Below are 115343 nucleotides of genomic sequence, written 5' to 3' on the forward strand. Positions count from 1 at the left end.
TAGCTGCCAGGCGATGGCGATCCAGGTACTGCCCCAGATAAGGACGGTGGCAAGATAGAGCATCAGGTTCATGGGGTATCCGGTGAGATGAGTACGACATGGGATCAGCATGCAGCGGGCGGTGGCGGCGGGCTTACACCATCTTGCGGTTTTTTACGGGCAGCCGCAGCCTTTGCCGCCGCGCCGCGTTAAGATGACGCACAGGGGCCATCAGGCAAGCAACAAGAGGAACAGAGCGGGTGCTGCAGACTAAGCCGGCGGGAGTATTCGATGCACTGGTCAGCACGGGCGCGCGACTGGAGAACGCCTGCTGGCTGGAACCTGGCCTTGGCGTCGCCAGCTGGCGCAACTGTTACGATCAGACCCGCTATCACAAGCCGGGCCACCATACCCTGAGCGTCTACCTGCAGGGGGGCGAGCAGACCGAGCGGCTGGACGGCCCGGGTGGCCACGGCGGCACCGGCAAGGTGTGCATCATGCCGGATCACCACAGGTCCGAGTGGCTGGTGCGCGAGGAGTTTCGCTTCTTCCACCTCTACTTCACCCCGGCCCACCTGACCCGCATCGCCGAAGAGGTGTGCGACAAGGAGGGGCGCCACCTGCTGCTGGAGGACAAGACCTTTATCGACGATCCGCTGGCCGCCAGCCTGGTGCAGGGCCAGCTGATGCAGCTGGACTGGCAGCACCAGGTGGACAGGATGGCGCTCTCTCACGGCGCCTGGATGCTGATGCTGCACGCCTATCGCCACCACACCCGGGAGGCGCCGCCGCTGCCCGAGGTGCGCGGCGGGCTGGCACCGGCGGTGATCCGGCGGATGCAGGAGTACCTGCTGGCCCATCTGGCGGAGCCTGTCACCCTGGCCGAGTTGGCACAGGAGGCGGGCCTGAGCGAATACCACTTTGCCCGCATGTTCGGCCAGAGCCTGGGCTGTCCGCCCCACCGTTACCTGCTGGGGCTGCGGCTCAAGCGGGCAAAGCAGCTGCTGGCCGGTGCCGACTCCCTAGCCAGCATCGCCGTCCAGTGCGGTTTCTCGTCCCAGGCCCACCTTGGCAACCGCTTTCGTGAAGCGTTTGGTCTGACCCCAGGTCAGTGGCGCAGCCAGCTGTCATCCTCCTGTCACAGATAAGCGGCAGATTGGTTGGCAACGAGGGGGAGCCTCGTTCCTTCAACCCGCACAGGAGATGCCCTTGAATCATCGCAAACGTCAGACTCGCACCCGCCACCTCTGGTTCAGCCACTGGAACGCCCCCCAGGGCCGACTTGCCGGCGCCCCCGTCCCCGAACCGCTCGTTCCTCACAGTTCCCGCTGAAAATCGCCACGACCCGATAGGATTTTCCCGACAACTTTGCCACTATTGCGCCATCAGGATGGACTGGATATGGCCGCATGTTTCTGGAACGCATTGAAGTCAAAGGTTTTCGCGGAATAAATCGCCTCTCGCTCGGGCTGGACCACACCACAGTGCTCATCGGCGAGAACGCCTGGGGCAAGTCCAGCCTGTTGCGCGCCCTCTGGTGTCTGCTGGGCCAGGATGCCGAGCCTTACCAGTTCAGCAGCGATGACTTCCATCAGCCTGAAGATCCCGAGCTCGAGCCGGCCCGCCACCTGCAACTGGTGCTCACCTTCAGCGAGCACAGGCCCCAAATGTGCCTGCATTCCCAGCGACTGGCCCGTCTCGGCGCCGCCTGGATCAAGCACAAGGACAAGTTTCACCGCATTCACTACCGCGCGAGCGCCGAGCTGCAGAGCGACGGCTCCGTCACCACCACCCACGACTTTCTCGATGGCATCGGCAAGAGCCTGGCCATCGACAATGCCCACGAGCTGGTCTGCCTGCTCATCACCATGAACCCGGTGTTCCGGCTGCGGGATGCCCGTACCGCCCGCAACGGAGTGGAGACCCTGCAGTGGGGGGATCTCTCCGAGCTGCGGCTGAGCGAGCTGGCCGACAAGCTGATCGACGAGCCCCAGCGCATCGGCGAGCCCGAGCTCAAGGAGGCGCTGCAGGCGGTACGCCAGCTGATGGATCACTACTTCAACGCGCTGGCCCCCATCAAGAACAAGCCGCGCAGCCAGCGGGAGATCGTCAACCGCCCCATGACCCTGCGCAACCCCGGCAATCTGCAGGCGCTGCTGCGCAATGCCGACAACCGGGCGCTGCAACTGGCGATGGCGGGCATGGCGGCCACCCTGCTGCAGGCGCGGGGCAACCGGGAGCTGGAGCAGGGGGCGCGCCCCATCATGATCCTGGAAGATCCGGAGAGCCGCCTGCACCCCACCATGCTGGCGCTGGCCTGGGGCCTGCTGGAACAGCTGCCTGGGCAGAAGCTGCTCACCACCAATTCGGGAGATCTGCTCTCCTCGCTGCCCCTTAACCAGATCCGCCGGCTGGTGCGCCGCCAGCAGGACATTCTCTGTCATCAATTGGGGGGCGAGCGCTACAGCAGCGACGATCTGCGCAAGATTGCCTTCCACGTGCGCATCAACCGCCCCATGTCGATGTTTGCCCGCTGCTGGCTGCTGGTGGAGGGGGAGACCGAGATCTGGCTGCTCTCCGAGCTCGCCCAGATCTGCGGCTACAGCCTGCGAGCGGAGGGGGTACGGATCATCGAGTTCGCCCAGTGTGGTCAGTCACCCCTTATCAAGGTGGCGCGCGACTTTGGCATCGAGTGGCATCTGCTCACCGACGGCGACGAGGCGGGGGTCAAATACGCCACCTCGGCGCGCTCCCTGCTCAAGGGGGAGCGGGAGCGGGACAGGCTGACCCAGTTGCCGGCGGCGGACATAGAGCACTACCTCTACCACAACGGCTTCGAGGCGGTGTTCCGGCGTGAAGCTGGCGTCGGGGGGCGCTCGACCCTCAACGCCGGGCGCATCATCAACAAGGCGATTCACCATCGCAGCAAGCCGGGCATGGCGCTGGCGGTGGTGGAGGAGGCGGAGCGGCTCGGCGGCGAGCACATCCCGCCGGTGCTGCGCCAGATGTTCGCCCGGGTGGTGGCGCTGGCCCGTGGCCAGAGCTGAGCCCTTCGTCGCAGGCTGATGCGCGGCAGGGATTGGGGATGGCGGCGGCTTTGGGTATACTCGGCCCCTTCATCCGGCGCCATCGGCGCGTTCTGAATTCTTGCTGCTGGAGGCGTCATGTTCGTCCAACTCCCTTTTTGGCTCTTTCCCCTGACCGGCCTGATGGCGCTGGGGGCCCTCATCGCCCTGGGCCTGGTGCTCTGGCGCGGTGATCTCTGCCCGGGCCAGCGCTCGCGGATCACCACCCAGCTCTTCTCGGTCTGGGTGATCACCGGCCTCTCCCTGATGCTGGCGGTGGAGGCCAAGGCGGCCGACTGGCTGATCTGGAGTGGCGGCGCCGCCCTGATCCTGGGAGTGGTGTTGTCACTGGCTCAATCCCGGCTCGAGGGCAAGCGCGCCATCCCGGCCACCCTGTTCTGGCTGCCGGCGGTGCCGCTGCTGGTCTATGGCATCGGCTTGCTGCAGATCCAGGGCTGGCTTGGCGGCCTGCTGCAGATGGTGCTGCTGGGGGCGGCCTTCGCCCATCTGATGCTGCTGCGGGCCCGTCACCGTCTGCAGGCATTCAACACCCTGTTGCCGCTGGCCGGGCTGGTGGCCGCCATCCTGAGCCTGCTCTGGCTGGCGGTGCTGGTGGGCTGGCAGGGGAGCGGCGCCGGCCTCGACGCCCTGATCCCCGGCGTACTGACCCAGGCGGCCCTGCTGATCGCCGCCCTGCTGCTCTGGTTCAGCCCGCTCTATCGCCAGCAGGAGACGGCGCCGGTGGTGGTCTCCACCGCCCTGTGCGGCCTCATCATCGCCCAGATCGCGGCGACCAGCGTGCTGCACCAGCTGGCCTGACCGACCGGCATCATGAAAAAGCCCACCCCGGGTAACCGGGGTGGGCTTTTTGCTGGCTGTTTGCGGCCCTGGTGTGCGGCCTCTAGTAGAAGTCGTCGGCGCCGCAGATGAAGAGGCAGCTGCTGCGCGGCTGGGCCAGATACTCCCGGGTCAACCCTTCGAGCGGCATGCCGAAGGTGCTGATGTCCTCGGGCGAGGGCAGGGCGGTATCCAGGATCCGGCGCCAGTAGCCACCGACCCCCTTGGGGGGGCTTGGCAGGTTGAAAGTGAGCGGCTCCCAGTAGGCGTTGAACAGCACGTAGAGGGCCAGCCGGGTTTCGCTCGACAGGGCCGACATGGCGATGGCGTGGGAGTGGGGGCCGAAGTCCGGCTGGGCGGCGTTGACCCCGTGCCAGCAGATCTCGCTGTGGCGCAGGATCTCGGTCAGCGACAGCGGCATGCTCTCCTGCTCCGGGCGCTGGAACAGGTGCTTGCGATACTGGATCAGCTCCTTCATGAAGCGGAACATCTCTTGCCCCCTGGCATCGGGCTGCCAGTGCATCCAGCAGGTGGCGTTGTCCTGGCAGTAGCCGTTGTTGTTGCCGTGCTGGGTGCGCAGCACCTCGTCCCCCATCAGCAGCATGGGGGATCCCACCGAGAGCAGGGTGGCCACCATCATGTTCTTGGCCTGACGAGTGCGCAGGGCGTTGATCTGGGGATCCTCGCTCGGCCCCTCCTGGCCGTGGTTCCAGCTAAAGTTGTGATCGCAGCCATCCCGGTTCTGCTCGCCATTGGCCTCGTTGTGCTTGCCGTTGTAGCTGGTCCAGTCCCACAGGGTGAAGCCGTCGTGGCAGGTGACGAAGTTGATGCTCTTCTCCGGATCGGCGTGGTGGTAGTGGTAGATGTCCGGGCTGCCGCACAGCCTCTCCACGAACGCCATCACGGCGTTGTCATCCCCGCGCAGGAAGCGGCGCACGTCGTCCCTGAACTGGCCGTTCCACTCGCGCCAGCGGGCGCCGGCCAGGCTGCCCACCTGATAAAGGCCCCCCGCATCCCAGGCCTCGGCGATGAGCTTGATGTCGGCGATGCGGGGATCGGTGTCGATGGTGCGCAGGGTCGGTGCATTGGCCTGGGGCTGGCCCGATTCGTCCCGCGACAGGATGGCCGCCAGGTCGAAACGAAAGCCGTCCACGTGCATCTCCTGTCGCCAGAAGTGGAGGCTGTCCATGATCATGCGCAGCACCACGGGGTGGGCGCCGTTGAAGGTGTTGCCGCAGCCCGAGTAGTTGGTGTCCTTCTGATTGGCATCGAGGATGTAGTAGGCCTCGTTGTCGATGCCGCGAAAGGAGAAGGTGGGGCCATCATCGCCCCCCTCGGCGGTGTGGTTGTAGACCACGTCCAGGATCACTTCTATGTTGGCGCGGTGCAGCGCCTTGACCATGTCGCGAAACTCGGTGAGGGGATCATCGCCGCTGGCGTACTGGGCGTGGGGGGCGAAGAACGACATGGGACTGTAGCCCCAGTAGTTGGAGAGCCCCCTGGGGGCATCCTGGGGATCGAACTGGAACACCGGCAGCAGCTCGACCGCGGTGACGCCGAGGGATTGCAGGTAGGGGATCTTCTCGATAAGGCCGAGGTAGGTGCCACGCAGGGCGGGGTCGACCCCCGAGTCCGGCGACTTGGTAAAGCCCCCCAGGTGCAGCTCGTAGATCACCGAGCGGGAGAGGGAGTGGGCAGGCAGCTTGTCCCCCTCCCAGTCGTAGTTTCGGGTATCCACCACCCGGTTCTTGGCGCAGCAGGCCAGGTTGCTGCCGGGGCGGGCCGCCGCCCAGCGATCGTAGTTGGCGCCCAGCTCGATGCTGCGGCCATAAGGGTCCAGCAGCACCTTGTCGGCATCGAAGCGGGTGCCGTAGTAGGGGCGCCAGGGGCCCTGGATGCGATAGGCGTAGCGCTGCCCCAGCCCGATCCCCTCTATATGGATGTGCCAGTAGTAGGCGGTGCGGTTGAGGCGGGGAGAGAGGGGGATCACTTCCGGCGTGGCATCGTTGGCGCTGGCAAACAGCAGCAGTTCGACTCGACTGGCAAGACGGGCCCAGATGGCGAAGTTGACGCCGTCGTGCTCGGGTGTGGCCCCCAATTGACGGCAATGACCGGCGGAGATGCGCATGATAAACCTACCCAAAACGAGGAGTTACAAACCATCTGAGTGTAGTGCGCCAGCTTGGCCCACAAGCTGCGTGCCTGAAAAAACCGCGCTCTGTTGCAAATTCCTGCGATTTATGCCGGTTTAATCTACGAATGAAGTTTTTTTAGGATATTTACTTGCAATCTGAGCGCCGGCGCCTATTATTGGCGACCTCAGACGCGGGGTGGAGCAGCCCGGTAGCTCGTCGGGCTCATAACCCGAAGGTCGTCAGTTCAAATCTGGCCCCCGCAACCATCTGAGTTCTTGCATCAGCCTTGTTTCACAATGTGCTGATAAACAAGAGAATTCGAACAGGCAACTGCTCAGCCTGAACGAAAAAATACGGACGCGGGGTGGAGCAGCTCGGTAGCTCGTCGGGCTCATAACCCGAAGGTCGTCGGTTCAAATCCGGCCCCCGCAACCAACTAATTTGTGTTCATGGCAAGGCAATGCCGCGCGGTGGAGACGAAGACAGCAAGGGGCAACTGCTCTGTCTCTTGTGGTGGCAGTACAATTCGGACGCGGGGTGGAGCAGCTCGGTAGCTCGTCGGGCTCATAACCCGAAGGTCGTCGGTTCAAATCCGGCCCCCGCAACCAACTATTTGTGTCCATGGCAAGGCAGCGCCCTGCGGTGGAGACGAAGACAACAAGGGGCAACTGCTCTGCCTCTTGTGGTGGCAATACAATTCGGACGCGGGGTGGAGCAGCTCGGTAGCTCGTCGGGCTCATAACCCGAAGGTCGTCGGTTCAAATCCGGCCCCCGCAACCAACTTTCCTTCTTTATTACCTTGATCCTCTAGCTTGTCATCCAGCCGCCTTCGCGGTCTTTCTGTTTTGTGCACTTTTCGCGCTTGATATTGATTTTCAAGTGCAATCTGGCTGTGACCCCGCTTTGTTGGGTATCATCTCTGATATCTCTTCATGGACGAGGGCCTTGCCCGATGATGCAACCATTTACCTATCTGCCGCCGCAGATCGACATTCACGACGCCAGCCTTGCTGCCGTCCTCTCCAATGGCCTGGCCGCCAACCTGCTGATCTGCGCCGAAGAGCGGCGCGAGAGCCTGCTGGCCCTGCCCGAGCTTGCCGCCGTCAGCGCCCAGATCGCACTGGGGCAGAAAGCCCCCTACAGCCTGGTGCTGCACAATACCCTGCAACTGCTGGTCTTCCTGCCGGCCCGTCCCTCTCGCGATCATGCCCTCTACAAGCAGGTGCGCAGCTGGGTTGCGCCGCTGGCCGGGCTCAAGATTGAGCGACTGGGGCTGCATCTGGAGGGGTTTGACGAGGCCGATACCACTCTCCTGGCCGAACTGGCGCTGGCCACCCTGCTGGCGGCCAACGTGCCGCTGCCAAGCCACAAGCATCGCAGCGAAGATCCCTGGCGCTATCAGCAGATTGCGGTCTCTCCCAATTGCGTGCTGGATCTGGCGCGGATCTATGCCGAGGCCGAGGGCAACGGCATCGCCCGCCATCTGGCGGTGTCGCCCGCTTCCGATCTGACCGCCCGCAGCTACCGCGAATGGGTACGCCAGCTGGCCCAGAGCGAGGGGTGGCAGTGGCATGAGTACGATCAGGCCCAGCTGGCCGAGCAGGGGGCCGGTGCCTTCATCGCGGTGGCGCGCGGCTCGGAAGACAACCAGGCCGCCATGGTCAAGCTGAGCTATTGCCCACCCAATGCGGTGCGGCGAGTGGCCCTGGTGGGCAAGGGGATCTGTCACGACTCGGGCGGCTACAACCTCAAGGTTTCCGGCAGCATGTACGGCATGCATCTGGACATGGGGGGCAGCGCGGTGGCGCTGGGCACGCTTCACGCCATCAGCCGGGCCAGGCTGCCCTACGAGGTGCACTGCTGGCTCGCCATTGCCGAGAACCACATAGGCCCGCTCGCCTATCGGCCGGGGGAGGTGGTGACCGCCCTCAATGGCACCACCATCGAGGTGGTGGATACCGATGCCGAGGGACGCATGGTGCTGGCTGACACCCTCAGCATGGCGGTGCAGGACAACCCGGATCTGCTGATCGACTACGCCACCCTGACCGGGGCCTGCAAGCGGGCGCTCGGCAGCCGCTACAGTGGCGCTTTTACCAACCGGCCCCAGTGGCTGAGCGAGCTGATCAGCCTGGGTCAGCGCAGCGGTGAGCGAGTCTGGCCCTTCCCGCTGGATGAGGATTACGACGACAACCTCGATAGCGAGTGGGCCGATCTGTTACAGTGTGCGCCCGGCGCCTCGCCGGATCACATTGATGCGGCCCGCTTCCTCAGCCGCTTCGTGCCTGCCCAGACCCCCTGGCTGCACCTCGACTTGAGTGGTTTTCGCAACAAGGGCGGCAATGGCGTAGTCAGCAGCGAGGTGACTGGTTTCGGGGTCAGATTGACGCTGGAACTGCTGGCCGGCCCGCTGGGGCGGCGCAATGAACTTGATCAACCAGAACAGTAAGGGATCCCGTGAAAGAACCAAGTTATGACTGGGTGTTGTTCGATCTGGATGAAACCCTGGTCGATTTCCCGGTCGCTCAGGCGCTGGAGCAGACACTGCACATTTACGGCGTGACGCCGACCCCGCCCAAGATGGCTGAGTACCACGCCCTCAATCACCGGCTCTGGCAGCAGTACAACTCCGGCGAGATCGATGCCGTCCACCTGCAGCAGACCCGTTTCTCCCTCTTTGCCGAGCAGGTGGACGTGGCGCCGATGGCGATGAATGACACCTTCCTGCAGCAGATCATCGCCTTGAGCGTGCCGCTGGAGGGGGTGGAGGAGACTCTGCAGGCGCTGAAGAGCAAGGTGAAAATGGGGATCATCACCAACGGTTTCAGCCTGCCCCAGCGCGGGCGCCTCGACAAGCTGGGCTGGCAGGCCTGGTTCGAGCCGCTGGTGATCTCGGATGAGGTGCAGGTGACCAAGCCGGCGCCGGCCATCTTCCAGCACGCGCTGGCACTGATGGGACAGCCGAGTCCGGCGCGGGTGCTGATGGTGGGGGACAACCCCAAGACCGATATTGCCGGCGCCGCGGCCCAGGGGCTGGCGACCTGCTGGTACAACCCGGCCCGTCAGGATGGGCCGAGCGAGGCGACCCACGAGATCCACCACTTCGCCCACCTCTCGGCCATCGTGCTGGGCGAATAGGAACTTCTGCTGCGTAGGGGAAGTGAAAAAAACAAGGCAGCCCACGGGCTGCCTTGTTTGTATCCGGCTCTTGCTAGCGGGCGAGGCGGGCCAGCAACCAGGACTCCAGCAGTGCCACGCCGGGGGCCAGCACAGCTTCGTCGAAGTCGAACTCCGGGTGATGATGGGGCGCCGCCAGATTGGCCCCCAGGATCAGGTAGGCCGCTTGGCCACCGTTACGTTGCACCCGCTCGATAAGAAAGCCCGCATCCTCGCTGGCACCGAAGCGACGGGTGTGGATGGTCTCCAGCTTGAGCGCCTGGGCGAGCGGGATGATCTCCTCGAGCAGGGTCGGGCTGTTGTCGATGCCGATGGCCTCGCCCTGTTTGCGAATGAGGTAGGTGGCGCCCTGCATCATGGCCGCCCCTTCCACCATCTGTTGCACCTGGCTGAACATATAGTCGTTGAGGGCCGGTGTGGCGCCCCGGGTCTCTCCCTGCAGCAGGGCATGGCCCGGGATCACGTTGCGGCCACTGCCCGCATGGAGCTGGCCCACGTTGATGCGGGTCATGCCGTCGCGGTGGCGGGCGATGCCGAGCATGGCGGTAGTGGCCATGCAGGCCGCCGCCAGCGCATTGCTGCCGGCGTTGGGCTCGAGCCCCGCGTGGGCGGCGCGCCCCATGAACTCCACGTCGAACTTGGTGGAGCAGAGAAACTCGGTGGGATTGACCACCAGCTCGCCGCTGTTGGCATGAATGCCGATGTGCAGCGCCAGCAGGGCATCCACGTCATCGAGCTGGCCACCGGCGGCCAGCGCCTTGCCGCCGCGACACCCCTCTTCGGCGGGCTGGAAGAACAGTTTGATACGGCCGTTCAGTCGATCGGCGAGGGCGGCGATCCGCTCGGCCAGCACCAGCCCGATGGCGGTATGGCCGTCATGGGCGCAGGCGTGCATCCAGCCGGGGTTGCGCGAGTGCCACCCCTCCTGGCTGGGGGGATGCAGTTCATCCTGGCTCTCCTCGACCTCCACCGCATCGATGTCGAAGCGAAAGGCCAGGGTCGGGCCCGGTCGGCCGCTGTCCCACAGTCCCATCACCCCCGTTATCTCTTCGATCCGGCCCAGCCAGTCTGGATGGGCGCCCTGGCGCAGGGCTCGCTCCTTCTGGGCCTGCACGTCTATGTTGCGTCCCATGATGAGATTGCTGGCCAGCAGCTTGTCACCCAGCATGATGGAGAAACCGAGTTCATTGAGGTGGTGAGCGATGAGGGAGCTGGTACGAAATTCACACCAGGCCGCTTCGGGCAGACGATGAAGATCACGACGCCAATGGCTTAGCGCATCCTGTGTCATGGTAATTCCTGCATGGCGAATCCAGCGGATATTGTGACGGGCAGGGGGGCAAGAGTAAATCCCGCAGACACAAATGCAACAGGGGGAGCCACTGGCTCCCCCTGTTTACGCTGCCTTGGCACGACAGCTCTGTTTATATACACCGACTGGTGCTAACCACCTTGTCTGCACTCATTTTCGATGAAACGACCAAAAATGACTGAATGCGGTGAATTAACCAGCACGCTGGTGCCTGTCGTTGCCCATGCGGATCACGAAGTGGGCAACCAACCGGCTCAAAGCTGTGACAGCGACGGCAGAGAGACGGCAACCAGAGTGAAAAACACGGTGAAAACGGCAGTAACCACAAACTCTTTCATATTATTGTCTCCCTTGGCTGACTGATGATGGAACCAAGATACCACAATTGCGCAGTAAAACAATAGTAAAGTGTATTTATGTGGCCATAGTTGTCGCGTAGCGCTCGAAAGCGTCATTTTCATAAATCTAAGGCTGTTTTATCAGCTTCAAGATGGGTGTTGGGCATCCACCAGGATTTAATGATGTTTTTATTCAATAAAATCAATATGATGAATCCGTTCTTGTTGTGTTTTTTGATGGGTCTTATATGAGGCTTTTTTTTGGTTTTTTAAAATTTTGTCTGCAAAAGCAGACAGTTTTGCTGGCGATGGAGTGAGTTTGGCATGGTTTGGACTGCTGTCAGCCCCATTTTCCCTACCCCCAGCATTTCTTGTCGTGCTCCGGGAATTTTTCCCTGTAGTGACGCCACCTTCTGGCGGCGGCACGCTCGCAAATTTGCAGAAATCCTGCGGTTGATGACAGTCGCGCAACCATTGCGCCGACCCTGTTCGACTCTTTTCACGGCATGTTGGCGGCTCGATGGGGGCTGCTGATGGCAGGTACATGACCACTTGATGACAAGGAGGGTGAGCTGACTGCACAGCGCGATAGCCCTGGTTTCGCTGTGAGTCAATGGCAGGTGGGGAGGTTTGCTGGCTGCATCGCCCTGACCGGGCTGCCCGAAGAGGCGAGGGGACGGCAGGGAGCCATGGGCGGGGATAACGGCAGACATGCCAGAGGGTGGAATGGGAGCGGGCGTGCCGGCAGGTGGCCCACGCCAATAAAAAACCCTCCAGCGGAGGGTTTTTACAACAACCTGAACAAGCGGGGCTTAGAACAGGGTGGTGGAGAGATCGTAGAGCTCCTGGTTGAACGGACGCTTCAGGTTCTCGATGCAGTCGATGATGTCGTGGTGCACCATCTCGTTGCCCTGAATACCGACGCAGCGGCCACCCTGACCGGCCAGCAGCTGTTCGACGGCGAAGGCGCCCATGCGGCTGGACATGATGCGATCGCGGGCGGTCGGGGAGCCACCGCGCTGGATGTGGCCCAGGATGGTGGCGCGGGTTTCGCGACCTGTCATGGCCTCGATGTCCTTGGCCAGGGCGTTCACGTCGGTGACATGCTCACAGATGGTGATGATGGCGTGGCGCTTGCCTTTGGCTTCCCCTTCCTTGATCTGTTGCAGCAGCTTCTCTTTGTCGAAGGCCACTTCCGGCACGATCACGTACTCGGCACCGCCGGCGACGGCGGCAGACATGGCCAGGTCGCCGCAGTGGCGGCCCATGATCTCGACCACGGAGATGCGGTGGTGGGAGCTGCAGGTGTCGCGCAGACGGTCGATGGCATCCACCACCACGTTGAGGGCGGTGTCAAAGCCGATGGTAAAGTCGGTACCGGCGATGTCGTTGTCGATGGTGCCCGGCAGGCCGATACAGGGGAAACCCTCTTCGGTCAGCTTCTTGGCACCCATGTAGGAGCCGTCACCGCCGATCACCACCAGGGCGTCGATGCCGTGCTTTTTCAGGTTCTCGATCGCTTCGGCGCGCACTTTCGGATCTTTGAAGGCCGGGAAACGGGCGGAGCCGAGGAAGGTACCGCCACGGTTGACCACGTCGGAGACACTGTGGCGCTCCAGCTTGACGATACGGTCCTGGTGCAGACCGAGGTAGCCATCATAGATGCCATAGACTTCCAGGCCATGATGCAGGCCGGCGCGCACCACGGCGCGAATGGCTGCGTTCATACCCGGTGCGTCGCCACCACTGGTCAAAACACCAATACGTTTGATTTGTTTGGTCATGAGTGCCTCTGGATCTGAGTTGTCGAATACGAAAGGGTTAAATGAGACAAGCCACTTTTACTATATCGGCTTTCATATGGGATGCGCTGGCTGCCATAGGAAAAGCGATACGCAGGAGGGGGCAAGCGCCCCCTCCATGGCAGCCGATTACTTGGCCGCGCCAGCGATGATCTGGGAGAAGTCGTCCACTTTCAGGGACGCACCGCCCACCAGGCCGCCGTCGATGTCCGGCTGACCGAACAGGTCGGCAGCGGTGGCACCGGTCACGGAGCCGCCGTACAGGATCTGTACCTTGGCAGCCACGGCTGCATCAAACCCGGCCAGGTACTGGCGGATGTGAGCGTGCACGGCCTGCGCGATTTCCGGGGTAGCGGTCTTGCCGGTGCCGATGGCCCATACCGGTTCGTAAGCCACGACGGCGTTCTCGAAGGAGGCGATACCGCAACGATCGATCACGGCTTTGAGCTGGGTTTCGACCACGGAGTTGGTGGTGCCGGCTTCGAACTGGGCCAGAGTCTCACCGATGCACAGCACGGGGATCAGGCCGCCTTTCTGGATGGCTTCGTACTTGGCAGCAACCACCTCGTCGGTCTCTGCGTGCAGGGTACGACGCTCGCTGTGGCCGACCAGGGAGTAGGTGCAACCGAAAGCTTTGAGCATGGACGGAGCGTTCTCGCCGGTGAAGGCGCCAAACTCATGAACGTCGGCGTTCTGGGCACCGTAGGCAATCTTGCTGCCGGCGGTCAGCTGCTCAACCAGACCCAAAAAGATAACCGGCGGGCAGACGGCGACTTGTACAGAAGGATGAGCGGCAGCCGCCGGGGTCAGTCCTTTGATCAGTGCTTCGACGGAAGCCTTGGTGCCGTTCAGTTTCCAGTTACCCATTACCAGGTGCTGTCTCATCTTCTATATCTCCTAGGCATTTGATTGCGCGACATTATATGAATTGAACCGAGCCCAAGATAGCTGACCCGGCGGCAAATGACGTAATTTTTTTTCGCTTTCCTGATCCAAATCAGGAATGAAAGGCTCGATCGCTCAATCGGTGACCTGACCCCGCAGACGGGCCCACCATACCCCAATCCATTCGTGAATGGCAGCCTCGGAATACATCAGATAGCGCCCCTTGGGCAGGTAGCTGTAGAGGGGTTGCACCACCTGGCTCTGCTTGGCGGTGTAGTCGGTGGGGGCCGGCACGGCATTGAGTCCCTGACCCTGATAGAGCGCCATGGCCCGCGGCAGGTGGGTGGCCGAGCTCACCAGCGCCACCCGCTTGCCCTGCAGGTGGCGGCTGATGCTGACCGCCTCATCGTGGGTGTCTTTGTTGTTTTCAAACAACGTCATCCGCGAGCGGGGGATGCCGAGGCTTGCCGCCATGCGGGCGTTGACCTCGGCGTTCGAGAGGGGATCCCCCGACACATAGCCCGAGAAGATGAGCTCCGCTTGTGGATAGGCCTGGGCCAGCCGTACCCCCTCCAGGGTGCGGGCCAGGGCGATGTTGTTCTGCCAGCTGCGCTCAGGGACGGCCGGGTCGCTCACATGGCCGTTGCCGAGCACGACGATGGCCTGGATGTCCGGATGCTGGCTTACCTCGAAGGGGGGGAAGGTCTGCTCCAGCGGGCGGGCCAGCTGGTAGCTCACCGGCCGCATCCCCATCAGGGCGACGATGAGCAGGGACAGGGTCGCCAGCAGCTTGCCGGTTTTCTGAAAACGGGTGAACCAGAGCAGCAGCAGTGCCAGCAACAGCAGGGTGACGGAGAAGGGGAGCGGCATCAGCAGCTGACCTAGCCACTTTTTAAGCACAAACACGGCAGAGAGTTCCTTGAGTTTTCAGCAAATTCGGGATGTGACAGAATACCTCTCTTTTTTGGGATGGCCACAACCCTGTGGCGCAAAAGTTGAGTTTCTCCTTGAAGCACGATCAGAGTTTCGACGGGCGGGCCGACAAGTTCGCCCGCAACATTTATGACTCCACCAAGGGGCGCATCCGCACCACAGTTGTGTGGAGCGACATCGAAGCCTGCCTGGCCCGCCTTGGCAACCGGCCCCTGCGCATCCTGGATGCCGGCGGCGGCTTTGGCTACTTTGCCCAGAAGCTGGCGGCCATGGGCCATCAGGTGGAGCTGTGCGATCTCTCCGCCGAGATGCTGGCACTGGCCCGCAGCCAGATCGCCGAGAAGGGGCTGGAAGACAGAATTCGTCTCATCCATTGTCCCATTCAGGATCTTAAAGCACACGTGACCGGCACCTTCGATCTGGTGCTCTGTCACGCTGTGCTGGAGTGGCTCGCCGAGCCGCGCCAGACCTTGCTCGGTCTGTTCCCTTTCGTCAATGCCGGGGGCATACTGTCGCTGCTTTTCTACAACCGCCACGGCCTGCTGTTCCAGAGCCTGGTGGTGGGCAATTTCGATTATGTGCGCCTGGGTCTTCGCAAGAAGCGGCAGACGGCGCTGACCCCCACCAATCCCCAACTGCCGGAGCAGGTGTATGACTGGATTGGCCGGGGCGGGCTCAAGATAATCGGCAAGACCGGGGTGCGGGTGATCCACGATTACATGCGCCACAAGCAGGATCAGCTGGAGAAGTTCGACGACCTGCTGGCCATGGAGCAGCAATATTGCCGGCAGGAGCCGTTTATCTCCCTGGGGCGCTATATCCACGTGATGGCGCAGAAACCCGCCGGCTGAGGCCCCTTTTTCGATGCTACCGGATGTAGCCGCGCGCAAGGCTTTGCGCCCAATACAACAACGAGATGACAACGTCATGATGAGTACATCCCGTACCCTGCCAGAGATGGTGGGATGGGTCAGGCAGGAGGGGCTGGCATTGAGCCTGCCCACCGACCGGCTGGCCTTTCTGATTGCAATCAAGACCCTGTCCGAAGATGAGTCGGACCTGTCGGAAGCGGCCCTGCACGATGCCTTCGGCTACGTCAGCAATGCCTTCGGCCAGATGGACGAGACCCTCACCGGTCGCGCCAACAACGCCATCAACGATCTCATTCGCCAGCAGCTGCTGTCGCGTTTCAACACCGACATGGTGGCGGGGGAGAGCCTCTATCGCCTGTCGCGTCTTGGCATGAGCATCGTCGACTTCTTCATGGATCAGCGCCAGGTGGACTCCATCAAGCTCTCCATCCTGCTCGAGCACCTGGCGGCCGAGCTCGACACCGCCCGCAAGGCGGCGCTCGAGACCAATACCCGCGAGCAGTGGGATGCCGAGGTGCTGCCGCGCCTCACCTTCTCCCTGGAAGAGACCCTGGGGCGCATCGATCTCACCCAACGCGCCATGGATGAGCAGCAGAATCAGGTCAAAAGCGAGATCGCGGCCCTGCTGACCCAGAACTGGGTCGATGCCATCCACAGCTGCGAGAAACTGCTGCACGAGACCGGCCAGACCTTGCGCGAGCTGCAGGATACCCTGGACGCCGCCGGCCACCGCCTGCAGGCGGGGCTGCTCAACATTCAGGAAGCGGCGCAGGGGCGCGAGGATCTGTTCCACGTCGAAGAGCTGACCCACGCCCTGCAGGGGCGCCTTGACGTCATCACCAGCTGGGGCCAGCAGTGTATCGAGCTGTGGGCCCGCTACGACAGGCACGTCCACAAGTTCATCCGCAACGCCATCGACATGGACAAGAACCGCGCCTTCAGCCAGCGGCTGCGCGAATCCATCCGCAACTTCGATCAGCACAACTGGCAACTGCGGGTGGCCGAAGAGCCGCGCCTGCTGGAGCTGCGCGACGAGACCATCGCCATCCACGACGAGGAGGTGACCGGCGAGGTGCCCCTCGAGATGGAGTACATGGAGATGGTGGACATCAACCAGGAGCTGGCCGAGCGCATCGAGCGCTACCTGGCCCGCTACCCCGAGCAGGGTCAGCAGCTGGATCTCGCCGACGTGCTGCGCGAATACCTGCTGGACTACCCGGCCCATGCCCACTTCGACGTGGCGCGTCTTCTGATCGACCAGGCCGTGCGCCTGGGCCATGCCAGCGGCGAGCACCAGCTGCATCGTCAGCCCGCATGGAAACCCATTAACCAAGCTGGATCCAAGGTTCAGGCCTATGTCATTGATCAATACTGAGTTTCCCTTGCCGCTGCGGCTCGCAGAGGCGATTGCCAACCCCTTGTTTCCGCGCATCGACACCGCCCTGCGCTCCGGTCGCCACATCAGTGCCGACGAGTTCGAGCAGCACTCGGCGCTGGTGGAGTATCACCAGGAGCTGGAGATCTTCTACGGCCGCTATCAGGTGGAACTCATCAAGGCGCCGGAAGGCTTCTTCTACCTGCGCCCGCGCCCGAGCGCCGACATCGGCACCACCGTCCTCTCCGAGCTCGACATGCTGGTGGGCAAGGTACTCTGCTACCTCTACCTGAGCCCGGATCGGCTCGCCTCGGAAGGGGTGTTCGCCATGGGCGAGCTGCAGGAAGAGGTGCTGAGCCTGGCCGACGAGAAGCAGCTGCTGAGGATGGTCAACAGCCGCTCCGGTGGCACCGATCTGGACAAGAAGAAACTGCTGGAGAAGATCCGTACCTCCATGCGCCGCCTGCGTCGCCTTGGCATGATCACCGCCCTTGGCAACAGCGACAAATTCCGGGTCAACGAGTCGGTGTTCCGCTTCGCCGCGGACGTGCGCTCCGATGAGGATCCGCGCGCCGTGCAGCTGCGGATGATCCAGGAGGGGGAGGCTATCTTCCACGACGACGAAATGCCGAGCAGCGACTCGCTGTTTGATGACATCGAGGCGGACCTCGATGAAGAACAACTGGATCTGGAGGTATAAAGGTGCGAGGCAAGTTCAAATCCCTGACCATGGTCAACTGGAACGGCTTCTTCGCCCGTACCTTCGATCTCGATCAGCTGGTCACCACCCTCTCCGGCGGCAACGGTGCGGGCAAGTCCACCACCATGGCGGCCTTTATCGCGGCCCTCATCCCCGACCAGTCCCTGCTCCACTTCCGCAACACCACGGAAGCAGGTTCCAGCAGCGCCTCCCGTGACAAGGGGCTCTACGGCAAGCTGCAGCGCGGCCACTGCTATTCGCTGCTGGAGGTGATGAACAGCCGTGAGCAGCGGATCTGGGTCGGCGTGCACCTGGAGCAGGTGGCCAACCGTGACAACAAGGTCAACATCACCCCGTTTGCCCTGGTGGATGTGCCGGACAATCTGGCGCCCACCGATCTGTTGCTGGAGAAGCTCGACGACGGCAAGGGCCGGGTACGTGCCTTCGCCGATCTGAAAGGGGCGGCGGCGGAGCTTGGCGCCATCAAGGTCGCCAAGTTCAATACGGTGACCGACTATCACAACTTCATGTTCGAGTTCGGCATCACCCCGAAGAAGCTGCGTGATCAAAAAGATCGCGGCAAGTTCTACCGTCTGATCGAGGCCTCCCTCTACGGTGGTATTTCGTCTTCCATCAGCCGCTCCTTGCGCGAATACCTGCTGCCGGAAAACTCCGGGGTGCGCAAGGCGTTCCAGGACATGGAGGCGGCCATCTATGAAAACCGCCGCACTCTGGAGGCGATCAAGGAGACCCAGGGTCAGCGGGATCTGTTCAAGAACCTCATTACCGAGACCACCCACTATGTGGCGGCGGATTATGTGCGCAACGCCGCCGAGAAGAACCGCCTCTCCGAGCTGGCCCTCAAGGCCCGTCAGGAGCTTGCCGGCAAGCGTCGCCTGCTGGCCGAAGAGAAGCAGCGTGCTATCTATCTGGCCGACGAGGTAGAACAGCTCACCAACCGCGAGAAGTTGCTGACCGACGAGCTGGAGTCCGCCGCCGAGCACCTGGCCAAGGTGCTGGCCGCCGTGGCGCTGCAAAAGAAGATCGAGATGTATCGCGCCGATCTGGCGGATCTCTCTGACAAACTCGAACAGCAACAGGCGGTGGTGGAAGAGATCCACGGCCAGTTGCTGGAGGTGGAAGAGCGCAAGGAGCTGGCCCAGGCAGAAGTAGACAGCCTCAAGACCCAGCTGGCCGACTACCAGCAGGCGCTGGATATCCAGCAGACTCGCGCCATCCAGTACCGTCAGGCGGTGCAGGCCCTGGAAAACGCCCGCGAGCAGTGCGAGCTGCCGGGGCTGACCGCCGAACAGGCGAGCGACACCCTGCACCAGTTCCGCACCGCCGAGCAGAGCCTCACCCGCCGGGTGCTGGGAGCCGAGCAACAGCTGGCGCTGGCCAAGGCGGCGGTGGCCGAGCACGAAGCGGCGCTGGCGCTGCTTTTGAACATTGCCCCCGAGACTGCGCGCGAGGCCGCCTGGCCTACCGCCCAGGCGCTGCTCAAGCGTCATATCGAAGACAAGGCCCGCATCGCCCAGGGGCAGGGGCTGCGCGCCGCGCTGGCTCGCCTCGAGAAAGAGAGCGAAAGCCAGCAGGCGCTGCTGCGCTTGCGTGACGAGCTGCAGCAGGCCTCCGGTCAGCTGATCGCCAGCCAAGACGAGCTGGAGTTGTTTCTTGAGGCCCAGCGTACCCGTCAGGAGGAGCTGGCCGAGCAGCAGGCCGAGGTCAATCAGCGCCGTGCCAGCCTCGAGCATCAGGGCGCCCAGCTTGGCCGCGATATCGCGGAGCTGACCAAGCTGGCCCCGCGCTGGCTGAAATCCTTCGAAAAGCTCGAGCAGCTGCGCGAGCAGAGTGGCTTAGCCTTGGCCACCGCCGAAGAACTTTCTTCCGGCATGCAGAGCGTGCTCGACAAGGAGCGCGAGTTCGAGCAGGAGAGCAACCGCATCGCGGCGCAGAAACAGGCGCTGGAGCTGCAAATTCGCAACCTGCAGCTGGGGGCTGGCGAGGCAGATCCGCGCCTTGCCCGCATTGCCGAGCAGGTGGGGGGCGTGCTGCTCTCCGATGTCTACGACGACATCTCCATCGACGATGCCCCTTACTACTCCGCACTCTATGGCCCGGCTCGCAGCGCTCTGGTGGTGCTCGATCTCGAAGGCGCCATCGAGCGGCTGAAAAAGCTGGAAGATTGCCCGGAAGATATCTATCTCATCCAGGGCAACCCCGACTCCTTTGACGAGGATCTGGTGGAGGCCGACGAGCTGGGTGACGCCGTGCTGGTGCGCACCAGCAAGCGTCAGGTGCGCTTCTCCCGCTACCCCGAGCTGCCGCTGTTTGGCCGCGCCGCCCGGGAAAAGCGGATCGAGCAGCTCGACCTTGAGCGCGAAGAGCTGATCGAGGGCTACGCCAAGGCCGCCTTCGAGCAGCAGAAGTACCACCGCCTCTACGGTCACTTCCGCGACTTTATCGGCCAGCATCTGGATATCGCCTTCCGCCCCGACCCGGAAGCGGAAGTGCAGGCCAAACAGGCCGAGCAGCGCAAGCTGCAAGAGACCATCGCCGAGTGCAACAAGCAGCTGACCGAGGCCAAAGCGGCCGCCGCCCAGCTGACCCGCCATATCCAGCTGGTGCAGGGGATGCTGCCCTTTGCCCACCTGTTTGCCGAGACAGAGCTGGCTGCCCGCCTCGAGGCGGCTCACGCCGATGTGGAAGCGTTGAAACAGGCCGAAGCCTTTATCGCCAAGCACGGCAAGTCGCTCGAGAAGCTGGAAACCATGGTGCAGGTGCTGCGTCAGGATCCGCAGGATCTCTCTGCCCTACAGGCGGCGTTTGACGAAGCCAACGAATTGCTGGCCGAGCAGAAGCGCCGTTGCTACGCCCTCGATCAGCTGGTGGCCCGCCTGCCGCACTTTGCCTATCAGGATGCGCAAGACCTGCTGGGCAAGGCCTCCGAGATGAGCGAGCGACTCAAAGAGAAGCTGAAAGCTGCCGAGCTTGCCGCCCGCACCGCCGGTGAGCAGCACAAGCAGATTGCCCAGCGCCATACCGAGGCGCTGCAGCTGCGTACAGCCCTCAACTCCAGTGTTGAGGCCAAGCGCCAGACCCTGACCGAGTTCGAGCAGGAGCTGGCGGCCATGGGCCTGACGCTCTCTGACGATATGGAAGAGAAGGCGCGCGCCCACAAGAAAGAGATTGAAGAGCTGCTGATCCGCACCCGTTCCCGTCGCACCAGCGCCGAGGCCCAGCTGCAGGTAACCAAGCGGGAGATCGAATCCTTGGGCGGTCGTCTCAAGCTGGAAGGCAAGGATTACTACAGCGCCCGTAAATCCCTGGTGGGTCACAAGGCGAGCTGGTCGCGGGTGGTGCGGTTGGCGCGGGAGACCGACGTCGAGAAGCGCCTCAACAAGCGTGAACTGGCGTACCTCGACAGCGACGAGCTGCGTTCCATGTCGGACAAGGCCCTTGGCGCCCTGAGGGTGGCGGTGGCCCACGACGAAGCTCTGCGCGATGCGCTGCGACTGTCGGAGGGCAACCGCAGCACCGAGCAGAAGGTGGCCTTCTACGTGCAGGTCTACCGTTACCTTAAAGATCGCATTCGCAACGACATCATCCGCTCCGATGACCCGGTCGAGGCGATCGAGGAGATGGAGATCGAGCTGGCGCGTCTCGCTGACGAGCTCAAGCAGCGGGAAACCCATCTGTCGCTCTCCTCCCACGAGGTGGCGGCCAAGATCACCAACATCATTCGCCGCGAGCAGAACCGCATCCGGGTGCTCAACCAGGGCTTGCAGAACATCGCCTTCGGTCTGGTGCGAGGGGTGCGCCTCAACGTCAATATCCGCGAGGCCCACACCCGTCTGCTGACGGCGTTGGCCGATCAGACCGCCCTGCACAACGATCTGTTCGCCGACAAGGAGCTCAGCTTCTCCGAGGCGATGGCCAAGCTGTTCCAGCGCCTCAACCCGCAAGTGGAGCAGGGGGATCGCAGCTATCAGGTGATGGGCGACGTGCTGCTCGACTATCGCAACTACCTGGAGTTGGAGATCGAGGTGCAGCGCGGTGCCGATGGCTGGCTGCGGGCCGAGAGCGGCGCGCTCTCCACCGGCGAGGCGATCGGGACCGGTCAGGCCATCCTCTTGATGGTGCTGATCAGCTGGGAGGAGGAGTCCCGCCGTCTGCGCGGCAAGGACATCGCCCCCTGCCGCCTGCTGTTCCTCGACGAAGCGGCGCGGCTTGATGGCAAATCCATCGCCACCCTGTTCGAGCTGTGCGAGCGGCAGGACATGCAGCTGCTTATCGCCGCGCCCGAGAACATCAGCCCGGAGAAGGGCACCACCTACAAGCTCATCCGCAAGGTGCAGGGCAAGCACGAACACGTGCATGTGGTGGGTCTGCGCGGCTTTGGCTTCGCCGATGACAAGCTCATCGCCTGACAGAGGCTGACGGACGAGGTATGAAAACGGGAGGCTTGGCCTCCCGTTTTGTTTGGAAACTATGGCAAAGTAGCGGCGCGGCCATGGCAGGCCGGCACCACGCCGGTTTGCTCACGCCCACTACCGCTTCATTGGCACGACAACCCCGCAGGGGAGCAAGGACAAGGCACATGGTTGAAAAGGGGCAATTTTTGCGAAAGGGGCTGCTGCTGTCGCTCACCGTGCTGCTGGCCGCCTGCAGCAGTCGCTATGACGAGAGCCACGGCGGTAGCTGGCGCGGCTATAGCGAGACGGGGCTTGCCTCCTACTACGCCGATCGCTACCACAACAAGCGCACCGCCAGCGGCGAGCCTTACCAGCGCCATGCCAACACCGCCGCTCACATGGAGTTGCCCTTCGGCGCCATGGTGCGGGTCACCAACCTCGCCAACGGCAAGAGCGTGGTGGTCAGGGTCAACGACAGGGGTAATTTCCCGCGCGGGCGCATCATCGACCTTTCCAAAGCGGCCTTCAGCGCCATCGGCAATCCCCGCGCCGGGCTTATCAAGGTCAGGGTCGAGGTAGTGAATTAGCCAGCGATCTGAAAAGGGGAGTGCCATAAATCCATATGGTACTGACTGCTCCATCAGGGACGGGTTTGATTAAGCCCGCCAGATGGCCGGCCTAATCTGCCCCCATCACTGTGACGGGAGGTTCTACAGCCCGCCAGCCCAGCTCACTCTCGTAATGCTTCAGCCATATCCCCTGTCCCTTTACATTCATTTCTCCTTATCTCAAGACTGTCTCACCCTAACCCTGCCTCGCATATTGTTCCGACAAACGATGACAACAATCTCAAAATATTGATATTTAATTCATTTTGCTGTTTTTTGTTGAATTTGCAAAAAAAGTTTAAAAAAAGGGAGGCCTGATGCTATCTTAGGCGCAGTAACATTTATGAGGGAGTGAGAGCGTCATGACCATTGAACGATATGCCACCGACAAGCCTTTTCCCTTTGCCGATGCAGTGAAGGCGAACGGTTTTGTCTTCCTCTCTGGCCAGGTTTCGATGACTGCCAGTGGTGAGCCGCTGTATGGTTCGGTTGCGGAGCAAACCCGGCGGATTATGCAGTCGATAGACGGGACGCTGACACGGGCGGGCGTGAGCCTAGATCAGGTCGTCAGGGTGCAAGTGTGGCTGAGTGACATGAAACACTTTGCCGAATTCAACGCTGAGTATCGCACTTGGTTTTCAAATGGCTTCCCGGCTCGCTCGGTGACTAGCAGCGCGCTGGCATTTGGGCTGGATGTGGAAGTTGAAGTCCAGGCGACCGCTTCATAGAGAGAGAATTCACATGGACATGAAACATGGCAGTCTGATCACTGCCTTGACGGCATCCCTTGACACCCTTAGAACCACTATTCCCGCCAATACCGAAGCGGTATTACATGATCTGACCAGACCCGAGGCGTCCATCATCGCCATCGTCAATGGGCATGTAAGTGGCCGCAAGAAAGGGGATGCGCTGTTATCCGGACCGGATGATGACATGGGCTTTTTGGGGCTGCTCGAGGCCTCATCCGATATCAGGCACCGCACATTCAGCGGTTATGTTTCCAAGACGGCTTCCGGGAAGCGCTTGAATAGCGCATCGACAATCTATTACGGCGAGGGTGGCACTCCATTGGTGGCATTTTGCATCAATGTCGACATGGAAACTGTCAATCAATTGAAGCGCGATCTGGATTATCTTTTCCTGCCAGCCGGCATGGAAGAAGGGCTGGGTGGCAGGACGAGCAATATATCCATCCAGACGTTGGATGATGTGTTGCAGAGATATCGGCAGACAGGCTCAGAGAACAAGATTGACTTCAGAAGGCGCGTCGTATCAGACATTCATGGCATGGGGTTTTTCAAGATAAAAGGTAGTGTCAACCATGTCGCCAGAATGTTGGGGGTGACGCGATACACGATTTACAACTACCTGGAGAAATGCGATGAAGAGTAGTAGCTCGATAAAGATCCCCTTCTATCAAGTGGATGCGTTTACCTCTCAGCCTTTTGGCGGTAATCCGGCCGGGGTATGTCCTCTTGAGACGTGGCTGGATGATGAAGTGCTCCAGGCAATCGCCATTGAAAACAATTTGTCCGAGACTGCTTTCTTTATCCCGGCAGAGGATGGTTATCACTTGCGCTGGTTTACACCGGGGGTCGAAGTCGATTTGTGTGGGCATGCGACTCTGGCCGCGGCCTGGGTGCTTTTTAACAAGCTGGACCATGCTGGTGAGCGCATTCATTTTCACACCCGCAGCGGACTTCTTACCGTGACCCGCTCAGGCCATGAATACTGCATGGACTTTCCTGCCAAGGCGGTGACTCAGATAACGCCTCCATCGGGATTGTTGGCTTCACTCGGTATAGAAGAAGGGATCGTTGGGGTATGGCAATCTGATGATCTGATCGTGCTGGTGGATGACAGGCAGATCATCGACAGACTGGCCCCGGATTTCAATACGCTGGTGCAGTTTGATACCCGCGGTGTCATTGTGACGGCGGCCGATGAACGCTTCGATTTTGTCTCTCGCTGGTTTGGCCCTCAGGTTGGCGTCAACGAAGATCCGGTGACCGGCTCTGCGCATACCTTCTTGGCGCCGTTCTGGGCAGCACGAACAGGAAAGAAAGAGCTAATTGCCCAGCAAGGGGGGGCGCGCAAGGGCACATTGCGTTGTCTGGTACGGGATGACGGTCGCGTGGAGTTGTATGGTGAGGCTCGCATGACGATCGAAGGCTTCTTCCTGCTGTAGTGGTTCCAAACGCCTTATTACCTTGCCCTATCGGAGGCGGATGACGAGCGCTATCTGCTGGCGCGGTGCAAGAGGGAGTGGGTCGACGAGATAGGCCAGATGATAGAGGGGCATCACGCTCTGCGTTCCCGGCAAGATTCCCCCTTTGCCCTTGTGGAGCTCTTTCTCCGGGCCCCGACATCGTCGACTTCTCTCTTGGCATGGTGTGCGAGACACTCCTTCAACACCCTGCTGATGTTTTGCCGCTAAGGAGCAGGCTATAAAGAGAGACGTCATTCACAGGGAGGATCAGAACATGACTGACAAGCGCGCCATTCAGGCAGCGGCCATCCCCGAGCACAAGGCAAAGTCCCTTTATCCGGAGCCCTTTGCCTCCCTGGTCAAGCACCGCACCCGGCGCAGGCTGGGGGATCATTTCGGCCTCGCCAATTTCGGGGTCAATCTGACGACCCTGGCACCGGGGGCCATCTCGGCGCTCAAGCACCATCACGGCCTGCAGGACGAGTTCGTCTATGTGCTCTCGGGCAATCCCACCCTGCGCCACGGGGAGGAGGAGTACCGGATGTCGCCGGGGGAGTGCATCGGCTTCAAGGGCGGCAGCGGCCTGGCCCACCAGTTGCTCAACCACGGTGAAGTGGACGCCGTCTATCTCGAGGTGGGGGACAGGCTGCCAGGGGACACAGTCGACTATCCCGATGACGATCTGGCCCTGGTACAGGGTGCCGATGGCGCTTGGTCAGCCAGACACAAGGATGGCCGCCCCTACTAGGGGCGCCTATTCGCGCAATGAGAGAGACTTCCATGGTGTTCAGCCCCTTTTCTGCTGTCAGGGCAGAGGATTTTCTGCCGCTGCTCAACGACGAGACGCTGCGAAAGCACCTGATCCCTCACCCGCTTTTCGATGTGGCCGGGGTGTGCGACTGGATGGCGTACAAGCTGGGAGTCGACGCCCGGCCAGGCTGCCGCGTGCGTGCCATCTTCCTCGACGGCACCCTGGTGGGGTGGTGCGGCATCCAGCCCGATGACGAGGGGGTGGAGCTTGCCATTGTGCTCGCCAGGGCCGGCTGGGGAAGCGGCGTGGCGATTTTCAACGAGATGATGGGGTGGGCGAGGGAGCTTGGCCATCGGACGATCCTCTTTCACCTGCTGGATACCCGCCCGCCTTACCGCTCCCTCGCCAGACGGGCCATCTGGGTGAGGAAAACACGCCAGGGCGAACACCCTTTCACCACCTATTGCCTTGATGTTGAATCCTGGTCTGCAGACCCTTAGCCCTTAGCCAGGGGGTTGCAAGCCGTGCCGCCTCCTGGCGGGTAACGTTGACACCCTTTGCGCAATGATCCCTCCCGCTCGTTTGTTCCTCTGTGCACGGCGTGGTGAACACAGTGTTCATTCTGCCCCCCTATATGGCCCCCACCGTCCTGCCTACACTGGGCAACTTCTGATGGGGGTGCATCCGGCACTATAAATAGCTGTCCAGGCTGCACTCTCTAGTGTGTTGACGATGTAAAACGGAGAAGGATGGATGAAAAAAGAGACAGACAAACTGGTGTCTATCGCCGTGCTGAAGGCTCGCACCGGCATGAGAGAGCAACTGCGCCGCGAGCTGCTCAAGCTCATTGCGCCGACGCGGCGCGAGCTGGGCAACCTGGATTACGTGTTGTTTGAATTGCAGGAGGAGCCGGGCACCTTCTATATGCGCGAAGCGTTCGTCGATCAGGCCGCGCTGGATAGTCACTGCCAGACGGACTATTTCTAGGCCTTTGCCGTCCAGGCCGAGGTTCTGCTGGCAGAGCCGCTGCGGCTGATTTTTATGGAGGAGGTGAGCCTCCCTTAAACCCATCGGGCCCAAGGTTGGCCCGATTTCTTCCCATGCCCGGTGCCGCACCGGACGCTATCCCCCGTCATCTTCCCCTTGATTTGTTTTCCTGCATCCTCCGACGAGGGACGTCTCATCACACTTATGCCACCTGTTTGTACCTGCAACCTTTTCATCTCCAGATTGTTTAGTAAGATACCCAAATGAAAATCAATATTGGGGCCAAACCCCGCAGCATCGTCACCATCGCGGGGGCTGTGATGGGGGCATTGGTCGTCATGGCGCCGAACAGATCAGAGGGATGAAATGGAGATAACACTGGCAGGGAGCCCGCCAAGTGAGTGTGAACAGCGCTTTGCGGCCGTCAAAGAGGGGATCTTTCCCTATGTCGAGGCTGTGTTTGGCTGGGATGACGAGATGCAGCGTGAGCGGTTGACCAGCGAATATGAGCCGCACTGGTTTTCGTGGATCCTGGTAGAGGGCGAGCGAGTCGGCCTGCTCTGCTGCAAGCCATACGAGGATGCGCTGCACGTCCATCTGCTGATCATCTTCCCTCGCCATCAGGGCCGGCAGCTTGGTTCTGCCGTCATGGCGCAGCTGCAACGGGAAGCGGCATGTGAGGGGAGACTCCGGGTGACCCTGTCGAGTTTTACCGCCAATCAGGGGGCGCTGCGGTTTTATCGGCGCCTCGGTTATCAGGTGGTGGCGGAGGAGCCGGCGTTCGTCTCCTTGTCCCGACCGGTGACGAGGGAAGAGTCATGGGGTGCCCATGGTTGAGGGAGCGTATTGATGGCAAGGCTGGATATTTTAACGGTTCCCGACCCCAGGTTGAGAGTCAAGGCCGAGCGGGTTGAGGATATTGCGGCCGTGCAAGGCCTGATCGATGACATGCTGGAGACCCTCTATGCCACCGACAATGGTATTGGTCTCGCCGCCACGCAAGTGGGGCGCAAGGAGGCCATCGTCATCATCGACCTGTCGGAAAAACGGGATCAGCCGCTGGTATTGATCAATCCGCAAGTGATAAGCGGCACTGACCCAGCGCTTGGGCAAGAGGGGTGTCTGTCCGTTCCCGATTATTACGCCGACGTCGAACGTTACAGCACAGTGGTGGTGTCGGCGCTGGATCGTCATGGTTCGCCTATCACCCTGAAGAGCAGCGATTTCCTGGCCATCGTGTTGCAGCATGAGATCGATCATCTGCAGGGAAATCTGTTTATCGATTATCTCTCGCCGCTCAAGCGCACTATGGCGTTGAAGAAGGTAAAAAAGCACCTCAAGGTGACATGACGCGATATTTCATGCGGCACGTTACATAACCATTTGATTATCTGCACAGGATGACGGGGTAACCATGTACAAGGTTGGTATTGTTTTATTTGATGATTTCACCGATGTGGATTTTTTCTTGATGTATGACCTGCTTGGGAGAAGCAAAGATAGCTGGTCGGTGAAGATACTGGGAACCAAACCGGAGCATGGCTCTGCACTGGGTATCAACGTAAAGACGGATGGAAATGTGACGGAAGCCCGTGATCAGGATGTGGTGCTGATCACCAGCGGGCAGCGTGGCATCCCTGCCGCGCTGCAGGACCATGAGTTCATGTCCGCGTTGCGACTGGAGCCGCAGCGGCAGCTGATTGGCTCAATATGCGCAGGTTCATTCATATTGCATGAACTGGGTTTGCTGAAGGGAAAGAAATTGACAACCAACCCTGCAGCCAAAGCCCGGTTGCTGGAGATGGGGGGAGATGTTCAAGACTCTCCCCTGGTAGTGCAAGGAAATATTGCAACGGCAGGCGGCTGCCTCTCCTTGGTTTATTTGATTGGCTGGGTGGCCGAACGGTGTTTTGGTCCGGAGAAGCGCAGGTTGATCCAGTCTCAACTTATTCCTGCCGGACAAATGGAAATCTTCGAAAAACTGATATCTTCCACCATCAGAGATGCTGAGAATGCATTTGACTGATGTCATCCAATGCTCCTGAGCTCGGTTCAGACCATGATAAGCAAGCGCTATGACAAGGATGGTGAATGAACCTCGCGTTCAACAGGGTCAATTTGGCCCGTGACTACGATTTTTGTGTGGCAGCGCGCCGGGACGCCTATGTGTGCAGCTTCCATCGCGACGACGGATTTGACGCGTTCCTGGCGGGCTATCGGGAACGGATGACGACGAGGCTGACCAGCCGGGAGTGGCATTATCTGCATGTATGGCGCGGTGGCGAAATAGTAGGGCAGCTGGAATTTCGTACCTCTTCATCCGAGCCGGATAGCGGCTACGTTCACCTGATCTATTTGACGCCGCAGGCGCGCGGACAGGGCCTGGCCGCATTGCTGCTCCAACACGTTGCCCACACAATGCAGCAGGCCGGTTGCCGGCGGGCAGTGCTGTCGGTCAGCCGCCTCAACCTGCGTGCGCTGCGTTTCTATCGACGCTGCGGGTGGCACTATCTTGGGCCAAACCCCAAGCATGCCGAGACAGATTTTTATGAATACCGGTTGCCGGACCCGGCTTGAAACTGGGCAAGCGATCTGAGCCGAAGACGGTGGGAGCACATCCGCGCCCTGAATGACGATATGAACAGGGCAGGCTGCAAGCCACTGAAGGAGATGAGATGAACAAGGTGCAGTGGGCTGTTGGTGGGAAAGGCAAAGCGCCGGGAAAGATGGCGCTTCGCTGGGGGAGTCTGGTGCTGGTGTCGCTGCTGGGCTGGCTGCTGGCTATGATGCCGGCCCACGCCGAGGAGCCGCTGCTCGGCGCCGAGTATCAGCCCTTGGTACAAAAGGTGATCGATGCCGCCAAGGTGCGTGATCAGCAGGCGCTGGCCCGCCAGATCAAGTATCCCTTCAAGCGGGAGTATCCCATCCCCGCCATCAAGAGCCCGGCCGAGATGCTGGCCCGTTTCGACGAGGTGTTTGATGAGGTCATTTTAAAGCGCATCGCCAGCTCCCGGGCCGGGCAGGATTGGCAGGCCATGGGCTGGCGCGGCATCATGCTTGGCAGTGGCGAGGTGTGGCTGGATTTCGATGGCAAGGTGATCGGCATCAATCATCAGACGGCGCAGGCAGCAAAACGCAAAGCTGAGCTTGTCGCCAAACAGAAAAGCGACCTTTATCCCGGCCTGCGGGAGTACAAACGCCCCGAGTTGATGTGGCAGACCGAGAAATTTACCATCCGCATCGACGAGCTGGGGGATGGCCGCTATCGCTACGCCTCCTGGGCCAAGGGCAAGGCACTCAGCGACAAGCCGGATCTGGTGCTGAAAAATGGGACCGTCAGGATGGAGGGCTCGGGAGGCAACCACACCTTTCAATTCACCAGCGGCCCTTACCGCTATGAGTGTGCCGTGACCGTTTTGGGTGAGCAGGGCATGCCGCCGGGTGAGCTGGTGGTCTATCAGAACGAGATCGCCATCATGCACCAGCCGGTGATCAAGGCGCTCTGAGATTCCGAGCGTTCAACGCGCAGCCCGGCCCTGTGCGGTGGTCATCTTCAATGGGCTGACGGTATTAGCCCTGCGGCATCCTGACCCCCTTGTCGAGGTAGAGGCTGCTGTAGTGGGCGCGATGGGTGACGAACATCACCTGATGGCGGCTGCCATCGGAGAGGATGATGAAATCACCGGCCTGGGCGGGGCTGTGCAGGCTGATCTCATGTTCGGGGGCTGTCAACTTGTCGACCTCCTCCTTGAAGGTGAGGGTGTAAGAATACATAGGGTGCTCCACTGCAGGACCTTATACAGACACGCCTCAAAGGTAGTTGCTGCCGCCCGGCTCTGCGGCGCCCAAGCGGCACCCGTGTACCATTTAATTTACCGGCCACGGCGGGCTCGCTATCTTATGGAAAGCGGCCTGCGGTATGTGCAAGCACAGTCGGCAGGCCAGGGTTATCAGCCATCGTCAGGAGCAAGTCATGACAGAGCCAGCAGCACAGTGGAAACCCGAGTTGGTGCGTATTGCCGCCTTCTCTTCTGGGGAGGCGGGAGGCAATCCGGCTGGGGTCTGGCTTGGTGCTCAGCTGCCCGCTGCCGAGGAGATGCAGCGCATCGCCGCCGAGGTGGGTTTTTCGGAGACGGCCTTTGCCGCGCCGCTCGCCATCGCCGATGGGCCGGCCAGGACGGCGGCGCCGCAGTGGCGAGTGCGTTACTTCTCTCCACTGGCCGAGGTGCCTTTTTGCGGCCATGCCACCATTGCCCTTGGGGTGGCGCTGGGCCGTCGGGTTGGCCCCGGTGAGTATGGGTTGCAGCTCAATCAGGCCACCATTTCGGTCTCGAGCTGGCTGGATGGGGAAGGGGAGTGGCAGGCGGCGCTGCAATCGCCCCCCACCAGCAGCAAGCCAGCCCCCGCCGCGCTGGTGAGCGCCGCGCTGGCGCTGTTTGGTTATACCCGGGCAGATCTGGATCCCCGCATTCCGCCGGCCCTTATCCATGGCGGCGCCGATCATCTGGTGCTGGCCCTCAACAGCCGCACGGCCCTGGCGGCCATGCACTACGAGATGGCCGCGGGGCGCACCCTGATGCAACAAGAGGGGCTGGTCACCATCTTGCTGGTTCACGCCGCCCGCGAGCAGCTGTTTCATACCCGCAACCCCTTTGCCTATGGTGGCGTCTATGAAGATCCCGCCACCGGCGCGGCCACCGCAGCCTTTGCCGGTTACCTGCGGGACCTGCACTGGCCCCACGGTGGCATCATCGATCTCTTGCAGGGGGAGGAGATGGGGATGGCATCGCACCTGCACGCCGAGATCCCCCCCGAGCCCGGCAGTTCAATCCGGGTATTTGGCCGGGCCCGTCTGATGTGACCGTCAGACAATGAAAAAAACCGCCAACTGGCGGTTTTCTTATTGTGCCGGCCCTTATTTCAGGGCTTTCTTCAGCTTCTTGATCTTGCTCTCGTGCTTGGCAATTTTCTCGAGGCGGGCGGCGATCTTCTTCTTGATCTCTTTCTTGCTGACTTTGGCCATCTGGCATGCTCCTTTTGCGGTAATGACACTCAAGGTGTCGGGGTTGGTCAGTCCATGAAACCCCAGAGTGCCACAGGGTAGCTGATGACACCAACCTTTCGCTCAAAATAACGGCAGACAGCATGCCGGCGTAGGGCCTTGTGCTGCGACGCTACGAAGCCTGAACAGGGGGGCAGGGCAATCGGCGGCCATAAAAAAAGCGCCCCGCGGGGCGCTCTTGTATCGGTGTATGAGGGCAATCAGGCCTTTTTCAGGTAGGCGGCGACCAGCACGATCTGCACGCCGTTGACCTTGCCTTCGATGTGCAGCGGGTTGTTGGTGAGGCGGATGCCCTTCACCAGGGTGCCGCGCTTGGCGGTGAAACCCGCCCCCTTGACGTCCAGATCCTTGATCAGGGTCACCGAGTCACCTTCGACCAGTACGGCGCCGTTGGAGTCGACGGTCGGTACGCTGTCGTCATCGTCGCTGGCCAGGCCGGCTTCGGCCCAGGCCTTGGTCTCGTCTTCCATGTACATCATGTCCAGCATGTCCTGGGCCCACACCTCGCCTTGGGCGGAGAGGTTTTTCAGCTGGCGCCACGCCATGACCTGTACCGCAGGGACCTGGCTCCACATGCTGTCACCCAGGCAACGCCAGTGGTTGACCACTGTGGTTTCTGGCTGCTCCAGCTGACCACGGCAGGTGTCGCACAGGGCAACGTTGTGATCATCATCGCTGGCCGGAGAGTGGGGGACCGCGAAGGCAGTCAGCGCCTGCTCGGCACCGCACAGTTCACACTTGGCGCCCGCGCGCGCTTGCAGGATGGCATTGATGGTCATGTTTTGGTTCCATTCACGTTGGTAAAATGGCCCGCGCTGGGCAGGCCAAGATAATGAAGGGGCGGAATATACCACAAAACCCCGCTCTTTGTCAGGCTAAGCCCCGCCGCAGGCCTATGGCGGACCGGAGGGATTAACCGAAGGGACTCTCTTTGCCCGTGCTGAAGCCCGGTGATGGTGGCACACCCATGCCGGCGCAGCATGGATGAGAGTGCTTTTTGGCGCGGGATCGCTAGAATGAGCCTCCATTTTGACGGCAGAACAGGGGTGCGCGTGCTGGCTCAACGTTTTCAACAACTGGATCGACTGCTGAGCGAAGCCCGGCACTGGTGGCAATATCAACCCTACCACCACCTGGACCTCGCCTTTGCCAAGACGGCGCCGGTGCTGGCCGAGCGGCTCAATGCCCTGTCGCTGGCCGAGATTGAGCGGCTCGATGGCGACATGCCCGCCCTGTGCGAGCTGCTGGCCCCCTGGATCCCGCAAGGCCCAGCGTTGCATGCCCTGAGCGCGTTGCCGACCCTGACGGGCGAGCCCATCCCGTGCGAGCGGACCATGGCGATGTATATGCCGGGGCGCAAGCAGGCCCAGATTGAAGCCTTCACTGCCTGCCTGCCCGCCCATCGCGGCCCCTATCTGGAGTGGTGTGCAGGCAAGGGCCACCTGGGGCGGTTGGTCTCCCTGCACCGTCAGGCCGAGGTGCTGAGCCTGGAGCTGCAGGCGCCCCTGTGCGAAGAGGGGCGCCTGCTGGCCGCCCGCGACGGTGCCCGGATGGCATTTGTCTGTGCAGATGCCTTCGCCGATGAGACCGCCCAGCTGATTGCACCGGCCCATCACGCCATGGCGCTGCACGCCTGCGGCGAGCTGCACACCCATCTGATTGAACAGGTGGCGGCGCGCGGTGCCGAGGGGGTGACCCTCTCCCCCTGCTGTTATCACCTGATCCGCACCAGCCACTACCGCCCGCTCTCCGGCCCGGCCAAGGCCAGTGCGCTGCAGCTTGCCAAGAGCGATCTGAAGCTGCCGCTGCAGGAGACGGTCACCGGCGGCGCCCGCATCGCTCGCCTGCGCGAGCAGGAGGTGGCCTGGCGGCTGGCCTTTGACTGCCTGCAGCGCCAGGTGCGCGGGGTAGATGAGTATCTGCCGGTGCCCAACATGCAAAAGAGCCTGCTGACCGGCACCTTCGAGGATTTCTGTGGCTGGGCGGCCGAGCGAAAGGGACTGTTGTTGCCGGCCGGCCTCGACTACGCCGGGTTTCTGGCAAAAGGGGAGGCGCGTTATGGCGATGTCGCCCGCATGGAGCTGGTGCGTCACCTGTTTCGCCGTCCGCTGGAGCTCTGGCTGGTGCTGGATCGCGCCCTCTTCCTGCAGGAGCAGGGCTACCGGGTGGAGGTGGGGGAGTTTTGCGACAAACCCATGACCCCCCGCAATATCCTGATCCGCGCGGTGCGCACGCTAGAAAGATAAGCGGCGGGCCCGTCGTTGTGGGGTCTGTTGCAGCGGCTTGCTGTTTACCCTTCGAGGTCGCCGATTGTGGCGTTTGTTTCGTTGAAAGAGCGGCTTTTTCGCTCTTTTTTCATTTTTCTTCGGTTTATTTTCATATATCCGGCCGCCGCGTCAAAACATCGGTTCACAATGCATCTTATGGCGGCCGACCGACAGAGTGAATTGGCTCACAGTTCCGACAACATTCTTAATTCTCATCGTGAATTTAGTGGCTGATAATATTACTCTCGAGGCGACTCTTATCCCGACGTTATTCTGACATAAGGACTGTCTGTTATGTTCAAGCCTACACATTGTGCCTGGCTGGTTGCGGCTGCCTGCGCATTGCCAAGTCATGCCATGAATATTCAACCCGATCCACAAAATGCCGGTGGATATGTGATTTCCGCGCCGGATCTGGCGGCGGTTGAAAAAGCCAAGACGGCCAATCCCATGTACGGGATCTGGGCAAAGGCGTTGGCGACACGTTCCAATACCATTGTCGATGCCATCAAACCGAGGGCAGCGAGCAATCCGGATAACGTCAAACGGGTCGAGCGGGTATTCACCGAATCGGATTGGGATTATTTAACCCAGATGGCGGCGCCAGAATATACCTACGAGCGTTTCTTGCGGGCGGTCGGTAAATTCCCGGCTTTTTGCGGCGAATATACCGATGGTCGCGATGCCGATGCCATCTGCAAAAAATCCATCATCACCGCCTTTGCCCATTTCGCTCAGGAGACCGGCGGCCACATTGCCAAGGAGAATATCTCCGACAACCCGCTGGCACTGGAGGAGTGGCAGCAGGCGCTGGTGCACGTGCGCGAGATGGGCTGGTCGGAGGGGCAGACCGGCTACACCACCGGCTGCGGCCAGAACGACTGGCAGAACAAGAAGTGGCCCTGCAGCACAGGGCAGGGTTATTTCGGTCGCGGCGCCAAGCAGCTCTCCTATCACTTCAACTACGGCGCCTTCTCCGAGGCGATGTTTGACGGCGATGCGTCCGTGCTGCTGAACAACCCAGGGCTGGTGGCGGACTCCTGGCTCAACCTCGCCTCCGCCATCTGGTTCTTCCTGACCCCGCAGGCGCCCAAGCCCGCCATGTTGCACGTGATTGACCGCACCTGGGTGCCCTCCCAGCGCGAGATCGCCGCCGGCATCGGCTACGGCTTTGGCACCACCATCAACGTCATCAACGGCGGCATCGAGTGCGGCGAGCAGAACAAGGACAAGGGTCAGCCGGTCAACCGCATCCGCTACTGGGAAGGGCTGGCCAAGCATTACGAGATCCCGCTCAAGGCCGACGAGAAGAACACCTGCTGGCAGCAGACTCCCTATGGCAGCCTCAACCTCAACGGCGCCACCGACGTGCTCTACACCAACTGGGACGGCAACTGGAAATACTACCCGGATCGGCCCGGTGGCTACTCGTTCGAGTGTGAGCTGGTGGGGTTCCAGACCGCCTACTCGGCGCTGGTGCCAGGAGATTACGAGAAGTGTGTGACCAACTTCTACGGTTCCCACGCCAACTGGCCCAAGGTGCGGGTGGTGGCCAAGCTGGATCCTGCGCCGGTTGACCCGACCGATCCCCCCGTGGGCGATGTACCTGCCTGGAGTGCCAGCAAGGTCTATACCGCGGGCAATCAGGTGAGCTACAAGGGGGCCATCTATCAGGCCAAGTGGTGGACCCAGGGCAATGAACCGGGCAAGGGGGATCCCTGGGTGTTGGTGCCGGCGAAATAAAGAAAAGCGGCCAGTATCAATTCGCGAGGCGATTGATACATCTTTTAGCCAATAGGGGGACAGATTGTCCCCCTTGTTTCATATTTGACATGGAAAAATTGAGCTTGCATTTAATTTGGCAAGAAAGGGCGATACTCCGGCCCTTATCACTTATATGAGGGCCCGATGAGGGGGATAATAACCGATAGTCACCTATGCTGATGCAGGAAGTCAGTCATCTATATCGGACTGACTCAGTTTTTTATCTTGGGGGGCCGTCAGCTGAACTTTATTCAGCTGGGCATTGATGATGTGTTGCCTTATTGAACTGGCCCTTGTTTTATCCATCAGGCATGCCTCACCCAGTCGATATTTTATCGGGCGAGGACATAAGAGTTAAAACCCCATGTTCAATATTGCCGTGCATGTTGAAATCCCGCTGACAGAGGTCGGGGAGAACATCAAGGCGGCCAAATTTCAGGACCCGGAAGGCAGCCGGATTGCATTGCAGGAGCGCAGGCCGCTGGCCTCGTGAGTCATCTCGCAGCCGGTTTTGTGATGGGGACGGTGGCTGACGAGGGCGCAACATGGTACTCATCTGATCCGGCAGTGGCCGCGATGGCGTGGTCAGGTCTGCGACGACAAGCGACAGCAAGGCGCAAGGAGGAGTGATGAAGGGACATTGTCTGTGTGGCGGGATTGAGGTCTTGGCCGGCGATCATCAGGAGGTGGGGTTGTGTCACTGCAGCACCTGTCGGCGCTGGTCGGGCGGCCCGCTGTTTGCGGTGCACTGCGGCAAGGAGGTGCACTTTAGCGGGCTCACCCCGGTGGCCTATCGCTCCTCGGAGTGGGCGGAGCGGGGCTTTTGTCCCACCTGCGGTACTCACCTTTTCTACCACCTGTTGCCGACGGATGAATACATAGTGCCGGCCGGTCTGTTTCAAAACGAATCTTTCCAGCTGGTGAGCCAGATCTTCATCGATGAAAAGCCCGATTTTTACGAGCTGAAAAACGAGACACCTACCCTGACCGGTCAGCAGGTGTTCGAGCAGTTTGCGCCCAAGCCGTGAGCGTGGGGCGAGGTAGCGTAAGCATCGGCCGCAATCAAAGGAACAGACCATGCAACTGGTAGTGATGCGCCACGGGCAAACCCCGGCCAATGCCGAGGAGCGCTATCAGGGGGCGCTGGATATCGGTCTGAGCGACACCGGCGTGGCCCAGATCAGCGCGCAGGCAAAGATGCTGGTCTTGGCTCAGGCCCCGTTTCAGCGGCTGCTGAGCTCCCCCTTGCTGCGGGCACGGCAGAGCGCGGCCCTGGTGGCGGACGAGCTGGCGCTGCCGGTGACGCTCGCCCCCGCGTTTCGCGAGCGCCATGTCGGGGTGTTCGAGGGGCTGACCCAGCAAGAGGCGAGGGAGCGTTACCCTGCGCTGTGGGCCCGCAACATCACCCGGCGCTGGGCCGAGGCGCCACCCGGCGGCGAATCGCTGGACGAAGTCATTGCCCGGGTCGGGCAGGGATTGGCGGAACTGGCGCAGAGTTGCCATCAGGAGCGGGTGTTACTGGTAGCGCACGGCGTGGTGGCCAAGGTGATCCGGGCGTTGACCGTGGCGGGATTTGACGACTTCTTCGAGTGGCAGCTGGCCAACGGGGCCGTGCTGGAGGTGTCGCTGGCATGTGACGACGCTGGCGGGCCGCTGCGTTTCTTTGCCCGGCCGGGCAGTGAACATGGTCTCGCTGCCTTGAATTGAGGAAGGCGCCAGGCCTGATGATTGTCTATCAGGCTTGGCGTCGCCTATCAGGGGGAATCTGGCAGCGCCTTCCTTGAGCAGTTGCGCCCCTGTTTCTTGGCCAGATAGAGGGCGGTATCGGCCCTGCGCACCATGCGCTCCACCGTATCCTGCGGGCCCAGACTGGCACTGATGCCGACGCTGATGGTGAGCGGCACCTCGGTGCCTGCGCCCAGCTGATGCAGCTGCGACTCGACGGCGAGGCGGATCCGCTCCGCACTGGCCCAGGCCAGCTCCAGCGAGGTTTCCGGCAGTAGCACGATGAACTCCTCGCCGCCCCAGCGGCCCAGCATGTCCACCTCCCGCAGCTGTTTGGCAACCCGCTTGACCAGGCTGAGGATGGCCTGATCGCCCTGTTGATGGCCATAGGTGTCGTTGATCTGCTTGAAGTGATCGATGTCGATCAGCAGCAGGCTCATGGTGTGACTGAAGCGCTGGCAGCGCTGCATCTCCAGCTTGACCAGTTCATCGAAGCGGCGCCGGTTGGCGATCCCGGTGAGGGGATCCGTGGTGGCCGCCACCTTGAGTTCCTCCACCAGCTTGGCCCGCTCCGAGATGTCCCGCAGGATGGCGGTCATCTCGGTGGTCTGGCCCAGGTTGATCTTGGCGATGGTCACTTCCAGCGGAAATTCGCTGCCGTCGCGGCGCAGCCCCATCACGGAGGCGCGGGCGTGCATGGGACGCGAGTTGATGGGGGAGTTGCTGAACGCCTTGAAATAGCCGTCGTGGTTGGCCCGAAAGCGCTGGGGCAGCAGGGTCTCCAGCCGTTTGCCGAGGTAGCTTTCGTCCACCCCGAACATCTCGCAGGCGGCGGTGTTGATAAGCTCGATGCGCGACTCGCTGCTGACGCTGATGATGCCGTCATAGGCGGAGTTGACCACCGCCTCGAAGCGCTTGCGGCTCATCTTAAGCGCCTCTTCCAGCTGCTTTTTGGCGGTGATGTCGATAGCGGTGACCATGATGCGGGTGATGCGGGACTGCTCGGGAATGATGGGGGAGATGACAAAGCGCCACCAGCTGGTGCGCGACAGGGTGTCGATGGGCAACTCGCTCTCAAGCCCCGTCTGCTGGCTCACACACTCGTGCATCGGTTGCTCTATGCTGCCGGTGATGTAGCGGGGAAACATCTCGCCCAGGCGTTTGCCGATGCAGCCCAGCACATCCAGCTCGAAAGCCTGGGCAAAGGTGTCGTTGGCGGAGATGAGGGTAAAACGATCGTCCTTGTCGAGGGAAAACACCGCGACGGCGGCACCGATGGCATCGAGAGAAGACTTGATATCGGCGTGGGAACCCTGTGTGAACATGCAACCTCCATGGCGAATAACATATTGATATTCAGTATAGTGCGGCCGCTTTGATGCCCGGTTGACGGAGCCGGGCAGGGGCCGGCCACAGAGCGTCCGCTCTGGCAAACTGGCCGGTCGGCCCGGATTGGGCTTTACTTGCGGGCATCTACAAACGGCACCGGATCCGGCGCAGCGGTCTGGTCAGCACAACGAAGCAGGGAGGGCGAGATGAAGATCAGCATCGAGGCACATATCGAGCAGGAGATAGAGGCGGTCTGGTGGGCCTGGAACGATCGGGACTGCATCGCCAGGTGGAACGCGGCCTCCAGCGACTGGCACACCACCAGCAGCCGGGTCGATCTGGTGGTGGGTGGGCGCTTTTGCCATCACATGGCCGCCAAGGATGGCAGCGCCGGTTTTGATTTCACCGGCACCTTTACCCGGGTGGAGGCGCCGACCCGCCTCTCGTTCTTGATGGATGACGGGCGCGAGGTGGATGTGCAGTTTGCGAGTGAGGGGAGCGGCACCCGGGTACAGGAGACCTTCGATGCCGAGTCGAGCCACACCCCGGCCCAGCAGCAGGCGGGCTGGCAGGGGATCCTCGACAACTTCAAGCGCTACGTGGAGGCGGCAGGCTAGGGGAGAGGTGCCAGTACCAATAAAAAACCACCGCCAGACGTCGGTGGTTTTTTATTGCGCCTTGATTGCGGGGCTCATACCGCTGGCGTTGCCGGCGGGTGGCGCGAAGGCGTTACTCTTCGATATCCAGCAGCACCAGGATGGCGCTGTCACCGCCCCACTCGCGGGGGGCCTGATGGAACGCCTGCACACTGGGGTGTTGGGCCAGCCAGCTCGGGATGCGCTGCTTGAGGATGTGTTTGCCGATGCCGTGCATCACGGAGGCGACGTGAATGTTCTCACGTCGGCAGAGGGTGAGCAGGGCCGCCAGCTCCTGTTTGGCCTGCTGCTGGTTCATGCCGTGCAGGTCGAGGTAGATCTCCGGCGGATAGCTGCCGCGCTTGAGCTTTTTCAGCTCGAATTTCGACACGTCGTCGCGTACGTAACGGGTCGGTCCATCCTCTTCCAGATGGGGCTGGTATTCATCGCTGAAATAGTGGTCAACCCCAAGGGATTCGCGGCTCTCACGCATTTCGCGTTTCTGCTTGACCGGGCGTAACTCGGCCCTTATGGTATCTTGCTTGATTTTCCGGGTACCTTTTATCGCATCGCGGAACAGCAGGGTTTCCTCGTCTGTCGGTGAGGGCGTTTTTTTCATCAGGTACTCGTCTTGCTCGCTGTATAGAATTCTCGGGCCGGATATTACTCGACTTGGAGGTGGATTTGGACAAGATATTTATCGATGAGGTGGTTGCCGAGATGCACACCATCCAGGACATGTTGCGCTGGGCCATGAGTCGTTTCAACGACGCCGGGATCTTCTACGGACATGGTACCGACAACGCCTGGGATGAGGCCGTGCAGCTGGTACTGCCCGCGCTACATCTGCCGCCGGACGTGGATCCGGCCATGCGCCACTCCCGCCTGACCACCAGCGAACGGCACCGCATCGCCGAGCTCATCATCCGCCGCGTGCAGGAGCGCATTCCCGCCCCCTACCTGACCAACAAGGCCTGGTATGCCGGTTGGGAGTTCTACGTGGACGAGCGGGTGCTCATTCCCCGCTCCCCCATCGCCGAGATGGTAGCCAATCGCTTCGCCCCCTTCCTGAAAGATGAACCGACCCGGATCATGGATCTCTGCACCGGCTCCGGCTGCATCGCCATCATCATGGCCCACGAGTTCCCGGAAGCCGAAGTGGATGCCATCGACATCAGCGTCGATGCCCTCAACGTGGCCGAGCGCAACATCAACGATCACGGGCTGGAGCAGCAGGTCATTCCGATCCGCTCCGATCTGTTCCGCGATCTGCCGGTCGGCGACAAGTACGATCTCATCGTCTCCAACCCGCCCTACGTGGATTCCGAAGACATGTCGGATCTGCCGGACGAGTTTCGCCACGAACCCGAGCTGGCGTTGGCCTCCGGTTCCGACGGCCTCAAGCTCACCAAGCGTCTGCTGGCCAATGCCGCCGATTTCCTGAAAGACGATGGCGTGCTGGTGGTCGAGGTGGGCAACAGCATGATCCATCTGGAAGCCCAGTTCCCTGACGTGCCCTTCACCTGGGTGGAGTTCGAGAACGGCGGTCACGGCGTGTTCGTGATGACCCGGGCCGAGCTGGTGCAGTACCAGGACCATTTCGCGATTTACAAGAGCTAAGCAGGAGCAAGCATGGCAGGGAACAGTTTCGGCCAACTCTTTCGGGTTACCACCTTCGGTGAGAGCCACGGCCTGGCGCTGGGCGCCGTGGTCGACGGCTGCCCGCCGGGGCTTGAGATAAGCGAGGCGGATCTGCAGGGGGATCTGGACCGGCGCAAGCCCGGCACCTCCCGCTACACCACGCCGCGCCGCGAGCCGGACGAGGTGAAGATCCTCTCCGGGGTGTTCGAGGGCAAGACCACAGGCACCTCCATCGGGCTCTTGATCGAGAACACCGATCAGCGCTCCAAGGACTACTCCGACATCAAGGACTTGTTCCGTCCGGGCCACGCCGATTACACCTATCACCAGAAGTACGGCCAGCGCGACTATCGTGGCGGCGGTCGCTCCTCCGCCCGTGAAACCGCCATGCGGGTGGCGGCGGGGGCCATTGCCAAGAAGTACCTGAAACAGGTGCACGGCATCGAGATCACCGGCTTTCTCTCCCAGCTCGGCCCCATCAAGGCCGAAGCCTTCGATGCCGCGCAGATCGAGCAGAATCCCTTCTTCTTCCCCGATGCGGGCAAGCTGGAAGCGCTCGATCAATACATGCGCGACTTGAAGAAAGAGGGCAACAGTATCGGTGCCAAGGTGCAGGTCATCGCCAGCAATGTGCCGGTGGGTCTGGGTGAGCCGGTGTTTGACCGCCTCGACGCCGATATTGCCCACGCCATGATGGGCATCAATGCGGTGAAAGGGGTGGAGATCGGTGACGGGTTTGCGGTGGTGGAGCAGAAGGGCTCCGAGCATCGCGACGAGATGACCCCGGCCGGCTTTGCCAGCAACCATGCGGGCGGCATTCTGGGCGGCATCTCGTCGGGTCAGGATATCGTGGTGAGCATGGCGCTCAAGCCGACCTCCAGCATCACGGTGCCGGGCAAAACGATCAATACCGAAGGCGAGGCCATCGAGATGATCACCAAGGGTCGCCACGATCCTTGCGTTGGCATTCGCGCCGTGCCCATCGCCGAGGCGATGCTGGCCCTGGTGTTGATGGATCACCTGCTGCGCCACCGTGCCCAGAACCAGGGCGTGCTGACGCATACTCCGCAGCTGCGCTGATCGGCCAGTTCACCACTCGGCTGATCGGGTGGCGCTACCGCAGACACAATGAAAAGGCGACCTCAGGGTCGCCTTTTTGATGGCTATTTACCCCCTCTTGGCAATTGGGGCGGGGGGCGCGTCGGCCGCCGGGTTGTCGAGCCGGCAGGTGGGCGGGGTGGGGTTGCCGCTTGCCGGCGGCAGGTTGGCGATCGCCGCATCGACCCGGGCCAGGGTGTTGTCATCGATGGCGCTGTTGGCAAACATCAGGCTGACCGGCTGGTGGTGGAGCAGCAGCTGGCAGTGGATAAAACCGTCGGCCCCCAGCTGTTGCAGCCGGTAACGAGCGTATTGCCACTCGACGATGATGCCGTCGAGGCGGCGGGCCAGCAGCAGATCGATCAGCCGGTCGTCGCTGTTGTATTCACTCGCCTGTTTCAGGGCCGGGCAGGATGCCATCAGCTGGGTCGGCCGGGTGCCGCGCAGCTTGCCAAGGCGCAGCTGGCTTTGCTGGCAGAGCCCCTGCAGGCTCTGCACATCCTGCCAGGGTTCACGCTGGCCGGGGATGGGATCGCTGCTCAGCAGCACGAAGGTGCTGCGCCGATAGGGGGCCGAGAAACGGGCAAAGGCGCGCCGCTCCGGCGTATCGAGCGCCCCCATGGCGAGATCGAGTTGCTGCTGCTCTATAAGATGAAGGGCCCGGGCCCAGGGCAGGTTGCGAAAGCGGGGCGCAAGCCCCGCCTGGGCCAGGATCTGGCGGGTCAGGCTCACGTCCAGCCCATCCAGCGTCCCCTGGGCATTGATGTAGCTGAACGGTGGCCAGTGGCCCCAGGCGACGGACAACCTGGTGTTGGCCTGCAGCGGCAGAGTGAGGGCAAGCATCAGCAGAAACAGCCAGTAGCGGCCGGCAGGCAGAAAATGAACACGCATGAACCTGAACCTCCTTGTTGCAGGATCGCCGCGGCGGCGTCGCCATGGTCTGGCATCAAGCATAGCCTGATTCGAATGAGTTCTTGAACGGCTTTTATCGGCGGGACGGTGACCGGCTTTTGGCAAACATGCTGGGAGGAACATCACATTTTTCTCGTTTCTCCTCAATAACTCCGTTAGACTGCGCCCCTATTCTTTCCCCTTTGCTCTGCTCCCCGGGGAAATCGTTGTGTTCTCAACAGGCCCGGATCTGGCGAGATGGCATCGGCTCAGCAGAGGAGCCCCATCACGGATCCCCGGCGCCCCTATCCCTAGCAGGTAACTATGAGTTTTACTTCCCTCGGTCTGGCCGAACCCTTGTTGCGTGCCGTTGCCGAGCAAGGCTACGACACCCCGTCTCCCATTCAGCAACAAGCGATCCCGGCGGTACTGGCTGGCCGTGATCTGATGGCGGCAGCCCAGACCGGGACCGGCAAGACCGCAGGTTTTACCCTGCCGATGCTGCAACGCTTGACCGAGAGCAAGCGCAAGGTCTCCCCGAACCGCATCCGTGCTCTGGTGCTGACCCCGACCCGCGAGCTGGCCGCCCAGGTGGGCGAGAGCGTGCGCAACTACGGCAAGCACCTGCCGATCCGCAGCCACGTGGTATTTGGCGGCGTGAGCATCAACCCGCAGATGATGGCGACTCGCCGTGGTCTGGACGTGCTGGTGGCCTGCCCGGGCCGTCTGATGGACCTTTACAACCAGAACGCCGTCAAGTTCGACGAAGTCGAGATCCTGGTGCTGGACGAAGCGGACCGCATGCTCGACATGGGCTTTATCCGCGACATCCGCCGCATCCTGGCTCTGTTGCCGAAAAAGCGTCAGAACCTGCTCTTCTCCGCCACCTTCGCCGACGAAATCCGTGAGCTGGCCACTGGCCTCCTGGACAACCCGGCGGTGATCGAAGTGACCCCGCGCAACAGCACCGCCGAGCGCATCGAGCAGCTGGTGCACCCGTGCGACAAGGCCAACAAGATTGCCCTGCTGAGCCACCTCATCTCCAGCAACAACTGGCAGCAGGTGCTGGTGTTTACCCGTACCAAGCACATCGCCAACCGGGTTGCCGAGAAGCTTGAGAAAGACGGCATCAGCGCCGCCGCCATCCACGGCAACAAGAGCCAGGGGGCCCGTACCCGCGCCCTGTCCGGCTTCAAGGATGGCAGCGTGCGCGTCATGGTGGCGACCGACATCGCCGCCCGCGGCCTCGACATCGACAAGCTGCCCCAGGTAGTGAACTTCGAGCTGCCAAACGTGGCGGAAGATTACGTGCACCGTATCGGCCGTACCGGCCGTGCCGGCGCCGCCGGTCACGCCATCTCCCTAGTGGCGGCTGACGAGGGCAAGCTCATCAAGGCCATCGAGCGGCTGACCAAGCAGAGCATCCCCTGCGAGCAGGTGGCGGGCTTCGAAGCCTCCCGCGAGACGCTCGATAACATAAGCCGTGGCATCGGTGCGCCGCTGCGCAAAGAGCCGCGCGATCCAAGCGAGCAGCGCCGTGCGCCGCGTCCGCAAGGTCAAGGCCAGCGTCAGGGTGCCGGTCGTTCCGGCAATGGCGCCGGTGGTAACGGTGGTGGCAATCGCACTGGCAACGGCGGCAAGCCCAAGCCCCAGGGTGGCCAGCGTCCGGCCGATGGTGCCGGCAAACCGGCCCAGGCTCGTCGTCCGCGCCGTTCTACCCATAACCAGTAAGCGGTTCGGGAGCTTCTCTCCCGCGCTCAACGGTTGAATAGAAAACCCCGCCAAGTTGGCGGGGTTTTTTGTGCCTGCGGTTTGCAGCAGGATGAAAAGAGGTGGCTCAGGCTGCAAGCAAATGGCGACGCTTGCCGACCTGCGTCTGGATCTGTTGACATAGCGTTTGAATATTCGGTTCATCCATTTTCTCACGGGAAATATAGATGCCAACCGTGCCTCTGTTATATTCCTCCGCCATCTCGAGTGGGACGATACCGAATTTTGAGAAGTATTCTCCCATGCTGCCTGGATACGGCATGACCGCATTGCTGGTATTCACCAGATCGATGGCAGCCATCAACGAATTGGAGCTGTAAATGATTTTATCATTGAGCTGCATCTCTTCATGCTCTTGCTTTTTGATTGCCATATCCTCGACCAGATGAAGATATTTAGGTTCATCCGTGGTAATCAACAGGCTGGGGTAATAAACCAGATCCTGCTTGCTGCAAACTTTCCCTGAGAGGGGATGTCCAGTTCTGACAAATACGGCATCGCTGGCGGTAAAGAGCGGGATGAATATCAGGCTGTAATGTTTATCCAGACCATGGATTTCATGCCCCAAGAACAGGTCGATATGATTGCCCAGGAGCAAGTCCAGCAGTCTCAGATGATTACCGACTTCGATATTGATGGCGCAAGACGGGTTGGCTGCGCGGTAATGCAGGGTGACAGGTTGCAGCACATGCTGCCACCAGGCGTGGCCGGTACCCACTCTCAGGGGCTGGGCTGCTTGCTCGCGCAGGATGGCGAGTCGTCTGAGGGTGTCATCGTAGATCCGTTGCATCATGCGGGCCTGGGTCAGCAACAACTCGCCGGCTGCCGTCAGCGCCACACCGCCAGCCTGTCTGATGAGCAGGGGTGTGCCCAGACTCTCTTCCAGTTTCTTCATGTTGTGGGTCAGCGTTGGCTGGCTCAGCCCCATGTGCCTGGCGGCGAGACTCACGCTTTTGTGGGTCGCGACTTCAATGAATTGTCTGAGGTGTTTGTCCACGGGAAATAACGTACGTTCAGGATCAGGCGGAGCGCCACGCTAGTGCAAGCATGGGTGACTGTCAATCGCCTCCGTGTCGTCGCAACAGTTTTTGTGTGTGTCTCCTCACGTTGTTTTCTATTCGAGTTGACCGGTAACCGAGTTTATTTTGTGAATTGGATCACGCAATGCAGCTTGGTTATAGATGATGGCTATCCCGTCATTATGGTCGTCTATGTGTTTTTCAAGGCCTGCTGGTGTAGGCTATAAAATACAGCTTATGGCTGTCATTAGAATAACGAAATAATAAATAAAGTAACGAAGGGAATATATGAAAATCCATCCATTGGCTTTATCCGTGTCATTGTTATGCGGCGGAACGCTCTTGTCCGGTTGTAACGATAATAGTTCATCTGCAAGTAATAATACTATTGAGGCGAAAGCCCCCTGGGATTTTGATCTCTATCTGGTCGGGGAGTTCAGCGGTTGGGATCGTGAAGAGAAGTTCAAACTGGTCTTCAAAGATGGAATATATCGACTGGACAACCTGAAGATGAATTCAGGCATGTCACCGTTCAAGGTCGCGGGCCCCGAATGGACGAAATATCCGGACTTTTCTGCCGATAGCCGCAACGAGACCAGCATCTTCCCCGAACAGCGCTATCCCATGTACTACCAGAATAACGGACAGAACAATCGCCTGGTGGTGACCGAAAAAGGGCTGCTCGATATTCAGGTAAAGGTGACCAATGTCGATCTGGCGGCCCCTATCGTCGAATTTACCATGGTGCGTGATGACCCCAATTACGCTGAAAACCTCTATCTGAAGGGCATAGACGGCAATCTCGAACCGCTCTTGCAGATGATCTACCAGGGCGACAAACGCTATGTGGTGGTGGCCAGGCTGGCTCCCGGGGAGCACAAGATTAAGATGGCCTCTGCCCAGGACGGGATCGGCTTTGGTGCCAGCGGCACCCTGTCATTGAATGATCCCGCCAGGATGCAGCGCTGTGACAGCAGTTGCCAGCTGGCATCCCTGTCGGTGTCACAGGCGGGATATTACAAGTTTGTCCTTGATGCCAGTGGGGATGAAAAGGCCCCTGAGTTGCTGATCAGTGCCGCGACGGACGAGGATCTGCGCTTGATCAATCCTCATGAGGGGCATGAGCTTATCGAGAAGCGGGAATACCAGACCCATGTACCCGGGGTCAAGGAGGTTGCCACCTTCTCGGTCAAGCAGGCCGGGGCCGACTATCGCAGCTATGCCCAGTCGACGACCCAGGAGCTGCGGGATCCGGGGGATAGCTTCACCACCTATCAGGAGCAGGCCGATCTGCCCCGGCTGCGTTCGGGCAACATGGTGTTTGACGCCTTGTTTACGCTGGCGACACACGAGATGCGGCAAAACAGCGTGTCCCAGGTCAAGGATGGCAGTTACGGCGGCGGTCAGGCGATCCCCTGCGACTGCTTCGAAACGGGGGCCAAGTGGCATTATGTCTGGACGCGGGATCTCTCTTACGCCACCGATCTGGGGCTGGGGGTGCTGGATCCGCAGCGGGCGCGTAACTCCCTGCAGTTCAAGCTCTCCGATTTCAGAACCGAGCTGAAGCAGGGTCTCGACGGCCTGATCCCGCAGGGGCGCCAGATCATTCAGGATACGGGCACGGGGGGCAGCTGGCCCATCAGCACCGATCGCATGGGGTGGGCGCTGGCGGCCGAGCAGGTGTTGGCGGCATTGCCCGCCGAGGAACGCAGCGCCTTCCTGCCCGAGGCGTTTGAGGGGCTGCGCAATACCATTGAGAGCGATCGCCTGGCGGCCTTCGATAATGGCGATGGCCTCTATGGCGGGGAACAATCCTTCCTCGACTGGCGTGACCAGACCTATGCCAAGTGGATCAAGACCGATATTGCCCACATCGGCATGAGCAAATCCCTCTCCACCAATGTCCTCCACTACCAGGGTCTGATGCTGGCAGCACACCTGGCCGCCGAGCTGGGCCAGGATGAACTGGTGACTCGCTACAGCCAATGGGCTGCCGCGCTCAAGCAGGCCATCAATCGGGCCTTCTGGCTGGTAGATGAGAAGATGTATGCCAGCCTGATCAATACCGCCACGGATCCGAGCCCGGCCTACAAGTTCGATCTGCTGGGGGAGTCCCTTGCCATTCTGGCGGGCATTGCCGATGAGGCGCAGGCCAGGGAGATCGTCAGCCGCTATCCCATTGGGCCTTATGGTGCCCCTGTCTATTTCCCGCAGCAGCCCGATATGCCGGTCTACCATAACCGTGCCATCTGGCCCTTTGTCTCCGCTTACGGGCTGAAGGCGGCGGCCAGGGTGCAGAACGTGGCCGTGGCCGATCGCCATGTCGACTCCATGATGCGCGGGGCCGCGCTCAACCTCTCCAACATGGAGAATCTGGAATGGCTCTCGGGCCAACCCTCTCTGATGGATCTGGCTCAACCCGACTTGACGGGGCCTGTCATCAACTCCCAGCGCCAGCTCTGGTCCGTTGGTGGCTATCTCGGCATGGTGACCAACACCCTGTTTGGCTACAACGTGGAAGAGCAGGGGATCCGTGTCTTGCCCTTTGTCACCAGTCACCTGCACAGGCTGATGGGCGCCAGACCCGAGGCCGTGCTCAAGGGGCTGAATTACCGTGGCAAGCAGATCGAGATCAAGCTGCTGCTTCCGGATGTCGGGGAGGAGGGCAGTTACTACCCGGTGCGCGGCATCATGCTCAACGGTGCCCCCGTGGGGGAGTTGATCAGCGAGGATATGCTGGCTGCCAACAACCAGATCGAGGTCCAGTTGGGGGCCGGCATCGCCGATGAACAGGGGATCCGCCTGATCGAGGACGTGGCACCGCTGGACGTGGAAAACCGCAAGGTATTCGCACCGACCGAGCCCACCCTGCTGGGAGTGACCGAGCAAGCTGGCAAGCTGGTCGTCACATGGCAGGACAGCGTCAATAAAGGGGCGCTCAGTTACAACCTGTATCGCGATGGCAAGCTGGTCGCCAAGGGACTCGAGACGGCGGGGGAGTGGGTCGACGACCTGCGGCTGCAACCTGGCATGGCCTATTGCTACAGCGCGGAGGCCATCTATCCCGAGTCCGGTAACCGCTCCCATCATGCCAAGCCGGTGTGCTACCAGCCAGAGACCCGGCGCATCGCGGTCGATGCTGTCACGGTGTCGCATACCGGCACCCTCACGGCGGCCGATGCGGCCATCTCCATGCCCTATCTGAAAGATTGGGGCCGCCCGGAGGATACCGTCCTGGTGCGCAATGTCACACTGGATGGTCAGCGTGCCATTCGCCTGCAGTACAGCAATGCCCAGCACGCCATCAATCTGGGGGTGACCAACGGGGTGAAGCGGATATCCGTGCTCAGCAAGGGCCAGGTGGTCGCAGGCGGCACTGTGCAGATGCCCCATGTGATGAAGGAGGGAGAGATCAAACCGCTGCGAGACTCGACCCCTGTCATCGTTAACGTGCCGGCAGGGCAGTACGACATCCTGGTGAGCGACTTCTATAACATGAGCTATCTGAAGGCGAACGATACCTACAACGATGCCGGCGGGCGGGGCGGGCCGGTCAACCTGATCGATCTGGCCAGCATCACTGTCTCGGCTCGTTAAGCCAACTCAGCGGACAAGCTGGGCTTGTGGCCCGGACTTGTCCCGCTGAAGAGTGCAAAAAGCCCTGCCACTCTGGCAGGGCTTTTCTGTATTGGTGGTGGCTCAGCCCAAGCCTGGAAAGTGCCCTGACTGTTGCGAGGAGAAGGCGCCACTGCTGCGGCCGCAGCGGAAATGACAAGGCCCCGTCAACATCCGTTGGCGGGGCCTTGCTATTGGGGGATCCAATACCGGCTCTGGCTTAGAGCGCCGGCAGCAGTCCCATGCTGACGCTCACCTGCACCCCGACGATCAGCACGCCCATTGCGCCGGCAAGGCCGAGGGCCAGCACGCCACCCGGGGCGCGGTAGTGGTGCGTCTCGGCCTGCTTGCGGCTCTGCCACACCAGGGCCACCGGCAGCAGTACCGCCAGTATCGCCAGCGCAATGGCGGCGTAGCCGAGCGCCATGATGAAGCCCTGCGGGAAGTAGAGGGCAAACAGCAGGGGCGGCACGAAGGTGATGAGGCCGGTCTGGGTGCGGCCCTGCCAGTTGTCCTTGCGACGGGTCACCTTGGCCATGAAGTCGAACAGTCCCAGCGTCACCCCGAGGAAGGAGGTGGCCAGCGCCAGATCGGCAAACAGGTGCATAGCCTGGTTGAAGGCGGGCCAGCTTACCAGCTTGCCGACGTTGGCCAGCAGGCTGTCCAGCGCGCCACCGCTCTGCAGCAGGGCCTGTTGACCCAGCAGACCCAGGATGGCGACCTGCCACAGCACGTAGAGAATGAGCGGCAGAGCGGATCCCCACACGAAGACCCGGCGCAGCTGCTTGGGGCAGTCCCCCAGGTAGAGCATCACGCTTGGGATGGAGCCGTGAAAGCCGAACGAGGTGAAGATGACTGGCAGACCCGCCAGCAGCAGCCCCTGGCCCAGCGGCAGGGAGAGCAGGTGCTGCCCTTCGGTGCGCGGCAACAGCAGCGCCAGCACCACCACCATGATCACCAGCTTGACGGTGAACATCAGCCGGTTGAGGTAATCCACCTGCTTGGTGCCGACACAGACCATGCCGCCAAACAGCAGGGTAAAGGCCCAGGCCGCCTGCTCCTGACTGAGGGGGAGGCCGGCATCGGCCAGCGCCTGGGCCAGCAGGCTGCTGCCGCCGCTGATGTAGGCGGAGGCCAGCGAGTAGAACAGCATCAGGATGCAGAAGGAGGCGATGCGCTTGCCCCAGGGGCCGAGCAGGTGATCCGCCAGCTGGTGCAGGTACCACTTGCCGGTGTTGAGGCTGGCTTCCACCTGCAGCATGGCGGTAAAGGCCATCAGGGCCCAGAGGCCGATCATCAGCAGCAGGGTGGCGGGGCCGCCGAGCGACGAAGAGGCCAGCGGCAGGGCCAGCATGCCGGCGCCTATGGTGGTGCCGGCAATCAACAGGGTACATCCCAGGGTTTTGGTGTTCATGGTGTCCATCCGAATCGAGAAACTGCGCGGTGCACAGCAGGCATATGAGGTGTTGGCAAGGCGCCTCCGGGGTCGAGACCGGAGGCTAGCAATATCGGAGTGAACCCATCGTTACGAAAAACCTGTGGTTGTAAAAGTTGGTTGCCAAGTTAACGGATCAAAATGGTGGAAACAAGCCTGAAAAAGCGGATTTTGTACTGGGTTGGCAGAATATGTGGAAATAAATGATGACAGATATGGTTTTGGGGTGGTGAAAAAACGCGCCGCTGCGAGGGAGGCCGCAGCGGCGCGCCATGGAGAGGGGGTCAGCGGCGGCGTTTGAGGGTACGGCTCACATAGTGGAGGCCGCACTGGTATTCGCCGCCAATCGCCTTGAGGGCCAGCTCCAGCGCCTGGCTGGCGAGGGCATCGTGCTGCTGGGGCAGGGAGTTGATGCCGAAGGGGAGGAAATCGAGCAGGCGATCATCGCCGAAGGTGGCCATGGCGAGCCGGCTCATGTCGGTCTCCTGCTCAAGCAGATAGTCGAGCACCCCCTCCATCAGGATGTAGGAGGTGGCGACCAGTGCCTGGGGCAGCTGGCCGAGCTGCTGATGCAGCGTCTTGATCAGGCGATAGCCTTCGGCGCGGGAGAAATGGGCCCCTTCACACAGATGGCAAGCAGTGCTGTGGCTGGCGACGGCCTGTTCGAAGCCCGCTTTGCGTTCACGGCTGATCGTGAGCGCCGGTAGTGCGGTGATCAAAGCGATGTGCGTGATTGCCGGCGAGAGCAGGGAGGCGGTGAGATCAAAGCTCGCCTTCTGGTTTTCACTGGCGACGGTGACGAACTTGTCGGCCGCCATGGCCCGGTCGATGGCGAGCACCTGGATGCCGCGCGTCTGCAGGCCGAGGTAGAAGGGATCTTCGGGCGGCAGGCAACTGGCCACCAGCAGCGCATCCACGTGGCGGCTGGCCAGCATCTCGGCCAGCTCCTTCTCGGTGGCGGGGTCATCTTCCGAGCAGACGATCAGCAGCTGATAACCCTGTACCCGCGCCCCTTGCTCCAGCCGTTTGGCGAGCTTGGCGTAACTGGCATTCTCAAGGTCGGGCAGGATAAAGCCCAGGGTTCTGGTCTGGCCACCACGCAGGGAAGCGGCGCGGCTGTCCGGCTGGTAGTTGTGGGCGGTGACCACCGCCATCACCTTGTCGCGGGTGGCCTGACTGATGCGGTATTGATCGGCCTTGCCATTGATCACATAGCTGGCCGTGGTGCGCGAGACACCGGCGAGGGCGGCGATTTCATCCAGTTTCATCATATTGGCTCTGTTTGAGTTGCAAGGCCCACGGGCACTGCCTGGTGAGGGCACCGAAAAGTGTGCGCGGGATCATATCATTGAAAAGCACTCTTTGTGGGTACTTGAACAATTCGCTGAAACGATTCAGTCTGAGTGTAAGTGAAACGATTCAGCTTGTCAGCAGACAATCGATGGCCGGGCATAAAAACCCGGCATGGCTCCCGAAGGGATGCAATCCGGTCTATTGTCAGCAGGCGAGTGGCACGAATGGTTATGTTTGATGCGCCGGTACGGTCAGGCCGCCCGGCACCTGATGGAGAATCTCTATGTTGAAGTTGGCGCGACAGCAGATCCTGCTGGGGCAGTCGGTGGCGACCAAGGCCGAAGCCATTGCCCTGTTGGCAGGCAAACTGACCGAAGCCGGTCTGGTGGAAGCGGGATATGTAGATGGCATGCTGGCCCGTGAAGCGCAGCACGCCACCTATCTTGGCAGCGGCATCGCCATTCCCCACGGCACCACCGACACCCGGCATCTGGTGAAGAACACCGGCGTCATGGTGGCCCAGTTCCCCAATGGCATCGAATGGGATGAGGGGCAGATCGCCTACGTCGCCATCGGCATCGCCGCCAAATCTGACGAACATCTGGGCATTTTGCGCCAGCTCACCCACGTGCTGGGTGACGAGCAGGCGGCGGCGCAATTGAAAGAGGCCACCGATGCCGACACCATCATCAATATCCTGACCGGTGCCACGGCGCCCAAAGAGGTGCAGTTCCTGGCTTTGGCCGACTTCCCGGCAGACGATCGCGACCAGCTGCTGCTGGGCGCCGCCGCCCGCGCCAAATCCGCCGGCTGGGGCGATGCCGCCATGGTAAGCGCCCTGCTGGCAAGCGACCCCGCCTACCTGGGCGAGGGGATCTGGCTTGCTCGTGCGCAAGCTGCCCAGACCGGTTGGGTGCTGGCCACGCCTAGCACTGCACTGAACGCCGGGGAGCAACCGGTCAGCGCCCTGCTGCTGCTGTGCGCCGCAGATAGCGGCCATCTGGCGCAGCTCGACAACTTGGCCAAGCTGGCCGCTGCCGGTCAGCTGGCCACCTTGGCAGGTAGTGAGGGGCTGGCCATGCTGCAGGCGGGCCCGGCGAGCGGTCTTAGTGAAACCTTCACCATCATCAACCCCCACGGGTTGCATGCCCGTCCCGGCGCCATGCTGGTCAAGGTGGCCAAGGAGTATGAATCCGACATTCGGGTGGCGAACCTGGATGGCAGCGGCGAGGCGGTCTCCGCCAAGAGCCTGATGAAGGTGATCGGCCTTGGCGTCAAGTGTGGCCATCGTCTGGCGTTTCGCGCCGAAGGGGCTGACGCCGAAGCGGCCCTCAAGGGCATAGGCGCCGCCATTGCGGCCGGGCTGGGCGAGGGGGCGCACTGATGGACATAGTGACCATCACCCTCAACCCGGCGCTCGATCTCACCGCCCGTCTGGAGACGATGAGCCTGGGCGAGGTGAACCTGGTGAGCGAGGCCAATCTGCGTGCGGCGGGCAAGGGGATCAACGTGGCCATGGTGCTCAAGGACTTGGGCCGCGACGTAGGCGTCACCGGCTGGCTTGGCGCCGATAACCAGCAGAGCTTCGTCTCCCTGTTTACGGAGCGTGCTCTGGCCGATCACTTCGTGCGCGTGGCGGGCAGCACCCGCATCAACGTCAAGATCTCCGAGCAATCCGGCCGGGTCACCGATCTCAATCTGCCGGGGCTCACCATCCATGAGGGTGAAGTGGGCGCGTTGGAGCAGGCCATCGACCAATTGACCCCTCACGCCGACTGGTTTGTGCTGGCAGGCAGCCTGCCCAAAGGGGTGGCCCCCGATTACTGCGCCCGCCTCATTCGCCTGCTCAAGGCCAAGGGCAAGCAGGTGATCTTCGATTGCAGCGGCGCGGCGTTAAGCGAAGGGATCAAGGCGGCGCCGACCCTGGTCAAACCCAATCTGGAGGAGCTCGGCCAGTGGGCCGGCCGCCCCATCAAGACCCTGAGCGAGCAGGCCGAGTGTGCCCGCACGCTGCAGGCAAGCGGGATCCCCAACGTGGTGATCTCCAATGGCGCGGATGGCCTCATCTGGTTTGCACCGGATGCCGTCTGGCAGGCCATTCCGCCGCGCATGCAGGTGGTCAGCACGGTTGGTGCCGGCGACTCTCTGGTGGCCGGTCTCGCCCATGGTCTCAGCCTTGGCTGGACGCCGGAGCAGACCCTGCGCCTCGCCACCGCCGTCTCGGCGCTGGCGGTCAGCCAGGTGGCGGTCGGCTTTGACGATATCAGTGTGCTCGACCCCTTGCTTGAACAGGTGCGCGTACAGCGTCTGGATGCGCTGGCACCGGTTCAATGCCATACCCCCTCAATGGAAAACTCAGGAGATGCCCAATGAAAGCAATCTTGGTTACGGCTTGCCCGGCGGGCATTGCCACCAGCTTTCTCGCTGCAAAACGAATAGAACAGCAGGCCAAACTGGCAGGCTGGGAGCTCACCCTCGACGTCGGCTCCAGCGTGCAGCCCCGTCAGGTACCGGGCAAGGAGCAGATTGCTGCGGCCGAGCTGGTGCTGGTTGTCGCCAGCGCCCCGGTGGATCTCGCCGCCTATGACGGCAAGCGGGTCTATCAGGGCAGCATGGATCTCGCCCTGCAGGATCCGGCCGTACTGCTGGAGGCCGCCGCCAGCGGCGCCAGCGTCTATCGCCATCAAGCCGCGCCCGCCGTTGCCAATGCTGCCGCCAAACCGGCCGCCGCTGGCAAGCGCATCGTGGCGGTGACCGCCTGTCCGACCGGGGTGGCTCACACCTTTATGTCGGCAGAAGCGCTGGAGACCATGGCCAAACAGCTGGGTCATCAGATCCGCGTCGAGACCCAAGGCTCGGTCGGTGCCCAGAATGCCCTGACTGCCGAGGAGATTGCATCCGCCGATCTGGTGTTCCTCGCCACCGATATCGAGGTAGACATGGCCCGTTTCGATGGCAAGCCAGTCTATCGCACCAGTACAGGTGCTGCGCTCAAGAAGACCCGTGCCGAGCTCGACAAGGCGTGGACCGAGGCGAAAACCTATCGCCACAGTGGCGCCAGCCAACCCAAGAAAGAGGAGAAAGCGGGCCCCTACAAGCACCTGTTGACCGGGGTCTCCTTCATGCTGCCCATGGTGGTGGCGGGCGGCCTGATTATCGCGCTCTCGTTCGTGTTCGGGATTGAGGCGTTCAAGGTGGAAGGCACTCTGGCCGCCGCCCTGATGAAGATCGGTGGTGGCTCCGCCTTCGCCCTGATGATCCCGGTGCTGGCCGGTTACATTGCTTACTCCATCGCTGACCGTCCGGGTCTCGCTCCCGGCATGATCGGCGGCATGCTGGCAAGCTCGCTGGGCGCCGGTTTCCTTGGCGGCATCGTGGCCGGTTTCCTCGCCGGTTACAGCGCCAAGTACCTGAGCGACAAGGTGCGCCTGCCGGTGACCCTGGAAGCGCTCAAGCCGATCCTGATCATTCCGCTCTTTGCCAGCCTCTTTACCGGTCTGGTGATGATCTACGTGGTGGGCGGCCCGGTGGCCGGCATCATGAATGCCATGACCGAGTTCCTCAACAACATGGGCTCTGCCAACGCCGTGCTGCTGGGTGTCATCATCGGTGCCATGATGTGCTTCGACATGGGTGGCCCGGTCAACAAGGCAGCCTACGCCTTCGGGGTCGGCCTGCTGGCCTCCAAGACCTACGCTCCCATGGCAGCCGTGATGGCCGCCGGCATGGTGCCGGCACTGGGGATGGGGATCGCCACCTTCCTGGCCCGCACCAAGTTCATCAAAGCGGAGCAGGAAGCGGGCAAGGCCTCCTTCGTGCTGGGTCTGTGCTTCATCTCCGAGGGGGCCATCCCGTTTGCCGCCAAGGATCCGATGCGCGTCATCCCTGCCTGCATGGCGGGCGGCGCCCTGACCGGTGCGCTCTCCATGCTGTTCGGCTGCGAGCTGATGGCACCCCACGGCGGTTTGTTCGTGCTGTTCATCCCGAACGCCATCAGCAACGTCATGATGTATATCGTGGCGATTGCGGCAGGGTCGCTGCTGACCGGGGTGGCTTACGCCATGCTCAAACGCGGTGAAGAGCAGGCCAAGCTGGCCACGGCATAAGCCTTGCGATCCGGCAACATCTCATAGTGTCAAAAAGAAAAGCGGCCTGCGGGCCGCTTTTTTATGTTTGTCGTGAAAGGAGGAGGGGAGAAACTAGAAATCCCAACCCGGTTGCTCTTGCGGCTCGTTCTGGGCCCCCTCCAGCGCTTTGCGGCGGGCGGCTTCCACCCGCGCCTTGCGGCCTCGGCACAGGCGCATTACCTCCTGCTGCTGGGCCGGGGTCATGGTGAGCCAGTTGAAGCGCTCCTCGCGGCTGCGCAGGCACCCCTTGCAGTAGCCCTTGTTGTTCACTTCACAGACCCCGATGCAGGGGCTCTGCAGCGGGAAGATCTCGAGCTGTTCCATCCATGGCCCCTCACACCTTGTTACCTTGTTATAACCCAGAAGATCCCCTTTGGAGAAATCCGTCGTCGCAGGTTTGAAGGCGTTTGCTTTCCCCCTGCAAATTTGGCATCTTCCCCGCCGAACATGACGCTTGGTGTTATATGAGGACATATGAATAAACACGCGTACTGGCTGACCGCCGCTGTGCTGGGGTTGGCCGGTTGTGCGGGCAACTCTGAGCAAGCCCAGGTGCCCAAAAACAAACCCGATGCCAGATGTTTTCTCAACTGCGAGGTGCCGGAAAATCTGGGCAAGCAGTATCTGGACGGCATGCTGCCCGACGATCTGGTGCGGGTTGAGCGCGTCAACAGCCGCGTGCGCGCCGACTACAGCAAGTTCGGCCCTCAGAGCAGGCTGGTGCTGGAGCGCTCCGGCAAGATGACCCACCGCTATGGCGAACTCTATCACCAGCTCTCCCGCTGGGTGGCGAACGGCGGCAATCCCGCCGACATTACCCGTTATGGCATCAGTCTGGCCCAGCTGGGGGGCTCGGATCGGATGGGGAACGTGCTGTTCACCGGTTACTACTCGCCGGTGCTGGAGGTACGCCACCGCCCGGATGCGAAATACAAGTACCCCATCTACGCCATGCCCAACTGCGGCAGCCGTTGTCCGACCCGGGCCCAGATCCATCAGGGGGCACTGGCCAACCGCGGGCTGGAGCTGGGCTATAGCAAATCCCTCATCGACAACTTCCTGATGGACGTGCAGGGCTCGGGCTTCGTTCACTATGGCGATGACGACAGGCTGCAATATCTGGGTTACAGCGGCAAGAACGGTCACGGTTACGTCAGCATCGGACGGGTGTTGATCGACCGCGGCGAGGTACCCAGGGAGCAGATGTCCATGAAAGCCATCAAGGAGTGGGCGAACCGTCAGCCGGAGGAGAGCGTCAAGGAGCTGGTGGAGCAGAACCCCTCCTATGTTTTCTTCGAGCGTCGCCCCACCAACGACGTGATCGGGGCCGCCGGCATCCCGCTGCTGCCGATGGCGGCGGTGGCCGCCGACAAGACCCTGCTGCCGATGGGCACGCCGATCCTGGCGGAGGTGCCGCTGCTGGACAAAGAGGGCAACTGGACCGGCAAGCATCAGCTGCGGCTGTTGATCGCGCTGGATGTGGGCGGGGCGGTGAAGAAGGGCCACCTCGACCTCTACCACGGCATGGGCGAGAAGGCCGGTGTCGCGGCCGGTCACTACAAGCACTTTGGCCGGGTCTGGAAGCTGGGTCTGCACCATGGGCCGACCGCCGCGCCCTGGCTGTAATGCCTTGTGGGGGCGGGTGGTGCATCAGCCAGCAGCCCATGAGGTATAAAGATGGATGTAAAAAAGCCGCCGGAGCAATCCGGCGGCTTTTTGTTTGGCGAGACGAGCTTGGACATATCAAGGGAGGGCGGTCTTAGCCCTTCTTGATGTCGAGCCGGATGGCCCCCACCGGCTTGCAGCAGCAGGGCAGGCACTCTCCCTGGGAGACAAAGGCGAGCGGCACGGCGGCATAGTGCACCTTGCCTGCCAGCAGCGGGGTGCGGCAGGCGCCGCAATAGCCGCTGCGGCACTGGAACTCCACGTGATGACCGTGACGCTCCAGGGTCTCCAGCACGCTCTCGCCGGGGTGGGCGTGCAGCACGCCATCCCGGGTGTGTACCTGCGGTGCGCCCGTCTCGCTCTTGGCGGGGGCTGCGTGCAGGGGCTTGGTCAGCGTGCCGGTGGCGTCACTCACAGCTCGAAATCACCCAGGTCTTCGGCGTTCACTTCGCTGTCTATCTGACCCACCAGGTAGGAACTCACTTCCACTTCCTGCGGGGCGACCTGCACGTTGTCGGAGGAGAGCCAGGTGTTGATCCAGGGGATCGGGTTTTGCTTGGCGCCGGCAAAGGCCGGTTGCAGGCCAACGGCGGCCATCCGCAGGTTGGTGATGTACTCCACGTACTGGCAGAGGATGTCCTTGTTCAGGCCGATCATGGAGCCGTCCTGGAACAGGTACTCGGCCCACTCCTTCTCCTGGATGGCGGCTTCCTTGAACAGATCGAAGCAGGCCTGCTCGCACTCGCGGGCGATCTCGGCCATCTCGGGGTCGTCCTGGCCGCTGCGCATCAGGTTCAGCATGTGCTGGGTACCGGTCAGGTGCAGTGCTTCGTCGCGGGCGATCATCTTGATGATCTTGGCGTTGCCCTCCATCAGCTCGCGCTCGGCGAAGGCGAAGGAGCAGGCGAAGCTGACATAGAAGCGGATCGCTTCCAGTGCGTTGACGCTCATCAGGCACAGGTAGAGCTTCTTCTTGAGCTCGCGCAAGGTAATGGATACCTCGCGGCCGGCCACCTGATGGGTGCCTTCACCGTGCAGGTGGTAGAGCGCGGTCGCTTCAATCAGATCGTCGTAGAAGTGGCTGATGGAGCCGGCGCGCTTCAGGATCTGCTCGTTGGTGACGATGTCGTCAAACACCTGGGCGGGGGTGTTGACGATGTTGCGGATGATATGGGTGTAGGAGCGCGAGTGGATGGTCTCCGAGAAGGCCCAGGTCTCGATCCAGGTTTCCAGCTCCGGGATGGAGACCAGCGGCAGCAGCGCCACGTTGGGGCTGCGACCCTGGATGGAGTCCAGCAGGGTCTGGTACTTCAGGTTGGAGATGAAGATGTGCTGCTCGTGGGGCGGCAAGGCCTGGAAGTCGATGCGGTCGTGGGAGACGTCCACCTCTTCCGGGCGCCAGAAGAAGGAGAGCTGCTTCTCGATCAGCCGTTCGAACACTTCGTGTTTTTGCTGGTCATAACGGGCCACGTTGACCGACTGGCCGAAGAACATCGGCTCCTTGAGCTGGTCGTTTTGGGTCTGGCAGAAAGTTGAATAGGCCATGGTTGTCGAATATCGCGAAGTAGGGGAAACAGGAGGGCGGGAGCTTGTCGCTCCCGCCCGGTTCATCAGATCTTGCAGGCGCCGCCGGCACAACCGTCATCTTGCAGATCGGTCTGGGCATCGTCCGCACCATCACGGGTGTTGTGATAGTACAGGGTCTTGAGGCCGTATTTGTAGGCGGTCAGCAAGTCCTTGAGCAGCTGCTTCATCGGTACCTTGTTGCCTTCGAAACGGGCGGGATCATAGTTGGTGTTGGCGGAGATCGCCTGATCCACGAACTTCTGCATGATACCGACCAGCTGCAGGTAACCATCGACGCTCGGTTGCTTCCAGAGCAGTTCGTATTGATCCTTCAGACGGTCATACTCGGGCACCACCTGCTTGAGGATGCCGTCCTTGGAGGCCTTGACAGAGACCAGGCCGCGCGGCGGCTCGATGCCGTTGGTGGCGTTGGAGATCTGGCTGGAGGTCTCGCTCGGCATCAGGGCAGTCAGGGTGGAGTTGCGCAGACCCACGGTACGGATCTCTTCGCGCAGCGCTTCCCAGTCCAGGTGCAGCGGCTCGTTGCACAGGTTGTCCAGATCCTTTTTATAGGTATCGATGGGCAGGATCCCCTGGGCATAGGTGGTTTCGTTGAAGGCCGGGCAGGGGCCGAACTCGCGGGCCAGCTGCACGGATGCCTTCAGCAGGTAGTACTGGATCGCCTCGAAGGTGCGGTGAGTCAGTGCCAGACCAGAACCGTCGGAGTAGCGGGCACCGTTCTTCGCCAGGTAGTAGGCGTAGTTGATGACGCCGATCCCCAGGGTGCGACGGTTCATGCTGCCCTTCTTGGCGGCCTTGAGCGGGTAGTCCTGATAGTCGAGCAGGGCATCCAGGGCGCGCACGGCCAGCTCGGCCATCTCTTCCAGATCTTCCAGCTTCTCTATGGCGCCCAGGTTGAAGGCAGAGAGAGTGCACAGGGCGATCTCGCCATCCTCGTCATCCACGTTGTTGAGCGGCTTGGTAGGCAGTGCAATCTCGAGGCAGAGGTTGGACTGACGCACCGGCGCCACGCTCGGATCGAACGGGCTGTGGGTGTTGCAGTGGTCCACGTTCTGGATGTAGATGCGACCGGTGCCGGCGCGCTCCTGCATCATCAGGGAGAAGAGATCCACCGCCTTGAGGGTCTTCTTGCGAATGCTCGGATCCTGCTCGTATTTGACGTAGAGCTCTTCGAACTTGTCCTGATCTGCGAAGAAGGCATCGTACAGACCCGGCGCATCGGACGGGGAGAACAAGGTGATGTCGCCACCCTTGATCAGGCGCTGGTACATCAGCTTGTTGATCTGCACTCCGTAGTCCATGTGACGGACCCGGTTCTCTTCCACGCCGCGGTTGTTCTTCAGTACCAGCAGGCTCTCCACCTCGGTGTGCCACAGCGGGTAGAACAGGGTGGCCGCCCCGCCGCGCACGCCGCCCTGGGAGCAGCACTTCACCGCAGTCTGGAAGTACTTGTAGAAGGGGATGCAACCGGTGTGGAAGGCTTCGCCGCCACGGATGGGGCTGCCAAGACCACGAATGCGACCGGCGTTGATGCCGATGCCGGCGCGCTGGGAAACGTAACGCACGATGGCGCTGGCGGTGGCATTGATGGAATCCAGGCTGTCATCGCACTCGATCAGCACGCAGGAGCTGAACTGACGGGTCGGGGTGCGCACGCCGCTCATGATCGGAGTCGGCAGCGAGATCTTGAAGGTCGAGACCGCATCATAGAAACGCTTGATGTAGTCCAGACGGGTATCTTTCGGATACTTGGAGAAGAGGCAGGCCGCTACCAGGATGTAGAGGAACTGCGGGCTCTCGTAAATTTCGCCGGTGACGCGGTTCTGGACCAGGTACTTGCCTTCCAGCTGCTTGACCGCGGCGTAGGAGAAGTCCATGTCGCGCCAGTGGTCGAGGTGGGCGTTCAGCTCCTCGAACTCGGCCTGACTGTAGTCTTCCAGCAGGTGCTTGTCGTACTTGCCCATGTCCACCAGCTTGGCGACGTGCTGGTAGAGGTGGGGCGGCTCGAACTGGCCGTAGGCCTTCTTGCGCAGGTGGAAGATGGCCAGGCGGGCGGCCATGTACTGGTAGTCCGGGCTTTGCTCGGAGATCAGGTCAGCAGCGGCCTTGATGACGGTTTCGTGGATATCGGCGGTACGGATGCCGTCATAGAACTGGATGTGGGACTTGAGTTCCACCTGGGAGACCGACACGTTGTCGAGACCCTCGGCGGCCCAGTCGAGCACGCGGTGAATTTTATCCAGATCGATGGGTTCTTTGTGGCCGTTACGCTTCGTCACAAACAAGTTCATTGGCTGATGACCTTTAGTTGATTCCCGAAAAACCATCGCACGGCGTTGGCCTCCGGCCCGGGTAGGGCGATGGAGGTGGGTACCTATTGTGCGATGAATCACAAGATATAGTGTTATTTTGAATTCGAGCTACAAGATAGTGAGGTCTGCCCGGCTTTGCAATCTGTGGATAAGGCAATTGCTGTGGATAAATTGTGGGTGTTGTCGATGGAGTTAGTGGACGCTCACAGCGAACGGGTTTTCATCCGTCCGATCCGGTAAATGCAAGTCTGATGATCGAACATGGAAAATTTAAATAACTTTTTTTGCTTGCGAAAACGGGGTGTTTTTACTAGCAAATTCAGCCTGATTATCCCTTGTGCAGCAAGGGTCAAAAGGTGTCCGATCCCGCTGCCGCACTGCTTGTCAAACCGGCAAAACGGGGGATCAATTGCCGATCCTCCGTTTTGCCGCGCGAGTGACCAGATGGGCGTCATTTTCACCGCTCAGCTCAAGGGATGGTCGCAAAGCTGCGTCTGATATCCATCTCTTGGGTTATCCACCTGCTGCGTTATCCAGGAGAACCCAAGCGTGGAGCTCCCCCTGATCATCCACTTCTATATGTATCCACGGCAGCCTTGCCCGACTGCTCAGGTAGGCAAGGCTTAATCCAGCTCGTAGCGCAGCCAGTGATGCAGGGCCTGCACGGTATCAAAGTGAAGGTCGGCGCCCCACTGGGCGGGATCCTCGTCGTCATTGAGGTAACCCCAACCGGCGACGGCGGTACGCATGCCGGCGTTGCGGCCGGCCTCGATGTCGCGCACATGATCCCCCACATAGAGGCAGTGAGCTGCTTCGACCCCCAGCTGCTCGCAGGCAAAGAACATGGGGGCGGGGTCGGGCTTGCGCACCGGCAGAGTGTCGGCGCTGACGGTGACGCCGCAACTGGCAAGCGCCGGCAGGGCCGCCAGCAGCGGCTCGGTGAGAAAGCCCGGCTTGTTGGTGACGATGCCCCAGGGCAGCTTTTTCTCGTCGAGCCACTCGATGAGATCCACCATGCCTTCATAGGGGCGGGTGCCGACACAGAGGTTGGCCGCGTAGTAGTCGAGCAGGGCGGTGCGAAGGCGGGTGGCGCCCAGCTCCTCCAGCAGCTCGTCACCAAGGCCGGCCCTGAGCAGCCCCAGGGCCCCGTGAGAGGTGGTCTGACGAATGATGTCGTCAGAGAGGGGCGCAAAGCCTTCGCTGACCAGCACATGGTTGACGGCAGCGCCGAGATCCGGCGCGGTGTCGAGCAGGGTACCGTCCAGATCAAACAGCACGCAGCCAAGGGGCGCAGCAGGGTGAGTTGTCATCAGCCTTGCTCCGGGCGCTCGAACGCCACCATGTAGTTGACGTCGACGTTGCGACCAAGCTTGAAGCTGTTGGAGAGCGGCGCGTAGTGGACACCGCTCATGTCCCGTACCAGCAGGCCTGCCGCCTCACCCATGCGACACAGTTCGGCCGGGGTGATGAATTTCTTGTGATCGTGGGTACCCTTGGGGACCATCTTCATCAGGTACTCGGCGCCGAGGATCATCATCAGATAGGCTTTCGGGTTGCGGTTGATGGTGGAGACGAACACCTTGCCGCCCGGGCGTACCAGGGTGGCGATGGCGCGCAGCACGGAGGCGGGGTCCGGCACGTGCTCCAGCATCTCCATGCAGGTGACCACGTCGTACTGACCCGGGGCTTCGTCGGCGTGGGCCTCGGCGGTGATCTGGCGATACTCGAGCTCTACTCCCGCTTCCAGGGCATGCAGGCGGGCGACGCCCAGGGGCTCCTTGCCCATGTCGATGCCGGTGACCTGGGCACCCCGACGGGCCATGCTCTCGGCGAGGATGCCGCCGCCGCAACCGATGTCGAGGATGCGCTTGCCAAACAGGCCGCCGCTCTTGTCGGTGATCCAGTCAAGGCGCACCGGGTTGATTTGATGCAGCGGCTTGAACTCTCCCTCCATGTCCCACCAGCGGGAGGCGATGGCTTCGAATTTGGCGATTTCTGTCAGATCGACATTGGCATCACTGTGCATTTTTTGATGATCCTGTGGCAAGGGCGCGCAGGCAGGGGAGTGCGCGCGCAATCTGTTGTCCTGGCGGGCATTATAACGGACGGACTTTGTCACACCAGCCCGACTTGTTACCGGATTTGTGGCTTAAGATATTTGGCTCAGTGTGTTACCATGTCGCGCTGTTTAAGCCAAAGAACAACTAATTAGGGATTAAGGCTTTCTATGAGCGATCTGGCCAGAGAGATCACGCCGGTCAACATCGAAGAAGAGCTCAAGAGTTCCTATCTTGATTACGCCATGAGCGTGATCGTAGGACGAGCTCTGCCGGATGTGCGTGATGGCTTGAAACCGGTTCACCGCCGCGTTCTGTATGCAATGAACGAGCTGGGGAACGACTGGAACAAGCCCTATAAAAAATCGGCCCGTGTGGTCGGTGACGTAATCGGTAAATATCACCCGCACGGCGACATTGCCGTGTATGACACCATCGTCCGCATGGCGCAGGATTTCTCCATGCGTTACATGCTGGTCGACGGTCAGGGCAACTTCGGTTCGGTCGATGGCGACAGCGCCGCGGCCATGCGTTATACCGAAGTGCGGATGGCCCGCATCTCCCACGAGCTGCTGGCCGATCTGGACAAAGAGACCGTGGACTGGGTGCCGAACTATGACGGCACCGAGATGATCCCGGCTGTCATGCCCACCAAGGTTCCCAACCTGCTGGTCAACGGCTCCTCCGGTATTGCTGTGGGCATGGCGACCAACATTCCGCCTCACAACCTCACCGAGATAGTCAACGGCTGTCTGGCGTTGATCGAGAACGGCGACCTCACCATCGACGAGCTGATGACCTACATCACCGGCCCGGATTTCCCCACCGGTGGCATCATCAACGGTCGTTCCGGCATCGTGCAGGCGTACCGTACCGGTCGTGGCTCCATCTACGTGCGCGCCAAGGCCGAGGTGGAAGTAGACGAGAAGACCAGTCGCGAGACCATCATCGTCCACGAGATCCCCTATCAGGTGAACAAGGCTCGCCTGATCGAGAAGATCGCCGAGCTGGTCAAAGAGAAGAAGATCGAGGGCATCAGTGCCCTGCGCGATGAGTCCGACAAGGACGGCATGCGCATCGTCATCGAGATCAAGCGCGGCGAGTCCGGCGAGATTGTGCTGAACAATCTCTACAAGCACACCCAGATGCAGACCACTTTCGGCATCAACATGGTGGCGCTGGACAACAACCAGCCCAAGGTGATGAACCTCAAAGAGATCCTGGATGCGTTCCTGCTGCACCGCCGTGAAGTGGTGACCCGCCGGACCGTGTTCGAACTGCGCAAGGCGCGGGATCGGGCTCACATCCTGGAAGGCCTGGCGGTGGCGCTGGCCAACATCGATCCGGTGATCGAACTCATTCGCCACAGCGCGACCCCGGCCGATGCGAAAGCGGGCCTGGTTGCCAAAGGCTGGGAGCTCGGCAACGTGGCTGCCATGCTGGAGAAAGCCGGTGACGACGCGGCCCGCCCCGAGTGGCTGGAACCCGAGTTCGGCATCCGCGAGGGTCACTACTACCTGACCGAGCAGCAGGCCCAGGCCATCCTTGACCTGCGTCTGCACAAGCTGACCGGCCTCGAGCACGAGAAGATCCTGGAAGAGTACCAGTCTCTGCTGGATCTCATCGCCGAGCTGCTGTTCATCCTGGCAAGCCCGGTGCGGTTGATGGAAGTGATCCGTGACGAACTGCTGGCCGTGCGCGAACAGTATGGCGACGAGCGTCGTACCGAGATCAGCATGTCCAGCGCCGAGATCAATATCGAAGATCTGATCACCCCGGAAGACGTGGTCGTTACCCTGTCTCACCAGGGTTACGTGAAGTATCAGCCGCTCTCCGACTACGAGGCCCAGCGCCGCGGTGGTCGTGGCAAGTCGGCCACCCGGATCAAGGAAGAGGATTTTGTGGAGCGTCTGTTGGTGGCCAACACCCACGACACCATTCTGTGCTTCTCCACCCGTGGCAAGGTCTACTGGCTCAAGGTGTATCAACTGCCGGAGGCGTCCCGTGGCGCCCGCGGTCGTCCGATCATCAACCTGCTGCCGCTGGATGAGGGTGAGCGCATCACCGCCATCCTGCCGGTCAAGGAATATGACGCCGACAAGTATGTGTTCTTCGCCACCGCCAACGGTACCGTGAAGAAGACCAGCCTGTCCGACTTCAGCCGTCCGCTCTCCTCCGGTATTCGCGCCATCAACCTCAAAGAGGGTGATGAGCTGATCGGGGTGGACATCACCGATGGCAGCAACGAGATCATGCTGTTCTCCGATGCGGGCAAGGTTGTTCGCTTCGCGGAAGGCAGCGGTCGCGCTGATGCCGATGCCACTGACGAAGTCGACACCGACGACGACGCCGGCAACGACGATGATGGCAGCGACAACGGCGAAGGCACCGAAAGCAAGGGCACCTTCAAGGGCGTACGCCCCATGGGTCGTACCGCTGCCGGTGTGCGCGGCATCAAGCTCGGCGCCGGTGACAAGGTGGTCTCCCTCATCGTGCCCCGTGGCGACGGTGCCATCCTCACCGCCACCGAGAACGGTTACGGCAAGCGCACCGCGCTTGACGAATACCCGACCAAGAGCCGTGGTACCCAGGGCGTTATCTCCATCAAGGTGGACGAGCGCAACGGCAAGGTGATCGATGCGATCCAGGTCGAAGATACCGACCAGATCATGCTGATCACCAACGGTGGTACCCTGGTACGTACTCGCGTTGCCGAGGTGAGCGTCATCGGCCGCAACACTGGCGGTGTGCGTCTGATCCGTACCGGTGAAGACGAAACCGTGGTCGGCCTGCAGCGCGTTGCCGAGAGCGACGAAGAGGAAACCGAGGTACTGGCCGTCGAGGGTGAGGTGTCTGAAGGCACCGATACCGCCGCAGACACCGGTGCTGTCGATGCAGGGGAGGCGGGCGACGAGTAATCGTTCCCCCTTTTCCCGATACGAAAGAGCGACCTTCAGGTCGCTCTTTTTTTATGCCCGCCGTTAGCTGCCCCAGCCAGGCTGCCGCCAGAGCGGCAACCGAGATGTCATCGGGGCGTCATGCCTCTGTCATGGGGGCAGGGCATCTTGCCTGCGTCGGCGATCACAACGGCGCCTCTGCCGCACAGGAGCATCTTATGACCAGCTGGGTGATGTGGGAGATCTGGTGGAGCCGGGTATGGGGCGAAGCCGGGAGGGACGAGGCGCAGCACGAACAGGAGCTGGAAGTGGCCCATGAACCGGCGAGGCTGCCGGTCGAGCTGATTGCCCGCGAGCGCGCTGCAGGAGTGCGCCCCCGAGGCTGACTTGGTCATGCCCACGGGCTGGCGTCATGACGGGAATTAAAACAGCCGCAGCTGCTCGCCCGGGCGGATGAAGGCATCCTGGCGCAGTTGAAAGTGGCGCTTGCCGAGCCCGAGCCGCTTGGCGATCAAGCGAAAGCGCTGGGCCAGCAGATCGGCAAACTGGCCTTCTCCCCGCATCCGGGTCCCGAAGGCGGGACTGTTGAGGGCGCCGTCCCGGCTGGCTCGCAGCTGGTTGAGGATCGCCTCCTTCTGGCCTGGGTAGTATTGTTCCAGCCAGTCACTGAACAGCGGTGCCAGCTCGTGGGGCAGTCGCAGCAGGATATAGTCGGCGCAGTGGGCGCCGGCCTCGGCGGCGCTCTTGATGATCTGCTCGAGCTCGGGTTCGTTGAGCCGCGGGATCATGGGGGCCGCCAGCACGCCGACCGGCACGCCGGCGCGGGCCAGTTTCTCCACCACCTTGAGCCGGCCGGCCCCCGTGCTTGCTCTTGGCTCCAGTTGTCGCCGCAGGGTTTCATTCAAGGTGGTGACCGACACCATCACCTGGCAGAGGCCCTCTTGGGCCAGCTCCGTCAGCAGATCGAGGTCGCGCAATATCATGGCGCTCTTGGTGATGATCCCCACCGGATGGCGATGGGCCAGCATCACTTCCAGCAACTGGCGGGTGAGGCGATAGTGGTGCTCGATGGGCTGATAAGGGTCGGTATTGGCCCCCAGCACTATGGTCTGCGGCTGATAGGCGGGTCTGGCAAACTCCCGGCGCAGCAGCTCGGCGGCATTGAGCTTGGCGAACAGCCGGGTTTCGAAATCGAGGCCGGGGGAGAGCTCGAGATAGGCGTGGCTTGGTCTGGCATAACAGTAAATGCAACCGTGTTCGCACCCCTGATAGGGATTGATGGAGCGACCGAAGGGGACATCGGGGGAACTGTTGTAACTGATGATGCTGCGGGCGCTGATCTCCGTCACCTCGGTGCGGGGATCGCTGGCGGCAAATGCCGCTTCCCACTCGGGTTGGGACCAGCCGTCGTCGACCGCATCGACCCGCTGGCCGCTGAAACGGTGATCAACGTTGTGGGAACTACCTCGTCCTGCCATGGTGCTGCACCAACACTGTTTATATATACAGCTATGATGCTGACCCTCATTGCCGAATGCAAGTTTTGCCGACCTATCCCGCCATAAAAAGCATGTCAAAAGGATCTCTTGCTTGATCGCGGCGCTACATTTCGTTTACATAGACGAAATGCGAACTGGATCACGGAAATCATCATGGCACCCATCACCTACCGCTGGCTCTTCATCGCCGTCATTGCGCTGGTTATCTGGCGCCTGATCCCGCTCTCTACCGAGCAGGAGCTGGCCTCGGCCAACCGCGCCTGGCGCACCGGCCACTTCGATGAGGCAACACGGATCTGGTCGCCGCTGGCGGATCAGGGCCAGCCACGGGCGCAGGCATTGATGGGCTGGAGCCATGAAATGGGGCAGGGGAGCGAGCAGGATATGAAACGCGCCATCAACCTCTATCGTCAGGCGGCGCAGGCGGGGGACGCCTTCGGCCAGTACCGGCTGGGGGAGCTCTATTTGCGGGGCGCCGGGGTGAAGCGGGATCTGCGCGAGGCGTTTCACTGGATGGAGCTGGCGGCCAGGAACGGTGATGTGCCCGCCATGCTGAAGGTGGGGGTGCTGCATCTGATGGGGGTCAGCGGGCGGGTCGATCTGCCCCGTGCCAAGGAGTGGCTCTATCAGGCCGCCAGGCAGGGCAACCAGCTGGCGCTCAAGGTGCTGCAGGAGCTGGAACTGGCCCAGGAGGGGAGCTCCACGTTCGATTTCAACTGGCAGCCCCTGCTAGGGGAATAACCTCCAAGCGGTTCATCTGGTTGTAGAAAATCTCAGCAAACCCGATACAGCCCCGCCTACTTCTGGTAGCATGGTCCGGTTTTTGGTTTGTCTTGCGACGTTGAACGGGTTGTTTGCGTCACGGGGCGTCTTCGCAAAGTGCTGTGGAGAGCCAGAACATCACCCATTTTTGAATGAATCTTTCCATCCCGCATGTGCCCTTTGGTAGGGGGCACCACTGTATAAGGAAACACACAATGCCAATCATTACTCTGCCTGATGGCAGCCAACGTCAATTTGCCCACGCCGTTTCCGTCATGGACGTGGCCGCGGACATCGGTCCCGGTCTCGCCAAGGCGTGCATTGCCGGTCGGGTAAACGGTGAACTGGTGGATGCCTGCGAGCTGATCGAAGCCGATGCCTCCCTGGCCATCATCACCGCCAAAGACGAAGAAGGTCTGGACATTCTGCGCCACTCCTGTGCTCACCTGCTGGGTCATGCCATCAAGCAACTCTGGCCCCAGACCAAGATGGCCATCGGTCCCGTCATAGACAATGGTTTCTACTACGACATCGATCTCGACCGCACCCTGACTGATGAAGATCTGGCTGCCCTGGAAGAGCGCATGCTGGCGCTGGCCGCCAAGGATTACGACGTCGTCAAGAAGAAGGTCTCCTGGCAGGAAGCACGCGATGTGTTCGAAGCCCGTGGCGAGACTTACAAGGTCGAGATCCTGGATCAGAACATTGCCCGTGATGACCAGCCAGGTCTTTATCATCACGAAGAGTACATCGACATGTGTCGCGGCCCGCACGTGCCCAACATGCGTCACTGCCACCACTTCAAGTTGCAGAAAATGTCCGGCGCCTACTGGCGCGGCGACTCCAACAACAAGATGCTGCAGCGCATCTACGGTACCGCATGGGCCGACAAGAAGCAGCTCAAGGCCTATCTGCAGCGTCTGGAAGAGGCCGCCAAGCGCGACCACCGCAAGATCGGCAAGCAGCTCGACCTGTACCACATGCAGGAAGAAGCGCCGGGCATGGTGTTCTGGCACAACGATGGCTGGACCATCTTCCGCGAGCTGGAAACCTTCATCCGCGGCAAGCTCAAAGAGTACGACTATCAGGAAGTGAAGGGTCCCTTCATGATGGATCGCGTGCTGTGGGAGCGTTCAGGTCACTGGGAGAAGTACGCCCAGGCCATGTTCACCACCCAGTCCGAGAACCGCGAGTACGCCATCAAGCCGATGAACTGCCCGGGTCACGTGCAGATCTTCAACCAGGGCCTGAAATCCTACCGCGACCTGCCGCTGCGCATGGCCGAGTTCGGCTCCTGCCACCGCAACGAGCCGTCAGGCTCACTGCACGGCCTGATGCGGGTACGGGGTTTCACTCAGGATGATGCCCACATCTTCTGTACCGAAGAGCAGATCATGGAAGAGGTGTCTGCGTGCATCCGCATGGTCTACGACGTCTACGGCACCTTCGGTTTCGAGAACATCGTGGTCAAGCTCTCCACTCGTCCGGAACAGCGTATCGGCTCCGACGAAGCCTGGGATCGCGCCGAGGCCGCACTGGCCGAAGCGCTGGTGCTGAACGGTCTGAAGTACGACCTGCAGCCGGGCGAGGGGGCCTTCTACGGTCCCAAGATCGAATTCACCCTGCATGACTGCCTTGACCGTGCCTGGCAATGTGGTACCGTGCAGCTCGATTTTGCCCTGCCGGGCCGTCTGGGTGCCACCTATGTGGGCGAAGACAACGAACGTCACGTCCCCGTGATGATCCACCGCGCCATTCTGGGCTCGCTGGAGCGTTTCATCGGGATCCTGACCGAAGAGTACGCCGGACTGTTCCCGACCTGGTTGGCACCTACCCAGGCCGTGGTCATGAATATTACCGACAATCAGGCCGATTATGCGGTGAAAGTAGCCAAAGCATTGAATGATGCGGGCCTTCGCGCAAAAGCGGACTTGAGAAATGAGAAGATTGGCTTTAAAATCCGCGAGCATACTTTGAAGCGGGTACCTTTTATGCTGGTCTGCGGCGATAAAGAAGTAGAAGCCGGCAAGATTGCAGTACGTACCCGTAAAGGGGCTGACCTGGGCTCTTATCCTGTTGAAGAGCTGATTGCTCTGTTGACCCAGGAAGTTCAGACCCGCGGACAAAAGAAAGTGGAGGAATAAGCTATAAAAGGCGGAAAAAAACTGGGCAAGCAACCGCAAGCCCGCGCTCACCGGATCAACGAAGAGATCCGTCTGAAAGAAGTTCGTCTGACTGGCCTGGATGGTGAAGCCATTGGCATCACCTCCATCCAGGATGCTCTGAACTTGGCCCTTGAGGCCGGAGTGGATCTGGTCGAGATCAGTCCGAACGCTGAGCCGCCCGTTTGCCGGATCATGGATTACGGCAAATTCCTCTACGAAAAGAGCAAAACCACCAAAGAACAGAAGAAAAAGCAGAAAGTCGTCCAGGTCAAGGAAATCAAATTCCGTCCTGGCACCGACGAAGGCGACTATCAGGTAAAACTACGCAACCTGGTTCGCTTTCTGGAAGACGGGGACAAGGCAAAGGTCACTCTGCGCTTCCGTGGTCGTGAAATGGCCCACCAGGATCTTGGTATCAAGGTTCTGGAGCGCGTCAAGAACGACCTGGAAGAGCTGGCCGTAGTCGAATCGTTCCCGAAAGTCGAAGGCCGTCAAGCTGTGATGGTCCTCGCACCCAAGAAGAAATCTTAAGGCCCACAAGAAATTGACTCATGGGGCCAGCCCCATGAGTCGGTTCGCCTTGCGATTTTGTTGTCACTCACAATGCGGAGTATGAAATGCCGAAGATGAAAACCAACCGGGGCGCCGCAAAGCGCTTCAAGAAGACTGGCTCAGGTCGCTTCAAGTGCAAGCACAACCACCTGCGTCACATCCTGACCAAGAAGAGCAGTAAGCGTAAGCGTCAGCTGGGACCGAAGTTCTTTGTTTCCGCTGCCGACCACAAACGTGTTGTCGCTTGTCTGCCGTACGCATAAGGGGGGATGTGAAAAATGCCAAGAGTTAAACGTGGTGTGACCGCTCGCGCTCGTCACAAGAAAGTAATGAAAGCCGCCAAGGGTTACTACGGCGCCCGTTCCCGTGTCTACCGCGTAGCGGTACAAGCGGTAACCAAAGCTGGTCAGTATGCCTACCGTGACCGTCGCCAGAAAAAGCGTCAGTTCCGTCAACTGTGGATTGCTCGTATCAACGCAGCAGCCCGTCAGAACGGTCTGTCCTACAGCCGTCTGATCAACGGTCTGAAGAAGGCTTCCATCGAGATCGATCGCAAGATCCTGTCCGATATCGCCGTTCACGACAAGCTGGCTTTCACCGCCCTGGTTGAAAAGGCCAAAGCAGCTCTGGTTTAATCCGGTTCTGTTATAAATGCTAAAAGGAGGCTCAGGCCTCCTTTTTTGTTGTCTGTCATTTGTCGTTTGCAGGCAGTGATGACTCTACCATCATGATCGCCATACATATGGCTCAATATGCCATCAAACTGAAATTGTGTACCCAATCGCAAAGAAGAAGCAGGTCCGGCTCGAAGCCCTACTTGATAACAAAATGATTTCTAGGGAGAAAAGGGCACCTTAACTATGGTCAGTGAAGGGGCTTTTTTTGTATTATTCCCCTCTTGACCTTATTTAGCCTAAAGGCTCCTGTACCGGGAGTGGTGACGAGGAAGACATGCAACAGCTTGAAGAAGTAGTCGGCCAAGCCAGGGCCGAAATTGAGGGCGTAAGCGACATCGCCGCCCTTGACGAAATCCGGGTCAAATATCTGGGTAAAAAGGGCTTTTTTACCGAGCAGATGAAGGGCCTGGGCGCCCTGTCCGCTGAAGAGCGTCCCGCCGCGGGCGCCGTGATCAACCAGGCCAAACAGCAGGTTCAGGATGCCCTGAACGGGCGTCGTGAAGCCCTCGAAGTTGCCGTGCTGAACCAGAAGCTGGCCGCCGAGACCATCGACGTCAGCCTGCCGGGCCGCCGCATCGAGAATGGTGGTCTGCACCCGGTGACCCGCACCATCGAGCGCATCGAGCGCCTGTTTGGCGAAATGGGCTTCAAGGTTGCCCGGGGTCCCGAGATTGAAGATGGCTTCCACAACTTCGATGCGCTGAATATCCCGGCTCACCACCCGGCGCGTACCGATCACGATACCTTCTACTTCAATCCTGATCTGATGCTGCGCACCCACACCTCGGGCGTGCAGATCCGCACCATGGAACATCAGCAGCCGCCGATCCGCATCATAGCGCCGGGCCGCGTTTATCGTAACGACTACGACATGACCCACACCCCGATGTTCCACCAGGTCGAAGGCCTGCTGGTTGACGAGCATGCCAGCTTCACCGAGCTCAAGGGCATCCTGCACGACTTCCTGCGCAACTACTTCGAGGAAGACTTGACCATTCGCTTCCGTCCTTCCTACTTCCCGTTCACCGAGCCGAGTGCCGAAGTGGACGTGATGGGCAAAAACGGCAAGTGGCTGGAAGTGCTGGGCTGCGGCATAGTGCACCCGAACGTGCTGCGTTCGGTCGGCATCGATCCGGAAAAATACTCCGGCTTTGCCTTCGGCATGGGCGTTGAGCGCCTGACCATGCTGCGTTACGGGGTCAACGACCTGCGTGCCTTCTTCGAAAACGACCTGCGCTTCCTCAAGCAGTTCAAGTAAGGGCGAGAGAACATGAAATTCAGTAAATCCTGGGTGATGGAGTGGGTCCGCACCGAGTTGAGTGACAACGCACTGGCTGAGCAAATCACCATGGCTGGTCTGGAAGTGGACGCCGTGGAAGCGGTGGCTGGCCAGTTCAACAACGTGGTGGTGGGTGAAGTGGTCGAGTGCGCCCAGCATCCGGACGCCGACAAGCTGCGGGTGACCAAGGTCAACGTGGGCGAAGAAGAGCTGCTGGACATCGTCTGCGGTGCACCGAACTGCCGTGCCGGCCTCAAAGTCTGCGTGGCCAAGGTAGGGGCGACCCTGCCGGGTGATTTCACCATCAAGAAAGCCAAGCTGCGCGGCCAGCCGTCCCACGGCATGCTCTGCTCCTTCAGCGAGCTGGGTATCGACGTCGAGGCCGATGGCATCATCGAGCTGCCGCTTGACGCCCCCATCGGCACCGATATCCGCGACTACCTGGCGCTCAACGACGTCAGCATCGACGTGGATCTGACCCCGAACCGTGCCGACTGCCTCGGCATCGCGGGTCTGGCCCGTGAAATCGGCGTGCTCAACAGCGTTGACGTGGTCGAGCCGACCTGGACCCCTGCTGCTGCCACCATCGACGCTAGCTTCCCGATCCGGGTTGAAGCGCCGGCCGATTGCCCCCGTTATCTCGGTCGTGTCATCAAGGGGCTGAACCTGCACGCCCAGAGCCCGCTCTGGATGCAGGAGAAGCTGCGCCGTGGTGGTATCCGCTCCATCGACGCCATCGTCGACATCACCAACTACCTGCTGCTGGAATACGGTCAGCCGATGCACGCCTTCGACTTGGCGACGCTTGAAGGGGAACTGGTGGTGCGCCGCGCCAAGGCCGACGAGCCCATGACCCTGCTCGATGGCAACGAAGTGAAGCTCAAAGAGACCACTCTGGTGATTGCCGATGCCAAGGGTCCTGCCTGCATGGCCGGCATCTTCGGCGGCAATCGCACCGGTGTCTCCGAGACCACCACCGACATCCTGCTGGAGTGCGCCTTCTTCGCGCCGATCTCCATCACCGGCCGTGCCCGTGCCTACGGTCTGCACACCGACTCCTCCCACCGCTTCGAGCGCGGCGTCGACCCTGAGCTGCAGGCCAAGGTGATGGATCGTGCCACCCGTCTGCTGCTGGATATCTGCGGTGGTGAAGCGGGTCCGGTCATCGAGGTCAAATCCGATGATCATCTGCCCAAGGCTGCCCCCATCAAGCTGCGTCGTAGCAAGCTCGACAAGGTGATCGGCATCAGCGTGGCGGATGCGCAGGTGGTCGAGATCCTGACTCGCCTCGGCATGCAGGTGACCGTGGACGCCGACGGCTGGACCGCGCTGGCTCCCTCCTGGCGTTTCGATATCGCCATCGAGGAAGACCTCATCGAGGAAGTGGCCCGCATCTACGGCTACAACAACATCCCGAACCTCAAACCCGCCGCATCCCTCGCGATGGTCGAGCAGGCAGAAGGGCAGGTGACCCTGAAGCGGGTGCGCGACCTGCTGGTCGATCGCGGCTTCCAGGAAGCGATCACCTACAGCTTCGTGGATCCCAAGGCTCAGCAGACCCTGTTCCCGCAGAGCGATGCCATCGTGCTGCCGAACCCGATCTCGGTCGAGATGTCCGCCATGCGTGTCTCTCTGTTCCCGGGTCTGGTGCAGGCGGTGGTTTACAACCAGAACCGCCAGCAGCCGCGGGTGCGTCTGTTCGAGCAGGGCCTGCGTTTCATCAAGGACGAAAATGCCGAGAACGGCATCCGTCAGGAGCCCATGCTGGCCGGCATCATCACCGGCAACCAGAGCGACGAGCACTGGGACATCAAGAGCCGCGCTGCCGACTTCTTTGATCTGAAAGGGGATCTGGAAGCTGTGCTGGACTTGACCGCCGAAGGCGCCACCTTCACCTTCGAGCGTGCCGAGCACAGTGCCCTGCACCCTGGCCAGAGCGCGGCGATCCTGCGCAATGGCGAAGTCATCGGCCATATCGGCGTGATCCACCCGAGCCTCGAGAAGAAGCTGGGCCTCAAGAGCCGCGCCGTGATGTTCGAGCTGGAGCTGGACAAGCTGACCCCGGCCAAGGTGCCGGTTGCAGCCGAAGTTTCCCGCTTCCCGGCCAACCGTCGCGACATCGCCGTGGTGGTTGATGTTGAGGTTCTGGCCGGCGATGTGCTGGCAGTAATTAAAAAAGTTGGCGGAAATCAGGTAGTTGGAATAAACTTGTTTGACGTATACCAGGGTGCTGGTATGGCCGAGGACAAGAAGAGCCTGGCCATCAGTCTTGTTCTGCAAGACACCCAGCGCACTCTGGAGGAGAAAGAGATTGCCGAGACCGTAGACAATGTCGTGCGGGCCCTTGGTGAAGAGTTGAATGCATCCTTGAGGGATTGATCTATGGCGCTTACCAAAGCCGACATTGCAGAGCACCTGTTCACCCAGCTCGGGATGAGCAAGCGTGAAGCCAAAGATATGGTGGAAGCCTTCTTTGAAGAGATCAGACAAGCGCTTGAGCGTGGTGAACAAGTCAAGATTTCAGGCTTCGGTAACTTTGATCTTCGTGAGAAGAACCAGCGTCCAGGACGTAACCCGAAAACCGGCGAAGATATTCCCATCAGCGCCCGGCGGGTGGTCACCTTCCGCCCTGGTCAGAAACTCAAGGCCAGGGTCGAAAATGTTGAACCCAACGAGTGACAAAAAGCCAGGCAACCGCCTGGCTTTTACTTTTTCATGATAAAAACCAGTCTTTTGCTAGGTCTGCTGCTGGCCGCGCCACTGCAGGCGATGGATCTGCCTCTCTCCACGACCGCCAAGGCATTTGCCGATGCCACCCAGTCGCTGACCATCTGTTATCCGGCGCTCATCAGACCGCCTTATCTCGATGAGTCGGGAGGGCTGCTGGTCGATCAGATGGAGCGACTGGCCGAACAGCTCCCCTTTCCGCTCATCTATCAGAAGCTGCCCAACTGGTCTGCCGTGCGCAGCGGATTGCTGGAGGGGCGCTGCGATCTCATTCCCAACGTGGGCCCCTCTCTGGAGGCCCTGCCCGGGATGGCGCTCAGTCGTGCCATGCTGGAGGCCGAGTCCGCCATTCTCTATCGCGGCGAGCTGAAGCAGGCCAGGTTCCTGGTCTCGCCCATCTGGCAGGCGAACGAGGTACTGCGTGCCCTCTATCCCCATTCAACCCAGCAACCCCTGACCGAGGCGGACAACTGGTACGCGGCGCTGGCGGCGGGCAAGGGGACGGCCTACCTCGGCGACTACCTGCAGCTGCGTTACCTGATGCGCGAATACCCGGATACCGGGCTGCGGCTGCGCCGCCTGCGCAGCGACGAGCTGGTGGTGAGCTACCGGCTGATGATGCGGGACAAACCGGCACTGCGCGAACTGATCGACACCGCCATCCGCTACCTGCCGCCGGGCTCCCTCTATCAGGATCTCGACCGCTACCTGGCGCAGGGGGAACAGGACATCAACCCGCTCCACTTCACCGACAAGGAGCAGGCCTGGCTGGTCGGCACCTCCAGCGCCATCAAGCTGGTGGTCAACCCGGATCTGATGCCCTACAGCGGCCTCGACGAGCAGGGCGATCTCAAGGGGTGGAGCGCGGACGTGCTGAAACTGGTGAGCCAGCAGACCGGGCTCAACTTCCACGTGATCCCCACCACCAGCCGGGAAGAGGCGCTGGCCAAGCTGCGAAGCGGCGAGGCGGACATGATGGTCGGCCTGCTGGAGACGCCGGCGCTGACCGCTGCCTTCGACTTCACCCGGATCATGGCGGTCAGCCGTTATGCCCTGGTGAGCCGCAAGACGCAGCCGTTCGAGACACTGGCGGCGGTCAAGGGCAGGATAGTGGTGCCCGCCACCCTCTATGACGAAGAGATGCTGACTCGCCTGGAGGGCACGCATCGTTGGCGCAAGAGCGACACCCTGGCAGCGGGGATCGCGGCGGTACAGAGCGGCGCGGCCGACGCCATGATGGCCGAGCTCTATCAGCTGCAATACCCGCTTCGCAACAATCAGCTGGACGGGCTGGAGGTGCGGGAGCTGCCGCAGCGCTTCGGGTTGGGGTTTGCCATCAGTCGGCACAGCCCCAGGCTTGCCGGGGTGATGGAGCAGAGTCTGATGACCCTCACCGGCAAGCAGAATGACGATCTCAAACTGCGCTGGCACCGGCTGGTACTGACCCAGCAGGCCGGGGTCAGCTACGGGATCTGGCTGGGTTCGGTGTTGCTGGCGCTGCTGATCAGTGCCGGTGTCATCTGGCTGATCTGGCGCTCGCGCCAGCAGCTGGCCCGGGAGGTAAGTCAGCGCCAGGAGATGGAGCAGACCCTGGCACTGGAGAGCCAGTTCCGGGAGTCCCTGTTCCAGGCGCTGCCGGTGCCCGTGTTCCTGCGGGACAATCAGGGCGAGATCATCAAGCGTAACAAGCAGGCCAAGCGGCTGGAGGCCCGCTACCTGGCGGAGTTGCACTTGCCGCAGGCCCAGTTACAAGAGAGCGAGGGGGAGATGGCGCTGGGCGATCAGGTCTACTCCTACGCCCAGATCCCGCTCCAGCTCGGCAAGCAGTCGCCGGCGGGGGATCTCATCGCGCTTTCCAACATCAGTGCCCTGCGCGAGCGCACCCGCTTGTTGCGCCAGGCCGAGCGGCGCCTGCGGGCGTTGACCAACACGGTACCCGGCGTGGTGATCCAGTTCTTACTGCACGAGGAGGGGATCCGTCAGGTGGAGTTCATCAGCCGCGGCAGCTATGAGCTGCTGGGGCTGGCCAGTCAGCAGATCCGTCGCAACCCGGGCGAAGCGCTGGGACGGCTGGCACCGCAGGACAAGGTCGAGATGCAGCAGCCCATGCGCGAGATGCTGCAGGCCGGCCAGCCCTTCTCCTATGCCCTGCGCTACCAGCATCCGCTCAAGGGTACCCGCTGGCTGCAGTTCTACGGCCGGGGGCGCAGCCTGCCCGAGCAGGGGTGGCGGGTATACGGTGTGGTGCAGGATGTGACGGTGCGGGTCGAGCAGGAGCAGGCGCTGCAGGCCTCCCATGAACGGGCCGAGCAGGCCGTGCTGGCCAAGGGGCGTTTCCTCGCGGCGGTGAGCCACGAAATTCGCACCCCCATGAACGCCATCCTGGGGCTGCTGGAGTGGATCAGCCACACCCCCCTCAATGCCGAGCAGCACTCTGCGCTCTCCCATGTCAGGCAGGCAGGGGATGAGCTGCTGGGCCTGCTCAACGACGTGCTCGATTTCAGCCGCAACGAGAACCGGCAGCTGGCGCTCTCGCCCCAGCCCACCGATCTGGTGGACTTGTGCGAGCATGTGGCTGCCGTGCACTGGTCCAAGGCCCGCTCCAAGCGGCTGCAACTGCGGCTGGATCTGGATCACCGGCTGCCCGCCCAGGTGGAGCTGGATCCCCATCGGGTGCAGCAGGTACTGCACAACCTGCTGGCCAATGCCATCAAGTTCAGCAGCCGTGGCGAGGTGGTGCTGTGGGCCCGCCGGGACGGCACCCAGCTGCTCTGCGGGGTGGATGACGAGGGGCCCGGCATCAGTGCCGAGCTGCTGCCGCGCCTGTTCCTGCCCTTTGAACAGGGTGGGGAGGAGGGGCAGCCGCGGGCGCAGGGGACCGGGCTCGGGCTTGCCATCTGTCGCCAGCTGATGGAGCAGATGGGGGGCGAGATCCGGGTCGAGCCGCGCACGACCGGCGGCAGCCGCTTCACCTGTGCATTGCCGCTGGTACTGCTGCAGGAGATGCCGCGCTGGCGCCCGCGGGTGAGCAGCGTCCATGTGGCACTCGACGGGGCGGAGCGGGACTATCTGCTGCCCTGGCTCGGCGAGCTCGATCTGCCGGACGATCCGGCCGGCCCGGTACTGAGCGCCCGCCAGGATGAACAGGGGCTGCGCTACTGGGACTGGCAGGGCGAACCCTGGGTGCCGGGCTCCGTGGTCAGCCTGATGCAGCCGCGGCTGGTGCCCTCTGCCCAGGGCATGATCACGTTGCCGGGGCAGGGGATGCGGGTGCTGCTGGTTGAAGATCACGAGGTGAACCGGGTATTGATCAGCATGCAGCTGACCCAGCTGGGGGCCCAGGTGATCAGCGCGGCCAACGGCCAGTTGGCGCTCGACATGCTGCAGCACGAGACGGTCGATCTGGTGCTGACTGATCTGCAGATGCCGGTGATGGACGGGGCCGAGCTCTGCCGCCGACTGCGTGACTCCCCGCGCTGGCAACATCTGCCCACCTACGTGATCACCGCCGATCTCAGCGAGCCGGCGGCGGCGCAGCTGGCCAGCTGCGGTTGTCGCGGTCATCTGGACAAGCCGCTGCTGCTCAAGGATCTCGCCAATCTGCTGCGCACTCTGGGGGACCCCGCACCCGAGCCGAACCCGGAGCAGAAGGCGGCAGCGCCTGCTTCTTGGTCAGAAGCCCAGATGCCGCTGCTCACCCCCGAGCTTATCTCCCTCTATCTGGAGGCGACCGGCCAGGATCTGGCCGACATTGAGCGCTGTGTCACACAAGCAGACGAGATGGCACTGGAAGCGGCTTTACACAAGATGAAGGGGGCCGCCAAAATGGTGGGCGCGACCCCGCTCGTCCAGGTGATTGAACAGTGGAAACGGGATCCACGGCAACCCCTGCTACCCCCGCTGCGGCAAGCTCTGGACGAGGTGTGCCGGCGACTACGTGAGAGGCTCTGACATGATCATCACAGATGAAGAGTTACTGGCGTTGCTGAACTCGGAAGAGACGGATGAGCGCCTGTTCCACCCCGTGACCATCTATGCCCTGGACGGGGTTGCCTATCGGGCGGCAAAAGCCGTCGAACTGCCGGAATTTGCCACCCTGCGCCGCACCCGGCCAGATGCCTGCTGGCAGTGGGAAGGACTGTTTGCCGCCGGTGCGATCGCCCTGTTCGATCCCGACTCCCACGCCGGTGCCGACTACCTGCCGCAACTGACGGCGCAGGCGGAGGGGATCTATCGCCTCACCGATGACTGGCTGGCGGGGGTCAATGGCCGCTATCTGGCGTGGCAGGAGTGGCTGGCCCAGACCCAGGTGTTGCTGCTGGAGGATCACCCGTTTCAGGGGGCCCACATCCAGCAGGAGATCAGGGGACTGGGATTGCCCTGCCAGTGGGTGCAGGATGGCAATGCCTGCATCAAGGCGCTGGCCGGTGGCGAGATCAAGCTGCTGGTGAGCGATCTCAGCCTGGTGGATCAGGATGCCATCAGCCTGCTGATGAGCCAGCCCCAGTACCAGCACAGCGGCCTGCCCATCGTGCTGCTCTCCGCCCACGACCAGACCCTGATCGACGGCGCCCGCCGCCTGCTGCACGATGCCGGGTTCAACGTGCTGGCGGCCCTGGCCAAGCCGCTGCTGGCCGACGATCTGTTGAGCCTGCTCAAGGGGCTTTATCTGGGGCCGCAGCGTCAGCGCCGCCTGAGCGGACTGCGCCGTACCATCCGCACCTGGCAGGGGGAGGAGAAGGGGCTGCTCGGGCTCTTGTCCGATCCTCCGTCACCCTTGCCCATCTGGCTGGCGGTGACCGGCTTGCCGCCGCGCTGGGAGCTGGTGCGCGAGTGGCTCGTCCAGCGGGGCAGGGAGCCTGGCGAGCTCACCCTGCTGATCCACCGGCGCGACCACCTGCTGAGCCAGGCGGAGCGTTTTGCCCTGGTGCTGCAGGCCAGTCTGGCGGGGGCACGGCTCGCCCTGCTGCTGGACAACGATCAGCACATTCCGTTCGACTTGCTGGAGCGGATGCCGCTGCAGCACCTGCTGTTGGGGCAGAGCCTGCTGCCGAGCCTGGAGGCCATGACCCCGGACTCACTGCTGGGGCGCTTCATCAACCGAGCCCGGGAGCTTGGCATCTCCCTCTATCTGGACGACCCCTTCAATCTGCTGGACCACAACCTGTGGCGCGATCGCGGCATGGCGGGGCGCTGGTAGAGGGTGGCCCGCTACCTCTGCTGGCCGCCGGACGAAGCCCGGCTGCGGCGTTCCCTGGCCGGCTGGCTTCATCCCCGTACCCGCGCCGACCTGCCCTTGATGATGGAGGTTGGGGGCGTTCCCTGCCGTTTGCAGGAGCTGGCTGGGGCCGATCCCGCCCGCATCCGGGCGGCTTATGACGAACTCGGCGAGCAGAGCGTCTACCTGCGCTTCATGCGCGCCAAACAGAGGTTGAGCGACGAGCAGCTCGCCTTCTTCCTCGATTACCCCAGGGAACACCAGATCGGCCTGCTGCTGACCGACGGTCAGGGGCGGCCGCTGGCCCAGGCCCAGTCCATCCGGCGGCGGTTGCACCCGGATCGGGCCGAGTTCTCCTGCATCGTCGCCGATCACTTCCAGCACCGAGGGGCGGGGCGGCGCATCCTGCTGGCGCTGGCCTTGCTGGCGCGCGGCGAGGGGATCCGCGAATGGACGGCGGAGGTGCTGCCCCAGAATCGCCCCATGCTGTCGCTGCTGCGCGGGCTGGGCCTGCCGCTCACCCTGGTGACGGGGCGGGAGCTGGTGTTCGTGCGACTCGATTTGAGCGTGCTCGACACCCTGTAACCGCATCATAAGACCAAGGGCGAATAGGCCGGTTTTTCACCCTGTGCTAAGGTCAGCCAGAGAGCTAGCCAGAGGGAGTCAGTCATGGTGCAGTCAGCGAAACACATCGTCATTCTTACCGGTGCCGGGATCTCGGCCGAGTCGGGCATCAAGACCTTTCGCGCCTGTGACGGTCTGTGGGAGGAGCACAGGGTGGAGGATGTGGCGACGCCGGAGGGCTATGCCCGGGCTCCTGAGCTGGTACAGGGCTTTTACAACTCTCGCCGCCATCAGCTGCAGCAACCCCACATTCACCCCAATCCGGCCCACTATGCGCTGGCCCGGCTCGAGCGCCTGCTGCCGGGCTGCGTCACCCTGGTGACCCAGAACATCGACAACCTGCATGAGAGCGCCGGCAGCAAGAACCTCATCCACATGCACGGTGAGCTGCTCAAGGCGCGCTGCCCAGGCTCGGGCCAGGTGATCGAGTGGCGCGGCGATCTCCATCAGGAGGAGCTGTGCACCTGCTGCCAGTTTCCCCAGCCGCTACGCCCGCACGTGGTCTGGTTCGGCGAGATGCCGCTCGGGCTGGATCGCATCTACAGCGCGCTGGCCCAGTGCGATCTCTTCATCTCCATCGGCACCTCTGGCGCCGTCTATCCGGCGGCCGGTTTCGTGCACGAAGCGGGATTGAACGGAGCCCATACCATAGAGCTCAACCTGGAGCCGAGCGAAGTGGGCAGCCAGTTTGACGAGAAGCGCTACGGTCCGGCTTCCCTGCTGGTGCCGGCCTATGTGGATGAGCTGCTGCAACGCTGCGGTGTCCACCAGCCGGCGCAGATCGAGGGGCACAACTGGATGGAGATGCGCGGCCCCTAGCTATTGTGCATCAGCGCAGTTGCAATGAACCGGTGAAATCGCCACACTGGCAGCCAAAAAATGGGACGCAGTTGGCGCAACTTACATGATCACTCTCAAGCAATGGATCGCTTTTTCCCTCCTGATGCTGGCCTGTGCCGGCGCATCGGCACAGGCCTCCCTGATGACCCTGGTGTTGCCAGATGGCCAGCAAGTGGCCCTTGATGAGGCGACCCTCTCCGCCCTGCCACAAACCGAGTTCACCACCACCACCCCCTGGACCCAGGGTTCCCACCACTATCGCGGGCCGACCCTGGCAACCGTGCTGGCGGCGCAAGGGATCCAGGATGCCCGCAAGATCGCCGTCTCGGCCCTCAACGGTTATCAACAGGTGGTGGATCTGGCCCTGTTCGACGGCGTGCCGCTGACCCTGGTGCGTGCGGAGGACGGCAAGCCGCTGACCCGGCGCAACAAGGGGCCGCTCTGGTTGCTTATTCCGTTTACCAGCTATCCCAAACTGGACGTGCCCGCCATCCACAACTGCATGGTGTGGCAGGTGACCCGCATCGAGATCGTCGATTGATGGGGCTATCCCGCCACAAACTGCTGCTGGTGGCGGTCTCGCTGCTGTTTCTGCTCTCGTCGGGCAGCAGCCTCTATCTGCAGCATCGCCAGGAGCAGCTGGTCGACACCTTCTATCGCAACATCCACTGGAACATCAGCCAGGTGATGCTCGAATCCCAGCGTTTTCTCGCCGATCTGCGGCTCTATCGGGTCGGCCAAGTGGAGATGGAGACCCTGAGCCTCGATTACGATCTGCTGTGGAACCGGCTCGACATCTTTCTCATCAGCAGTGAAACCGCCGAGGCGCGCGAGCGGCACGGGCTTGGCAGGGCGCTGGCCGGACTGTTCGAGCAGATCAAGCGGCTCGAGCCCCAGATGGCGGCAGGGGAGCTGCGGGAAGGGGCCCAACTCGCCCGCCTGCAGGAGGCGATCGCCAGCCAGACCCGGCTCATCGAGCAGATAGGCAACCAAATCCTCTCCGGTCAGGAGCGGGAACGTTCGGTGAGCCAGATCCGCAGCAGCCTGTTCTGGCTGCAGATCTGGCAGCTGATCCTGCTGCTGACCGGCGGCGCCCTGGTGGCCGCCCTCATTCGTGCCAACCTGGCGAATCGCCGGCTCGCCCTGCTCGACCCCCTGACCCGGCTTGGCAACCGCCGGGCCCTGCAGGAGCAGCTCTCCCGCGCCCTGCATGCCGGCGAGGCGAGCGCCCTGGTGGTGCTCGACCTCAAACGCTTCAAACAGGTCAATGATCTGCTCGGCTATCAGGTCGGTGATCGGCTGTTGCAGACGGTGGCCGACAAGCTGCAGCAGGCCCACGGCAGTCACGCCTACCGGCTCGGTGGTGACGAGTTCGCCGTGGTGCTGACCACGGCGGACGGGACGCTGGAAGCGCGTATCCACCAGCTGATGAGCCTGCTCCACTTCGAGTTCGTGACCCGGGAGTGCAGCTTCGAGCTGGCCTGCCGGCTCGGGGTGGCCAGGGCGCAGCAGCAGGATGCCGGCCGACTGCTGGATCAGGCCATCCTGGCCCTCAATCAGGCCAAGCGCAGCCAGGAGGGGGACATCAGCTGGTTTGCGCCGGCCATGCTGCAGCAGTTGCAGTTGACCCAGCACCAGCTGCATCAGCTGCGCGACTGGCTGGCCGGACGCGAGCCGGCGCCGCTGCGGGTGGCACTGCAGGCGATGACGGATGAACAGGGCAACGGCCTGTGGCAACTGGCGCTCTACTGGCAAGAGCAGGGCACGCCCTGTCATATACGCTGGCTGCAGGAGTGCGGTGTGCTGGGCCCAGTGCTGGCCCGGCTGCTGCAGGCGCACGAGACGCTGCGTGGCGATGGTCGGGTGCTGTTGATCCCGCTCGACAATCAGGCTCAGCTGGCCCAAGTACTGGCCTGTCTGCCGGGGGCATCCCGCACGCCGCTGGTGCTGCTGGTGCCGGCACTGCAACCGGATACTGCCTTGCAGGCGGGATTGCGGCAGCAGGGTTGCACCCTGGCGCTCAGAGACATTGGCAGCGCCACCCCGGCGCAGCTGGCGGCCGGCTGGCCTGTGCGCTACTGGTTGCCGCAGGATGATGAACATGGCGAGTTGTTGCAGCCGCTGGCCCGGCGACTGGGGCTGGTGCAACTGCAGGTGCTGGCGGGTAGTGAGGCAAGGCAGTTGGCCTGAGCACAAAGAGCGGTATTGAACCTGCCAGAGACAAAACGCAGCAAGGCGACCCCAGGGTCGCCTTGTTTTTTTATTGTACGTGTATGTCAGGGGCGGGGGGCGCAGGAGTCCCTGATCACCAGGTCGGGGTCGACGGTGATCAGGTGGTCCGCCAGCGCCTCGCCGTTGATGCGTGCCAGCAGCCGGGTGACGGCGAGACGGCCCAGCTCCTCTTTCGGCTGATTGACGGTGGTGAGCGGCGGCGACATGAATTCGGCCAGCGCCACGTTGTCATAGCCGACGATGGAGAGATCCCGCGGGATCACCAGCCCAGCCTGATGCGCCGCGCTGATGGCCCCCATCGCCATCATGTCGTTGCAGACGAACAGCGCGCTGGGGCGCTCGGGCAGCGCCAGCAGGCGGCGCATCGCTTGATGGCCGCTGGCGCAGTCAAAGTCCCCCTCCTGAACCCAGTGCGGATTGACGGTGAGCCCGGCCTCCAGCATCGCCTGCTCAAAACCTGCCTGACGCTGGTTGGCGGGGACGCGGCTGTGGGGGCCCGTTATGCAGCCGATGGCGGTGTGACCCAGCCCCAGCAGGTGGCGGGTCGCCAGATAGCCGCCGCGATGGGAGTTGTCGGCGATGAGATCCACGTCGGCGCTCTCCATGCCCCAGTCCATCACCACCACCGGCAGGCTCTTGAGCCAGTCGAGCTGGTTGAACACCTCCTGCTGCCCCTCGCTGCACATGATGAGCAGGCCATCGACCCGCTTGCGCAGCATCATCTTGAGGTAGGAGAGCGCCGTCTCGGCCTGCCCCTCGGTGTTGCCCAGCATCAGGTTGTAGCCCTGCTCGAAGCAATAACGCTCCACCCCGCGCACCACCTCGGCGAAGAAGGGGTTGCTGGAGGTGGTGACCAGCATGCCGATACTGTTGGTCTCCTTCACCTTGAGGCTGCGGGCCACCAGGCTCGGGGCATAGTTGAGCTCGCGCATGGCGGCGAAGACCCGCTCGCGGGTCTCCTCGGCGACGAAACGGGTCTCGTTGATGACGTGGGAGACGGTGGTGGTCGACACCCCCGCCAGCGCCGCCACCTCCTTGATATTGGCCATCAGTGCCCCTGCGCAGTCTGCTCAAGCAGGAAGGCGTCGACCTCCTGCTTGCTCGGGATGGAGCTCTGGGCTCCAAACCGGGTGACGGAGAGCGCCGCGGCGCCATGGGCAAAGCGCACGGCAGCGTCAAAGTCGGCGCCGGCGAGCTCGGCTGCCAAGAGGGCGCCGTTGAAGGTATCGCCGGCCGCCGTGGTGTCCACCGCCTTGACCCGAAAGCCCGGGATGAGCGCTTGTTGCTGCCCCTTGCTGCAATAGACCCCTTGCGAGCCCAGGGTGATCATCACTTCTTCGATGCCCATCTGGTGGAAGCGGGCGGCAGCCTTTGCCGCGCTCGCCTCGTCGGTGACCTTGACGCCGGTCAGCAGCTCGGCCTCGGTCTGGTTGGGGGTGATGAGATCGACCAGTGCCAGCAGTTCGCTTGAGAGCGGGCGAGCGGGGGCGGGGTTGAGCACCACCCGGGTGCCGTGGGCGCGGGCCAGGCGGGCGGCTTCCAGCACACTCTCCAGCGGCACTTCCAGCTGCAGCAGCAGGGTGTGGGCGGCGGCTATCATCGCTTCATGGCCTTTCACCACGGCCGGGCTGAGGGCGCCGTTGGCTTCGGCTGAGATGCCGATGCTGTTCTCCCCCTCATCGCTCACATAGATGATGGCGATCCCGGTCGGGAGCTTGGGGTCGAGCTCGACGGCGCTCACGTCGATACCGTCTTTAGCAAAACCAGTCTTCATCTGCTGGCCGATGGCGTCATCGCCGATGCGGGCGATAAAGGAGACTTGTGCACCTAACCGGGCGGCGGCCACCGCCTGGTTGGCGCCCTTGCCACCGGGCACCACTTGATAGCTGTGGCCGGTCAGGGTTTCACCCGGGCGAGGAAAGTGGGGAACGCGCAGCACGTGGTCTGCATTGACACTGCCCAGAACGACGAGACGATTCATGTTGAGTACTCCTGATGCATCTTGGCATGGACACGAAAGCCGGATCCAGGCCGGGAGGCACCGTAAACCTTGAGTGAAAAGGGGGAGGCGAACCTCCCCCCGTCAACTTACTTGCTGACCACTTGCAGCGGAACCGGGATGGATTTTTCCACCGGCTGTCCCTTGAGCACCTTGTCGGCGGTTTCCACGCCGATGGCACCGATCAGGGCGGGCTGCTGGGCCACGGTGGCGGCCAGTTTACCCTTGGCCACGGCGGCCTTGCCATCGTCGGTGCCGTCGAAGCCGACGATCATCACCTCTTTGCCGGCGGCCTGCACGGCGCGGATGGCACCCAGCGCCATCTCGTCGTTCTGGGCGAACACCGCCTGCACGCTCGGATGGGCGGCCAGCAGGTTCTCCATGACGTTCAGCCCCTTGGTGCGGTCAAAGTCGGCGGGCTGGGAGGCCAGGACTTCCAGTTTGTTGGCGGCCACAGCCAGGGCAAAGCCTTCGCCGCGGTCACGGGCGGCGGAGGTGCCGGCGATCCCTTCCAGCTGGATCACCTTGGCACCGGCACCCAGCTTCTGGGTGATGAAATCGCCGGCCAGTTTGCCACCTGCCACGTTGTCGGATGCAATGTGGGCCTTGACGTCACCCTGCGCCGCGCCGCGGTCCAGGGTCAGCACCGGGATGTTGGCCTTGTTGGCGAGGCGAATGGCGTTACCCACGGCTTCGGAGTCGGTCGGGTTGATCAGGATGGCGTTGACCTTGCGCACGGTGAGATCTTCCATATTGGAGAGCTCCTTGGCCGGGTCATTCTGGGAGTCCAGCACCACCAGCTCGTAGCCAAGCTCCTTGGCCTTGGCTTCGGCCCCTTCCTTCATGGTGACGAAGAAGGGGTTGTTGAGGGTGGAGACCACCATGGCCAGGGTGTGATCGGCGGCCTGGGCGGTGCCCAGCACGGACATGATGGCGGCAGCGAGCAGGGTATTGAGCTTTTTCATTATTTCATTCCTTGTGTGTGCTTACTTGCTTTTGTTATCGATCATCACGGCGAGCAAAATCACGCTGGCCTTGGCGATCATCTGGTAATAGGACGAGACGTCGAGCAGGTTGAGGGCATTGTTGAGGAAGCCGATGATGAGCGCCCCGATCAGGGTACCCATGATGCGGCCCTTGCCCCCCATCAGGCTGGTGCCACCCAGCACCACAGCTGCGATGGCATCCAGCTCGTACCCCATGCCGGCGGTCGGCTGGGCGGAGGAGAGGCGGGAAGTGACGATGAGCCCGGCCAGTGCCGACAGCATGCCGCACAGACCATACACCGCGAGCTTCACCCGGTCCACATTGATGCCGGAGAGGCGGGTGGCCGATTCGTTGCCGCCCAGGGCATAGATATAGCGACCCAGGCGAGTGTGGTTGAGCATGAACCAGGCCAGCAGGAAGACGATGGCCATCAGCCAGATAGGCACCGGCAGGCCGAACAGGTAACCGGTACCCAGCCAGGCGAAGTGATCGGCACCGTCACTGAAACCGGTGGAGATGGGGCGCCCCTCGGTATAGACCATGGTGACGCCACGCAGGGCGGTCATGGTGACCAAGGTGGCGATGAAGGCCTGCACCTTGCCCTTGGCAATGATGAGGCCGCTGATGCCGCCAAGCAGGGTGCCGGCACCCAGGGTGAGGGGGATCACCAGCATGATGGGCAGTTCCATGGCCACCATGGTGGCGGCCAGGGCGCCGCACAGGGCCAGTACCGAGCCGACCGACAGATCGATGCCGGCGGTGAGGATGACCAGGGTCATGCCGACCGCCATGATGGCGTTGACCGAGGTCTGGCGCAGGATGTTGAGCAGGTTGTCGGCGGTGAAGAAGTTGGGGCTCAGGAAGGAGACCACGCCGATCAGCACCAGCAGGGCCACCAGCGATTTGTTCTCGATCCACCAGGCCTTGCTCATGATGCCGCGGCGGGAAAGGGTTTGGGTTGTCATTGTGCTGCCTCTTGCTCTGCTTGCCACTGTTTGCCGACTGCCGCCGCCATCAGTTTTTCCTGATTGGCGTCGCGGGTATTGAACTCTGCGCTGATGCGCCCTTCGTGCATCACCAGGATGCGATCACTCATGCCGAGCACTTCCGGCATCTCGGAGGAGACCAGGATGATGCTCATCCCCTCCTTCTTGAACTGGTTGATGAGCTGGTAGATCTCCTTCTTGGCGCCAACATCGACGCCGCGGGTCGGCTCGTCCAGGATCAGCACCTTGGGCCTTGTCAGCAGCCCCTTGGCGATGGCCACCTTCTGCTGGTTGCCGCCGGAGAGGAGCTTGATCAGCTGATCCTGACTCGGGGTCTTGATGTTGAACAGGCGCACATAGTCGCCCACCGCCTGGCGTTCGGCCTGGCCGTCAATCTTGCCACCACGGATGAACTCGCCGAGAGCGCACAGGCTCATGTTTTCGCGCACCGACAGCTCCAGCACCAGGCCATCGCCCTTGCGATCCTCGGAGATGTAGGCGATGCCGGCGGCCAGGCCATCGGCCGGGCTCTTGGGGGCCAGTGCGTGGCCATCCACCGTGATGTCACCGGCGCTGATGGGGCTGGCACCGTAGATGAGCTTCATCAGTTCGGTACGGCCGGAGCCCATCAGGCCGCTGAAGCCCAGAATTTCACCCTGACGCAGGGAGAAGCTCACTCCGCGCACGCCGGGGCCGGCCAGATCTTTGACCTGCAGGCTGACCGGGCCGAGCTCGCGCACCAGACGCGGGTACTGCTCCTCCAGTCGGCGGCCTACCATCATCTCGATGATCCTGTCTTCGTCGAGCTCGCTCACCGCCTGCTCGCCGATCCACTTGCCATCGCGCAGCACGGTGACCCGATCGCAGATCTCGAAGATCTCCTTCAAGCGGTGGGAGATGTAGACGATGCCGCAGCCCTGCTCACGCAGCTCGCGGATGACCTTGAACAGCTGCTCGGTCTCGGTGTCGGTCAGCGCATCGGTGGGCTCGTCCATGATGATGACGCTGGCATCAAACGACAGCGCCTTGGCGATCTCCACCATCTGCTGTTCACCGATGGAGAGACTCCCGAGCCGGGTATCCGGGCCGTGTTTGACGCCAAGTCGTGCCAGCAGGGTGCTTGCCCGTTCGCGCAGCTGCTTGTGGTCGATGCTGCCAAAACGGGTACGGGGCTCGCGGCCGAGGAAGATGTTGGCGGCAATGGAGAGCTCCGGCAGCAGGTTCAGCTCCTGGTGGATGATGCTGATCCCCTGATCCTGGGAGTCGCGGGGCCCTTTGAAGTGAACCGGCTGGCCGCGGTAGCTGATGGTGCCGCTGTCGGCCTGATAGATGCCGGTCAGCACCTTCATCAGGGTGGATTTGCCGGCGCCGTTTTCGCCGAGCAGGGCCATTACCTGACCCGGGTAGACCTTGAGGCCTGCCTCATCGAGCGCCCGCACCCCGGGGAAGGTCTTGACGATCCCGGTGAGCGACAGAATGGGCGAGGGGGTTGTACTCATGGCTGATTCCTTGAAAAGGCTTAAAACGCCACGCCGGCGCAGAGAATGAGGTTGGCGTAGGGGGTCACCTCGCCGCTGCGCACGATGGCCTTGCTCTGGTGGGAGCGAGCCTTGAACGCTTCGTGCAGGCAGTATTCGATGGTGATGGGCTTGCCCTGGGCAGCGGCGTGCGCCTCCAGCTGATCCACCAGCGCCTGATGGGCGGCGGGGCTGATCTGCTTGATCTCGCTCGCCATGATCACCTTCTCCACCACCAGGTCGGTGAGCAGGGCGGTCAGCACGGTGCCAAGGTTCGGCGTCCCCGCCATCAACGCCAGATCGATGCGCTCGGGGCCCGCCGGAATGGGCAGGCCCGCATCGCAGACGGTGATCTCGTCGGTGTGACCCATCCGTGCCACCAGGGCACTCAGGGGAGCATTGAGCAGTACGCCTCGTTTCATACAGCACCTCGGCAGGCTATGCCCGCGTATCTGATGTTAGCTAGGCAACCGGTTACGCAACCGGTTGCGTCATGAGGTGGAAGATAGGCGTTCAGGCGTTCTGGATCCACCAGGAGATGGCAGAAATGTGAAAACGATCTCAATGGCGAGGGGAAAGCGGGGAATAAAGGTGCCAGAAGAGCACTGGCACCCGCAACGAGAGGAATTAGAGGGCGAGCCCTTGTTGCACGCCGGGGCGTGCCAGCATGCGCCGATAGTGATCCGCGACCTTGGGAAAGTCGCTGATGGCCACCCCGTCGCCCTCGAGCCAGCTCGCCACCACGAACAGGTAGATGTCGGCCAGGCTGAAGCGCTCCCCCAGCACCCAGGGGCCGGCCAGATAGTGGTGCTCTATCTCGGCAAAGCCCTCGCGCATGTTGTGCGGCACCTTGGCCTGCATGGCGGCGATGGCCTGCGGGTCATCGGCCCAGCGGCTGGCCCGGCGGCCGTGGGCATGGGCGACGTGCACGGTGGCGGCGAGGAAGCTGTGCACCTCCTGCATGCGGGCCAGCAGGAAGGGGTCGTCCAGCGGTGCCAGCCCGGCATGGGGAAAACGCTGCGCCACATAGAGCAGCAAGGCCGGGGTTTCGGTGAGCACACCGTGTTCGGTGACAAGAGCCGGGACCCGTCCCTTGGGGTTGATGGCCAGATAGGCGGCAGAGCGCTGCTCGCCGGCCGCCAGATCCAGCCGTTTGACAACGTGAGGGGCACCGGCTTCGGTGAGGGCGATACGCACGGCCATGGCGCAGGTGCCGGGCGCGAGATAGAGGGTCAAATCAGACATGAACATCTCCTTGTGAAGCGCGTGTCCCCTGTGATCCCGGGTGGGGAGGGGCGCGCAAAAAAATCCGCACTGTCGCCTGGCATCCTACGCCCCTGGTTGCCGTCGGCCAAGGGCGGGATCCCGGCCAGGACAAGGAGGGCTGATGAAATCAAAGGCTTTTTGAGCGCAGCCACGCGGGAAAAACGGCTACGCATGCCGGGTCAAATCGCTATAATGTGCTCCCTGAATAGCAGTTTTTCGGATGTTGGATAGTCAATTGAGTAACAAAATGCGGATAGGTGGTTCCCTCGAACAGTCCCTGAGCCAGGGATATCGTCTCGACCTCAAGGGGGTATTGCAGGAGAGCTGGCAACAGACGCGGCGCACCGGGTTCGGCCTGCTGCTGGCCATCGTCGGGGTAACGGCCATCTGGATACTGTTGAGCAACACCCTGCTCGCCCCCTATGTCAATCAGGAAGGGGGTATGGATGTGGCCCTGGTGCTGAGCCTGATCATCACCGTCATCATGTCGCCCATGACCTCTTCCCTCGACATGCTGGGGTTGCAGCAGTCGGTGGGGGTGCGTGCCCGGCCGAGCCAGGTGTTCGACTTCTTTCGCCACTTCCTGCGCCTTGGCAGCCTGAGCCTGCTCGGCAGCCTCATCACCAGCCTGTTCGGCCCGCTGTTCGAGCTGGTGGGGCTGCCGGTGATGCTGGCCTTCATTCCGTCGGCCCTGATCGGCATGGGGCTGGTGTTTACCGTGCCGCTGGTGCTGGAGCGCGGCCTGTCGCCGGCGCAGGCCATCCTGGTCTCCCTCAAGCTGTTTGCCCGCGGCTGGCCCAGCATAGTGCTGCTGCACGGGGTCATGATGGCGCTCTTCTTCCTGGCGCTGATCCCCATGGGGCTGGGGCTTATCTGGGTGGCACCGCTCTATTTCAACTGCAAGGGGATCCTCTACCGGGATCTGTGCGGGGTGGCGGTCGAAGTGACCGAGGTGAGCCAGGGCCCCGATCATTTCAACGCCTGACGGGCATGCAGGGCGTCAGACAACAGCAACAGATAGTGGCGCGTGCAGATGCGTGATGCAAAAGGATGGCATATGAATAATCGATACGGGATGGCGGCCGCGCTGCTGATGGCGCCCCTGCTGGCAGTGGCGCAGCCCTCCCTTGAGCTGCAGTACGGCACCTTCTACAGCCAGATGAAGACCTTCGCCAAAGGGGAGTTTGGGCACGCCAGGCTGGGTTTTTATCTGACCGATCAACAAAATGGCCAGCGCTGCCAGCTCACCTCGGCCCGGGTCTCGACCCTGGATCGGGACGTGACGGCCGAGGTGACCATCGACAGCGAATTGCGACTGCCCTATGACGACGACCTGAATCTCGACAAGGCAAGCGTGGTAGTGGGGCTCACCGAGCCTCATGCTGCCTGCGATCTGTCGGTGCAGGTGATGGCCGATGTGCCGCCGCCGGCAGACAGTCGGTGGGAGCTCAAGGTGAGCGAGCTGACGGGGCGCCAGCACGACATGCAGAGCCTGCTGGAGAAGCTGGCCGGCATGGTCGGCAAGTATTTCCTGCCCGAGATGACGGGGGTGAGGGTCAGCCTGGTGCAGCCAAGCGGCACCGCCTACCTCATCGACGGTGCTCGCCAGCTGCCGCTGCCCTGGCAGGAGGGAGAACTGCTGCTGAACAACGCCCAGTTGGCGGAGTTTGCAGAGGGCAAGCTGCAGCTGCAGGGAGAGATCCTGCGGCTGACGCCTTGGCTGCACAAGGGCTGATTGGTCCCGGGCCGCCAGCTGGCCGGCATAAAAATAAAAAAGGAGCGCTTGGCGCTCCTTTTTTCATTGGTGATGGTGAGGGCTTAGCGCACCTCAATCACGTCCAGCATGTCCATCTCGTCGATGTCCAGCAGCGGTGCCTTGGGCAGCTCGGGCGGATCAAACGCCTTGTCGCCGCCGTCGATGATGCCGGAGTCGCGGTTGATGCTCTTGAAGTCAAACAGCTTGTGATCGAGCAGGTGGCTCGGGATCACGTCCTGAATGGCGGTGAACATGGTCTCGAGACGACCCGGGAAGCGGCGATCCCACTCCTGCATCATCTGCTTGATGGCCTGGCGCTGCAGGTTCTCCTGGGAGCCGCACAGGTTGCACGGGATGATGGGGAAGGCCTTGACCTCGGCATAGCGCACCAGGTCCTTCTCCTTGCAGTAGGCGAGCGGGCGGATCACTACGTTCTTGCCATCGTCGCTCACCAGCTTGGGCGGCATGGACTTGAGCTTGCCGCCGTAGAACATGTTGAGGAACAGGGTCTCGAGGATATCGTCGCGGTGGTGGCCAAGGGCAATCTTGGTGCAACCCAGCTCCTGGGCGGTGCGGTAGAGAATGCCGCGGCGCAGGCGGGAGCAGAGGGCGCAGGTGGTCTTGCCCTCCGGTACCTTCTCCTTGACGATGGCGTAGGTATCTTCTTCGACGATCTTGAAGTCGATGCCAAGGGTGCTCAGGTATTCGGGCAGCACGTGCTCGGGGAAGCCGGGCTGCTTCTGATCCAGGTTGACCGCCACCAGATCGAAGTGGATGGGGGCGCTGGCCTTCAGGCTCATCAGAATGTCGAGCATGGCGAAGCTGTCCTTGCCGCCGGACAGGCACACCATGACCTTGTCACCCTCTTCAATCATGTTGAAGTCGGCGATGGCCTGACCTACGTTGCGCCGCAGGCGCTTCTGCAGTTTGTTGAAACTGTATTTTTCTTTGGCGTTAAGCTCTTCTAGCATGACCTGAAACCCGGGACAAAAATAAGCGGCTTATTATAGCCATGTCCCGGGGGAGGGCAAGAAAGGCTTATGCTGGACGGCGGCCATCGACCGGGCAGCTGTAGTCGGCGGGCTTGAGGATCAGCATGTCGCAGGCGAGGCGATCCACCACATGTTCGGCTGTGTTGCCGAGCAGGGCGGCGGAGAGCCCGGTGCGACCGACGCACCCCATGATCATCAGGGTAGCCTGCAGCTCGCCGGCGAGATCGGGCAGCACCTCTTCGGGCAGGCCTTCCGCCACCCGGGTCCAGAGATGGCCGATGCCGTACTTGTCGGCGTGACTCAGCAGCAGGCTTTCGTGGTGTTTGCGAATGGCGTCGTTGTAGGCATTGGGGTCAAACTCCGGCAGCTCGATGGCCACGTTGACCGGGGTACCCGGGTAGGTGTTGACCAGATAGAGGTTGGAGCCGAGCAGCTCGGCGATGGCGATCCCCTCTTCGGTGATCCGCTCGTTGAGCAGCTTCTGATCCTGATCATCGCTGGAGCAATTGATGGCGGCGATGATGTTGCCACCCCGCTGCCAATGCCCCTCTTTCACCAGCAGCACGGGGCAGGGGCACTTGCGCAGCAGGTGCCAGTCGGTGGGGGTGAAGATGAAGGTTTGCAGGAAGGAGTGGTGGTGAGTCGCCTTGACCACCAGATCGTGGCGCTGCTCCAGCACTTCCTGAATGATGCATTCGAAGGGACGGTTGTGCCAGACCACCTTGATCTCGCAGTCCAGCCCACGGGCACGGTAGGGTTTGAGTATGTCGTCGAGCCACTCACGGCGCTGGGAAATGACCCCGTGGCGCATCTCTTCTCGCTCGTCCACCGACAGCATGGCGGTCATTTCATACGAGAAGTCGTAAATGGTGAGTAACAGGGTCAGCTGCGCCCCTTCATCCAGCTCGGCGACCTTGACCGCACGTTCGAGGGCGATTTGCCGCTCTTCTTCCGGGTTGATGACCACCAGGATTTTTCGGTACTTGACCATGTTCTCCTCCTCCTTGGCAAAAATACCAATGATGGCAGACCTTTAGCCATTACAGCTTAGCTCAGGAGGAGAAGGGGGGACGTGTGCCGGATCAAATTTCGGGGTAAACCGATCCGGCACCAGAGAGAGGAGGCTTAACCGCAGGGGGGACGGGTCGCACCGGCCATGACGCCGAGGGCGACGTGATCCAGCACGGTAATGTATTTGCCCTTGACGCTGATGAGGCCTGACTTCTGGAAGCGGCCCAGCAGGCGGCTGATGGTCTCGACGGTGAGGCCGAGGTAGTTGCCGATGTCGCCGCGGGTCATGGAGAGGCGGAACTCCTTGGCGGAGAAACCGCGCTCGGAGAAGCGCACCGACAGGTTGTGCAGGAAGGCGGCAAGGCGCTCTTCGGCATTCTTCTTGGAGAGCAGCAGGATCATCTCCTGGTCACCCATGATCTCGTTGCTCATCAGCCGCATGATCTGCTGGCGGAGCTTCGGCATCTTGCCGGAAAGATCGTCAAGCACGTCGAACGGGATCTCGCACACCATGGCGGTTTCCAGCGCCTGGGCGAAGGAGGGGTGCGCCTGCTTGTGGATGGCGTCAAAGCCGACCAGATCGCCAGCCAGGTGGAAGGCGGTGATCTGCTCGTCACCCTGTTCGGTGATGGTGTATGACTTGATGGTCCCGGAACGGATGGCATAGAGCGATTTGAGCTCGTCGCCGGCCTTGAACAACTCTTCACCCTTTTGGATCGGCTTCTTGCGCTCGATGATGCTGTCCAGCTGATCGAGCTCGTTGTCGTTCAGAGTGAAGGGAATGCAGAGCTGGCTGATGCTGCAATCCTGGCAATGAATTGCACAGCCACCGCTCTGAATACGTCTGCCAGGTTTCTTTTCCGGGATCATAGGCTCATACGAATAATTGATTTATATCAAACAAGTTTACCATCAACTCATCCGTTTTGGATAGGGTTTCAAAAGGATGCAATCCCGATCCAGAGGGTATGCAGCCCGTATGCGATGAGCAGCAGGGCCCCGCCAAGGCGCAAACTGCGCAGGGTTAGCCAGTAGCGCAGCCGATCCGCCAGCCCCCCCAGCGCAAACAGGGTTGGCAGGGTGCCGAGGCCGAAAAAGAGCATGACCAGTGCGCCGCCAGCGGCCGATCCCGCCGCTGCGCTCCAGGTCAACATGGAGTAGACCAGCCCGCAGGGGAGCCAGCCCCACACCATGCCAAACGGCAGTGCCTGCCAGGCCGAGGTGAAGGGGATGAACTTGCCTGCCAGCGGCTTGAGGCGGGGCCACAACCTGGCGCCAATGCGCTCGAGCAGCAACACCCCCTGCCACCAGCCGGCGAGATAGAGCCCGAGGGCAATCATCAGGAAGGCCGCTACCAGCCGCAGGCCGGCAATGGCGTGCTTGCCCGCGCCGAGCTCACTGGTGGTGGCCAGCAAGCCCCCGACCAGGGCGCCGGCAATCACATAGCTCAAGATCCGGCCGAGGTTGTAGTTGAGCAGGTAACCGAGCCGACCCCAGAAGTGCTGCTTCTCGGCAGGAATGGCCATGGAGAGGGCGGCGGAGACACCGCCGCACATGCCGATGCAGTGGCCGGCGCCAGCCAGTCCCACCAGCAGGGCGCCCAGCAGATCAAGGGTGGCCGTCATTTTTGTGCTCGTGTTCGACGTGTTTGGGGGCGGGTTGCTCTTCATCGAACAGGATATTGGAACCCTGGCGGTCGAGATCTTCAAACTGCTCGGAACGAATGGCCCAGAAGAAGACGGCGCCGGCGATGATGACGAAGAGGATGGCGATGGGGATGAGGACGAAGATGATGTTCATGCAGCAAGCCTTGCAATGAAAGGGGTCATGGTACACCACGTTGGTGGCCGCAGACCCGTCGATTTGATGGTGAAGGGAGCAAGGTTCGCTCCCTTCACCCTGTCTGTCCCTGTGGTCACGGCTCAGCGGTTGAGCCGCATGGAGTTGGTGACCACGATGAGGGAGCTCAGCGACATGCCCGCCGCCGCCACGTAGGGGGGCAGCCAGCCACTGGCCGCCAATGGCAGCACCAGCAGGTTGTAACCGATGGACCAGGCGAAGTTCTCCTTGATGATCTTGCGGGTGCGCAGCGCCAGGGCGCGGGCATCCAGCAGGCGGGAGAGATCGTCGGCCAGCAAAATGGCGTCGGCGCTGTTCTTGGCCAGATCGGTGCCGCCGGCCATGGCGAAGGAGGCGTGGGCGCCGGCCAGCACAGGGGCGTCGTTGATGCCATCTCCCACCATGATGCTGATGTCGCCGCGGGCTTCGTGCTCCTTGAGATAGGCCAGCTTGCCATCCGGGGTGACGCCTTTGACCAGCTCGTCGACCCCCAGTTCGCGGGCTACCTCGTCGGCCTGGGCCGAGCTGTCGCCGGTGAGAATGGTGGTCTTGAGGCCGGCCGCCTTGAAGGCCTGGATCAGCGCTTTCGCATCCGGGCGCAGGGTGTCGGTCAGCAGGAAACGGGCGAGCGTCCGATCCTCGTCGGCCAGATAGATGACCAGCCCGTCCGCTTGTGTTTCTTGGGCATCGCTGATGCCGAGCCAGCGGGCACTGCCGAGCCGATAGTGACGCCCCTCGATCACCCCTTCGATACCGTGTCCGATGACGGGGGTCACCTTGCTGGCCGCCAGCAGCACGGCGTCGTCTGCGGCGTTGCTGCGAAAGGCGCGAGCGATGGGGTGTTCGGAATAGGCCTCCAGGGCGCGGGCGATGGCAAGACAGCGCGCCTCGTCGAGATTGCCCAGGGCCTCCGTGCTGGTCAGGCTGATGTTGCCCGTGGTCAGGGTGCCGGTCTTGTCCATCACGATGCGGTTGGCCCGGGTCAGCACGTCCAGCACGTGGCCGCGGCGCAGCAGGATGCCGGCACGGGTCAGGCGGGCGGTGGCCGAGGTGAGCGCGGTGGGGGTGGCCAGCGACAGGGCGCAGGGGCAGGTCGCCACCAGCACCGCCAAAGTGACCCAGAAGGCCTGCTCCGGCTGATGGAAGTGCCAGAAGGTCCATACGCCAGCGGCGATGAACAGCAGCACCAGAATGAAGTGGCGGGAGAGCACGTCCGCCATCTGAGCGATGGCCGGTTTGTCGTCCAGCGCGTGATCCTGCAGCCGCATGATCTGGGCCAGACGCGACTCTTCGATACGATGACTGACCCGGATCTCCAGCGGCGCGTCGGTGTTGATGGTGCCGGCGTAGACGGCATCTCCCGCCTGTTTGAGCAGCGGCAGCTGTTCGCCAGTCAGCATGGATTCGTTGAGGCTGGCCTGCCCAAGCAGTATGGTGCCGTCCGCCGGCAGGGTGGCACCCGCCAACACTCGCACCCGATCGCCTACCTGCAGCGTCTTGGCGGCCACCTCGTGTTCGCCATCCTCATCGAGTCGGGTGGCCATGATGGGCACCAGCCGCGCCAGATTGGAGCTCGACTCGGAGGCCTTGCGTCTGGCCCGCAGCTCGAGGAAGCGCCCCAGCAGCAGGAAGAAGACGAACATGGTGATGGAGTCGTAATAGACCTCACCGGTGTTGAACACGGTGGCCCACATGGAGGCGACGAAGGCACCGATCAGCGCCAGTGACACCGACACGTCCATGGAGAGGTGCCCCTGCCTGAGGCTGCGCCAGGCGCCCACGTAGAAGGGCTGGGCCGAGTAGATCATGATGGGGGTGGAGAGCAGCAGACTTATCCACTTGAAGTAGACCATGAACTCCTCTTCGACACTGATGAAGAGGTCCATGTAGAGCGCCACCGCGCACATCATCACCTGCATGGAGCCGAGCCCCGCCAGTGCCAGCCGGAACATGTAGCTGCGCACCTCTTTGGCGTAGAGCGCTTCCTGCTGGTGAGTCTGGAAGGGATAGGCGCGATAGCCGATCTTGGCAAAGCCCTTGAGGATCTCGCTCAAAGAGAGCCGGTCCGGATCCCACTTGATGCGGGCTCTGTGGGTGGTGGTGTTGACGTTGATGTAGTGCAGCCCGGCAAGGTTGCCCAGATGGCGTTCGATGAGCCAGGCACAGGCGGCGCAGGTCAGCCCTTCCACCGTCAGCTGGATCTCGCGCACCTTGTGGCTGCCGGTGGCGCTGTCGGTGACAAAGTCCTGCTGCACTTCGGCCAGATCGTAGTGGGTGAGGGCGGCGAGCTCTTCAGGCACCAGCTCGCCCTTGGTGCCGGGGGCGGTGCGGTGCTCGTAGTAGCTGGCCAGGCCGCACTCCAGAATGGTTTCCGCCACTGCCTGACAACCAGGGCAGCACATGGGTTGGACTATGCCCTTTATCTCGAGGGCATAGCGGCTGCCAGCGGGGACCGGCTCACCACAGTGAAAGCAGCCGCTCATGACAGCTGGCCGCAGGCTACCCGGCCTGTCGGCAGAAACAGTGAAGCGCCGGTTGCTGCCGGCGTGTCATGGTAAACAGGACGGCTCATGACTCAGCGCCCTTTGGGATCGAGTTCGACGGGGGCCTTGGTGGGGAGCTGGACTGTCTCTTGCAAGCGCCATTCGTGGTTGAAGGCATCCACCCGCACGTGCCACTTGCCGGTGAGGGGCTTGTCGAGCAGCAGGCGATAGACGCCGTTGCCGTCGGCGGTCACCATGTGCTCGCTGTCCATGCCGGCGAGGGTGGGGTGAAACAGGGAGAGGTAGAGCGCCTGGCCGGCCGGGATATCCCCTGACAGCGGTTTGAGGGTCAGCTCGTTGCCGTTGACCTCCAGCGCGATGTGGATGTTGAGGGCTTCGGCGCGATCAAACTTGCTGAGATCCTGATTAATCTCTTTGCCTTGCTTGTAATAGTCTTCGGCCACCAGATTGACGCCATCCTTGCTGGCGATGATCGCCGTGCTGATGCTGCCGATCACGGCGGCGGTCGGGAGGGCGATGATGAACCAGGGCCAGAATTGGCGATACCAGGGTTGGGACATAGTGCTACTACCGTGAAACCAGTGGTTAACGAAACAGAGGAATTTCAGTCAACACAAGATAACAAAAAGCCTCGAAGAGTCGAGGCTTTTTGCTGAGTAATCACGTGTTTATCACATGTTACTGCTTATTTTGCTGGTCGTTGTGGGACAAGCTGTAAACGTAGGAGGCGAGCAGGTGCACCTTGTCTTCACCCAGAATATCCTTCCAGGCCGGCATCACGCCGTGACGACCGTGGGTGATGGTCTGCTCGACCACCTGACGGGAACCGCCGTAGAGCCAGGTGTTGTTGGTGAGATCCGGCGCCCCGAAGGCGATGCCGCCCTTGGCGTCCGGACCGTGACAGGCGGCGCAGATGGTGAAGCGTGCTTCACCCTTCTTGGCTTCCACCATGTCCACCTTGCGACCGGAGAGGCTCAGCACGTAGGAGGCCACTTCGCGGACTCCGTCCTTGCCGAGGATCTCGCCCCAGGCTGCCATCACGCCCTGACGACCGCCCATGATGGTGGTCTTGATCTGGTCGGGCGCGCCGCCCCACTGCCATTCGCTGTCGGTCAGGTTCGGGAAACCGCGACCGCCGCGGGCATCGGAGCCGTGGCACTGGGAGCAGTTCTGCAGGAACAGACGCTGACCCACCTTGCGGGCTTCCGGATCGGCGGCGATCTCCTCGATGGCGCGATAGGTCTTGCCATCGGCCTGATAGGCCAGCTCACGGAACTTGGCGCCGTAGATCTCGTCAGCCTTGACGAGCTCGCGATCGTATTCCACCGCACGCCCTTCAGCCTTGGCGGAGGCTGCCGCTGCCTTGGACTCGGCCAGTGAGCGTATGTCCTGGTTGGAGCTCTGCCAGCCCAGCACGCCCTTGAAGTTGCCAAGGCCCGGGAAGGCAATCAGATAGACCAGACCGGTGACGATGAAGAAGAGGAACATGTAGGTCCACCACTTCGGCAACGGGTTGTTGATCTCTTCGATACCGTCGAAGGCGTGCCCCATGGACTTGCCCTCTTCCACGCCCATCTTGTCGCGCAGGCACCATACCAGCAGCAAGAAGCAGCCGAGGATGGTCCCCAGACTGATGACGGTCACAAAAATGCTAAACAAAGTGCTCATTATTGTTTCGCTCCTGCGTTCTTGTTATCAGCACTGGGTTGCTCGTCGTCGGCAAATACCAGATTGGCAGCCTCGTCGAAGGAGGTCTTGCGGCGCTTGCTGTAGGCCCAGACGATGATGCCGATCATGATGGCCATCAACAGCAGGGTATACAGGCCGCGAAAAGTGCCGTAATCCATATCCTGACTCCTTTATTTCAGGGCATGACCCAGTGATTGCAGATAGGCTACCAGCGCATCCAGCTCGGTCTTGCCTTTCACGGCCTCGCCGGCACCCTGAATGTCGGCATCCGTGTAGGGTACGCCGAAGTGATCGCGGAACAGGGCCAGCTTCTTGCCGGTCAGTTCACCGGTCAGCACGTTGGTGTCGAGCCAGGGGAAAGCGGGCATGTTGGACTCGGGCACCACGTCGCGCGGGTTGATCAGGTGAGCACGGTGCCAGTCGTCGGAATAACGACCGCCAACCCGGGCCAGATCCGGACCGGTACGCTTGGAGCCCCACAGGAAGGGGTGCTCCCAGACGCTTTCACCGGCGACCGAGTAGTGGCCGTAACGCTCGGTTTCGGCGCGGAACGGACGGATCATCTGGCTGTGGCAGACGGTGCAGCCTTCGCGGATGAAGATGTCGCGCCCTTCCATCTGCAGAGCTGTATAGGGCTTGAGGCCCTCGACCGGCTCAGTGGTCTGCTTCTGGAAGAACAGCGGGGTGATTTCCACCAGGCCCCCCAGGCTGATGGCAAATATGATGCCGACCACCAGCATGGGAACGCTCTTTTCAAAGATCTCGTGACGGTTATTGTTGCTCATGCTTTGACCTCTTCAATCATGCTGGCTGTGCGACAGGTTCCAGGGAACCTTTGGGCGCAGTGATGGTGCGATAGGCGTTGTAGGCCATCAGCAACATGCCGGTGACAAAAAAGCAGCCACCCAGGAAGCGCACGAAGTAGAAGGGATAAGAGGCCTGCAGCGCTTCTACGAAGCTGTAGGTCAGGGTGCCGTCGTCGTTGACCGCACGCCACATCAGACCCTGCATCACACCGGAAATCCACATGGCGACGATGTAGAGCACGGTACCCACGGTCGCCAGCCAGAAGTGGACGTTGATGAGCTTGATGCTGTACATGCGGCCCTGGCCGAACAGGTTCGGGATCAGGTGGTACACGGCACCGATGGATACCATGGCAACCCAGCCCAGCGCGCCGGAGTGGACGTGACCGATTGTCCAGTCGGTGTAGTGGGAGAGGGCGTTGACGGTCTTGATCGCCATCATGGGGCCTTCGAAGGTGGACATGCCGTAGAACGACAGGGACACGATCAGGAAGCGCAGGATGGGGTCGTAACGCAGTTTGTGCCAGGCACCGGAGAGGGTCATGATGCCGTTGATCATGCCGCCCCAGGAGGGGACGAACAGGATCAGCGACATCACCATGCCGAGGGACTGGGCCCAGTCAGGCAGGGCGGTATAGTGCAGGTGGTGCGGACCGGCCCAGATGTAGAGGGAGATCAGCGCCCAGAAGTGGACGATGGAGAGACGGTAGGAGTAGACCGGACGACCCGCCTGTTTCGGTACGAAGTAGTACATCATGCCGAGGAAGCCGGCAGTCAGCAGGAAGCCTACCGCGTTGTGGCCATACCACCACTGCACCATGGCATCCATGGCGCCGGAGTACATGGAGTAGGACTTCATGCCCGAGAGCGGCACTTCCATGTTGTTGACGATGTGCAGCACGGCCACCGTGATGATGAAGGCACCGAAGAACCAGTTCGCCACATAGATGTGGGAGGTGGTGCGTTTGACCAGGGTGCCGAAGAAGACCACGGCATAGGCGACCCAGACGATGGTGATGGCGATATCAATCGGCCATTCCAGCTCTGCGTACTCCTTGGAGGTGGTGTATCCCAGCGGCAGCGAAATGGCGGCAGAAAGGATGATGGCCTGCCAGCCCCAGAACACGAAGGTCGCCAGCGGGCCACCAAACAGTCGGGTTTGACAGGTGCGTTGTACCACATAGAAGGAGGTCGCCATCAGGGCGCTACAGCCAAATGCGAAGATGACCGCGTTGGTGTGCAGAGGGCGAAGGCGACTGTAAGTCAGCCAGGGAGTATCAAAGTTGAGGGCAGGCCAGATCAACTGGGCTGCAATCAGTACGCCAACCGACATGCCGACAATTCCCCAGACAATCGTCATGACGGTGAACTGGCGAACAACGGTGTAGTTGTACTCAGGATGGTTAGTTGTATGGCTCATCGTTGTATTCCGCTTCCGATGCTGCTGTTGTTTGATTTTGTGTCCAGTGAGGTGGACCGACTTCATTGGCTACTGCCTTTTCTCTTGTTAACAACTGTTAATAAAAGGAAAAGCAAAAAGTAGCTAAATGAAAATTCAATGGGAATGATACTGAACTGACAGGTAAAATAACAGTATAAACAGTGATATATTTGGCTCCGTTGGGTCTCGCCTGTTCAATTATTTACCTTGCGCGAGATCACGAAAATGTCATTTTTCAGACATCTTACAAGGTTGTTTTTTCATGAAAGAGAGACTCACTTCACGCAAAATTATTCATTTGGCGATCGTGTTGACTATTTTGCTCGGTTTGGTTGCCTATCGAACCTGGTTCGATGGCGCGCAGACGGCGATGGCAAGCTCGGAAAAAGATCAGATTTGTGATCTGTCCCACAGCTCATGCCCCCTGCAGGCGGGGAATAAGCCGCTGACCGCCCGCATCGCCTCGCTGCCGGTACAGGCCGAACGTGACTTCGTGATACAGCTTCAGGGCGGCGATCCGGCCGTCACGCCGGTGAAGGCGTGGCTGGAGGGGCGGGACATGTTCATGGGGACCATTCCGGTCACCTTTGAGGCCACAGCCCAGGGCTGGCAAGGGACGACCCTGGTGGGATCCTGCACCTCGCCGATGATGGTCTGGCTGCTCAATATCGAGTGGAGCAATGGCCAGCGCCAGCAACTGGCGCTCTCCGTCGCCCGCTGAGGGCCTCTTCCTGAGGTGCAAAAGGAGGGGGCAAGGTGAAAATTGATTTGAATTTTTCAGGCAGGGCGTTACCTTGCACTGATTGTCAGGGAGTGAAGTTCATTTAATCATGATTGAAAAACAAGCATTTTATCGCACGCTCAACCAGCAGACCCAGGCATTGCTGGAGGGAGAGCCGGATCTCATCGCCAACCTGGCCAACCTGTCCGCCCTGCTCAATCAGGAGCTGGCCGACATCAACTGGGTCGGCTTTTACCTGTTGCAGGGGGAGACCCTGGTGCTCGGCCCGTTCCAGGGCAAGCCGGCCTGCGTACGCATTCCGGTCGGGCGTGGTGTCTGTGGCACGGCGGTAGCCGAGGGCAAGACCCAGCTCATCGACGACGTGCATCAATTTGAGGGGCATATCGCCTGCGACGGTGCCAGCAATGCCGAAATCGTGATCCCGCTGCGCCGGCGTGGCGAGATCATTGGCGTACTGGATATCGATAGTCCAATCTTTAACCGCTTTGACGAGCAGGACCGGATTGGCCTCGAAGAAACGGTGCAAATTTTGGAAAGCATGCTCTAAGTCATTGCTTGATGGTTCGCAAAAGGCCCCAAGCTCTCTATAATGGGGCCTTTGTTGTGCTCGGGCGTGCCCGCGCGTTTATATGAAAGCCAAGGTTATACATGGAAAACACTGAGAAGCTGAAGAACAGTAAAGAGATCGTTGCCTACCTGGTCGAGAAATTCCCGGCCTGCTTCATCGCTGAAGGAGAGGCCAAGCCGCTCAAGATTGGCATCTTCCAGGATTTGGCCGAGCGTCTTGCTGACGACGCCAGAGTCTCCAAGACCATGCTGCGCTCCGCTCTGCGTCAATACACCTCCAGCTGGCGTTACCTGCATGGCCTCAAGGCCGGCCAGGCCCGTGTCGATCTGGACGGCAACCCAGGCGAGCTGCTCACCGAAGAGCACATCGAGCACGCCAAGCAAGCCCTGAAGGAGAGCAAAGAGCGCGTCTTTGCCAGCCGTCGTACCAACAATAAAGAAGAGAAGGCCAAGCAGCCGCGTCGTCCAGCCCCGCGCAAGGCCGATGCCGCCGCCAAGTCCAGCAAGCCGAAAGCCGCTCCCAAGGCTGCTCCGGTTGCTGACGAGGCCCCGTTGGTCAAGGTGGATGCCGCTACCCTGAAAGTAGAGCAGGGTGTGCGCGTGGTGCTGGGCAAGTCGCCGGTACCGGCCACCATCAAGGAAGTGACCAAGGATGACGTTCAGGTTCAATTGCAGACCGGCATGATGCTGCGGGTCAAATTCGAGCACCTGGTTCTCTAAGGAGACAAATGTTGAAGCATGGCGTAATTCGTTTTTCCCTCGTTGCCTGTAGCCTGGCGCTTGCCGGGCTTGCACAGGCCATCGAGCCGGTGCTCAAGGAAAGTGATTTGCCTGTGTTGGCTCAGGAGAGCCAACATGCTACGGCTAGCAAGCGAATTGCCAATCTGTTTACCCGCTCGCATTACAAGCAGTTCAAGCTGGACGATGCCTTTTCCTCCGTGATCTTTGACAAGTATCTGGAGAATCTGGATTACAGCCGCAACCTGTTTCTGGCCTCTGACATCAGCCGTTTTGAAAAGTACCGTACCGGTTTTGACACCGACCTCGAAAGAGGGCGGCTGGCACCGGCTTACGAGATGTTCAACCTGAGTCAGCAGCGGCGTTATGAGCGGTTCGAATACGCCCTCAAACTGCTCGATACTCCTTTCGATTTTACCCAGCCCGACAACTACGTGTTTGATCGGGAAGGGGCGGCCTGGCCGAAAGACGAAGCCGAACTCAACGAGTTGTGGCGCCAGCGGGTCAAGTTCGATGCCCTGAGCCTCAAGCTCAGCGGCAAGGAGTGGCCCGAGATCAAGGAGCTGCTCGGCAAGCGTTACAACAACGCCATCAAGCGGATGTCCCAGACCGAGAGCGAAGATGTATTCCAGCTCTTCATGAACTCCTTCGCTCGCGCCATCGAGCCGCACACCAGTTATCTGTCTCCGCGCAGCGCCGATCGTTTCAACACCGAGATGAACCTCTCGCTGGAGGGGATTGGGGCCGTGCTGCAGGCCGAAGATGACTTCACCGTCATTCGCTCTCTGGTGCCCGGCGGCCCGGCCGCCAAGTCCAACCACCTGAAACCGGACGACAAGATCGTCGGGGTAGGGCAGGACGACGGCAAGATTGTCGACGTGATCGGCTGGCGTCTCGATGACGTGGTCGAGCTCATCAAGGGACCGAAGGGCAGCAAGGTGAAGCTGGAGATCCAGCGCGGCAAGGGCGCCAGCGCCAAGACCGAGCAGATCGAGCTGGTACGTGACAAGGTGCGTCTGGAAGACAGGGCCGCCAAGTCCAAGGTGATCACCGCCGAGGGCAAGAAGATCGGCGTGCTCGAGATCCCGAGCTTCTACGTCAACCTGCACGACGACGTGATCAAGGAGCTCTCCAGCCTCAACAAGCAGAAGATCGAGGGGCTGATCGTCGATCTGCGTGGCAACGGCGGCGGTGCGCTGACCGAGGCCTCTGCCCTAAGCGGCCTGTTCTTCGCGAGCGGCCCTGTGGTGCAGATCCGGGATCACATGGGCCGCATCACCGTCAACGGTGATGACGACGGCAACGTCTACTACGGCGGCCCCATGTCGGTGATGATCGACCGCTACAGCGCCTCGGCCTCCGAGATCTTCGCCGCCGCCATGCAGGATTACGGCCGCGCCCTGATCCTCGGCGAGAACTCGTTTGGCAAGGGCACGGTGCAGCAGCATCGCAGCCTCGCCAAGGTCTACGACTTCTACGAGCAGCCGCTGGGTCACGTGCAGTACACCATCGCCAAGTTCTACCGGATCAACGGTGGCAGCACCCAGAACAAGGGGGTCGCCCCGGACATCAGCTTCCCCACCGCGGTGGCACCGGAAGAGACGGGCGAGAGCCGCGAGTTCAACGCCCTGCCGTGGGACAAGATAGCGTCGGCCAAGTACGACAAGCTCGGCAACTTTGCCAGCTTGCTGCCCAAGCTGCAGGCGGCCCACGAGGCGCGGATCAACAAGGATCCGGAGTTTGCCTACGTGATGCAGGACATCGCCGAGTACAAGGAAGAGAAAGACAAGAAGTCGGTCTCCTTGAACGAGGCGGAGCGTCTGGCGGATCAGGCCAAGCAGGATGAGAAGGCGCTCAAGCGCGCCAACGAACGCCTGACTCGCCTGGGCAAGCCGACGGTGAAGAGCCTGGACGATCTGCCTGCCGATTTTGAGGCACCCGATGAGTATCTGGTCGAGGCTGCCAACATCACGGCGGATCTGGCCAGACTCAGCAAACGCGGCTGAACAGGGACAGCCAATTAATCAACAAGGGCGACTTCGGTCGCCCTTTCCTTTGCCTGAATGCAAACTATTTGACCCTGCCAACCGGTTATGACAGCCTCTGACACGTCAATAACAAGCGTGGAAGCAAACAATAATGACCGATCACTCCCAGGCCATGACGGCCAAATATCGCCAAGATTACCAGGCTCCGCTCTACTGGTGCGACAGCATCGACCTCGATTTTCAGCTGCAGGAGCCGCAGACCCGGGTCACCGCCATCTCGCGGCTGCGTCGCAACGGCGAGCACAATGAACCGCTGGTGCTGGATGGCGAAGGGCTGGTCCTGCACGCCATCAGCGTGGACGGGGTTGCCTTTAGCCAGTACGAGCAGGGGGAGAGCAGCCTGACCCTGTTCAACCTGCCCGCCGAGTGTGTGCTGACCATAGTCACCGACATCAACCCGGCCGCCAACACCGCGCTGGAAGGGCTCTACAAGTCCGGCGATGCCTACTGCACCCAGTGCGAGGCGGAAGGGTTCCGACGCATCACCTATTACATGGACAGGCCCGACATTCTGGCCCGCTACAGCACCCGTATCACTGCCGACAAGGCCAAGTATCCTTTCCTGCTCTCCAACGGCAACAAGGTCGACAGCGGCGATCTGGGTGACGGCCGCCACTTCGTGCAGTGGCAGGATCCCTTCCCGAAACCGAGCTACCTGTTTGCCCTGGTGGCCGGGGACTTCGACGTGGAGCGCAGCCACTACACCACCAAGAGCGGCCGCAAGGTGGCCCTCGAGATCTTCGTCGACAAGGGCAACCTGGACAGAGCCGGTTTCGCCATGGAGAGCCTCATCAACTCCATGCGCTGGGACGAGCAGCGCTTTGGCCTCGAGTACGACCTCGACATCTACATGATCGTGGCGGTGGACTTCTTCAACATGGGCGCCATGGAGAACAAGGGGCTCAACATCTTCAACTCCAAGTTCGTGCTGGCCAACCCGGCTACCGCCACCGACAGCGACTACCACGGCATCGAGCGGGTGATCGGCCACGAATACTTCCACAACTGGACCGGCAACCGCGTTACTTGCCGCGACTGGTTCCAGCTCAGCCTGAAAGAGGGGCTGACGGTGTTCCGGGATCAGGAGTTCTCCTCCGATCTGGGTTCGCGCGGGGTCAATCGCATCAACAACGTGCGCACCGTGCGCGGCCCGCAGTTTGCCGAGGATGCCGGCCCCATGGCCCATCCCATCCGCCCGGATGTGGTGATCGAGATGAACAACTTCTACACCCTGACCGTCTACGAGAAAGGCTCGGAAGTGATCCGCATGCTGCACACCCTGCTGGGTGAGGAGGCCTTCCAGGCGGGCATGCGCCTCTATTTCGAGCGCTTTGACGGTCAGGCGGTCACCTGCGATGACTTCGTGCAGGCGATGGAGGATGCCTCCGGGGTGGATCTCGGTCGCTTCCGCCGCTGGTACAGTCAGTCCGGCACCCCCGAGCTCACCGTGTCCGACGAGTACGATGCCGACAGCGGCGTCTATCGCCTGCACGTGAGCCAGCACACCCCGCCGACCCAGGATCAGCCGCAGAAACTGCCGCTGCATATCCCCCTCGACATCGAACTCTATGACGAGCAGGGGGCCATCATCCCGCTGCAGTACCAGGGCAAGGCCATCGGCAACGTGCTGGACGTGCTGGAAGCGGAGCAGACCTTCGTGTTCGACAAGGTATCGGTCAAGCCGGTGCCCTCCCTGCTGCGAGACTTCTCGGCGCCGGTCAAACTGCATTTTGACTACAGCGACGAGGCGTTAGCCTTCCTGATGCGCCATGCCCGCAACGAGTTTGCCCGTTGGGATGCGGCGCAGATGCTGATCAACAAGGCGGTGATCGACGGTGTGGCCGGGACTCAGCGAGGGCAGGGGGTTGATGTCTCCCGGACCCTGCTGGCGGCCTTTGTCGCCATCCTTGACGACGAGGGGCTCGACCCCGCCCTCAAGGCGGAGATCCTGGCGCTGCCGGGTGAGGCGACCCTGGCCGAGCTGTTCGAGGTGGCCGACATCGATGCCATCCATCAGGTGCGCAACGAGATCCAGACCTCGCTGGCCCAGGCCTTCGGGGCCCGTCTGGTGGCCTGCTACGAGAGTTTGCGCCTGCCGGATTATCAGGTGGTGCACGCCGACATGGCCAAGCGGGCGCTCAAGGGGGTCGTGCTGGGCTATCTGGCGGCCCTCGATGCCGGCAGCGCCGATCTGCTGGTGCGCCAGCAATGTGCGGCTGCCGACAACATGACCGACACCCTGGCGGCGCTGCAGGTGGCCAACAGTCATCTGCTGCCGTGCCGCGCCGAGCTCTTGGCCGATTTCGAAGGCAAGTGGGCCAAGGACGGACTGGTGCTGGACAACTGGCTGCGGCTGGTGGGTGCCAAGCCGGCGGAAGACGTGCTGGAAGAGGTGAAGCAGGCGATGGCGCACCCCACCTTCAGCATTCGCAACCCGAACCGGTTGCGGGCGCTGGTGGGCAGCTTTGCCATGAACAACCAGGTGCAGTTCCATGCGCGCGATGGTCGCGGCTACCGCTTCCTGACCGATCTGCTGATCGAGCTCAACGAGGTCAATCCGCAGGTGGCCTCCCGCCTCATCACTCCGCTCATCCAGTTCAAGCGGCTCGATGAGGGGCGCAAGGCGTTGATCCGCACCGAGCTGACCCGTCTGGCCAACCTCGAGGGGCTGGCGCGGGATCTGTTCGAGAAGGTGAGCAAGGCGTTGCAGCAGTAAGTCCGAGCGGGTGGGGGAGTCATCTCCCGCCCTTTTACCGTGAGCCTTCAACCACGACCAGAGGAGTCATCGTGAAGCAGTTTACCTTTCGCCTTTCATTGAGCCACGACGAGGTCATGCTGATGTACCAGGGCCATGCCAAACGGCTGGTGGTGCGCAGCGAGCAGGGGCTGACCCTGGAACTGGGCATTGAGAAAATCCGGCCCTTCGTCGCCATCAGCGGGGTACATGGCTACTTTCGCCTCAAAACCCAGGACGATTATCGCTTTATCAGCCTCGAACGCATAAATTAACAAAACTCGAACATATTTCCGCGTAATTCACTGCTTTAAGTCACTATCTATCCGGTAAATCCGTAACCATCCAGTGGGATTTTCTGTTTTTTGCCAGAACGGCAAAATTTTTCACAGCTTAAGGCGTGATCTGCCCCTTGTTTTTAACAACTCATTATCACCTTTGCTCGCCTTCCTTGATCCAAGACATTACACTTCGCAGCAACTCTGTACCGGTGGGCATCCAGGGTGGATGTCTCTGTGTCGGTGGTTAATGTCGTCCGATAAGGAATATAGAAATGGCATTGAAAGACGCCCCTACCTCAGTTCTGCTCGAAAACGTTCTCAGCCTGATCCATCAGAAGTTGCCCAAGAAGAGTGCCTCCCTGGTCGAGTGCTTCGTCGCCAAGTTCTACGGCAACATGGCGAGCACCGATCTGCACGATCGCAATGACAGCGATCTCTATGGCGCCGCGCTCAGCCTGTGGAATGCGCTCAACCAGCGCACCAGCACAGAGCCCTATATCCGGGTCTACAATCCCGAGCTGACCCGCCACGGCTGGCAGTCTCCCCATACCATCGTCGAAATCATCCTGCAGGACTCTCCCTTCCTGGTGGATTCCATCCGCATGGCGCTCAAGCGCCGGGGCATCACGGCGCACATGATGCTGCACCAGCCGCTGCACCTCATTCGCGGCAGTGAAGGCAAGATCAGCGCCATTCTGGATCTGGACAACACGGCCGAACAGACCTCCGTCGAGACAGCCTTCCTCATCGAGATCGATCACCTTACCAGCGAGGAGCAGATGGAAGGGCTGACCGCCGAGCTCAACTCAGTGGCCGGTGAAGTGGCCCTGGCGGTCGGTGACTGGCAGCCCATGCTGGCACGCCTGAACGAGATCATCGACGAGCTGCCCAAACGCAAACACCCGGTCAGCAAGGGCGAGGTAGACTCCTGCGTCGCCTTCCTCAAATGGGTGGCCGCTCACAACTTCACCCTGATGGGCTATCGTCGCTACGACGTCAAGGCGGTGGAGGGGGATCACGAGATCCTGCCACAGCCGGATTCGAGCCTGGGTCTGATGAAAAACTCCATCAAGGATGAGGGGCAGCGCCTGGGCACCATGCCGGCCAGTGCCCGTCACGCGGCCCTGAGCTCCTCCCTGCTGATCCTCACCAAGTCCAACAGCAAATCACGGGTGCATCGCCCGGCCTATGTGGACTACATCGGCATCAAGCGCTTCGACGAACATGGCAAGGTGGTAGGCGAAGATCGCTTCATCGGTCTGTATGCCTCCTCCATCTACAACACCAGCGCGACCCAGATCCCCCTCATCAGCCACCGCCTCGAGCGCATCATGGCCGCCTCCGGTCACGAGAAGGGTTCCCATGCCTACAAGGCGCTGCTGAACGTACTGGAAACCTACCCACGCGATGAGCTGATCCAGGCTCGCGAAGAGGAGCTGCTGGCCACCGGTCTCGGGGTGCTGGAGATGCAGGAGCGCGACATGCTGCGCCTGTTCGTGCGCCGCGACGTCTACGGCCGCTTCTTCTCCTGCATGGTCTATGTCACCAAGGAGCGCTACAACACGGCGCTGCGGGTCAAGACCCAGCAGATCCTGCAGAAGTATTTTGGCAGCAACGAAGAGGTGGAGTTCAACGTCTACTTCACCGAGGGCGTGCTGGCTCGGACCCACTACATAGTGCGGGTCAACAACAACAACGTGGATGTGGATGTGAACGAAGTACAGAACAACCTGATTGAAGCGGCCCGCAGCTGGGATGACCGTCTGGACTCCGTGCTGCTCTCTCACTACGGTGAAGCCCGTGGCAACGAACTGCGCCGCCGTTTCAGCACCGCCTTCCCCCGCGCCTACAAGGAAGACGTGCTGCCGGGTTCCGCCGTGGCCGACATCATGGAGCTGGACAACCTGAGCGAGGCCAATCCGCTCGGCATGCTGTTCTACCGCGCCCAGGAGGAAGAGAACGATCGCCGGGTCCGCCTAAAACTGTTCCACCGCACCGAACCCATCCACCTCTCCGATGTGCTGCCCATGCTGGAAAACATGGGGCTGCGGGTCATCGGCGAAACCCCGTATCAGGTGCGCACCCCGGCGGGCGACATCTTCTGGATCCTCGACTTCTCCATGCTGCTGCATGGGGAGCAGCCGTTCGATCTGGAGCAGAGCCAGCAACGCTTCCAGCAGGCTTTTGCGGCCATCTGGAACAAGCAACTGGAAGATGACGGCTTCAACCGGCTGGTGCTGGGCGCCGGCCTCACCGGTCGTCAGGTATCCGTGCTGCGCGCCTATGCCAAATACATGCGTCAGACCGGCGTCTCCTTCAGCCAGTCCTATATCGAAGAGACCCTGACCCGCTACCCGGATATCGCCCAGCTGCTGTTCACCCTGTTCGAACAGCGCCTGGATCCGGCCGGCAAGCAGGACGCCAAGGTACAGGCCAAGCTGCACGAGCAGCTCGCCGCCAAGCTCGATCAGGTTGCCAACCTGGACGACGATCGCATCATCCGCCGCTATGTGGAGATGATCGACGCCACCCTGCGCACCAACTACTACCAGCTGGACAAGGCGGGCAACATCAAGCCCTACGTCTCCTTCAAGCTGGCCCCCTCCAGCATCACCGACATGCCGTTGCCGCTGCCGAAGTTCGAGATCTTCGTCTACTCGCCGCGGGTGGAAGGGGTGCACCTGCGCTGGGGCAAGGTAGCCCGTGGCGGTCTGCGCTGGTCCGATCGCAAGGAGGACTTCCGTACCGAAGTGTTGGGTCTGGTAAAAGCCCAGCAGGTGAAGAATACCGTCATCGTGCCGGTTGGTGCCAAAGGCGGTTTCTACTGCAAACAGATGCCGGCGGGGGCGCCCCGTGCCGTGATCCAGGAAGAGGGCAAGGCCTGCTATCGCCTGTTCATCCGTGGCCTGCTGGACGTGACCGACAACATCATCGGTGGTGAGGTGATCCCGCCCAAATCCGTGGTGCGTCACGACGAGGATGACTACTACCTGGTCGTGGCCGCCGACAAGGGTACCGCGACCTTCTCCGACATCGCCAACGAGATAAGCCTCGAATACGGCCACTGGCTGGGCGACGCGTTTGCCTCCGGCGGCTCGGTCGGCTATGACCACAAGAAGATGGGCATCACCGCCCGCGGCGCCTGGGAGTCGGTCAAGCGGCACTTCCGTGAGATCGGTGTCAACTGCCAGACCACCGACTTCACCTGCGTCGGCATCGGCGACATGGCCGGCGACGTGTTTGGCAACGGCATGCTGCTCTCCGAGCACACCCAGCTGGTGGGTGCCTTCAACCACATGCACATCTTCGTCGATCCGACCCCCAATGCGGCCAAGAGCTTCGTCGAGCGCAAGCGCCTGTTCGAGCTGCCCGGTTCCAGCTGGGATGACTACAACCGGGAACTGATCTCGGCAGGGGGCGGCATCTTCCTGCGCTCGGCCAAGTCCATCAAGCTGAGCCCCGAGATGCAGACCCTGCTCGGCACCGACAAGGCCAGCATGGCCCCGAACGAGCTGATCAAGGCGCTGCTCTGCCTGAACGTCGATCTGCTGTGGAACGGCGGCATCGGCACCTATGTGAAGAGTGCCCGCGAGAGCGATGCCGAAGTGGGCGATCGCAGCAACGATGTGCTGCGAGTCAACGGTCGCGATCTGCGGGCCCGCATCGTGGGTGAGGGCGGCAACCTGGGCTTCACCCAGCTGGGCCGGGTGGAGTACGCCAGCCAGGGTGGTCGCATCAACACCGACTTCACCGACAACGTGGGCGGGGTGGATTGCTCCGACAACGAGGTGAACATCAAGATCCTGCTGAACCAGCTGGTGGCGGCCGGTGACCTGACCCTCAAACAGCGCAACCAGATGCTCTACGAGATGACCGACGACGTGGCGCAGATTGTCATCACCAACGCCTATCGCCAGTCCCAGTCCATCTCGGTGACCAGTTTCCGCGGCGCCGAGCAGCTCAAGGAGCAGCAGCGCTTCATCCAGGGGCTGGAGCGCGAAGGCAAGCTGGACCGCGGCCTCGAGTTCCTGCCCTCCGACGAGGAGCTCTCCGAGCGGATGGCGGCAGGGCAGGGGCTGACCCGACCCGAACTGGCGGTGCTGGTGGCCTACGGCAAGATGGTGCTCAAAGAGCAGCTCAACTGCCCGGAAGTGACCGACGAGCCCTTCCTCGCCAACATGCTGGTGACCAGCTTCCCGGCCAAGCTGCAGCAGCAGTTCGGTGCGGCGCTTGCCCAGCATCCGCTGCGCGGCGAGATCATCGCGACCCGGGTGGCCAACATGCTGGTCAACG

99 protein-coding genes, 4 tRNA genes and 2 pseudogenes (2 of these 105 only partly in view) are annotated in these 115343 nt (G+C 61.6%); 65 read left to right on the plus strand and 40 right to left on the minus strand.

From position 1 onward, the window contains the following. Nucleotides 1-72 carry the start of a DMT family transporter gene (locus tag ACB031_RS01215; RefSeq protein WP_244366473.1) on the minus strand. Its footprint begins 846 nt before the window's first position, so only the first 72 of its 918 coding nucleotides appear in the window; its start codon is at nucleotides 70-72; its stop codon lies beyond the left edge, outside the window. Between the two features lie 167 nt (nucleotides 73-239). Here ACB031_RS01215 and ACB031_RS01220 point away from each other — a divergent pair, with 167 nt between their 5' ends. The 3 genes from ACB031_RS01220 (at nucleotide 240) to ACB031_RS01230 (ending at nucleotide 3863) form a co-directional block, all read left to right on the plus strand. After that, nucleotides 240-1127: a helix-turn-helix domain-containing protein gene (locus tag ACB031_RS01220; RefSeq protein ID WP_244366471.1), complete on the plus strand. Its 888-nt coding sequence runs from the start codon at nucleotides 240-242 to the stop codon at nucleotides 1125-1127. Nucleotides 1128-1388: 261 nt separating this feature from the next. Next, nucleotides 1389-3026, plus strand: coding sequence for an ATP-dependent endonuclease (locus ACB031_RS01225; protein WP_017780171.1), 1638 nt, complete (start codon nucleotides 1389-1391; stop codon nucleotides 3024-3026). Nucleotides 3027-3143: 117 nt separating this feature from the next. Further along, nucleotides 3144-3863: a hypothetical protein gene (locus tag ACB031_RS01230; protein ID WP_017780170.1), complete on the plus strand. Its 720-nt coding sequence runs from the start codon at nucleotides 3144-3146 to the stop codon at nucleotides 3861-3863. A gap of 82 nt (nucleotides 3864-3945) precedes the next feature. On the opposite strand, the gene glgX is transcribed toward ACB031_RS01230, so the two are convergent. Continuing rightward, nucleotides 3946-6009, minus strand: coding sequence for a glycogen debranching protein GlgX (gene glgX / locus ACB031_RS01235; RefSeq protein WP_017780169.1), 2064 nt, complete (start codon nucleotides 6007-6009; stop codon nucleotides 3946-3948). 196 nt (nucleotides 6010-6205) lie between these two features. Here glgX and ACB031_RS01240 point away from each other — a divergent pair. The 6 genes from ACB031_RS01240 (at nucleotide 6206) to yjjG (ending at nucleotide 9154) form a co-directional block, all read left to right on the plus strand. Then, a tRNA-Met gene (locus tag ACB031_RS01240) sits at nucleotides 6206-6282 on the plus strand. Between the two features lie 92 nt (nucleotides 6283-6374). Continuing rightward, nucleotides 6375-6451 (plus strand) — tRNA-Met (locus tag ACB031_RS01245). Nucleotides 6452-6547: 96 nt separating this feature from the next. Next, nucleotides 6548-6624 (plus strand) — tRNA-Met (locus tag ACB031_RS01250). Nucleotides 6625-6719: 95 nt separating this feature from the next. After that, a tRNA-Met gene (locus ACB031_RS01255) sits at nucleotides 6720-6796 on the plus strand. A 172-nt stretch (nucleotides 6797-6968) separates the two neighbouring features. Beyond that, entirely contained in the window at nucleotides 6969-8465 is a 1497-nt protein-coding gene (locus tag ACB031_RS01260) for a leucyl aminopeptidase family protein (protein WP_371138849.1), read from the plus strand. Between the two features lie 8 nt (nucleotides 8466-8473). Beyond that, nucleotides 8474-9154, plus strand: a complete 681-nt coding sequence (gene yjjG / locus ACB031_RS01265) for a pyrimidine 5'-nucleotidase (protein WP_017764584.1) — start codon at nucleotides 8474-8476, stop codon at nucleotides 9152-9154. A 73-nt stretch (nucleotides 9155-9227) separates the two neighbouring features. On the opposite strand, the gene ACB031_RS01270 is transcribed toward yjjG, so the two are convergent. The 5 genes from ACB031_RS01270 to elyC all read right to left on the minus strand — a co-directional run bounded on the left by ACB031_RS01270 (nucleotide 9228) and on the right by elyC (nucleotide 14436). Further along, entirely contained in the window at nucleotides 9228-10484 is a 1257-nt protein-coding gene (locus ACB031_RS01270) for a M20 family metallo-hydrolase (RefSeq protein ID WP_208199205.1), read from the minus strand. Between the two features lie 548 nt (nucleotides 10485-11032). Continuing rightward, entirely contained in the window at nucleotides 11033-11389 is a 357-nt protein-coding gene (locus ACB031_RS01275) for a hypothetical protein (RefSeq protein WP_371138850.1), read from the minus strand. A gap of 266 nt (nucleotides 11390-11655) precedes the next feature. Further along, the gene (pfkA, locus tag ACB031_RS01280; RefSeq protein ID WP_005300508.1) at nucleotides 11656-12627 is read right to left on the minus strand and encodes a 6-phosphofructokinase; all 972 of its coding nucleotides are present in this window, start codon (nucleotides 12625-12627) and stop codon (nucleotides 11656-11658) included. A gap of 147 nt (nucleotides 12628-12774) precedes the next feature. Then, entirely contained in the window at nucleotides 12775-13530 is a 756-nt protein-coding gene (gene tpiA / locus ACB031_RS01285) for a triose-phosphate isomerase (RefSeq protein WP_371138851.1), read from the minus strand. 135 nt (nucleotides 13531-13665) lie between these two features. Beyond that, nucleotides 13666-14436 (minus strand): envelope biogenesis factor ElyC, encoded by a 771-nt coding sequence (gene elyC / locus ACB031_RS01290; RefSeq protein WP_371138852.1) that lies wholly within the window; start codon nucleotides 14434-14436, stop codon nucleotides 13666-13668. 101 nt (nucleotides 14437-14537) lie between these two features. Here elyC and cmoM point away from each other — a divergent pair, with 101 nt between their 5' ends. The 16 genes and pseudogenes from cmoM to ACB031_RS01370 all read left to right on the plus strand — a co-directional run bounded on the left by cmoM (nucleotide 14538) and on the right by ACB031_RS01370 (nucleotide 29889). Continuing rightward, entirely contained in the window at nucleotides 14538-15314 is a 777-nt protein-coding gene (gene cmoM, locus ACB031_RS01295) for a tRNA uridine 5-oxyacetic acid(34) methyltransferase CmoM (protein WP_010634083.1), read from the plus strand. 76 nt (nucleotides 15315-15390) lie between these two features. Next, nucleotides 15391-16710 (plus strand): chromosome partition protein MukF, encoded by a 1320-nt coding sequence (gene mukF, locus ACB031_RS01300; RefSeq protein ID WP_005300519.1) that lies wholly within the window; start codon nucleotides 15391-15393, stop codon nucleotides 16708-16710. After that, nucleotides 16691-17410 (plus strand): chromosome partition protein MukE, encoded by a 720-nt coding sequence (gene mukE, locus ACB031_RS01305; protein ID WP_005300522.1) that lies wholly within the window; start codon nucleotides 16691-16693, stop codon nucleotides 17408-17410. Before mukF ends, mukE begins: the two co-directional genes overlap by 20 nt. A 2-nt stretch (nucleotides 17411-17412) precedes the next feature. Then, nucleotides 17413-21840, plus strand: coding sequence for a chromosome partition protein MukB (mukB, locus tag ACB031_RS01310; RefSeq protein WP_371138853.1), 4428 nt, complete (start codon nucleotides 17413-17415; stop codon nucleotides 21838-21840). Between the two features lie 170 nt (nucleotides 21841-22010). Next, nucleotides 22011-22412 (plus strand): septal ring lytic transglycosylase RlpA family protein, encoded by a 402-nt coding sequence (locus tag ACB031_RS01315; RefSeq protein ID WP_168967602.1) that lies wholly within the window; start codon nucleotides 22011-22013, stop codon nucleotides 22410-22412. 383 nt (nucleotides 22413-22795) lie between these two features. Continuing rightward, on the plus strand, nucleotides 22796-23161 hold the full coding sequence (locus tag ACB031_RS01320) for a RidA family protein (protein WP_017787994.1): 366 nt from the start codon (nucleotides 22796-22798) through the stop codon (nucleotides 23159-23161). Nucleotides 23162-23174: 13 nt separating this feature from the next. Further along, nucleotides 23175-23828, plus strand: coding sequence for a transcriptional regulator (locus ACB031_RS01325; protein WP_017787995.1), 654 nt, complete (start codon nucleotides 23175-23177; stop codon nucleotides 23826-23828). Beyond that, nucleotides 23818-24624: a PhzF family phenazine biosynthesis protein gene (locus ACB031_RS01330; protein WP_017787996.1), complete on the plus strand. Its 807-nt coding sequence runs from the start codon at nucleotides 23818-23820 to the stop codon at nucleotides 24622-24624. The genes ACB031_RS01325 and ACB031_RS01330 overlap by 11 nt, the downstream gene beginning before the upstream one ends. Nucleotides 24625-24919: 295 nt before the next feature. Next, entirely contained in the window at nucleotides 24920-25393 is a 474-nt protein-coding gene (locus ACB031_RS01335; protein WP_017780162.1) for a cupin domain-containing protein, read from the plus strand. A gap of 17 nt (nucleotides 25394-25410) precedes the next feature. After that, nucleotides 25411-25896: a GNAT family N-acetyltransferase gene (locus tag ACB031_RS01340; protein ID WP_017782927.1), complete on the plus strand. Its 486-nt coding sequence runs from the start codon at nucleotides 25411-25413 to the stop codon at nucleotides 25894-25896. 253 nt (nucleotides 25897-26149) lie between these two features. Continuing rightward, nucleotides 26150-26461 (plus strand): annotated as a pseudogene (locus ACB031_RS01345) (putative quinol monooxygenase). A 288-nt stretch (nucleotides 26462-26749) separates the two neighbouring features. Then, nucleotides 26750-27220: a GNAT family N-acetyltransferase gene (locus ACB031_RS01350; RefSeq protein WP_371138854.1), complete on the plus strand. Its 471-nt coding sequence runs from the start codon at nucleotides 26750-26752 to the stop codon at nucleotides 27218-27220. A 12-nt stretch (nucleotides 27221-27232) separates the two neighbouring features. Further along, nucleotides 27233-27733, plus strand: a complete 501-nt coding sequence (gene def, locus ACB031_RS01355) for a peptide deformylase (RefSeq protein ID WP_267996958.1) — start codon at nucleotides 27233-27235, stop codon at nucleotides 27731-27733. A 64-nt stretch (nucleotides 27734-27797) separates the two neighbouring features. Next, the gene (locus ACB031_RS01360; RefSeq protein ID WP_017785287.1) at nucleotides 27798-28409 is read left to right on the plus strand and encodes a DJ-1/PfpI family protein; all 612 of its coding nucleotides are present in this window, start codon (nucleotides 27798-27800) and stop codon (nucleotides 28407-28409) included. Between the two features lie 65 nt (nucleotides 28410-28474). After that, nucleotides 28475-28960, plus strand: a complete 486-nt coding sequence (locus ACB031_RS01365) for a GNAT family N-acetyltransferase (RefSeq protein ID WP_017780155.1) — start codon at nucleotides 28475-28477, stop codon at nucleotides 28958-28960. A gap of 98 nt (nucleotides 28961-29058) precedes the next feature. Continuing rightward, nucleotides 29059-29889, plus strand: a complete 831-nt coding sequence (locus ACB031_RS01370) for a hypothetical protein (protein WP_139397584.1) — start codon at nucleotides 29059-29061, stop codon at nucleotides 29887-29889. Between the two features lie 64 nt (nucleotides 29890-29953). On the opposite strand, the gene ACB031_RS01375 is transcribed toward ACB031_RS01370, so the two are convergent. Next, nucleotides 29954-30157, minus strand: a complete 204-nt coding sequence (locus tag ACB031_RS01375; RefSeq protein ID WP_005300545.1) for a hypothetical protein — start codon at nucleotides 30155-30157, stop codon at nucleotides 29954-29956. Between the two features lie 199 nt (nucleotides 30158-30356). Here ACB031_RS01375 and ACB031_RS01380 point away from each other — a divergent pair, with 199 nt between their 5' ends. Then, nucleotides 30357-31244, plus strand: coding sequence for a PhzF family phenazine biosynthesis protein (locus ACB031_RS01380; RefSeq protein WP_139397587.1), 888 nt, complete (start codon nucleotides 30357-30359; stop codon nucleotides 31242-31244). A gap of 401 nt (nucleotides 31245-31645) precedes the next feature. Here the strand turns inward: ACB031_RS01380 and ACB031_RS01385 are convergent, their stop codons facing one another. Beyond that, entirely contained in the window at nucleotides 31646-32224 is a 579-nt protein-coding gene (locus ACB031_RS01385) for an alkylphosphonate utilization protein (RefSeq protein WP_026142013.1), read from the minus strand. 237 nt (nucleotides 32225-32461) lie between these two features. Between ACB031_RS01385 and ACB031_RS01390 the strand changes: the two genes are divergently transcribed. The 5 genes from ACB031_RS01390 (at nucleotide 32462) to ACB031_RS01410 (ending at nucleotide 37183) form a co-directional block, all read left to right on the plus strand. Beyond that, nucleotides 32462-33691 carry a methyltransferase gene (locus tag ACB031_RS01390; protein ID WP_371138855.1) on the plus strand — a complete coding sequence of 410 codons (1230 nt, stop codon included), beginning with the start codon at nucleotides 32462-32464 and terminating at the stop codon, nucleotides 33689-33691. Between the two features lie 315 nt (nucleotides 33692-34006). After that, entirely contained in the window at nucleotides 34007-35455 is a 1449-nt protein-coding gene (locus ACB031_RS01395) for a chitinase (protein WP_215268999.1), read from the plus strand. Nucleotides 35456-35840: 385 nt separating this feature from the next. Next, entirely contained in the window at nucleotides 35841-35969 is a 129-nt protein-coding gene (locus tag ACB031_RS01400) for a glyoxalase (protein WP_215269000.1), read from the plus strand. A gap of 136 nt (nucleotides 35970-36105) precedes the next feature. Further along, a complete protein-coding gene (locus tag ACB031_RS01405; protein ID WP_215269001.1) occupies nucleotides 36106-36504 on the plus strand; it encodes a GFA family protein in 399 nt (132 codons plus the stop codon). Between the two features lie 49 nt (nucleotides 36505-36553). Further along, complete coding sequence (locus ACB031_RS01410) at nucleotides 36554-37183, plus strand: histidine phosphatase family protein (protein ID WP_336291851.1); 630 nt, start codon at nucleotides 36554-36556, stop codon at nucleotides 37181-37183. Between the two features lie 47 nt (nucleotides 37184-37230). Here ACB031_RS01410 and ACB031_RS01415 read toward each other — a convergent pair whose 3' ends face one another. After that, on the minus strand, nucleotides 37231-38526 hold the full coding sequence (locus ACB031_RS01415; protein WP_017780146.1) for a diguanylate cyclase: 1296 nt from the start codon (nucleotides 38524-38526) through the stop codon (nucleotides 37231-37233). Between the two features lie 210 nt (nucleotides 38527-38736). On the opposite strand from ACB031_RS01415, the gene ACB031_RS01420 reads away from it, so the two are divergent. Then, a complete protein-coding gene (locus tag ACB031_RS01420; RefSeq protein WP_371138856.1) occupies nucleotides 38737-39147 on the plus strand; it encodes an SRPBCC family protein in 411 nt (136 codons plus the stop codon). A gap of 112 nt (nucleotides 39148-39259) precedes the next feature. Here ACB031_RS01420 and smrB read toward each other — a convergent pair whose 3' ends face one another. Next, the gene (gene smrB, locus ACB031_RS01425; protein ID WP_139430816.1) at nucleotides 39260-39784 is read right to left on the minus strand and encodes an endonuclease SmrB; all 525 of its coding nucleotides are present in this window, start codon (nucleotides 39782-39784) and stop codon (nucleotides 39260-39262) included. Nucleotides 39785-39849: 65 nt separating this feature from the next. Between smrB and prmB the strand changes: the two genes are divergently transcribed. Both prmB and aroC read left to right on the plus strand, forming a co-directional pair. Further along, complete coding sequence (gene prmB, locus ACB031_RS01430; RefSeq protein ID WP_005300587.1) at nucleotides 39850-40785, plus strand: 50S ribosomal protein L3 N(5)-glutamine methyltransferase; 936 nt, start codon at nucleotides 39850-39852, stop codon at nucleotides 40783-40785. Nucleotides 40786-40797: 12 nt separating this feature from the next. After that, the gene (gene aroC / locus ACB031_RS01435; RefSeq protein WP_010634057.1) at nucleotides 40798-41886 is read left to right on the plus strand and encodes a chorismate synthase; all 1089 of its coding nucleotides are present in this window, start codon (nucleotides 40798-40800) and stop codon (nucleotides 41884-41886) included. An 87-nt stretch (nucleotides 41887-41973) separates the two neighbouring features. Here the strand turns inward: aroC and ACB031_RS01440 are convergent, their stop codons facing one another. Continuing rightward, a complete protein-coding gene (locus ACB031_RS01440; RefSeq protein WP_017780143.1) occupies nucleotides 41974-42795 on the minus strand; it encodes an ABC transporter substrate-binding protein in 822 nt (273 codons plus the stop codon). A 324-nt stretch (nucleotides 42796-43119) separates the two neighbouring features. Between ACB031_RS01440 and ACB031_RS01445 the strand changes: the two genes are divergently transcribed. After that, a complete protein-coding gene (locus ACB031_RS01445) occupies nucleotides 43120-44526 on the plus strand; it encodes a DEAD/DEAH box helicase (RefSeq protein WP_010634055.1) in 1407 nt (468 codons plus the stop codon). A gap of 106 nt (nucleotides 44527-44632) precedes the next feature. Here the strand turns inward: ACB031_RS01445 and ACB031_RS01450 are convergent, their stop codons facing one another. Then, nucleotides 44633-45562, minus strand: a complete 930-nt coding sequence (locus ACB031_RS01450) for a LysR family transcriptional regulator (protein WP_371138857.1) — start codon at nucleotides 45560-45562, stop codon at nucleotides 44633-44635. A 517-nt stretch (nucleotides 45563-46079) separates the two neighbouring features. Between ACB031_RS01450 and ACB031_RS01455 the strand changes: the two genes are divergently transcribed. Beyond that, on the plus strand, nucleotides 46080-49181 hold the full coding sequence (locus tag ACB031_RS01455; RefSeq protein WP_371139111.1) for a hypothetical protein: 3102 nt from the start codon (nucleotides 46080-46082) through the stop codon (nucleotides 49179-49181). A gap of 238 nt (nucleotides 49182-49419) precedes the next feature. On the opposite strand, the gene ACB031_RS01460 is transcribed toward ACB031_RS01455, so the two are convergent. Both ACB031_RS01460 and cra read right to left on the minus strand, forming a co-directional pair. After that, nucleotides 49420-50613 (minus strand): aromatic amino acid transport family protein, encoded by a 1194-nt coding sequence (locus ACB031_RS01460; RefSeq protein ID WP_371138858.1) that lies wholly within the window; start codon nucleotides 50611-50613, stop codon nucleotides 49420-49422. Nucleotides 50614-50918: 305 nt separating this feature from the next. Continuing rightward, nucleotides 50919-51905: a catabolite repressor/activator gene (gene cra, locus ACB031_RS01465; protein ID WP_017764556.1), complete on the minus strand. Its 987-nt coding sequence runs from the start codon at nucleotides 51903-51905 to the stop codon at nucleotides 50919-50921. Between the two features lie 305 nt (nucleotides 51906-52210). On the opposite strand from cra, the gene fruB reads away from it, so the two are divergent. Genes fruB through fruA form a run of 3 tightly spaced genes read left to right on the plus strand, consistent with a single transcriptional unit; the run spans nucleotide 52211 to nucleotide 56033 of the window. Continuing rightward, nucleotides 52211-53311, plus strand: a complete 1101-nt coding sequence (gene fruB / locus ACB031_RS01470) for a fused PTS fructose transporter subunit IIA/HPr protein (RefSeq protein WP_252604697.1) — start codon at nucleotides 52211-52213, stop codon at nucleotides 53309-53311. After that, nucleotides 53311-54300: a 1-phosphofructokinase gene (gene pfkB, locus ACB031_RS01475; protein WP_258117590.1), complete on the plus strand. Its 990-nt coding sequence runs from the start codon at nucleotides 53311-53313 to the stop codon at nucleotides 54298-54300. The genes fruB and pfkB overlap by 1 nt, the downstream gene beginning before the upstream one ends. Then, the gene (gene fruA, locus ACB031_RS01480) at nucleotides 54297-56033 is read left to right on the plus strand and encodes a PTS fructose transporter subunit IIBC (RefSeq protein WP_371138859.1); all 1737 of its coding nucleotides are present in this window, start codon (nucleotides 54297-54299) and stop codon (nucleotides 56031-56033) included. The genes pfkB and fruA overlap by 4 nt, the downstream gene beginning before the upstream one ends. A 93-nt stretch (nucleotides 56034-56126) precedes the next feature. On the opposite strand, the gene ACB031_RS01485 is transcribed toward fruA, so the two are convergent. Next, complete coding sequence (locus tag ACB031_RS01485; RefSeq protein ID WP_005300622.1) at nucleotides 56127-56378, minus strand: DUF1289 domain-containing protein; 252 nt, start codon at nucleotides 56376-56378, stop codon at nucleotides 56127-56129. Nucleotides 56379-56528: 150 nt separating this feature from the next. Between ACB031_RS01485 and mltA the strand changes: the two genes are divergently transcribed. After that, on the plus strand, nucleotides 56529-57680 hold the full coding sequence (gene mltA / locus ACB031_RS01490) for a murein transglycosylase A (RefSeq protein WP_371138860.1): 1152 nt from the start codon (nucleotides 56529-56531) through the stop codon (nucleotides 57678-57680). Between the two features lie 133 nt (nucleotides 57681-57813). Here mltA and yfaE read toward each other — a convergent pair whose 3' ends face one another. The 5 genes from yfaE to ubiG form a co-directional block, all read right to left on the minus strand. Next, nucleotides 57814-58134, minus strand: a complete 321-nt coding sequence (gene yfaE / locus ACB031_RS01495; RefSeq protein ID WP_371138861.1) for a class I ribonucleotide reductase maintenance protein YfaE — start codon at nucleotides 58132-58134, stop codon at nucleotides 57814-57816. Then, nucleotides 58131-59264 (minus strand): class Ia ribonucleoside-diphosphate reductase subunit beta, encoded by a 1134-nt coding sequence (gene nrdB / locus ACB031_RS01500; protein ID WP_005300631.1) that lies wholly within the window; start codon nucleotides 59262-59264, stop codon nucleotides 58131-58133. The genes yfaE and nrdB overlap by 4 nt, the downstream gene beginning before the upstream one ends. 65 nt (nucleotides 59265-59329) lie before the next feature. Beyond that, nucleotides 59330-61597, minus strand: a complete 2268-nt coding sequence (gene nrdA / locus ACB031_RS01505) for a class 1a ribonucleoside-diphosphate reductase subunit alpha (protein ID WP_026139081.1) — start codon at nucleotides 61595-61597, stop codon at nucleotides 59330-59332. 644 nt (nucleotides 61598-62241) lie between these two features. Next, nucleotides 62242-62928, minus strand: coding sequence for an HAD family hydrolase (locus ACB031_RS01510; RefSeq protein ID WP_371138862.1), 687 nt, complete (start codon nucleotides 62926-62928; stop codon nucleotides 62242-62244). Further along, complete coding sequence (gene ubiG / locus ACB031_RS01515; protein ID WP_005300640.1) at nucleotides 62928-63644, minus strand: bifunctional 2-polyprenyl-6-hydroxyphenol methylase/3-demethylubiquinol 3-O-methyltransferase UbiG; 717 nt, start codon at nucleotides 63642-63644, stop codon at nucleotides 62928-62930. Before ubiG ends, ACB031_RS01510 begins: the two co-directional genes overlap by 1 nt. Before the next feature lie 201 nt (nucleotides 63645-63845). On the opposite strand from ubiG, the gene gyrA reads away from it, so the two are divergent. Together gyrA and ACB031_RS01525 are read left to right on the plus strand one after the other, a co-directional pair. After that, the gene (gene gyrA / locus ACB031_RS01520) at nucleotides 63846-66593 is read left to right on the plus strand and encodes a DNA topoisomerase (ATP-hydrolyzing) subunit A (protein ID WP_371138863.1); all 2748 of its coding nucleotides are present in this window, start codon (nucleotides 63846-63848) and stop codon (nucleotides 66591-66593) included. A gap of 197 nt (nucleotides 66594-66790) precedes the next feature. Beyond that, nucleotides 66791-66958: a hypothetical protein gene (locus ACB031_RS01525; protein ID WP_005300645.1), complete on the plus strand. Its 168-nt coding sequence runs from the start codon at nucleotides 66791-66793 to the stop codon at nucleotides 66956-66958. Nucleotides 66959-66994: 36 nt separating this feature from the next. On the opposite strand, the gene ACB031_RS01530 is transcribed toward ACB031_RS01525, so the two are convergent. Beyond that, nucleotides 66995-68050, minus strand: coding sequence for a PA0069 family radical SAM protein (locus ACB031_RS01530; protein ID WP_371138864.1), 1056 nt, complete (start codon nucleotides 68048-68050; stop codon nucleotides 66995-66997). Nucleotides 68051-68224: 174 nt separating this feature from the next. Here ACB031_RS01530 and ACB031_RS01535 point away from each other — a divergent pair, with 174 nt between their 5' ends. The 14 genes and pseudogenes from ACB031_RS01535 to ACB031_RS01600 all read left to right on the plus strand — a co-directional run bounded on the left by ACB031_RS01535 (nucleotide 68225) and on the right by ACB031_RS01600 (nucleotide 85105). Further along, nucleotides 68225-68812, plus strand: a complete 588-nt coding sequence (locus ACB031_RS01535) for a tetratricopeptide repeat protein (protein WP_201891555.1) — start codon at nucleotides 68225-68227, stop codon at nucleotides 68810-68812. Nucleotides 68813-69048: 236 nt separating this feature from the next. Next, nucleotides 69049-70977 carry a threonine--tRNA ligase gene (gene thrS, locus ACB031_RS01540; protein WP_005300655.1) on the plus strand — a complete coding sequence of 643 codons (1929 nt, stop codon included), beginning with the start codon at nucleotides 69049-69051 and terminating at the stop codon, nucleotides 70975-70977. 21 nt (nucleotides 70978-70998) lie between these two features. Further along, nucleotides 70999-71529 carry a translation initiation factor IF-3 gene (gene infC / locus ACB031_RS01545; protein ID WP_185219337.1) on the plus strand — a complete coding sequence of 177 codons (531 nt, stop codon included), beginning with the start codon at nucleotides 70999-71001 and terminating at the stop codon, nucleotides 71527-71529. A gap of 86 nt (nucleotides 71530-71615) precedes the next feature. After that, a complete protein-coding gene (gene rpmI / locus ACB031_RS01550; protein WP_005300673.1) occupies nucleotides 71616-71813 on the plus strand; it encodes a 50S ribosomal protein L35 in 198 nt (65 codons plus the stop codon). Nucleotides 71814-71828: 15 nt separating this feature from the next. Further along, nucleotides 71829-72185: a 50S ribosomal protein L20 gene (gene rplT / locus ACB031_RS01555; RefSeq protein ID WP_005300683.1), complete on the plus strand. Its 357-nt coding sequence runs from the start codon at nucleotides 71829-71831 to the stop codon at nucleotides 72183-72185. 316 nt (nucleotides 72186-72501) lie between these two features. Next, nucleotides 72502-73485, plus strand: a complete 984-nt coding sequence (gene pheS, locus ACB031_RS01560) for a phenylalanine--tRNA ligase subunit alpha (RefSeq protein WP_371138865.1) — start codon at nucleotides 72502-72504, stop codon at nucleotides 73483-73485. Between the two features lie 12 nt (nucleotides 73486-73497). Beyond that, nucleotides 73498-75885 carry a phenylalanine--tRNA ligase subunit beta gene (gene pheT, locus ACB031_RS01565; protein WP_371138866.1) on the plus strand — a complete coding sequence of 796 codons (2388 nt, stop codon included), beginning with the start codon at nucleotides 73498-73500 and terminating at the stop codon, nucleotides 75883-75885. 3 nt (nucleotides 75886-75888) lie between these two features. Further along, nucleotides 75889-76185, plus strand: coding sequence for an integration host factor subunit alpha (gene ihfA, locus ACB031_RS01570; protein WP_005300715.1), 297 nt, complete (start codon nucleotides 75889-75891; stop codon nucleotides 76183-76185). A 54-nt stretch (nucleotides 76186-76239) separates the two neighbouring features. Then, nucleotides 76240-80184 carry an ATP-binding protein gene (locus ACB031_RS01575; RefSeq protein WP_371139112.1) on the plus strand — a complete coding sequence of 1315 codons (3945 nt, stop codon included), beginning with the start codon at nucleotides 76240-76242 and terminating at the stop codon, nucleotides 80182-80184. A 1-nt stretch (nucleotide 80185) separates the two neighbouring features. Further along, complete coding sequence (locus tag ACB031_RS01580) at nucleotides 80186-81433, plus strand: response regulator (RefSeq protein WP_371138867.1); 1248 nt, start codon at nucleotides 80186-80188, stop codon at nucleotides 81431-81433. Nucleotides 81434-81436: 3 nt separating this feature from the next. Beyond that, the gene (locus ACB031_RS01585) at nucleotides 81437-82036 is read left to right on the plus strand and encodes a GNAT family N-acetyltransferase (RefSeq protein ID WP_371138868.1); all 600 of its coding nucleotides are present in this window, start codon (nucleotides 81437-81439) and stop codon (nucleotides 82034-82036) included. Nucleotides 82037-82102: 66 nt separating this feature from the next. Next, nucleotides 82103-82894 (plus strand): annotated as a pseudogene (gene cobB / locus ACB031_RS01590) (Sir2 family NAD+-dependent deacetylase); the annotation flags it as partial. An 85-nt stretch (nucleotides 82895-82979) separates the two neighbouring features. Continuing rightward, nucleotides 82980-83456 (plus strand): hypothetical protein, encoded by a 477-nt coding sequence (locus ACB031_RS01595; RefSeq protein WP_017764539.1) that lies wholly within the window; start codon nucleotides 82980-82982, stop codon nucleotides 83454-83456. After that, a complete protein-coding gene (locus ACB031_RS01600; protein WP_371138869.1) occupies nucleotides 83456-85105 on the plus strand; it encodes a diguanylate cyclase domain-containing protein in 1650 nt (549 codons plus the stop codon). The genes ACB031_RS01595 and ACB031_RS01600 overlap by 1 nt, the downstream gene beginning before the upstream one ends. An 86-nt stretch (nucleotides 85106-85191) precedes the next feature. Here ACB031_RS01600 and ACB031_RS01605 read toward each other — a convergent pair whose 3' ends face one another. The 7 genes from ACB031_RS01605 to ACB031_RS01635 all read right to left on the minus strand — a co-directional run bounded on the left by ACB031_RS01605 (nucleotide 85192) and on the right by ACB031_RS01635 (nucleotide 91881). Then, nucleotides 85192-86196, minus strand: coding sequence for a substrate-binding domain-containing protein (locus ACB031_RS01605; RefSeq protein ID WP_371138870.1), 1005 nt, complete (start codon nucleotides 86194-86196; stop codon nucleotides 85192-85194). Then, complete coding sequence (gene rbsK / locus ACB031_RS01610; protein ID WP_371138871.1) at nucleotides 86196-87128, minus strand: ribokinase; 933 nt, start codon at nucleotides 87126-87128, stop codon at nucleotides 86196-86198. The genes ACB031_RS01605 and rbsK overlap by 1 nt, the downstream gene beginning before the upstream one ends. Nucleotides 87129-87235: 107 nt before the next feature. After that, on the minus strand, nucleotides 87236-88111 hold the full coding sequence (rbsB, locus tag ACB031_RS01615; protein ID WP_010634030.1) for a ribose ABC transporter substrate-binding protein RbsB: 876 nt from the start codon (nucleotides 88109-88111) through the stop codon (nucleotides 87236-87238). A 21-nt stretch (nucleotides 88112-88132) separates the two neighbouring features. Beyond that, nucleotides 88133-89098, minus strand: a complete 966-nt coding sequence (rbsC, locus tag ACB031_RS01620; RefSeq protein WP_371138872.1) for a ribose ABC transporter permease — start codon at nucleotides 89096-89098, stop codon at nucleotides 88133-88135. Then, nucleotides 89095-90618, minus strand: coding sequence for a ribose ABC transporter ATP-binding protein RbsA (gene rbsA / locus ACB031_RS01625; protein WP_371138873.1), 1524 nt, complete (start codon nucleotides 90616-90618; stop codon nucleotides 89095-89097). The genes rbsC and rbsA overlap by 4 nt, the downstream gene beginning before the upstream one ends. A 20-nt stretch (nucleotides 90619-90638) precedes the next feature. After that, nucleotides 90639-91058: a D-ribose pyranase gene (gene rbsD / locus ACB031_RS01630; RefSeq protein ID WP_017764534.1), complete on the minus strand. Its 420-nt coding sequence runs from the start codon at nucleotides 91056-91058 to the stop codon at nucleotides 90639-90641. 205 nt (nucleotides 91059-91263) lie between these two features. Continuing rightward, nucleotides 91264-91881, minus strand: a complete 618-nt coding sequence (locus ACB031_RS01635) for a glutathione S-transferase family protein (protein WP_267999456.1) — start codon at nucleotides 91879-91881, stop codon at nucleotides 91264-91266. Nucleotides 91882-92149: 268 nt separating this feature from the next. On the opposite strand from ACB031_RS01635, the gene ACB031_RS01640 reads away from it, so the two are divergent. Further along, nucleotides 92150-92887: a hypothetical protein gene (locus ACB031_RS01640; protein ID WP_371139113.1), complete on the plus strand. Its 738-nt coding sequence runs from the start codon at nucleotides 92150-92152 to the stop codon at nucleotides 92885-92887. A 72-nt stretch (nucleotides 92888-92959) separates the two neighbouring features. Then, the gene (locus tag ACB031_RS01645; RefSeq protein ID WP_213343435.1) at nucleotides 92960-93637 is read left to right on the plus strand and encodes a DUF2987 domain-containing protein; all 678 of its coding nucleotides are present in this window, start codon (nucleotides 92960-92962) and stop codon (nucleotides 93635-93637) included. Between the two features lie 83 nt (nucleotides 93638-93720). Here the strand turns inward: ACB031_RS01645 and ttcA are convergent, their stop codons facing one another. The 11 genes from ttcA to ccoN all read right to left on the minus strand — a co-directional run bounded on the left by ttcA (nucleotide 93721) and on the right by ccoN (nucleotide 103919). Further along, nucleotides 93721-94629, minus strand: a complete 909-nt coding sequence (ttcA, locus tag ACB031_RS01650) for a tRNA 2-thiocytidine(32) synthetase TtcA (protein ID WP_005300763.1) — start codon at nucleotides 94627-94629, stop codon at nucleotides 93721-93723. 67 nt (nucleotides 94630-94696) lie between these two features. Beyond that, nucleotides 94697-95641: a universal stress protein UspE gene (gene uspE, locus ACB031_RS01655; protein WP_139397637.1), complete on the minus strand. Its 945-nt coding sequence runs from the start codon at nucleotides 95639-95641 to the stop codon at nucleotides 94697-94699. A gap of 134 nt (nucleotides 95642-95775) precedes the next feature. Beyond that, entirely contained in the window at nucleotides 95776-96531 is a 756-nt protein-coding gene (locus ACB031_RS01660) for an FNR family transcription factor (protein WP_005300768.1), read from the minus strand. Between the two features lie 68 nt (nucleotides 96532-96599). After that, entirely contained in the window at nucleotides 96600-97286 is a 687-nt protein-coding gene (locus ACB031_RS01665; protein WP_371138874.1) for a sulfite exporter TauE/SafE family protein, read from the minus strand. Then, nucleotides 97270-97461: a cbb3-type cytochrome oxidase assembly protein CcoS gene (gene ccoS / locus ACB031_RS01670; RefSeq protein WP_211029592.1), complete on the minus strand. Its 192-nt coding sequence runs from the start codon at nucleotides 97459-97461 to the stop codon at nucleotides 97270-97272. The genes ACB031_RS01665 and ccoS overlap by 17 nt, the downstream gene beginning before the upstream one ends. A 122-nt stretch (nucleotides 97462-97583) precedes the next feature. After that, the gene (locus ACB031_RS01675) at nucleotides 97584-99983 is read right to left on the minus strand and encodes a heavy metal translocating P-type ATPase (RefSeq protein ID WP_371138875.1); all 2400 of its coding nucleotides are present in this window, start codon (nucleotides 99981-99983) and stop codon (nucleotides 97584-97586) included. Between the two features lie 92 nt (nucleotides 99984-100075). Beyond that, nucleotides 100076-100564: a FixH family protein gene (locus ACB031_RS01680; RefSeq protein WP_017782879.1), complete on the minus strand. Its 489-nt coding sequence runs from the start codon at nucleotides 100562-100564 to the stop codon at nucleotides 100076-100078. 118 nt (nucleotides 100565-100682) lie between these two features. Continuing rightward, the gene (gene ccoP, locus ACB031_RS01685; RefSeq protein WP_017780111.1) at nucleotides 100683-101672 is read right to left on the minus strand and encodes a cytochrome-c oxidase, cbb3-type subunit III; all 990 of its coding nucleotides are present in this window, start codon (nucleotides 101670-101672) and stop codon (nucleotides 100683-100685) included. Further along, nucleotides 101672-101851, minus strand: a complete 180-nt coding sequence (locus tag ACB031_RS01690; protein WP_005300779.1) for a CcoQ/FixQ family Cbb3-type cytochrome c oxidase assembly chaperone — start codon at nucleotides 101849-101851, stop codon at nucleotides 101672-101674. The genes ccoP and ACB031_RS01690 overlap by 1 nt, the downstream gene beginning before the upstream one ends. 12 nt (nucleotides 101852-101863) lie before the next feature. Continuing rightward, nucleotides 101864-102478, minus strand: a complete 615-nt coding sequence (ccoO, locus tag ACB031_RS01695; protein WP_005300783.1) for a cytochrome-c oxidase, cbb3-type subunit II — start codon at nucleotides 102476-102478, stop codon at nucleotides 101864-101866. Nucleotides 102479-102494: 16 nt separating this feature from the next. Then, nucleotides 102495-103919 (minus strand): cytochrome-c oxidase, cbb3-type subunit I, encoded by a 1425-nt coding sequence (ccoN, locus tag ACB031_RS01700; RefSeq protein WP_005300785.1) that lies wholly within the window; start codon nucleotides 103917-103919, stop codon nucleotides 102495-102497. A gap of 283 nt (nucleotides 103920-104202) precedes the next feature. On the opposite strand from ccoN, the gene ACB031_RS01705 reads away from it, so the two are divergent. The 7 genes from ACB031_RS01705 to ACB031_RS01735 all read left to right on the plus strand — a co-directional run. Then, nucleotides 104203-104661 carry a hypothetical protein gene (locus tag ACB031_RS01705; RefSeq protein ID WP_010634019.1) on the plus strand — a complete coding sequence of 153 codons (459 nt, stop codon included), beginning with the start codon at nucleotides 104203-104205 and terminating at the stop codon, nucleotides 104659-104661. A gap of 109 nt (nucleotides 104662-104770) precedes the next feature. Continuing rightward, entirely contained in the window at nucleotides 104771-105229 is a 459-nt protein-coding gene (locus ACB031_RS01710) for a GAF domain-containing protein (protein ID WP_139397639.1), read from the plus strand. Between the two features lie 101 nt (nucleotides 105230-105330). Next, nucleotides 105331-105969, plus strand: a complete 639-nt coding sequence (proQ, locus tag ACB031_RS01715; protein ID WP_005300795.1) for an RNA chaperone ProQ — start codon at nucleotides 105331-105333, stop codon at nucleotides 105967-105969. 8 nt (nucleotides 105970-105977) lie between these two features. Then, a complete protein-coding gene (gene prc, locus ACB031_RS01720; RefSeq protein ID WP_371138876.1) occupies nucleotides 105978-107993 on the plus strand; it encodes a carboxy terminal-processing peptidase in 2016 nt (671 codons plus the stop codon). A gap of 133 nt (nucleotides 107994-108126) precedes the next feature. Then, entirely contained in the window at nucleotides 108127-110751 is a 2625-nt protein-coding gene (pepN, locus tag ACB031_RS01725; protein ID WP_371138877.1) for an aminopeptidase N, read from the plus strand. A gap of 71 nt (nucleotides 110752-110822) precedes the next feature. Next, a complete protein-coding gene (locus tag ACB031_RS01730; protein WP_005300804.1) occupies nucleotides 110823-111044 on the plus strand; it encodes a DUF2835 domain-containing protein in 222 nt (73 codons plus the stop codon). Nucleotides 111045-111322: 278 nt separating this feature from the next. Then, nucleotides 111323-115343: the 5' portion of an NAD-glutamate dehydrogenase gene (locus ACB031_RS01735; protein WP_371138878.1), read on the plus strand. 821 nt of this gene lie beyond the right edge of the window; 4021 of the gene's 4842 nt are visible here — the first part of the coding sequence; its start codon is at nucleotides 111323-111325; the stop codon falls past the right edge of the window.

This window comes from Aeromonas sp. S8(2024) (assembly GCF_041403085.1).
Lineage (GTDB): Bacteria > Pseudomonadota > Gammaproteobacteria > Enterobacterales > Aeromonadaceae > Aeromonas > Aeromonas dhakensis.

Excerpts from the sequence above, each read along its gene's own strand:
- ACB031_RS01225 (WP_017780171.1), top strand. The coding sequence starts at position 1,389 with ATGTTTCTGGAACGCATTGAAGTCAAAGGTTTTCGCGGAATAAATCGC.
- ACB031_RS01230 (WP_017780170.1), top strand. The coding sequence starts at position 3,144 with ATGTTCGTCCAACTCCCTTTTTGGCTCTTTCCCCTGACCGGCCTGATG.
- glgX (WP_017780169.1), bottom strand. The coding sequence starts at position 6,009 with ATGCGCATCTCCGCCGGTCATTGCCGTCAATTGGGGGCCACACCCGAG.
- ACB031_RS01260 (WP_371138849.1), top strand. The coding sequence starts at position 6,969 with ATGATGCAACCATTTACCTATCTGCCGCCGCAGATCGACATTCACGAC.
- ACB031_RS01270 (WP_208199205.1), bottom strand. The coding sequence starts at position 10,484 with ATGACACAGGATGCGCTAAGCCATTGGCGTCGTGATCTTCATCGTCTG.
- ACB031_RS01275 (WP_371138850.1), bottom strand. The coding sequence starts at position 11,389 with ATGTACCTGCCATCAGCAGCCCCCATCGAGCCGCCAACATGCCGTGAA.
- pfkA (WP_005300508.1), bottom strand. The coding sequence starts at position 12,627 with ATGACCAAACAAATCAAACGTATTGGTGTTTTGACCAGTGGTGGCGAC.
- tpiA (WP_371138851.1), bottom strand. The coding sequence starts at position 13,530 with ATGAGACAGCACCTGGTAATGGGTAACTGGAAACTGAACGGCACCAAG.
- mukF (WP_005300519.1), top strand. The coding sequence starts at position 15,391 with ATGATGAGTACATCCCGTACCCTGCCAGAGATGGTGGGATGGGTCAGG.
- mukE (WP_005300522.1), top strand. The coding sequence starts at position 16,691 with ATGTCATTGATCAATACTGAGTTTCCCTTGCCGCTGCGGCTCGCAGAG.
- ACB031_RS01315 (WP_168967602.1), top strand. The coding sequence starts at position 22,011 with ATGGTTGAAAAGGGGCAATTTTTGCGAAAGGGGCTGCTGCTGTCGCTC.
- ACB031_RS01320 (WP_017787994.1), top strand. The coding sequence starts at position 22,796 with ATGACCATTGAACGATATGCCACCGACAAGCCTTTTCCCTTTGCCGAT.
- ACB031_RS01325 (WP_017787995.1), top strand. The coding sequence starts at position 23,175 with ATGGACATGAAACATGGCAGTCTGATCACTGCCTTGACGGCATCCCTT.
- ACB031_RS01330 (WP_017787996.1), top strand. The coding sequence starts at position 23,818 with ATGAAGAGTAGTAGCTCGATAAAGATCCCCTTCTATCAAGTGGATGCG.
- ACB031_RS01335 (WP_017780162.1), top strand. The coding sequence starts at position 24,920 with ATGACTGACAAGCGCGCCATTCAGGCAGCGGCCATCCCCGAGCACAAG.
- ACB031_RS01340 (WP_017782927.1), top strand. The coding sequence starts at position 25,411 with ATGAGAGAGACTTCCATGGTGTTCAGCCCCTTTTCTGCTGTCAGGGCA.
- ACB031_RS01350 (WP_371138854.1), top strand. The coding sequence starts at position 26,750 with ATGGAGATAACACTGGCAGGGAGCCCGCCAAGTGAGTGTGAACAGCGC.
- def (WP_267996958.1), top strand. The coding sequence starts at position 27,233 with ATGGCAAGGCTGGATATTTTAACGGTTCCCGACCCCAGGTTGAGAGTC.
- ACB031_RS01360 (WP_017785287.1), top strand. The coding sequence starts at position 27,798 with ATGTACAAGGTTGGTATTGTTTTATTTGATGATTTCACCGATGTGGAT.
- ACB031_RS01365 (WP_017780155.1), top strand. The coding sequence starts at position 28,475 with ATGAACCTCGCGTTCAACAGGGTCAATTTGGCCCGTGACTACGATTTT.
- ACB031_RS01370 (WP_139397584.1), top strand. The coding sequence starts at position 29,059 with ATGAACAAGGTGCAGTGGGCTGTTGGTGGGAAAGGCAAAGCGCCGGGA.
- ACB031_RS01375 (WP_005300545.1), bottom strand. The coding sequence starts at position 30,157 with ATGTATTCTTACACCCTCACCTTCAAGGAGGAGGTCGACAAGTTGACA.
- ACB031_RS01380 (WP_139397587.1), top strand. The coding sequence starts at position 30,357 with ATGACAGAGCCAGCAGCACAGTGGAAACCCGAGTTGGTGCGTATTGCC.
- ACB031_RS01385 (WP_026142013.1), bottom strand. The coding sequence starts at position 32,224 with ATGACCATCAATGCCATCCTGCAAGCGCGCGCGGGCGCCAAGTGTGAA.
- ACB031_RS01390 (WP_371138855.1), top strand. The coding sequence starts at position 32,462 with ATGAGCCTCCATTTTGACGGCAGAACAGGGGTGCGCGTGCTGGCTCAA.
- ACB031_RS01395 (WP_215268999.1), top strand. The coding sequence starts at position 34,007 with ATGTTCAAGCCTACACATTGTGCCTGGCTGGTTGCGGCTGCCTGCGCA.
- ACB031_RS01400 (WP_215269000.1), top strand. The coding sequence starts at position 35,841 with ATGTTCAATATTGCCGTGCATGTTGAAATCCCGCTGACAGAGGTCGGG.
- ACB031_RS01405 (WP_215269001.1), top strand. The coding sequence starts at position 36,106 with ATGAAGGGACATTGTCTGTGTGGCGGGATTGAGGTCTTGGCCGGCGAT.
- ACB031_RS01410 (WP_336291851.1), top strand. The coding sequence starts at position 36,554 with ATGCAACTGGTAGTGATGCGCCACGGGCAAACCCCGGCCAATGCCGAG.
- ACB031_RS01415 (WP_017780146.1), bottom strand. The coding sequence starts at position 38,526 with ATGTTCACACAGGGTTCCCACGCCGATATCAAGTCTTCTCTCGATGCC.
- ACB031_RS01420 (WP_371138856.1), top strand. The coding sequence starts at position 38,737 with ATGAAGATCAGCATCGAGGCACATATCGAGCAGGAGATAGAGGCGGTC.
- smrB (WP_139430816.1), bottom strand. The coding sequence starts at position 39,784 with ATGAAAAAAACGCCCTCACCGACAGACGAGGAAACCCTGCTGTTCCGC.
- aroC (WP_010634057.1), top strand. The coding sequence starts at position 40,798 with ATGGCAGGGAACAGTTTCGGCCAACTCTTTCGGGTTACCACCTTCGGT.
- ACB031_RS01440 (WP_017780143.1), bottom strand. The coding sequence starts at position 42,795 with ATGCGTGTTCATTTTCTGCCTGCCGGCCGCTACTGGCTGTTTCTGCTG.
- ACB031_RS01445 (WP_010634055.1), top strand. The coding sequence starts at position 43,120 with ATGAGTTTTACTTCCCTCGGTCTGGCCGAACCCTTGTTGCGTGCCGTT.
- ACB031_RS01460 (WP_371138858.1), bottom strand. The coding sequence starts at position 50,613 with ATGAACACCAAAACCCTGGGATGTACCCTGTTGATTGCCGGCACCACC.
- cra (WP_017764556.1), bottom strand. The coding sequence starts at position 51,905 with ATGATGAAACTGGATGAAATCGCCGCCCTCGCCGGTGTCTCGCGCACC.
- fruB (WP_252604697.1), top strand. The coding sequence starts at position 52,211 with ATGTTGAAGTTGGCGCGACAGCAGATCCTGCTGGGGCAGTCGGTGGCG.
- pfkB (WP_258117590.1), top strand. The coding sequence starts at position 53,311 with ATGGACATAGTGACCATCACCCTCAACCCGGCGCTCGATCTCACCGCC.
- fruA (WP_371138859.1), top strand. The coding sequence starts at position 54,297 with ATGAAAGCAATCTTGGTTACGGCTTGCCCGGCGGGCATTGCCACCAGC.
- ACB031_RS01485 (WP_005300622.1), bottom strand. The coding sequence starts at position 56,378 with ATGGAACAGCTCGAGATCTTCCCGCTGCAGAGCCCCTGCATCGGGGTC.
- mltA (WP_371138860.1), top strand. The coding sequence starts at position 56,529 with ATGAATAAACACGCGTACTGGCTGACCGCCGCTGTGCTGGGGTTGGCC.
- nrdB (WP_005300631.1), bottom strand. The coding sequence starts at position 59,264 with ATGGCCTATTCAACTTTCTGCCAGACCCAAAACGACCAGCTCAAGGAG.
- nrdA (WP_026139081.1), bottom strand. The coding sequence starts at position 61,597 with ATGAACTTGTTTGTGACGAAGCGTAACGGCCACAAAGAACCCATCGAT.
- ACB031_RS01510 (WP_371138862.1), bottom strand. The coding sequence starts at position 62,928 with ATGACAACTCACCCTGCTGCGCCCCTTGGCTGCGTGCTGTTTGATCTG.
- ubiG (WP_005300640.1), bottom strand. The coding sequence starts at position 63,644 with ATGCACAGTGATGCCAATGTCGATCTGACAGAAATCGCCAAATTCGAA.
- gyrA (WP_371138863.1), top strand. The coding sequence starts at position 63,846 with ATGAGCGATCTGGCCAGAGAGATCACGCCGGTCAACATCGAAGAAGAG.
- ACB031_RS01525 (WP_005300645.1), top strand. The coding sequence starts at position 66,791 with ATGACCAGCTGGGTGATGTGGGAGATCTGGTGGAGCCGGGTATGGGGC.
- ACB031_RS01530 (WP_371138864.1), bottom strand. The coding sequence starts at position 68,050 with ATGGCAGGACGAGGTAGTTCCCACAACGTTGATCACCGTTTCAGCGGC.
- ACB031_RS01535 (WP_201891555.1), top strand. The coding sequence starts at position 68,225 with ATGGCACCCATCACCTACCGCTGGCTCTTCATCGCCGTCATTGCGCTG.
- thrS (WP_005300655.1), top strand. The coding sequence starts at position 69,049 with ATGCCAATCATTACTCTGCCTGATGGCAGCCAACGTCAATTTGCCCAC.
- rpmI (WP_005300673.1), top strand. The coding sequence starts at position 71,616 with ATGCCGAAGATGAAAACCAACCGGGGCGCCGCAAAGCGCTTCAAGAAG.
- rplT (WP_005300683.1), top strand. The coding sequence starts at position 71,829 with ATGCCAAGAGTTAAACGTGGTGTGACCGCTCGCGCTCGTCACAAGAAA.
- pheS (WP_371138865.1), top strand. The coding sequence starts at position 72,502 with ATGCAACAGCTTGAAGAAGTAGTCGGCCAAGCCAGGGCCGAAATTGAG.
- pheT (WP_371138866.1), top strand. The coding sequence starts at position 73,498 with ATGAAATTCAGTAAATCCTGGGTGATGGAGTGGGTCCGCACCGAGTTG.
- ihfA (WP_005300715.1), top strand. The coding sequence starts at position 75,889 with ATGGCGCTTACCAAAGCCGACATTGCAGAGCACCTGTTCACCCAGCTC.
- ACB031_RS01580 (WP_371138867.1), top strand. The coding sequence starts at position 80,186 with ATGATCATCACAGATGAAGAGTTACTGGCGTTGCTGAACTCGGAAGAG.
- ACB031_RS01595 (WP_017764539.1), top strand. The coding sequence starts at position 82,980 with ATGATCACTCTCAAGCAATGGATCGCTTTTTCCCTCCTGATGCTGGCC.
- ACB031_RS01600 (WP_371138869.1), top strand. The coding sequence starts at position 83,456 with ATGGGGCTATCCCGCCACAAACTGCTGCTGGTGGCGGTCTCGCTGCTG.
- ACB031_RS01605 (WP_371138870.1), bottom strand. The coding sequence starts at position 86,196 with ATGGCCAATATCAAGGAGGTGGCGGCGCTGGCGGGGGTGTCGACCACC.
- rbsK (WP_371138871.1), bottom strand. The coding sequence starts at position 87,128 with ATGAATCGTCTCGTCGTTCTGGGCAGTGTCAATGCAGACCACGTGCTG.
- rbsB (WP_010634030.1), bottom strand. The coding sequence starts at position 88,111 with ATGAAAAAGCTCAATACCCTGCTCGCTGCCGCCATCATGTCCGTGCTG.
- rbsC (WP_371138872.1), bottom strand. The coding sequence starts at position 89,098 with ATGACAACCCAAACCCTTTCCCGCCGCGGCATCATGAGCAAGGCCTGG.
- rbsA (WP_371138873.1), bottom strand. The coding sequence starts at position 90,618 with ATGAGTACAACCCCCTCGCCCATTCTGTCGCTCACCGGGATCGTCAAG.
- rbsD (WP_017764534.1), bottom strand. The coding sequence starts at position 91,058 with ATGAAACGAGGCGTACTGCTCAATGCTCCCCTGAGTGCCCTGGTGGCA.
- ACB031_RS01635 (WP_267999456.1), bottom strand. The coding sequence starts at position 91,881 with ATGTCTGATTTGACCCTCTATCTCGCGCCCGGCACCTGCGCCATGGCC.
- ACB031_RS01640 (WP_371139113.1), top strand. The coding sequence starts at position 92,150 with ATGCGGATAGGTGGTTCCCTCGAACAGTCCCTGAGCCAGGGATATCGT.
- ACB031_RS01645 (WP_213343435.1), top strand. The coding sequence starts at position 92,960 with ATGAATAATCGATACGGGATGGCGGCCGCGCTGCTGATGGCGCCCCTG.
- ttcA (WP_005300763.1), bottom strand. The coding sequence starts at position 94,629 with ATGCTAGAAGAGCTTAACGCCAAAGAAAAATACAGTTTCAACAAACTG.
- uspE (WP_139397637.1), bottom strand. The coding sequence starts at position 95,641 with ATGGTCAAGTACCGAAAAATCCTGGTGGTCATCAACCCGGAAGAAGAG.
- ACB031_RS01660 (WP_005300768.1), bottom strand. The coding sequence starts at position 96,531 with ATGATCCCGGAAAAGAAACCTGGCAGACGTATTCAGAGCGGTGGCTGT.
- ACB031_RS01665 (WP_371138874.1), bottom strand. The coding sequence starts at position 97,286 with ATGACGGCCACCCTTGATCTGCTGGGCGCCCTGCTGGTGGGACTGGCT.
- ccoS (WP_211029592.1), bottom strand. The coding sequence starts at position 97,461 with ATGAACATCATCTTCGTCCTCATCCCCATCGCCATCCTCTTCGTCATC.
- ACB031_RS01675 (WP_371138875.1), bottom strand. The coding sequence starts at position 99,983 with ATGAGCGGCTGCTTTCACTGTGGTGAGCCGGTCCCCGCTGGCAGCCGC.
- ACB031_RS01680 (WP_017782879.1), bottom strand. The coding sequence starts at position 100,564 with ATGTCCCAACCCTGGTATCGCCAATTCTGGCCCTGGTTCATCATCGCC.
- ccoP (WP_017780111.1), bottom strand. The coding sequence starts at position 101,672 with ATGAGCACTTTGTTTAGCATTTTTGTGACCGTCATCAGTCTGGGGACC.
- ACB031_RS01690 (WP_005300779.1), bottom strand. The coding sequence starts at position 101,851 with ATGGATTACGGCACTTTTCGCGGCCTGTATACCCTGCTGTTGATGGCC.
- ccoO (WP_005300783.1), bottom strand. The coding sequence starts at position 102,478 with ATGAGCAACAATAACCGTCACGAGATCTTTGAAAAGAGCGTTCCCATG.
- ccoN (WP_005300785.1), bottom strand. The coding sequence starts at position 103,919 with ATGAGCCATACAACTAACCATCCTGAGTACAACTACACCGTTGTTCGC.
- ACB031_RS01705 (WP_010634019.1), top strand. The coding sequence starts at position 104,203 with ATGAAAGAGAGACTCACTTCACGCAAAATTATTCATTTGGCGATCGTG.
- ACB031_RS01710 (WP_139397639.1), top strand. The coding sequence starts at position 104,771 with ATGATTGAAAAACAAGCATTTTATCGCACGCTCAACCAGCAGACCCAG.
- proQ (WP_005300795.1), top strand. The coding sequence starts at position 105,331 with ATGGAAAACACTGAGAAGCTGAAGAACAGTAAAGAGATCGTTGCCTAC.
- prc (WP_371138876.1), top strand. The coding sequence starts at position 105,978 with ATGTTGAAGCATGGCGTAATTCGTTTTTCCCTCGTTGCCTGTAGCCTG.
- pepN (WP_371138877.1), top strand. The coding sequence starts at position 108,127 with ATGACCGATCACTCCCAGGCCATGACGGCCAAATATCGCCAAGATTAC.